General features: G+C 67.9%; 105 protein-coding genes, 2 tRNA genes and 5 pseudogenes (2 of these 112 cut by a window edge). 40 read left to right on the top strand and 72 right to left on the bottom strand.

The window, feature by feature from the left end; all coding sequences use genetic code 11:
* A protein-coding gene (yedA, locus tag QM732_RS11740) for a drug/metabolite exporter YedA (protein WP_415656318.1) crosses the window boundary here: on the top strand, positions 1-446 show its final stretch. 463 nt of this gene lie to the left of the window's left edge; the window shows 446 of its 909 coding nt (coding positions 464-909); its start codon lies beyond the left edge, outside the window; it ends in the stop codon at positions 444-446.
* On the opposite strand, the gene QM732_RS11735 is transcribed toward yedA, so the two are convergent.
* Complete coding sequence (locus tag QM732_RS11735) at positions 415-1,311, bottom strand: MBL fold metallo-hydrolase (protein ID WP_415656317.1); 897 nt, start codon at positions 1,309-1,311, stop codon at positions 415-417. The two genes, yedA and QM732_RS11735, sit on opposite strands and share 32 nt — an antisense overlap.
* 25 nt (positions 1,312-1,336) lie before the next feature.
* Between QM732_RS11735 and QM732_RS11730 the strand changes: the two genes are divergently transcribed.
* From QM732_RS11730 to QM732_RS11710, 5 genes are read left to right on the top strand one after another with little or no spacing between them, the layout of a single operon-like run.
* Entirely contained in the window at positions 1,337-1,660 is a 324-nt protein-coding gene (locus QM732_RS11730; RefSeq protein ID WP_415656316.1) for a metalloregulator ArsR/SmtB family transcription factor, read from the top strand.
* A complete protein-coding gene (locus QM732_RS11725; RefSeq protein WP_415656315.1) occupies positions 1,657-2,085 on the top strand; it encodes a YeeE/YedE family protein in 429 nt (142 codons plus the stop codon). The genes QM732_RS11730 and QM732_RS11725 overlap by 4 nt, the downstream gene beginning before the upstream one ends.
* Positions 2,086-2,096: 11 nt before the next feature.
* A complete protein-coding gene (locus tag QM732_RS11720; protein ID WP_415656314.1) occupies positions 2,097-2,507 on the top strand; it encodes a DUF6691 family protein in 411 nt (136 codons plus the stop codon).
* Positions 2,508-2,534: 27 nt separating this feature from the next.
* A complete protein-coding gene (gene yaaA, locus QM732_RS11715) occupies positions 2,535-3,314 on the top strand; it encodes a peroxide stress protein YaaA (RefSeq protein ID WP_415656313.1) in 780 nt (259 codons plus the stop codon).
* Positions 3,311-4,153 (top strand): 2OG-Fe(II) oxygenase, encoded by an 843-nt coding sequence (locus QM732_RS11710; RefSeq protein ID WP_415656312.1) that lies wholly within the window; start codon positions 3,311-3,313, stop codon positions 4,151-4,153. The genes yaaA and QM732_RS11710 overlap by 4 nt, the downstream gene beginning before the upstream one ends.
* Here QM732_RS11710 and QM732_RS11705 read toward each other — a convergent pair whose 3' ends face one another.
* Positions 4,154-5,122 carry a DUF3667 domain-containing protein gene (locus QM732_RS11705; RefSeq protein WP_415656311.1) on the bottom strand — a complete coding sequence of 323 codons (969 nt, stop codon included), beginning with the start codon at positions 5,120-5,122 and terminating at the stop codon, positions 4,154-4,156. It abuts the gene before it with no gap.
* Positions 5,119-5,682, bottom strand: a complete 564-nt coding sequence (locus QM732_RS11700) for a LuxR C-terminal-related transcriptional regulator (RefSeq protein WP_415656310.1) — start codon at positions 5,680-5,682, stop codon at positions 5,119-5,121. The genes QM732_RS11705 and QM732_RS11700 overlap by 4 nt, the downstream gene beginning before the upstream one ends.
* A 146-nt stretch (positions 5,683-5,828) precedes the next feature.
* Between QM732_RS11700 and QM732_RS11695 the strand changes: the two genes are divergently transcribed.
* The 3 genes from QM732_RS11695 (at position 5,829) to QM732_RS11685 (ending at position 7,843) form a co-directional block, all read left to right on the top strand.
* Positions 5,829-6,419: a PEP-CTERM sorting domain-containing protein gene (locus QM732_RS11695; RefSeq protein WP_415656309.1), complete on the top strand. Its 591-nt coding sequence runs from the start codon at positions 5,829-5,831 to the stop codon at positions 6,417-6,419.
* Positions 6,420-6,493: 74 nt separating this feature from the next.
* On the top strand, positions 6,494-7,201 hold the full coding sequence (locus tag QM732_RS11690; RefSeq protein ID WP_415656308.1) for a CoA transferase subunit A: 708 nt from the start codon (positions 6,494-6,496) through the stop codon (positions 7,199-7,201).
* A 3-nt stretch (positions 7,202-7,204) separates the two neighbouring features.
* Entirely contained in the window at positions 7,205-7,843 is a 639-nt protein-coding gene (locus QM732_RS11685) for a 3-oxoacid CoA-transferase subunit B (RefSeq protein ID WP_331176324.1), read from the top strand.
* Between the two features lie 300 nt (positions 7,844-8,143).
* Here the strand turns inward: QM732_RS11685 and QM732_RS11680 are convergent, their stop codons facing one another.
* The gene (locus tag QM732_RS11680) at positions 8,144-8,632 is read right to left on the bottom strand and encodes a FlgO family outer membrane protein (protein WP_415656307.1); all 489 of its coding nucleotides are present in this window, start codon (positions 8,630-8,632) and stop codon (positions 8,144-8,146) included.
* Positions 8,633-8,658: 26 nt separating this feature from the next.
* A complete protein-coding gene (locus tag QM732_RS11675) occupies positions 8,659-9,372 on the bottom strand; it encodes a hypothetical protein (RefSeq protein ID WP_415656306.1) in 714 nt (237 codons plus the stop codon).
* Between the two features lie 119 nt (positions 9,373-9,491).
* Between QM732_RS11675 and QM732_RS11670 the strand changes: the two genes are divergently transcribed.
* Complete coding sequence (locus QM732_RS11670; protein ID WP_415656305.1) at positions 9,492-11,261, top strand: gamma-glutamyltransferase family protein; 1,770 nt, start codon at positions 9,492-9,494, stop codon at positions 11,259-11,261.
* A gap of 87 nt (positions 11,262-11,348) precedes the next feature.
* Here QM732_RS11670 and QM732_RS11665 read toward each other — a convergent pair whose 3' ends face one another.
* The 6 genes and pseudogenes from QM732_RS11665 to QM732_RS11640 form a co-directional block, all read right to left on the bottom strand.
* Positions 11,349-11,840 carry a disulfide bond formation protein B gene (locus QM732_RS11665; RefSeq protein WP_415656304.1) on the bottom strand — a complete coding sequence of 164 codons (492 nt, stop codon included), beginning with the start codon at positions 11,838-11,840 and terminating at the stop codon, positions 11,349-11,351.
* Positions 11,840-12,304: a RidA family protein gene (locus tag QM732_RS11660; protein WP_331176329.1), complete on the bottom strand. Its 465-nt coding sequence runs from the start codon at positions 12,302-12,304 to the stop codon at positions 11,840-11,842. Before QM732_RS11660 ends, QM732_RS11665 begins: the two co-directional genes overlap by 1 nt.
* A gap of 76 nt (positions 12,305-12,380) precedes the next feature.
* On the bottom strand, positions 12,381-12,680 hold the full coding sequence (locus tag QM732_RS11655; protein ID WP_415656303.1) for a transposase: 300 nt from the start codon (positions 12,678-12,680) through the stop codon (positions 12,381-12,383).
* Positions 12,681-12,722: 42 nt separating this feature from the next.
* Positions 12,723-14,189 (bottom strand): IS5 family transposase, encoded by a 1,467-nt coding sequence (locus QM732_RS11650; protein WP_415654708.1) that lies wholly within the window; start codon positions 14,187-14,189, stop codon positions 12,723-12,725.
* Positions 14,190-14,400: 211 nt separating this feature from the next.
* Positions 14,401-14,550: pseudogene (locus QM732_RS11645) on the bottom strand (DUF1153 domain-containing protein); the annotation flags it as partial.
* A gap of 101 nt (positions 14,551-14,651) precedes the next feature.
* Complete coding sequence (locus QM732_RS11640) at positions 14,652-14,882, bottom strand: hypothetical protein (protein ID WP_415656302.1); 231 nt, start codon at positions 14,880-14,882, stop codon at positions 14,652-14,654.
* 355 nt (positions 14,883-15,237) lie between these two features.
* Between QM732_RS11640 and QM732_RS11635 the strand changes: the two are divergent.
* Positions 15,238-16,814, top strand: a pseudogene (locus tag QM732_RS11635) (IS3 family transposase).
* Here the strand turns inward: QM732_RS11635 and QM732_RS11630 are convergent.
* Positions 16,744-17,352, bottom strand: coding sequence for an RHS repeat-associated core domain-containing protein (locus QM732_RS11630; RefSeq protein WP_415659373.1), 609 nt, complete (start codon positions 17,350-17,352; stop codon positions 16,744-16,746). The pseudogene QM732_RS11635 and the gene QM732_RS11630 overlap by 71 nt on opposite strands.
* A 122-nt stretch (positions 17,353-17,474) precedes the next feature.
* On the opposite strand from QM732_RS11630, the gene QM732_RS11625 reads away from it, so the two are divergent.
* Positions 17,475-17,696, top strand: coding sequence for a hypothetical protein (locus QM732_RS11625; RefSeq protein WP_415656301.1), 222 nt, complete (start codon positions 17,475-17,477; stop codon positions 17,694-17,696).
* Positions 17,697-17,872: 176 nt separating this feature from the next.
* Here QM732_RS11625 and QM732_RS11620 read toward each other — a convergent pair.
* The 10 genes and pseudogenes from QM732_RS11620 to QM732_RS11575 form a co-directional block, all read right to left on the bottom strand.
* A pseudogene (locus tag QM732_RS11620) lies at positions 17,873-18,049 on the bottom strand (IS5/IS1182 family transposase); the annotation flags it as partial.
* Entirely contained in the window at positions 18,025-18,210 is a 186-nt protein-coding gene (locus QM732_RS11615) for a transposase (RefSeq protein WP_415656300.1), read from the bottom strand. The gene QM732_RS11615 and the pseudogene QM732_RS11620, both read right to left, overlap by 25 nt.
* 389 nt (positions 18,211-18,599) lie before the next feature.
* Positions 18,600-19,685, bottom strand: coding sequence for a lytic murein transglycosylase B (gene mltB / locus QM732_RS11610; RefSeq protein ID WP_415656299.1), 1,086 nt, complete (start codon positions 19,683-19,685; stop codon positions 18,600-18,602).
* A gap of 34 nt (positions 19,686-19,719) precedes the next feature.
* Positions 19,720-20,799, bottom strand: coding sequence for an ankyrin repeat domain-containing protein (locus tag QM732_RS11605; RefSeq protein WP_415656298.1), 1,080 nt, complete (start codon positions 20,797-20,799; stop codon positions 19,720-19,722).
* Between the two features lie 31 nt (positions 20,800-20,830).
* The gene (locus QM732_RS11600; protein WP_415656297.1) at positions 20,831-21,415 is read right to left on the bottom strand and encodes a hypothetical protein; all 585 of its coding nucleotides are present in this window, start codon (positions 21,413-21,415) and stop codon (positions 20,831-20,833) included.
* Between the two features lie 102 nt (positions 21,416-21,517).
* On the bottom strand, positions 21,518-23,212 hold the full coding sequence (locus QM732_RS11595; protein WP_415656296.1) for an IS1634 family transposase: 1,695 nt from the start codon (positions 23,210-23,212) through the stop codon (positions 21,518-21,520).
* A gap of 84 nt (positions 23,213-23,296) precedes the next feature.
* Entirely contained in the window at positions 23,297-23,797 is a 501-nt protein-coding gene (locus QM732_RS11590) for a hypothetical protein (protein ID WP_415656295.1), read from the bottom strand.
* A 21-nt stretch (positions 23,798-23,818) separates the two neighbouring features.
* Positions 23,819-25,852 (bottom strand): transglutaminaseTgpA domain-containing protein, encoded by a 2,034-nt coding sequence (locus QM732_RS11585; RefSeq protein ID WP_415656294.1) that lies wholly within the window; start codon positions 25,850-25,852, stop codon positions 23,819-23,821.
* Positions 25,849-26,823 (bottom strand): DUF58 domain-containing protein, encoded by a 975-nt coding sequence (locus tag QM732_RS11580; RefSeq protein WP_415656293.1) that lies wholly within the window; start codon positions 26,821-26,823, stop codon positions 25,849-25,851. Before QM732_RS11580 ends, QM732_RS11585 begins: the two co-directional genes overlap by 4 nt.
* 18 nt (positions 26,824-26,841) lie before the next feature.
* Positions 26,842-27,774, bottom strand: coding sequence for an AAA family ATPase (locus QM732_RS11575; RefSeq protein WP_415656292.1), 933 nt, complete (start codon positions 27,772-27,774; stop codon positions 26,842-26,844).
* 30 nt (positions 27,775-27,804) lie between these two features.
* Here QM732_RS11575 and QM732_RS11570 point away from each other — a divergent pair, with 30 nt between their 5' ends.
* From QM732_RS11570 to QM732_RS11560, 3 genes are all read left to right on the top strand, one after another.
* The gene (locus QM732_RS11570) at positions 27,805-28,740 is read left to right on the top strand and encodes a histone deacetylase family protein (protein ID WP_415656291.1); all 936 of its coding nucleotides are present in this window, start codon (positions 27,805-27,807) and stop codon (positions 28,738-28,740) included.
* A 3-nt stretch (positions 28,741-28,743) separates the two neighbouring features.
* Positions 28,744-30,033: a mechanosensitive ion channel family protein gene (locus QM732_RS11565; RefSeq protein WP_415656290.1), complete on the top strand. Its 1,290-nt coding sequence runs from the start codon at positions 28,744-28,746 to the stop codon at positions 30,031-30,033.
* Between the two features lie 125 nt (positions 30,034-30,158).
* On the top strand, positions 30,159-31,661 hold the full coding sequence (locus tag QM732_RS11560; protein ID WP_415656289.1) for a methyl-accepting chemotaxis protein: 1,503 nt from the start codon (positions 30,159-30,161) through the stop codon (positions 31,659-31,661).
* Here the strand turns inward: QM732_RS11560 and ahr are convergent, their stop codons facing one another.
* The 3 genes from ahr to QM732_RS11545 form a co-directional block, all read right to left on the bottom strand.
* Complete coding sequence (gene ahr / locus QM732_RS11555) at positions 31,662-32,675, bottom strand: NADPH-dependent aldehyde reductase Ahr (protein ID WP_415656288.1); 1,014 nt, start codon at positions 32,673-32,675, stop codon at positions 31,662-31,664.
* A 23-nt stretch (positions 32,676-32,698) separates the two neighbouring features.
* Positions 32,699-33,550 (bottom strand): alpha/beta hydrolase family esterase, encoded by an 852-nt coding sequence (locus QM732_RS11550; protein WP_415656287.1) that lies wholly within the window; start codon positions 33,548-33,550, stop codon positions 32,699-32,701.
* A 308-nt stretch (positions 33,551-33,858) separates the two neighbouring features.
* A complete protein-coding gene (locus QM732_RS11545) occupies positions 33,859-35,400 on the bottom strand; it encodes a fumarate hydratase (RefSeq protein ID WP_415656286.1) in 1,542 nt (513 codons plus the stop codon).
* An 86-nt stretch (positions 35,401-35,486) separates the two neighbouring features.
* Here QM732_RS11545 and fumC point away from each other — a divergent pair, with 86 nt between their 5' ends.
* Together fumC and QM732_RS11535 are read left to right on the top strand one after the other, a co-directional pair.
* Positions 35,487-36,872, top strand: a complete 1,386-nt coding sequence (gene fumC, locus QM732_RS11540; RefSeq protein WP_415656285.1) for a class II fumarate hydratase — start codon at positions 35,487-35,489, stop codon at positions 36,870-36,872.
* Between the two features lie 133 nt (positions 36,873-37,005).
* Complete coding sequence (locus QM732_RS11535) at positions 37,006-37,668, top strand: DUF4082 domain-containing protein (RefSeq protein WP_415656284.1); 663 nt, start codon at positions 37,006-37,008, stop codon at positions 37,666-37,668.
* 96 nt (positions 37,669-37,764) lie between these two features.
* On the opposite strand, the gene QM732_RS11530 is transcribed toward QM732_RS11535, so the two are convergent.
* Positions 37,765-38,364 carry a TIGR00645 family protein gene (locus tag QM732_RS11530; protein ID WP_415656283.1) on the bottom strand — a complete coding sequence of 200 codons (600 nt, stop codon included), beginning with the start codon at positions 38,362-38,364 and terminating at the stop codon, positions 37,765-37,767.
* A 120-nt stretch (positions 38,365-38,484) separates the two neighbouring features.
* Here QM732_RS11530 and acs point away from each other — a divergent pair, with 120 nt between their 5' ends.
* Both acs and QM732_RS11520 read left to right on the top strand, forming a co-directional pair.
* Positions 38,485-40,446 carry an acetate--CoA ligase gene (gene acs / locus QM732_RS11525; RefSeq protein WP_415656282.1) on the top strand — a complete coding sequence of 654 codons (1,962 nt, stop codon included), beginning with the start codon at positions 38,485-38,487 and terminating at the stop codon, positions 40,444-40,446.
* 274 nt (positions 40,447-40,720) lie between these two features.
* Positions 40,721-40,849 carry a hypothetical protein gene (locus QM732_RS11520; protein ID WP_415656281.1) on the top strand — a complete coding sequence of 43 codons (129 nt, stop codon included), beginning with the start codon at positions 40,721-40,723 and terminating at the stop codon, positions 40,847-40,849.
* A 69-nt stretch (positions 40,850-40,918) separates the two neighbouring features.
* Here QM732_RS11520 and istB read toward each other — a convergent pair whose 3' ends face one another.
* From istB to QM732_RS11505, 3 genes are all read right to left on the bottom strand, one after another.
* Positions 40,919-41,683 carry an IS21-like element helper ATPase IstB gene (gene istB, locus QM732_RS11515; protein WP_415656086.1) on the bottom strand — a complete coding sequence of 255 codons (765 nt, stop codon included), beginning with the start codon at positions 41,681-41,683 and terminating at the stop codon, positions 40,919-40,921.
* Complete coding sequence (gene istA / locus QM732_RS11510; protein ID WP_415656085.1) at positions 41,680-43,293, bottom strand: IS21 family transposase; 1,614 nt, start codon at positions 43,291-43,293, stop codon at positions 41,680-41,682. The genes istB and istA overlap by 4 nt, the downstream gene beginning before the upstream one ends.
* 337 nt (positions 43,294-43,630) lie before the next feature.
* Positions 43,631-45,190 (bottom strand): Fic family protein, encoded by a 1,560-nt coding sequence (locus QM732_RS11505; protein WP_415656280.1) that lies wholly within the window; start codon positions 45,188-45,190, stop codon positions 43,631-43,633.
* 501 nt (positions 45,191-45,691) lie between these two features.
* Between QM732_RS11505 and QM732_RS11500 the strand changes: the two genes are divergently transcribed.
* Positions 45,692-46,096 (top strand): LexA family protein, encoded by a 405-nt coding sequence (locus QM732_RS11500; protein WP_415659372.1) that lies wholly within the window; start codon positions 45,692-45,694, stop codon positions 46,094-46,096.
* Between the two features lie 170 nt (positions 46,097-46,266).
* On the opposite strand, the gene QM732_RS11495 is transcribed toward QM732_RS11500, so the two are convergent.
* Entirely contained in the window at positions 46,267-46,566 is a 300-nt protein-coding gene (locus tag QM732_RS11495; protein ID WP_415656279.1) for a c-type cytochrome, read from the bottom strand.
* Positions 46,567-46,634: 68 nt separating this feature from the next.
* Between QM732_RS11495 and QM732_RS11490 the strand changes: the two genes are divergently transcribed.
* The 6 genes from QM732_RS11490 (at position 46,635) to QM732_RS11465 (ending at position 49,892) form a co-directional block, all read left to right on the top strand.
* Positions 46,635-46,895 carry a TIGR04438 family Trp-rich protein gene (locus QM732_RS11490; protein ID WP_415656278.1) on the top strand — a complete coding sequence of 87 codons (261 nt, stop codon included), beginning with the start codon at positions 46,635-46,637 and terminating at the stop codon, positions 46,893-46,895.
* A gap of 137 nt (positions 46,896-47,032) precedes the next feature.
* Complete coding sequence (locus QM732_RS11485) at positions 47,033-48,010, top strand: tetratricopeptide repeat protein (protein ID WP_415656277.1); 978 nt, start codon at positions 47,033-47,035, stop codon at positions 48,008-48,010.
* Between the two features lie 65 nt (positions 48,011-48,075).
* Positions 48,076-48,885: a prolipoprotein diacylglyceryl transferase gene (gene lgt, locus QM732_RS11480; protein ID WP_415656276.1), complete on the top strand. Its 810-nt coding sequence runs from the start codon at positions 48,076-48,078 to the stop codon at positions 48,883-48,885.
* 5 nt (positions 48,886-48,890) lie between these two features.
* A complete protein-coding gene (gene dnaQ, locus QM732_RS11475) occupies positions 48,891-49,619 on the top strand; it encodes a DNA polymerase III subunit epsilon (RefSeq protein ID WP_415656275.1) in 729 nt (242 codons plus the stop codon).
* Positions 49,620-49,650: 31 nt separating this feature from the next.
* Positions 49,651-49,725, top strand: a tRNA-Val gene (locus QM732_RS11470).
* 92 nt (positions 49,726-49,817) lie between these two features.
* A tRNA-Val gene (locus QM732_RS11465) sits at positions 49,818-49,892 on the top strand.
* Positions 49,893-50,273: 381 nt separating this feature from the next.
* Here QM732_RS11465 and QM732_RS11460 read toward each other — a convergent pair.
* The 5 genes from QM732_RS11460 to QM732_RS11440 are packed head-to-tail and all read right to left on the bottom strand — an operon-like array spanning position 50,274 to position 57,418.
* Positions 50,274-51,467, bottom strand: a complete 1,194-nt coding sequence (locus tag QM732_RS11460) for an MFS transporter (RefSeq protein WP_415656274.1) — start codon at positions 51,465-51,467, stop codon at positions 50,274-50,276.
* On the bottom strand, positions 51,464-52,420 hold the full coding sequence (locus QM732_RS11455; protein ID WP_415656273.1) for an aldo/keto reductase: 957 nt from the start codon (positions 52,418-52,420) through the stop codon (positions 51,464-51,466). Before QM732_RS11455 ends, QM732_RS11460 begins: the two co-directional genes overlap by 4 nt.
* The gene (locus tag QM732_RS11450) at positions 52,417-54,246 is read right to left on the bottom strand and encodes an ABC transporter ATP-binding protein (RefSeq protein ID WP_415656272.1); all 1,830 of its coding nucleotides are present in this window, start codon (positions 54,244-54,246) and stop codon (positions 52,417-52,419) included. Before QM732_RS11450 ends, QM732_RS11455 begins: the two co-directional genes overlap by 4 nt.
* Complete coding sequence (locus tag QM732_RS11445; protein WP_415656271.1) at positions 54,243-56,051, bottom strand: ABC transporter ATP-binding protein; 1,809 nt, start codon at positions 56,049-56,051, stop codon at positions 54,243-54,245. Before QM732_RS11445 ends, QM732_RS11450 begins: the two co-directional genes overlap by 4 nt.
* A complete protein-coding gene (locus QM732_RS11440) occupies positions 56,048-57,418 on the bottom strand; it encodes an LLM class flavin-dependent oxidoreductase (RefSeq protein ID WP_415656270.1) in 1,371 nt (456 codons plus the stop codon). Before QM732_RS11440 ends, QM732_RS11445 begins: the two co-directional genes overlap by 4 nt.
* Before the next feature lie 271 nt (positions 57,419-57,689).
* Between QM732_RS11440 and QM732_RS11435 the strand changes: the two genes are divergently transcribed.
* Positions 57,690-58,508 carry an NADPH-dependent oxidoreductase gene (locus tag QM732_RS11435; RefSeq protein WP_415656269.1) on the top strand — a complete coding sequence of 273 codons (819 nt, stop codon included), beginning with the start codon at positions 57,690-57,692 and terminating at the stop codon, positions 58,506-58,508.
* Positions 58,509-58,513: 5 nt separating this feature from the next.
* Here the strand turns inward: QM732_RS11435 and QM732_RS11430 are convergent, their stop codons facing one another.
* The 14 genes and pseudogenes from QM732_RS11430 to QM732_RS11365 all read right to left on the bottom strand — a co-directional run bounded on the left by QM732_RS11430 (position 58,514) and on the right by QM732_RS11365 (position 73,849).
* Positions 58,514-58,924 (bottom strand): NUDIX hydrolase, encoded by a 411-nt coding sequence (locus QM732_RS11430; RefSeq protein ID WP_415656268.1) that lies wholly within the window; start codon positions 58,922-58,924, stop codon positions 58,514-58,516.
* A gap of 11 nt (positions 58,925-58,935) precedes the next feature.
* Positions 58,936-60,261, bottom strand: a complete 1,326-nt coding sequence (locus QM732_RS11425; RefSeq protein WP_415656267.1) for an LLM class flavin-dependent oxidoreductase — start codon at positions 60,259-60,261, stop codon at positions 58,936-58,938.
* On the bottom strand, positions 60,262-61,614 hold the full coding sequence (locus QM732_RS11420; protein WP_415656266.1) for an LLM class flavin-dependent oxidoreductase: 1,353 nt from the start codon (positions 61,612-61,614) through the stop codon (positions 60,262-60,264). It lies immediately after the preceding gene.
* Positions 61,615-61,657: 43 nt separating this feature from the next.
* Entirely contained in the window at positions 61,658-62,083 is a 426-nt protein-coding gene (locus tag QM732_RS11415; protein ID WP_415656265.1) for an ExbD/TolR family protein, read from the bottom strand.
* A 10-nt stretch (positions 62,084-62,093) separates the two neighbouring features.
* Positions 62,094-62,516, bottom strand: a complete 423-nt coding sequence (locus QM732_RS11410) for an ExbD/TolR family protein (protein ID WP_415659371.1) — start codon at positions 62,514-62,516, stop codon at positions 62,094-62,096.
* Positions 62,517-62,748: 232 nt separating this feature from the next.
* Positions 62,749-63,394, bottom strand: a pseudogene (locus tag QM732_RS11405) (MotA/TolQ/ExbB proton channel family protein); the annotation flags it as partial.
* 44 nt (positions 63,395-63,438) lie between these two features.
* On the bottom strand, positions 63,439-64,098 hold the full coding sequence (locus QM732_RS11400) for an energy transducer TonB (protein WP_415656264.1): 660 nt from the start codon (positions 64,096-64,098) through the stop codon (positions 63,439-63,441).
* A gap of 33 nt (positions 64,099-64,131) precedes the next feature.
* A complete protein-coding gene (locus QM732_RS11395; RefSeq protein ID WP_415656263.1) occupies positions 64,132-64,854 on the bottom strand; it encodes a peroxiredoxin-like family protein in 723 nt (240 codons plus the stop codon).
* A 21-nt stretch (positions 64,855-64,875) separates the two neighbouring features.
* Positions 64,876-66,942 (bottom strand): dipeptide ABC transporter ATP-binding protein, encoded by a 2,067-nt coding sequence (locus tag QM732_RS11390; RefSeq protein ID WP_415656262.1) that lies wholly within the window; start codon positions 66,940-66,942, stop codon positions 64,876-64,878.
* Entirely contained in the window at positions 66,942-67,859 is a 918-nt protein-coding gene (locus QM732_RS11385; RefSeq protein ID WP_415656261.1) for an ABC transporter permease, read from the bottom strand. The genes QM732_RS11390 and QM732_RS11385 overlap by 1 nt, the downstream gene beginning before the upstream one ends.
* Positions 67,860-67,862: 3 nt before the next feature.
* Positions 67,863-68,780, bottom strand: coding sequence for an ABC transporter permease (locus QM732_RS11380; RefSeq protein WP_415656260.1), 918 nt, complete (start codon positions 68,778-68,780; stop codon positions 67,863-67,865).
* A complete protein-coding gene (locus tag QM732_RS11375; RefSeq protein WP_415656259.1) occupies positions 68,777-70,399 on the bottom strand; it encodes an ABC transporter substrate-binding protein in 1,623 nt (540 codons plus the stop codon). Before QM732_RS11375 ends, QM732_RS11380 begins: the two co-directional genes overlap by 4 nt.
* Positions 70,400-70,412: 13 nt before the next feature.
* Positions 70,413-71,273, bottom strand: a complete 861-nt coding sequence (locus tag QM732_RS11370) for a TauD/TfdA dioxygenase family protein (protein ID WP_415656258.1) — start codon at positions 71,271-71,273, stop codon at positions 70,413-70,415.
* A gap of 53 nt (positions 71,274-71,326) precedes the next feature.
* Positions 71,327-73,849, bottom strand: a complete 2,523-nt coding sequence (locus tag QM732_RS11365) for a TonB-dependent receptor plug domain-containing protein (protein WP_415656257.1) — start codon at positions 73,847-73,849, stop codon at positions 71,327-71,329.
* A 299-nt stretch (positions 73,850-74,148) separates the two neighbouring features.
* On the opposite strand from QM732_RS11365, the gene QM732_RS11360 reads away from it, so the two are divergent.
* Positions 74,149-75,069, top strand: coding sequence for a LysR family transcriptional regulator (locus QM732_RS11360; RefSeq protein WP_415656256.1), 921 nt, complete (start codon positions 74,149-74,151; stop codon positions 75,067-75,069).
* Positions 75,070-75,080: 11 nt separating this feature from the next.
* Here the strand turns inward: QM732_RS11360 and QM732_RS11355 are convergent, their stop codons facing one another.
* Genes QM732_RS11355 through QM732_RS11345 form a run of 3 tightly spaced genes read right to left on the bottom strand, consistent with a single transcriptional unit; the run spans position 75,081 to position 77,547 of the window.
* Positions 75,081-75,878 (bottom strand): ABC transporter permease, encoded by a 798-nt coding sequence (locus QM732_RS11355; RefSeq protein ID WP_415656255.1) that lies wholly within the window; start codon positions 75,876-75,878, stop codon positions 75,081-75,083.
* A 2-nt stretch (positions 75,879-75,880) separates the two neighbouring features.
* Positions 75,881-76,702, bottom strand: coding sequence for an ABC transporter permease (locus QM732_RS11350; RefSeq protein ID WP_415656254.1), 822 nt, complete (start codon positions 76,700-76,702; stop codon positions 75,881-75,883).
* Positions 76,699-77,547 (bottom strand): ABC transporter ATP-binding protein, encoded by an 849-nt coding sequence (locus QM732_RS11345; protein ID WP_415656253.1) that lies wholly within the window; start codon positions 77,545-77,547, stop codon positions 76,699-76,701. The genes QM732_RS11350 and QM732_RS11345 overlap by 4 nt, the downstream gene beginning before the upstream one ends.
* Before the next feature lie 240 nt (positions 77,548-77,787).
* Between QM732_RS11345 and QM732_RS11340 the strand changes: the two genes are divergently transcribed.
* The 3 genes from QM732_RS11340 to QM732_RS11330 all read left to right on the top strand — a co-directional run bounded on the left by QM732_RS11340 (position 77,788) and on the right by QM732_RS11330 (position 80,692).
* Positions 77,788-78,915 (top strand): LLM class flavin-dependent oxidoreductase, encoded by a 1,128-nt coding sequence (locus tag QM732_RS11340; RefSeq protein ID WP_415656252.1) that lies wholly within the window; start codon positions 77,788-77,790, stop codon positions 78,913-78,915.
* A 12-nt stretch (positions 78,916-78,927) separates the two neighbouring features.
* Positions 78,928-80,028 (top strand): LLM class flavin-dependent oxidoreductase, encoded by a 1,101-nt coding sequence (locus QM732_RS11335; RefSeq protein WP_415656251.1) that lies wholly within the window; start codon positions 78,928-78,930, stop codon positions 80,026-80,028.
* 73 nt (positions 80,029-80,101) lie between these two features.
* Positions 80,102-80,692: an NAD(P)H-dependent oxidoreductase gene (locus tag QM732_RS11330; RefSeq protein WP_415656250.1), complete on the top strand. Its 591-nt coding sequence runs from the start codon at positions 80,102-80,104 to the stop codon at positions 80,690-80,692.
* Positions 80,693-80,774: 82 nt separating this feature from the next.
* On the opposite strand, the gene QM732_RS11325 is transcribed toward QM732_RS11330, so the two are convergent.
* Genes QM732_RS11325 through QM732_RS11315 form a run of 3 tightly spaced genes read right to left on the bottom strand, consistent with a single transcriptional unit; the run spans position 80,775 to position 83,584 of the window.
* The gene (locus tag QM732_RS11325) at positions 80,775-82,397 is read right to left on the bottom strand and encodes a rhodanese-like domain-containing protein (RefSeq protein ID WP_415656249.1); all 1,623 of its coding nucleotides are present in this window, start codon (positions 82,395-82,397) and stop codon (positions 80,775-80,777) included.
* Positions 82,394-82,984, bottom strand: a complete 591-nt coding sequence (locus tag QM732_RS11320; protein ID WP_415656248.1) for a cysteine dioxygenase — start codon at positions 82,982-82,984, stop codon at positions 82,394-82,396. Before QM732_RS11320 ends, QM732_RS11325 begins: the two co-directional genes overlap by 4 nt.
* 6 nt (positions 82,985-82,990) lie before the next feature.
* Positions 82,991-83,584, bottom strand: coding sequence for a nitroreductase family protein (locus QM732_RS11315; protein ID WP_415656247.1), 594 nt, complete (start codon positions 83,582-83,584; stop codon positions 82,991-82,993).
* Between the two features lie 402 nt (positions 83,585-83,986).
* Here QM732_RS11315 and QM732_RS11310 point away from each other — a divergent pair.
* Positions 83,987-84,221: pseudogene (locus QM732_RS11310) on the top strand (leucine zipper domain-containing protein); the annotation flags it as partial.
* Positions 84,222-84,565: 344 nt separating this feature from the next.
* Here QM732_RS11310 and QM732_RS11305 read toward each other — a convergent pair.
* From QM732_RS11305 to QM732_RS11255, 11 genes are all read right to left on the bottom strand, one after another.
* The gene (locus QM732_RS11305) at positions 84,566-85,345 is read right to left on the bottom strand and encodes an ABC transporter permease (RefSeq protein WP_415656246.1); all 780 of its coding nucleotides are present in this window, start codon (positions 85,343-85,345) and stop codon (positions 84,566-84,568) included.
* Complete coding sequence (locus QM732_RS11300; protein WP_415656245.1) at positions 85,345-86,505, bottom strand: ABC transporter substrate-binding protein; 1,161 nt, start codon at positions 86,503-86,505, stop codon at positions 85,345-85,347. The genes QM732_RS11305 and QM732_RS11300 overlap by 1 nt, the downstream gene beginning before the upstream one ends.
* A 153-nt stretch (positions 86,506-86,658) precedes the next feature.
* Entirely contained in the window at positions 86,659-87,486 is an 828-nt protein-coding gene (locus QM732_RS11295) for an ABC transporter ATP-binding protein (RefSeq protein WP_415656244.1), read from the bottom strand.
* On the bottom strand, positions 87,483-88,583 hold the full coding sequence (locus QM732_RS11290) for an acyl-CoA dehydrogenase family protein (protein ID WP_415656243.1): 1,101 nt from the start codon (positions 88,581-88,583) through the stop codon (positions 87,483-87,485). The genes QM732_RS11295 and QM732_RS11290 overlap by 4 nt, the downstream gene beginning before the upstream one ends.
* Positions 88,573-89,151 carry a carboxymuconolactone decarboxylase family protein gene (locus tag QM732_RS11285; protein WP_415656242.1) on the bottom strand — a complete coding sequence of 193 codons (579 nt, stop codon included), beginning with the start codon at positions 89,149-89,151 and terminating at the stop codon, positions 88,573-88,575. Before QM732_RS11285 ends, QM732_RS11290 begins: the two co-directional genes overlap by 11 nt.
* Before the next feature lie 62 nt (positions 89,152-89,213).
* Positions 89,214-90,233: a cupin domain-containing protein gene (locus tag QM732_RS11280; protein WP_415656241.1), complete on the bottom strand. Its 1,020-nt coding sequence runs from the start codon at positions 90,231-90,233 to the stop codon at positions 89,214-89,216.
* 346 nt (positions 90,234-90,579) lie between these two features.
* Positions 90,580-91,881, bottom strand: coding sequence for a thioredoxin family protein (locus QM732_RS11275; RefSeq protein WP_415656240.1), 1,302 nt, complete (start codon positions 91,879-91,881; stop codon positions 90,580-90,582).
* A gap of 143 nt (positions 91,882-92,024) precedes the next feature.
* Positions 92,025-93,857, bottom strand: a complete 1,833-nt coding sequence (locus QM732_RS11270; protein WP_415656239.1) for a S9 family peptidase — start codon at positions 93,855-93,857, stop codon at positions 92,025-92,027.
* Positions 93,858-93,958: 101 nt separating this feature from the next.
* Complete coding sequence (locus QM732_RS11265; protein ID WP_415656238.1) at positions 93,959-94,918, bottom strand: hypothetical protein; 960 nt, start codon at positions 94,916-94,918, stop codon at positions 93,959-93,961.
* A 3-nt stretch (positions 94,919-94,921) separates the two neighbouring features.
* The gene (gene trxA / locus QM732_RS11260) at positions 94,922-95,257 is read right to left on the bottom strand and encodes a thioredoxin (RefSeq protein WP_415656237.1); all 336 of its coding nucleotides are present in this window, start codon (positions 95,255-95,257) and stop codon (positions 94,922-94,924) included.
* Positions 95,258-95,459: 202 nt separating this feature from the next.
* A complete protein-coding gene (locus tag QM732_RS11255; protein ID WP_415656236.1) occupies positions 95,460-96,872 on the bottom strand; it encodes a PLP-dependent aminotransferase family protein in 1,413 nt (470 codons plus the stop codon).
* Between the two features lie 280 nt (positions 96,873-97,152).
* Here QM732_RS11255 and QM732_RS11250 point away from each other — a divergent pair, with 280 nt between their 5' ends.
* Genes QM732_RS11250 through QM732_RS11215 form a run of 8 tightly spaced genes read left to right on the top strand, consistent with a single transcriptional unit; the run spans position 97,153 to position 104,141 of the window.
* Complete coding sequence (locus QM732_RS11250; RefSeq protein WP_415656235.1) at positions 97,153-97,635, top strand: MSMEG_0572/Sll0783 family nitrogen starvation response protein; 483 nt, start codon at positions 97,153-97,155, stop codon at positions 97,633-97,635.
* A 6-nt stretch (positions 97,636-97,641) separates the two neighbouring features.
* Complete coding sequence (locus QM732_RS11245; RefSeq protein WP_415656234.1) at positions 97,642-98,634, top strand: Nit6803 family nitrilase; 993 nt, start codon at positions 97,642-97,644, stop codon at positions 98,632-98,634.
* A 28-nt stretch (positions 98,635-98,662) separates the two neighbouring features.
* Complete coding sequence (locus QM732_RS11240; protein WP_415659370.1) at positions 98,663-99,751, top strand: MSMEG_0568 family radical SAM protein; 1,089 nt, start codon at positions 98,663-98,665, stop codon at positions 99,749-99,751.
* A 14-nt stretch (positions 99,752-99,765) separates the two neighbouring features.
* The gene (locus QM732_RS11235) at positions 99,766-100,344 is read left to right on the top strand and encodes an MSMEG_0567/Sll0786 family nitrogen starvation N-acetyltransferase (RefSeq protein ID WP_415656233.1); all 579 of its coding nucleotides are present in this window, start codon (positions 99,766-99,768) and stop codon (positions 100,342-100,344) included.
* A complete protein-coding gene (locus QM732_RS11230; protein ID WP_415656232.1) occupies positions 100,341-101,354 on the top strand; it encodes a sll0787 family AIR synthase-like protein in 1,014 nt (337 codons plus the stop codon). The genes QM732_RS11235 and QM732_RS11230 overlap by 4 nt, the downstream gene beginning before the upstream one ends.
* A complete protein-coding gene (locus QM732_RS11225) occupies positions 101,354-102,535 on the top strand; it encodes an MSMEG_0565 family glycosyltransferase (protein ID WP_415656231.1) in 1,182 nt (393 codons plus the stop codon). The genes QM732_RS11230 and QM732_RS11225 overlap by 1 nt, the downstream gene beginning before the upstream one ends.
* A gap of 10 nt (positions 102,536-102,545) precedes the next feature.
* The gene (locus QM732_RS11220) at positions 102,546-102,836 is read left to right on the top strand and encodes an MSMEG_0570 family nitrogen starvation response protein (RefSeq protein ID WP_415656230.1); all 291 of its coding nucleotides are present in this window, start codon (positions 102,546-102,548) and stop codon (positions 102,834-102,836) included.
* Positions 102,837-102,845: 9 nt separating this feature from the next.
* Complete coding sequence (locus QM732_RS11215; RefSeq protein WP_415656229.1) at positions 102,846-104,141, top strand: MSMEG_0569 family flavin-dependent oxidoreductase; 1,296 nt, start codon at positions 102,846-102,848, stop codon at positions 104,139-104,141.
* Positions 104,142-104,205: 64 nt separating this feature from the next.
* Here the strand turns inward: QM732_RS11215 and QM732_RS11210 are convergent, their stop codons facing one another.
* The 6 genes from QM732_RS11210 to QM732_RS11185 form a co-directional block, all read right to left on the bottom strand.
* Positions 104,206-105,651: an NAD-dependent succinate-semialdehyde dehydrogenase gene (locus tag QM732_RS11210; RefSeq protein ID WP_415659369.1), complete on the bottom strand. Its 1,446-nt coding sequence runs from the start codon at positions 105,649-105,651 to the stop codon at positions 104,206-104,208.
* A gap of 198 nt (positions 105,652-105,849) precedes the next feature.
* Positions 105,850-106,713, bottom strand: coding sequence for an AraC family transcriptional regulator (locus QM732_RS11205; protein WP_415656228.1), 864 nt, complete (start codon positions 106,711-106,713; stop codon positions 105,850-105,852).
* A gap of 106 nt (positions 106,714-106,819) precedes the next feature.
* Positions 106,820-106,978, bottom strand: coding sequence for a hypothetical protein (locus QM732_RS11200; RefSeq protein WP_415656227.1), 159 nt, complete (start codon positions 106,976-106,978; stop codon positions 106,820-106,822).
* Between the two features lie 279 nt (positions 106,979-107,257).
* Positions 107,258-108,523: an IS256 family transposase gene (locus tag QM732_RS11195; RefSeq protein WP_415656226.1), complete on the bottom strand. Its 1,266-nt coding sequence runs from the start codon at positions 108,521-108,523 to the stop codon at positions 107,258-107,260.
* Between the two features lie 337 nt (positions 108,524-108,860).
* Positions 108,861-110,114 (bottom strand): dipeptidase, encoded by a 1,254-nt coding sequence (locus tag QM732_RS11190; RefSeq protein ID WP_415656225.1) that lies wholly within the window; start codon positions 110,112-110,114, stop codon positions 108,861-108,863.
* On the bottom strand, positions 110,111-110,810 hold the 3' portion of the coding sequence (locus tag QM732_RS11185; RefSeq protein ID WP_415656224.1) for an MmgE/PrpD family protein. 668 nt of this gene lie beyond the right edge of the window; 700 of the gene's 1,368 nt are visible here — the last part of the coding sequence; its start codon lies beyond the right edge, outside the window; the stop codon is at positions 110,111-110,113. The genes QM732_RS11190 and QM732_RS11185 overlap by 4 nt, the downstream gene beginning before the upstream one ends.

The raw sequence follows: 110,810 nt of genomic DNA, 5'->3' as shown, positions 1-110,810 counted from the left end.
CGTCGCCGGCGGGGCTGCTCGCCATCAGCGTGGCCTGTGCGAGCTGGGCGGTGGGCAGCGTGCTGTCGCAGCGCAGCCTGCCGCTGGCGCCGGGCGCCATGGGCTTCGCGAGCGAGATGCTGGCCGGTGGCGTGGTGCTGATGGGCCTGAGCCTGCTGGGCGGCGAGACGCTGCCCGAGCGCATCGAGCCGCAGGCGCTGTGGGCCTGGGCCTATCTCGTCGTGTTCGGCTCGCTCGTCGCCTTCAATGCCTACATGGTGCTGCTGGCCGAGGCCTCGGCGGGCCTGGCGTCGAGCTACTCCTTCGTGAACCCCGTCATTGCGATGCTGCTGGGCGTCACGCTGGCGGGCGAGCAGATCAGCGGCCACGAGTGGCTGGCCGCGGGCGTGGTACTGGTAGGCGTGGTGCTGCTGCTCACCGGTCGCGGGCGCTCGGCAGCGCATTGACGGGGATGCGCAGGTAGCTGACGCCGTTGTCCTCGGCCGGCGGCAGCTGGCCGGCGCGGATGTTGACCTGCAGCGCTGGCAGGATCAGCGCCGGCGCCCCCAGCGTCGCGTCGCGGGCGCGGCGCATGGCGACGAAGGCGGCCTCGGTCACGCCATCATGCACATGGATGTTGGCGGCGCGTTGCTCGGCAACGGTCGTCTGCCAGCGCGCCTCCCGGCCGTTGGGGTAGTCGTGGCAGACGAACAGTCGCGTCTCGGCAGGCAGCGCCAGCAGGCGTTGCATGGAGCGGTAGAGCTGGCCGGCGTCGCCGCCAGGGAAGTCGGCGCGGGCGCTGCCGAGGTCGGGCATGAAGAGCGTGTCTCCAACGAAGACGGCGTCCTCGACGCGGTAGGCCAGGTCGGCTGGCGTGTGGCCGGGCACCAGCAGCGTGGTCAGCTCCAGGCTGCCGATGTTCAGGGTTTCGCCGTCGCGCAGCAGCCGGTCGAAGCCGTCGTCGGCCACGGGCTGGTTGTAGAAGCGGCCGAACGTGGCCTGCACCTCGCGGATGTGTTCGCCGATGGCAATGAGGCCGCCCGCCTGCTGCTTGAGATAGGGGGCGGCTGACAGGTGATCGGCATGGGCATGCGTCTCAAGGATCCACTGCAGCTGGAGGTCGTGCGCGCGCAGATGGGCAAGCAGGGCGTCCGCCGAGCGCGTCGACGTGCGGCCTGCGGCGGCGTCGTAGTCCAGCACCGGGTCTATGGCCGCGGCCTGGCGCGTGGCCGGGTCGTGCACGACATAACTGACCGTTCCCGTGGCGGGGTCATGGAAGGCTTGGATGGCAACAGTCATGCGGACGTCCGTGATGGGCAGGAGAGCTTTCATTATATTGTTATATATAATGTTTGGCATGCCTCGACCGACATCACTGGATCCCGAGCTGCTGCGCGCAGCAGCCGGCGAGGCCGTGGCTGCGCTGAAGGTGCTGGGCAACCCGGAGCGGCTGCTGCTGCTGTGCCAGATGTCGCAGGGCGAGATCAGTGTCGGCGAGCTGGAGGAGGCCCTGGGCATCTTCCAGCCGACGCTGTCCCAGCAGCTGGGCGTGCTGCGCCGCGAGGGCATGGTCCAGACTCGCCGCGACGGCAAGAAGGTCTTCTACCGCGTGGCCGACGAGCGCCTGCTGGCGCTGCTGCGCACGCTCTACACGCTTTACTGCCCCAAGGAGGCGACATGACCCTGGACTGGACGGCCTTCACGCCGGCAAGCGCGCTGCTGGGCGGACTCGTGATCGGCGGCGCCGCAGCGCTGCTGGTGCTGCTGGGCGGACGCATCGCCGGCATCAGCGGCATCCTGGGCGGCTTGTTGCGGCGCGTGCCGGGCGAGCGTGGCTGGCGGCTGGCTTTCGTAGCCGGCCTGCTGATCTCGCCCTGGATCTACGCAGCAGTCGCGGCGCCGTTGCGGCCGCGGATCGACGCGGGCTGGGGGCTGCTATTGGTCGCCGGCCTGCTCGTGGGCATCGGCACGCGCTATGGCGCGGGCTGTACCAGCGGGCATGGTGTGTGCGGCCTGTCACGGCTGTCCTGGCGGTCTGCCGTGGCGACGGCCGTGTTCATGGTCGCGGGTTTCGCGACGGTGTTCGTCTTGCGCCATTTGTTCTGAGGGGAGCCGGCATGGGAAGCTTCATTGGCGCCGTGGCGGGCCTGCTCTTCGGTCTCGGGCTGATCGTCTCCGGCATGGTGGAGCCGGCCAAGGTGCAGGGTTTCCTGGACCTGGCGGGGGCCTGGGATCCGTCGCTGGCCCTCGTGATGGCGGGCGCGATCGCCGTGGGCCTGCCGGCCTTTGCGCTGGCAGCGCGTCGGCGCGAGAGCTTTCTGGGGCTGCAGATGCGGCTGCCGACGTCGACACTGGTGGATCGTCGCCTGGTCGGCGGCAGCCTGCTGTTTGGCATCGGCTGGGGCCTGGCGGGCCTGTGCCCGGGGCCGGCGCTGGTGGTGGCCGGCAGCGGTGACGCCAAGGCGCTGGGCTTCGTCGCAGCGATGGTGGCCGGCATGGCCGTGTTCGAATGGCTGGAGCGGCGCTGAGGCGAACAGGCCCCAAAATCCGCGCCCATGCTGTTCCTGCTATCGCCTGCCAAATCCCTCGACTACGACACGCCGACGCCAGCCGAACTCGCGCCGGCGTTGACCCGGCCGCAATTCCTCGACGACACGGCTGCGCTGATTGACATCCTGCGCGGCAAGAGCGTGGCCGACGTGCGCGCGCTGATGGACCTGTCCGAGCCACTGGCCCGGCTCAACGTCGACCGCTACCAGTCCTGGCGGCCCCGCTTCACCGACAAGAACAGCAAGCCTGCCGTGCTGGCCTTCAACGGCGATGTCTACGACGGCCTGGACGCGAAGACGCTGTCCGCCGACGACCTGGCCTGGGCGCAGGACCATGTGCGCATGTTGTCGGGCCTGTACGGCCTGCTGCGCCCGCTGGACCGGATGCAGCCCTACCGCCTGGAGATGGGTACCCGGCTGGCCAACCCGCAGGGTGCCAGCCTCTACGACTGGTGGGGCGATCGCCTGGCCTTGCACCTGAACAAGCTCGTGGCAGCCGAGAAGGCACCCGTCATCGTCAACCTCGCATCGCAGGAGTACTTCCGCGCGGCCGACCGCAAGGCCTTGAAGCCGCGTGTCGTGGACTGCCAGTTCGAGGACTGGAAGAACGGCGAGTACAAGATCATCAGCTTCTTCGCCAAGCGTGCCCGCGGGCTGATGGCGCGCTACGCCATCCAGCAGCGCCTGCAGACGCCCGAGGGCCTCCAAGGCTTCAACCTGGACGGTTATCGTCTGGCCTCCGAGGTGTCTTCCCCTGAACGACTCGTTTTCCGTCGCAAGTCATGAGCCAACAAGTCATCACCCCCGAGCTGTGCGCCTGGATCACTGAGCAGAGCGGCGCCGGGCATGCGTCCGAGAGCATCCTGGCGGCCATGCTGGGCAGTGGCTGGGACGAGTCCATTGCCCGCCAGGCACTGGCGCGCACGCTGGGCCAGTCGGCCACGCTCACCGCCCCGCCCGGTGCCACGCCGGGGCTGCCCGAGCCGGAGCTGAGTCGTTTCGCCCCCGTGATCGACGCCGGCGACCGGCAGGTCAAGGTGCTGATGGCCTTGCGCCAGCCGCGTGTCGTTGTCTTCGGCGACCTGCTGTCCGACGAGGAGTGCGACGGCATCATCGGCCTGGCCACCAAGCGGCTGGCGCGCTCGGAAACGGTGGCCACTGGCAGCGATGGCAGCGAGGTGAATGCCGCGCGCACCAGCGACGGGATGTTCTTCGAGCGTTGCGAGACGGAACTGATCCGCAAGGTCGAAGCCCGCATCGCGACGCTGCTGCGCTGGCCGCTGGACCATGGCGAAGGCCTGCAGGTGCTGCGCTACCGGCCCGGTGCCGAGTACCAGCCGCACTACGACTACTTCGATCCGGGCCATATCAGCACGCCCAACATCCTCAAGCGCGGCGGCCAGCGTGTGGCGACGCTGGTCGTCTACCTGAACACACCTGCCGCGGGCGGCTCCACCATCTTCCCGGACATCGGCCTGGACGTCTCGCCGGTCAAGGGCAATGCCGTCTTCTTCAGCTACGACCGGCCCCACCCCGCCACGCAAACCCTGCATGGCGGCTCGCCGGTCATCGAGGGCGAGAAGTGGGTCGCCACGAAGTGGCTTCGCCAGGGTGTGTTCACCTGATCAGGCGGTGGCCGCGATGAGCGCGGCCATCGTCAGTGCCACGCAGGCCAGCAGATTGAAGTAGAGCGTGCTGAGCAGCAGCCCGCGCCAGATCGCGCCCCACCAGCGCAGTTCGTAGACGCGCCGCATCGCCACCAGGCCATGCACGAAGACGGCGAGCAACACAGGCCCCTCGAGGCCCATGCCTACCGCGAACAGCAGCGACAGGAACCACAGGCTGTGGCTGTGCAGCGAGAACACGAAATGCTCGGCGTAGCGCCGGCCGCTGCCGGCGAACGCCAGCAGCAGCAAGGCCGCGAAGATGGGCTGCATGGCCAGCATGGCGTACGGCGCCAGGGCGCCGGCGCGTCGCTTCCATTGCTCGAAGGTCATGGATTGGCCCTTGTCGAGGATGCCGAGCAGCCAGCGCTGGGCGCTGCCGCAGCTCTCGGGGCGGGTCGAGTCGCAGTCGCCGATGCGTGCGCGGGTTTGAGCCGTCGGCCGGGCGCCATCGGCCGCGCTGGCATTCCTGGCCATGGCCTCGGCCGCTGCTGCGGCCTGTGCGGGCGTCATGTCGGGCTTGACCCGCACGCGCTGGGGCTTGCCTGGCTCGCTGGCCGACGCGGAGGTGGCCGTCGCGTTGTCGACGACTTGCGACGGGCCCTGGGGCAGCAGCGCCCAGCCGATGAAGAAGATGAAGCTCGCGCTCAGGTACACCCTCAGCGGCAGCACGTAGCGCCTGCGCGCGCCGTGGAAGTAGGCGTTCGTCAGGTGTCCGGGCAGCGCGATGAGCGCCCAGAGCGTGCGCAACAGCGGCCCGTCAAAGGCGACGTAGTGCCCCACGTATTCCGTCAACATCTCGCGCACCGAGGGCGGATGCAGGTCGGTCTCCTGGCCGCAGTGGCCACAGTAGCGCGGCCGCGGCGTGGCCAGCGTGTAGTGGCAGTTGCGGCAGTAGGGCAGCTCGGGGGCGCCGTGGGCGTGGCTCATGCGGACAGCAGTTTGTGGATCAGCTCGGGCGTGCTGCCCGCTGCGTACTTCTTCATCAGCCGGCCGCGGTAGATGTCCACCGTGCGCGGGCTCACGCCCAGGCGCCGTCCGATCAGCTTGCTGGTCTGGCCCTCGACGAGCAACGCGGCGATCTCGCGCTCGCGCGGCGTCAGCTCGGCGGTGATCTGGCGGCGCGCCGACAGGTCCTCGAAGCTCCAGATGCCGCGGGCATGCGGGTCGGCCGGGTCCAGGGCCCGGCCAGTCACGTGGCACCAGAACAGCTCGCCTTGCCCCAGGCGGCGCATCACGCGGTCGTCCGCGTAGCGGCCCTCGGCATCCAGGCTGGCGACGATGCGTGCACCGGTGCGCTCGAACTCGGCGGCGCTCGGGTACATCACGGCGAAGCTCTGGCCGACCAGCTGCTCCCGCGTGGCGCCGAACATCTGCAGCACGCGCTCGTTGCAGTCCACGATCTGGCGCTGCGCCGACAGCACCAGGCCGATGGGGGCGAACTGAAAGGCACTGCGGTAGTCGAGGGAGGGGGGCACGGGGGATGACATGGCCGGCTGGTGCGGGCCGCGATGCTACCCGGCCAGGCCCCCCTTGTTCGAGGGGGCGCATGGCGGGCCATGGCTCCAATGGGCGATTCGGTGCCGCGGGTGGCCCCCTACCGTGGAGGTCCTCACCTCAAACAAGGAGTTCGACGATGGTCTTTGGTTCTATTGCGGCCCGCCCGGGCCGGTTCCTGCGTGCGCTGCTGGGTGCCGCGCTGTTCGCCGCTGCCAGCGGTGCCGCCCAGGCAGGCGTCGGCCTGGTCTGGGACCTCAAGGAATGGAGCTACACGCTGGCGCCCAATCAGACGCTTGAGCTGCACGCGACGATCTACAACGAAGCGTCGGCGACGGAGCACCTGCTGGGCAGCCGCTTTCTTGCCGCCTATGGCGAGGGCATCGAGTCCGTCTATGACTTCATGATGCCGGCGCAGTCGCTGGCAGAGCAGTTCGCGGCGATGGACCTCGCACCGGGCGAGGGCATGGACTTCGTGTTCGGCCGCCTGGTGCCCATCGGCGGCCAGGCCGCGCTGGGGGGCTACTCGGGAGGCGGCTTCTCGCTGGCGTTCCTCGACGCGAGCGGTGCCGAGGTGTCGTGGACGCCCGAGCACAGCCTGCACCTGAACGTCGTCGCCGGCAGCCCGACAGAGCCCGGCCAGCTTCCCGAGCCGGGATCGCTGGCCTTGGCGGCGGCCTGCCTGGGGGCGCTCGCGCTGCAGCGCCGCCGCCGGCCCCTGGCCGAATAGGCGATTCTGCGTAATCGACGCAGGCGCCCCGGGGACGCTACGCTTCGTGTCCTACCCCATAAGCAGGAGACGGCATGAATAAGGTGTACCCCAGCGCCGACGAGGCGCTGCGCGGCGTCGTGAAGGACGGGCAGTTGCTCGCGGTCGGCGGCTTCGGCCTGTGCGGCATCCCCGAGGCGCTGATCGCGGCCCTGCGCGACAGTGGCGTCAAGGGCCTGACGGTCATCTCCAACAACGCGGGCGTGGACGGTTTTGGCCTGGGCCAGTTGCTGGAGACGCGCCAGATCAAGAAGATGATCTCCAGCTACGTGGGCGAGAACAAGGAGTTCGAGCGCCAGTACCTGGCGGGCGAGCTGGAGCTGGAGTTCACGCCGCAGGGCACGCTGGCCGAGAAGCTGCGCGCCGGTGGTGCCGGCATCCCGGCCTTCTTCACGAAGACCGGCGTCGGCACCGTGGTGGCCGAGGGCAAGGAGCTGCGCGAATTTGACGGCGAGACCTATGTGATGGAGCGGGCGCTGGTGCCCGAGGTAGCCTTGGTCAAGGCCTTCAAGGCCGACAAGAGCGGCAACCTCGTGTTCCGTCGCACCGCGCGCAACTTCAATCCGGCTGCGGCGATGGCGGGCAAGCTGACGGTCGTCGAGGTCGAGCAGCTCGTCGAGACCGGCGATATCGATCCGGACGATGTCCACCTGCCGGGCATCTACGTGCACCGCATCGTCGTCAACGCCAACCCCGAGAAGCGCATCGAGAAGATGACTCTCAGCCCGAAGAAGGAGGCCTGAGCCATGCCCTGGACCCAAGATCAGATGGCCGCCCGCGCGGCGCAAGAGCTGGAAGACGGCTTCTACGTCAACCTCGGCATCGGCATCCCGACGCTGGTGGCCAACCATGTGCCGGCCACCAAGGAAGTCTGGCTGCAGAGCGAGAACGGCATGCTGGGCATCGGTCCTTTCCCGACCGAGGACGAGGTCGATGCCGACCTCATCAACGCCGGCAAGCAGACCGTGACCACGCTGCCCGGCAGCAGCATCTTCGGCAGCCACGACAGCTTCTCGATGATCCGTGCGGGCAAGATCAACCTCAGCATCCTGGGCGCCATGCAGGTCAGCGGCAAGGGAGACCTGGCCAACTGGATGATCCCGGGCAAGATGGTCAAAGGCATGGGCGGCGCGATGGATCTCGTCGCCGGCGTCAAGCGTGTCATCGTGCTGATGGAGCACGTGGCGAAGAAGAAGGACGGCACCGAGGACCTCAAGATCATCCCCAACTGCACGCTGCCGCTGACCGGCGTGGGCGTGGTCGACCGCATCATCACGGACCTGGGCGTCTTTGACGTCGTGCCAGAAGGCATCAAGGTCGTCGAGCTGGCCGAAGGCGTCACGCGGGAGTTCGCACAGGGCAAGACCGGGGTTCCTCTGCTCTGAGGCAGGGCACGCCGATTGACGCATCACCAATCGGCGAACGTCTCCACACCCACCTCGCCTGGGCCTTGTGTCGGGTCAAGCTGCGCTACTGGCGCGGCGCGCACCTGGTGCTGGTCGGCGAGCAGCGCACCTCGATTCCCGGCAAGCGCGCAGTAACCAGCTGCGAGCAGGTCCGGTGGTGCCGCATCGCAGCGCTGCGGGCCCGCCTCGTGCAGGCGCGGTCCAGGCGTCGGGGCCGCGCCTACGCGGACGCATGAGGTTGGGTGCAGGGTGCACCCTGCGACCGAAGACCCTGGCGCCTTACCGCAGCAGGCCGCGAACGTTGCTGTCCAGCGGCAGCGAATAGTCGTAGGCAGCCAGGATGATGTTGCCCCGGGCGCTGACCAGCTTGATGCTGAGGTACAGCGTCTCGCCCGAGTTGGTGTAGCTGCCCACGACGACGGCCTGGGCCTGCTGGCTTTGGCTCAGTTCGCTCAGCTCCGTGGAGAGCATCAGCGCGCCTTGCCCCTTCTTCATGAAGAGCTTGTCACGCAGCTTCAGCTCCACCACGCGGTAGCCCCGCTGCGCGAGGCGGCCGGTGACCTGTTCGGAGAACAGCCGGCCAAGACGGGAGGACTCAGTGAGCTGGTCCATGTCCACGAAGGCCGCTACCAGCAGCGGCTTGTCGACGGACAGGGCGGCGTCCTGCAGCAGCGCGTCCGTGGCCTTCTGGTTCAACTCGATCAAGTCGACGACCTTGGGCGCCGGCGGGGGCGTCGTCGAACAACCGGCCAGGAGGGCCAGGGCCATGAGAAGGGCCAGGTGAGTGCGCATCCTCATTTGTTGACCACTCCCCAGGTCTTCATCGATTTGTCGTCGCTGTAGCGGTAAAGCGCAGCATCGGTGCGCTCGATGTAGTAGATGTCGGCCGTGCGGGCCAGATCGCGGTTGCCATCGCGCAGGACGGTGGCCACAAGCAGCTCGGTCCCTGTGGGGCCGCCGCTGGCTCGGCCCTGCCTTGCGATGCGCGAGACGTCCGCGATGATGCCGGCGCCAACCAGATTGGCGGTGAGCGTTTCGCCGGAAGCCGGCAGGTGCGTCACCAGGTCGCGGAGGACGGCGATGCCGGCACCGAGTGCGGTGAAGCGGAATGACTCGTCTGGCCTGGGGACCGAGTGGCGCACCACCTGGGTGTCGATCGACAGTTTGAGCGCGCCGACATCGCTGCTGAACACCACGCCGCGTTCGCTCAACCGGCTCAGTAGCAAGGTGCGCAGGCCTTTGCTGAAGGTGCTGTCGTCGGCCCCGAAGTCGACGTCGACCGGTGTGCCGCCAGGGACGCGAGGGGCAAGCCGCTCGGCCAGGTCCGCCGCCAGCACGTCCCAGTGATGCAGCGAGCGCATCTTCTGCTGCGCGCTGGTCGGATAGTTGTCCGCCCGGGGCACGTCGACGTGGGTACAGGCGCCGACTGCCAGGCCTCCTGCCAGGAGACAGGCCAGGCGTATCGCAGCGAGGAGGCGAGGGTGCGTCGATGAGGGGTGCCGATCCATGTGCGAGGTCTTTCTTTCTTCACGTCATGGCCCATGACCACAAGGATGGATGGCGACCGTTCGCGGGGATTCTTAAATCCCGGGGAAGGCTCACGGGTCACCTGCCTAAGATCGCTGCCATGCGTCGTCTCCTCCTGCCCCTGTTGTTCGCCAGCCTTCTGGCCCCGGCCCAAGCCCTTGACCAACCCGAGGCAGCCACCACCCGCACGGCCAAGCAGGCCAGCCTGACGACGCCCGCGAAGCGCTTCGCGGTGACGGCCGCGAACCCGCTCGCCGCGGAGGCCGGCGCCCGGATCCTGAAGGCCGGTGGGTCGGCCATGGATGCCGCCATCGCCGTGCAGGCCGTGCTGGGTCTCGTCGAACCACAGTCCAGCGGCATCGCCGGCGGCGCCTTCTTGCTGCACTGGGACGGCCGGCAGGTGCAGGCGCTGGACGGCCGCGAGACCGCGCCCGCAGCCGCCACGCCGGAGATGTTCCTTCGGCCCGATGGCAGGCCGCTGCCCATGCGCGAAGCCATCCTCAGCGGCCTGGCTACCGGCACGCCCGGCGTGCTGGCCATGCTGGCCGAAGGCCACCGCCTGCATGGCAGGCTGCCCTGGGCGCAGCTGTTCGAGCCGGCCATCGCTCTGGCCGAGCAGGGCTTCGCGATCAGCCCACGCCTGTTCGAGCTGGCTTCGGCCGAGCCCGCGCTGCGCAGCGATGCGCAGGCTGCGACGTATTTCTTCGACGCGGCCGGGACACCCAAGCCCGTCGGCACCGTGCTCAAGAACCCGGCGTACGCTGCTGTGCTGCGTGGCATCGCCCGGCAAGGCCCCAAGGGCTTTTACGAGGGCGCCGTGGCCAAGGACATCGTGCGCCGCGTCAAGGCCCATGCCCGTCCCGGGCTGCTGGAGGTCGCCGACCTCGCCGGCTACAAGCCTGTGCTGCGCCCGCCGCTGTGCAACGACTGGCGCGGCTATCGCGTCTGCGGCTTCGGCCCACCGACCTCGGGGCATCTGACGCTGATGCAGATTCTCGGCCTGCTGGACACCCAGCCGGCTGCCCGTTCGGCCCGGGGGATCACGGCCGACTGGATGCACGCCTATGCGGAGTCGGCCAAGCTGGCCTTCGCCGACCGTGCGCAGTACATCGGCGATCCGGCCTTTGTCGCGGCACCGGGGGGCGATTGGCTGAGCCTGCTGGACGGGGACTACCTGCGCCGGCGTGGCGAGCTGATCGGCCCACATGCCATGGGCATCGCCACGGCCGGCCAGCCGGCGCGCATCAAGCAGGCCCTGGCGCCGCAGGCCGAGCAGCTCGAGGCCGGCACCAGCCACGTCAGCATCGTCGACGCAGAGGGCCATGCGGTGGCCATGACGACCAGCGTCGAGTCGGCCTTCGGCAACCGTGTCATGAGCGACGGCGGCACAGGGCTGCCTGGTGGCTTCATGCTGAACAATCAGTTGACGGACTTCTCGCTGAACCCAGTGGGCGCTGACGGCAGACCGGTGGCGAACCGCGTCGAGGCCGGAAAGCGGCCGCGCTCCAGCATGGCGCCGACACTGGTATTCGGCCCCGACGGCAGGCTGCTCATGGTGGCCGGCTCACCGGGCGGGCCGGTCATCATCCACTACGTCGCCAAGGTGTTGACCGGCGCGCTGGCCTGGGGCCTGCCGGTGCAGCAGGCGGTGGACCTGCCCAACTTCGGTCACTTCAACGGCGGCTCGCTGATCGTCGAGCGCGGCGCGCTGACGGCCGCGCAGCTGGCCGACCTGCGCGGCCGCGGTCACAACGTCGTCGAGACCGACCTCACCAGTGGTCTGCAGGTGCTGATGCGTGTGGACGGCCCTGAGGGCGGTTGGGCCGGCGGCGCCGACCCCCGCCGCGAGGGCGTCGTCAAGGGCGAGTGAGTCAGGATGCCTGCCCGCCGCCCGGCCGGGCGGCGCGGTCCTTCGGCCGGTGCAGGACAAGCCTCATGGCCTGTCCCTGGCCGGATCTCAGCGCCTGCTCAGAACGATGAGCCCCAGCGCTCCAAGGCCGGCGAAGAGCAGTCCGCTCCAGACCTCGTAGGGCAGGCCGATCAGCCTGTAGGCCGCTGCTTCAGAGCAGTTGGCCGTGACCATGAAGACCGATGGCCAGAATTCCTCGAGGTTCAGGGCCGTGAGGATCTTGTCTGCCAGTCCCATGGCGCAGCTCGCGGTCTGCGAGGCAACCTCGTGCTGGAAGACGGCGGCCGTCAGGCCCGCGACACAGGCCAGCAGCACGATGACGAGTGCGGCCTGGCGCAGCGAGCGCCGGGCCTGGACCAGCCAGCCCAGCAGCGAGAACGTGCCTACCGCCAAGAAGATGCCGCGCTGCAGCACGCACCAGGGGCAGGGCTTGACGCCGAACTGGTGCTGGGCGACGAGGGCTACGCCGACGGCGGCGAAGCTCGCCACGGCCATGCCCGCGAGCGCGCGGCCCGGCAGCTTTGAGGGACGGGTGAACATCAGTCTTGGAGTTCCGCGATCAGCTCGATCTCGACGCAGGCCCCCATGGGGATCTGCGCCACGCCGAAGGCGCTGCGCGCATGCTTGCCCGCGTCGCCCAGTACCGTGGCCAGCAGCTCGGAGGCGCCGTTGGTGACGAGGTGCTGCTCGGTGAAGTCAGGCGTGCTGTTCACCAGGCTCATGACCTTGACGATGCGGACCTTGCCGAGGTCGCCGGTGGCGGCCTGCAACGTGCCGAGCAGGTCGATGGCCACGGCTCGTGCGGCCGCCTGGCCGGTGGCCGTGTCGACGTCCTTGCCCAGCTGGCCGACCCAGGGTTTGCCATCCTTCTTGGCGATATGGCCCGACAGGAAGAGCAGATTGCCGGAGCGAACGAAGGGCAGATAGGCCGCGGCCGGCACGGCGACGGGGGGCAGCGTGATGCCGAGTTCGGCGAGCTTGGCTTGGATGGCAGAGGAGCTCATGGGAAGAAGCGCGCTGGCGTAAACAAAAACGGCGGCATGCTACACCCCTGTATTGACCCAGCAGAACCTGCTCAGGTCAGGCCGCTAATGCAAATGCCTCAGCGGGGGTCTCCATGTTCAGCGCCTGGTGTGGGCGCCGGTGGTTGTAGAAGTGGACCCAGTCGCCGATCAGGCGGCTGGCGTGCTGCAAGGATTCGAAGCGATGGCGGTGCACGCATTGCTCCTTGAGCGTGCGGATGACTCGCTCGACCAGGCCGTTCTGCTCGGGGCTGTGCGGCGTGATGAACTCCTGCTGCAGCCCGTAGCTCCTGACCAGCGCGGTGAAGCTGCGGCTGGTGTTCAGACCGCGGATCCAGTCGCTGCCCTCGGTGGCCAAGGCGCCCAATGAGTCGGCCCTGCAAATTTCTATTCCACCAACTCAGCGCAGCGTGAAGGCGAGCCGGTGATCGATGGCCGTTGATCGGCCTGAGGCGGTCGCGGAGCGATGCAGGGCCAGCCAGGCCAATGCAGCGAGGCTGCGCAAGTACAAGAGAAGGGCCGCCAGGCCCAGACGCACGATGGCACGCAGCAGCCAGCGGATGTTGAAGCCGGCCGCGCACAGCACGGCGTGCAAGGCGTCGCCCTCGCTGCCCTTGAGCCAGCAGCGATGCATCCCGTTGTCGTGCTTGGTGTGGCCGATCACCGGCTCGATCGCCTGACGACGCTTCAGCCAGCGGCGCTGCGTGTTAGTCAGCGTCTTGTGCTTGCCGCGATGGATCACCTGCACCGGCGCGACCTCGTGATCCACGCCGCGGTAGCCCAGATCGACGATGGCCGTCGTGGGCTTCACACCGAGGTCCTGCAGCAGCACCGTGGTCTGCTCGATTTGTGCGGCCAGGGTGTGGCCGTCGAACGGGTTGCCGGGGAAGCTCCTGGCGCCCACCATGAGGCCTTGCCTGTGCGTCACCGCCAGGCTCACCTTGCAGCCGAACTCGTAGGGTTGGCGGGCCTTGCCCTTGCCGATGCACTCCGCCTCCGGCGCGTGCAAGGCGTAGAGCTTGCCCTTGTCGTGCGGACGCTGTGTGCGGATGCGCTCGGCCCGCTGCAGCCAGATGTTCAGCTGATCCTGGGCCTGCTGCGGCAGCGTCACCATCTTGCGCTGCACGTCGCGCAGCAGCGCCCCGAGGATCGTTCGCTGGCGGCGCAGCACGCGCTTCAAGCGCTTGAACTGCTTGGCGTGGGCATAGCCGGCCGCGCGCCGGCGCAGCGTCTTGCCCTCGCGCTGATGCGTCTGCTTGAGCTGCAAGCCCGCGCGCTGCGCCAGCCGCGCGATCTTCTCGCGCGCCACCTCCAGCAGCCGGCTGTCGGTCGGGTGAGCGATGGCCTTCTCCTGCACCGTGCTGTCGACGATCACGCGCTCGAACTCCGCGGGCCGGATCGCCTTCATGCCCACGGCCGCCTCGATCGTGGACTTCAGCAACTGCTCCACGCCGGCCTCGCCGAGCACCCGCCGGAAGCGCCCGATCTGCGTCGCGTCGCAGGGCAGCCGCGGTTCGAAGTACACCTGTCCGCTGAAGAACTGGAAGTACACGTCCTGGGCCCAGCGCTCGACCACCGACTCGTCGCTCTCGCCATAGGCGTGCTTCAAGTACAGCAGCGCCACCATCAGCCGGATCGGCAGCCGTGGGCGGCCACGCTGGCTCACGCCGGCTCCGGCCACCGCCAGTGTCGGGCCGAACAGGTCGGTGTCCTCGATCACACGGCCGGAGCGATCCTGGTGCGCGAACAGCGGCGCCAGCGACGCCTCGATCTGCGCCCACGGCATGCGCGTGGCCAGCACCGCCAGCGCGTGGCGCATGTCGATCATTTGCTCCAGGCGCGCGCGGAAGAAGTCGTCGGTGGCCATCGGCGGTGGTCTCCAAACTCCCAGGAACTGCGCGTCATTGCAACGCAAACTGGGAGTTCGGACTATCGGCGATCACCCGCAATGCCAGTGTTCATGCGGGTTCCAGGCGTTTTGCAGGCCTGACTATCGAGCCAACTCGTTCTCTCATCTGCGCCCCCATTTTGAATCTATGGAGACGACAGGTATCTTGACGCGGGGGGGATCGTCTCGATCACTTCTCGTCCTCGCCCAGCAGGGACTGCAATTTTTTCCTGGCGCGCAGCTCCAGCATGGCCTGGCCGTACGCCTCCTGCAACTCCTTGAGCTGACGCTCGTACCGATCGCGCACATCCTGCGGGTTGGCCTTCAGGGCGTTCTCTATGAATCAATAGCCATTTAATTTAATTCCGGGATTTCTGACCGTCGGAAGTCACCTCGAATCACCAGTGTTCATGCAGATTATGGGGTGTTTTGAAGGGGTGTCTATTTTGGGGTGGCGTTCCTCTTCCGCGAACGGATCACGCCATGCAAGCGAAGAAACGGAACAATTACAGCGACAACGATAATGAAGCCCATGGCGAACTGACCAAATTTCTCGGCAATGTCTGAACGAACTATTCCAAGGGCAATTATCCAATCAATGGCAAAACGGCTGGCGAACGCGAGCAACCAGCCCGTGCCTATTAGTGCGAAAGACAATAACAGCTTCCTCATGATCACTTGCCGCAGCCGCAGTCCCCAAATTGCTCATTTGCGAAATTGACAGCCAGCTTGCTTCCCTCTGTGACCAAGTACGAAACGATACCACCCCGAATGCCTACGGCCGTAGGCCCCACCGTCGCTCCTGTCCATCTAGGATTCAGTTGCGCTAAGCGCGACTGATTTGGAGAAATGATTCCGCCGACTGCTCCGCCCACTATCGCTCCGACACCAGGACTGTTGTCATCTATCCCAGGAATTGCGCCTGCGATCGCGCCCGCAGCAGCACCGGCTAATGAACCCCCCCCGCGTCAGAATGGTTGTCGCCCCGATAGAACCGAAGAATTGGGGGTGACGATGAGAGAAGAAGTTGGCTCGATACGGACAAGCATTCAAGGATCGGGCGGTAGCGCGCATGCTGCCGCCGGAGAGCGCGCCGCCGGAGGTGGTGTCGCGTGAGATCGGCATCGGTGTGGACACGCTGGAGCGCTGGCGCGCGCAGTCGCTGTCCAAGCCGCTGCAAAAGCGCGAGTGGACGGCCGCCGCGCGGCTGGAGGCGGTGATCACGACCGCGGCCATGGACGAGGCCACGCGCAGCGCCTGGTGCCGCGAGAACGGCGTGTACCCGCAGCAATTGCTGCAGTGGCGCACCAGTGCGACGCAGGCCCTGGCCGCGCCCGAGGAGGCGCGCGCGAGCCCGTCGCAGACCCGCGAGGATCGGCGTCGCATCAAGGAGCTCGAGCGCGAAGTGCGCCGCAAAGACAAGGCCCTGGCGGAGACAGCAGCGCTGCTGGTACTTTCAAAAAAAACGGCGGCGATCTTCCAAAGAAACACGCAGGGCGAGGACGAATGATCGGCCTCGAAGATCGCCAAGAACATGCCCGCAACATTGAAGTCGCGCGCCGAGCCGGAGCCCGGCTTCACCAGGCCTGCGAGGTGGTGGGTATCACCGCACGCACCCTGCAGCGCTGGAATGCTCACCAGGGCCTCGAAACGGGCGATGGCAGGCCCGCAGCGATGCGCCCGGTGCCCGCGCATGCGCTGACCGAAGCCGAGCGCGCCGAGGTCCTGCGCGTGGCCAACGAGCCGCGCTTCGCCGACATGCCGCCGGCGCGCATCGTGCCGATGCTGGCTGACGAGGGCGTGTACATCGCCAGCGAATCCACCTTCGCACGCGTGCTGCGCGCCCAGGGCCAGATGCGCCATCGAGGGCGGGCTAAGGCGCCGCGCAAGAGCCGGCCGCCGACCACGCACATCGCCACCGCGCCGCGACAGCTGTGGTGCTGGGATATGACGTTCCTGCCCACGCAGGTCGTCGGGCGCTGGTTCTTCCTGTACCTGATCCTGGACGTCTACAGCCGCAAGATCGTGGGCTTCGAGGTGCATGAGGAGGACGACAGCGATCACGCCGCGCGGCTCGTGCAGCGCACCGCGTTGGCGGAGGGCATCCATGCCCTGCCGCGCGACGACAGGCCCGTCCTGCACGGCGACAACGGCGCCACGCTCAAGGCCACCACGGTGCTGGCGATGCTGTGGTGGCTGGGCGTGAAGCCCTCGTACTCCCGTCCTCGCGTGAGCGATGACAACGCCTTCGTGGAGTCGTTGTTCCGCACGGCCAAATACCGGCCGGAGTTCCCGGACAAGGGCTTCGCCGACCTCGGCGCCGCGCGCGAATGGGCGCGCGAGTTCGTGCATTGGTACAACTACGACCACCGTCATAGCGGCATCCGCTACGTGAGCCCGGCGCAGCGCCACGACGGCGCGGACGTTGCGCTCCTCGCGGCCCGGCACGACGTGTATCACAAGGCCCGAAAGCGCAACCCGGCGCGCTGGTCAGGCCGCACGCGGGACTGGTCGCACATCGCGGCCGTCACGCTCAACCCAGAACGCGACTCTGTCGTCGCTGCGACCCGGCGCAGCAAGGATAGTCAGCCATTGGCTGCATAACCGAGGCGACAACTAGATTGACGCGCGCCGAACCGCTGGTCACACCCCCTTGTACACCGCCAGCAACAGCGCCCGCTCCAATGTTGCCGGCACCAGCATAAGTTACTCCTGCGGCGACTACGCCAACACCTAAAGCCACGAGTGGCGGAGTACCCTGCGCTGCAGCGCCCGCCGCAGCCCCCAGTCCGTTTGCTACCGTGTCGCGCACCCGGTCCGAAATGCAGAACAGTCCAAACGGATCAACGTTGCCAACCGGGTTTCCCCCCGCGTATGCGTAGGTATTGATGCCGCCCATAAGCCCGATGGGGTCAGATTGGATGTATCGCCCCGTAGCCGAACTGTAGTAGCGATGCCAGTTCTGCCATAGCCCCGTCTCGGCGTCGTAATACTGCCCTGGAAAGCCGATATTCAGCCCGCCGATGCTATCTAGCGTGATCTGTCTGTCCCACGCTGCGTTCTGCGATCGCCAGACGGCCACACGACTTGCATTCGTGACCGCTTCTGGCCGGCCAACTTGATCGGTGTGCACTGCATACATCTGCCCGCCGCGGCTCATCGCAATAAGGCTGCTACCGAGGTAGACATAGGCGGTGCCAGTCTGCGACTCGTACAACAGCTTGACACACCATGACACATCAGACCGCTTGGCCACTTCTCTTGATGGCAGTGATTTCGAGCAGTGCGCTTGCGCAAGACGGCGCTCCGGGCGTTGAGCAGACGCAGCGCACCAATCCCGCTCAAGAGTGCCACGAGCAGATCAAGAAGACGTCTTCATCCGCGAAGACGCGCGACAAGCGCGAGCGCATGACAGCGATGGCCGCTTGCCTGAAGTCAAAGCACGCGGCGATCGCCGCCAAGCTGTCGCAGCCGGAGGCGCAGTAGCTGCTGTCGGCGCTGGCACTCAGGCAGGATCGTTCCGCGTGGGCTTCGTGGTTTGCCTCTCTAGATAGTCGGGCCTGAACAACTTCTTTCAGCGACGCGACAGCGGCGGGAGATCGCGGCGCTGGGCTGCGAAGTTGGCGTCGTCATTTGCAGACCCATCATGGTCGCCAGGGTGATCAAGCCGAACGGAGCGCAGAAAGCACCGGCAGGTGCCGCAGGATCATCCTCAAGTTGTGCTCCGCGCCGCAGAGCGGCACGCAAAGTGCGTCACCGCCCGCGCCCTTGGGCCAGTTCTTGCCCAGCAGTCCGTCGGCCTTCATGTGGCCGATCATGGGCTCGACCACCTGGCGCCGCTTGAGCAGCTTTGCACGGCGTGACCCGCCAATTTGCGCAAGCCATGCATGACGCTGGCGTTGATGCCCTTAGACGGCGCGACCTTGGCTACCGAGGCGCCCGGCGCCTCGCGCTCGGCAAGGATCTGATCCTTCAGCTCGCGGCTGTAGCGCCTGCGCATTCGACTCTTCTCTGCTTCCATGATGTCCAGCTATTTGCTGATCTGACCTCAGGAAGTTGGACTCGTCCGAGAGACCAACCTGATCAAGTATTCATAGCAGCAAAAGCTGGATGCCGTGGAGAGTTGCCGCTCCGGTGGGCTGGGGATCAAAGTTACCGCGGAACTTCACAGCGTCGACGTCGCATCGCTTCGTAAATGGGTTGCCGCGTAGGAAGCCATCGGCATCGTTGGCAACCGTCGTATGGACGCCTGACGTGCGGCCAACACGGCGAGAGTCGGGCAGCCAGTGACGTCTTGCAAGTTGAGGCGACGCCGGGCGTCGTTGTCGTTGTGGCCACGTGGAGGTTGCGCTTCGGCTCGGTCAAGGGCCGCATGTGGCGCAACGGCCCCTATTGGGGCTTTTGCGCCGTGCGAGCCCGCGCAACGGCCTGGCCCAGTTCGATGACGGCTAGCGCGTAATAGGCCGACCAGTTGTAGCGTGTTACGACCCAGAAGTTCTGCGTGCCCAGCAGCACCGTGCGGGGCTTGCCGGGGCCGTTCTGGAGCTCGATGACGGCCATGGGGCCATCGTGCTGGCGTGCCGCCTCCGACGGCTCGGCGCCGGCCGCGACGAGCTCTTCAGCCGTGAAACTGGGCTTGATGTCGGGCGCCAGCAACCTCGTGCGCTCGCCGCGGTCGGAGGGGAGCCGGACGCTGAAGTGTGTGGCCTCGCCGGATTTCCAGCCGTACTCGGAGAGGTAGTGGGCGACGCTGCCGATGGCGTCGTCGGCACTGGCGATCAGGTCGATGCGGCCGTCGCCGTCGAAGTCCACCGCGTGCCTGCGCCAGCTGCCCGGCATGAACTGCGGCAGGCCGAGGGCGCCGGCATAGCTGCCGCGTATCTCGGCGGCGTCCAGGCCGTTCTCGCGGCAGAGCTTGAGGAACTCGGCGAGTTCGCTGCGGAAGAAGGCCTGGCGCTCGGCCGCGCGTGGGTGCTCGGCGGGGAAGTCGAAGGCCAGCGTCACCAGTGCATCCAGCACCTTGAAGCCACCGGTGATGCGGCCGTAGAAGGTCTCGACGCCAAGGATGCCGATGATGACGGAAGCCGGTACGCCATAGGTAGCCTCGGCGCGCGTCAGCGCCGCTTCGTGCTCGGCCCAGAACGCCACGCCGGCATCCAGCCGCCTCGGCTCGATGAAGCGATCGCGGTAGGCCGTCCAGTTCTTGGCCGTGCCCGCGGCGGCGGGCAGGATGAGCTGCTTGACGCGCGGCAGGTCCAGGGCCTGGCCCAGTTGTTCGCGCAATGCGCCGGCGTCCCAGCCCTGGGCTGCGGCCAGTTCGTCAGCAAAGGCGACGAGGGCAGGGCGCTGGCCGAAGGGCTGGGGCTGCGGCGCCGGCTTTGCGTGGCGGGGTTTGGCGTCAACGGCGAGGCTCAGGCTGAGCAACAGGCCGGCGCACAGGGCGGGCAGGGCGGGCAGGAATCGGAGGCGTTTCACCACTACAGCATACGGGCGCCGCGCCGGGCTGCCGTTACTGGATGCGGAACTCGAACTCCTGCGAGAAGACTTGGTCGCCTTCGCACTGGTACTTCGCCAGCGTGCGCACGACGAGGGTGCTGAAGGCTTCGATGACACGCTTTTCCGTGGTTCCGGCGAGTACCGTGAAATCGGCGGTCTCCACGACGCCGGCCCGGCTGGCAGCGACGACCTTGAGGAGGATCTTGCCGCTCCAGTTGATGATGTTCGGCAACTCAGGCTTGGGCTGCGACTCGCAGCGCATTTCACTGATCCGCAGCAGGGGTGGTGCGCGCCCTGTGGGCATGTCATCGCGGTCCTTCACGAACTTCATGTCGGCCGGTGGCTTCTGCGGCAGCATGCTGGGGTTGTCCGCGGCAGTCTTGTTGAACTCACGCTGGCGGGCCAGGGCATCCCTCACCAGCGTCTCGAGCAGTTCGCCCTGGGCCAGCGCTTCGCGGGTTTCGGGGGCAGCGTTGTGGCAGCGCGCCAGCCATGCCTGCTTCGCGGCCTCCTGGTCGGCCTGAGCACCCGCGGCCTCGAGATCGTGGACGATGGTGTCGATGGGAGAGGGCTGCTGCTTGAGCACATGAACCATGCGCCGCACATAGGGCGGCACCAGGGGGTAGCGGGCAACCGTCAGCGTAGCCGGCTGGCAGGCGGCAAGTGTGACCGCAGGCGCGAAGTTGGCCAGCATCCAGGCGGTTTCGCCCCGGGCGTCCGGCACGTTGATGGACAGCCTGACCGCGGGATCGGCCAGCAAGGCCTGCACGACCTGCGCATACCCGCCACTGACGGCCAGCATCAGCGGGGTGCGGCCACGTGCGTCTGTGGCGGTCAGCGACAGATGTCCCGGCGAGCGGGCAATCAGCGCGCGGATCTGTTCCGCCACCGCGCGTTCGGCGTCCTCGGGGGTGGCGCTCGCCTTGGGATCCTCCAGGATCTTGCGGATGTCCACGCCCAGGCGGCCTATCAACTGATGCGGCATTCGGGCCGGCTGTGCCTGGGCTGCTTGCAGCCCGAAAGACAGGCACAGCGAAAGCACGACTGCGGCGCGCCTGCCGGCGGGGGCGGCGAAGGTCAGGGCGTTGAGCATGGGGTACGGTGCAGAAGCTGGGCGTCCAAGGTCAATCCACCTTGAACTGGAACTCTTGTTCGAAGACGTGATCGCCTTCGCAGTGGTAGCCCGCGAGCGCGCGGATGACGTTGCCGCGGAAAAAGTCCACGACGGCTGGCGGCGGGTCGCCGGGCAACGGCAGGCTGAAGTCGGCCGTCTCCACGATGCCGGCGCGGGTCGAGATCCTGGCTCGCAGCAACAGGTCACCGGACCAGCCCAGCGCGCCACGCAACGCAGGCTGGGGCTTGCGTTCGCAGCTGACACGGACGGCGCCGGTCTGCAGGGGCTCCGCCGTCCGGGGGGCACCGCTGCGCACGGGATTGAAGACCATGCCCTCGGGCGGCCTTTGCGGGATGTCGACATCGCCTGTGCTCAGAGCCTTGTTGAAGGCCATCTGCTTGGCGATGGATTCATGGACCAGGGTGGGCAGCAGCGGCTCCCGGGCGAGCGTGTCGCGCAGTTCAGGCGTCGCGTTGGGGCAGCGCGCCAGCCACGCCTGCAGCGCGGCGTCGGGCGTGGCCTGCGCGTTGGCCGCTTCCAGGGCCTGGACGATGCCGACGGCCACCGACTTCTCGGCACGCAGCAACAGTGTCATGCGGACCAGATAAGGACGCAGCAGCGGGTAGCGGTCCACCCGAGTTCGACACCAAATCGTCTAAGTGGTTGATTCGTATAGGGCGAGCGCTTTGGCCTGCCACTACAACAGGGACATTCGAGCGTCGTGGGTGGGTTTTTTGATGTTGAGCGCGGCCAGGACGGCAGCCTGGCCGGGGGTGATGGTGGAGAGGCCTTGAACTGGGGCCGCATCGTCGATGCTGACGCTGTGGCGCTGGATGCGGCGCAGGTCTGACAGCGCGGCTTCGGGAGAGAGCGGGCTGCCGGCGAGCTTCAGTCGCGAGCGCATGACGCGGTAAAGGATCAGCGCCGTGAAGCAGATGCTCGCGTGCGCCTTGATGCGCTCGGGCAAGCGATGGAAGACCGGTGCGATCTCGATCTCGGACTTCAGCACGCGGAAGCCTCGTTCGATGTCGGCCAGACTTTTGTAGCGCTGCAGCACTTCGCGCGGCGTCAGGTCTTTGACATTGGTGACCAGCAGCAACTTGCCGTCCATCGCCTGCGCTCGCGCGAGTGCGGCTTCGTCGATCTCATAGGTGAACAGCTCGGACTTCAGGTCGACCTTGATGATGCGCGCCAGGTGAGCGTCGCTGACTTCGTGGAAGAAGCGCGCCTTGGCGCCCGAGTCGGAAAGCTTGCGTCCGCGCTGCACCTTGCCCTCGTCCTGCGCGTCCAGCTTGCCGGCCAACTGCGCCGCACGCTGCAGCAACGTGTCGATGCGGGCTCGACGCTGTGCGGTCTGCTCTGCCCCTTGCACGGGGTCGTGGGCAACCACCAGGCGATGGCCTTGCCAAGCCAGTTCTTGCACGTCCTGCTCGCTCGCTCCCGCAGCCTGCGCGCTCAACGGGGCCAGCAGATCGACGAACTCGCCGTAGCGCCGCCCGGGCACGGCCAGGATGAATTCCAGCGCCTGCTGGCGCCCCGCCAGCGTGAGCTTGCTCAGCGCTTCGAGGTTGTCCAGCGAGAGCAGTCCCCGGTCCGCCACCACCACCAGGCGCTTGATATGCGGGTATCGCGCCAGCACCTTCTTGAGCGTTGGCTCCAGCGTGGGGGCCTCAGCCGTGTTGCCGTCGAACACCTCGTGATAGATCGGCATGCCGTCGGCAGTCTGCACCACGCCCAGCATGAACTGGCGGGCGATCACGCCCTCCTTGGACATGCCGAAATGGCGCACGTCGTCGTCTTGTTGGCTGAGGCCTGCGGCGCGAATCGTGGTGAGGTCATAGAACACCACCGACAGCTCGTCATCGATGAGCGGGCGCAGCAAGCCGGCGATGCAGTCGTCCACTGCCGTCTGGTGGTCCATCAACGCGTCCATGCTGCGCAGCAACTGCTGATGCGTCAGCGCCGCCGGGTCGACCCCCGGCATGCTCACCGTCTGCAACCAGCGCAGCACGCCCAGCTTGGAATCCGGGTCGCACAGCCGGTTGAAGACCATCACTCGCAACGCCTGCTCGACCGGCGTGGTGAAGCGTGCGCGCCGGAACACCGCGCTGAGACGGTCAAAGCCCAGTTCGTGCCACAGCTCGTGAAGCGCCCACACGTCGCCCAGCGCCAGCGCCGACTCGAAGCGCAGCTGCGGGGCGGTGTTCGTCGCGGTGGGGCGGCCCTTGGAGCGCAGCAGCCCGTTGAGCAGCGCGTCGACCTGGCCGCCGTTCTCGTCAACGCGGCCCAACGTGGCGACGGTGCGTTGACGGGGCTTGCCGTGCTCGTCGCGAAACGACTCCACCAACTGGGCGTAGGTGTGGCCGCCGGCGCGGGTGAGCTTGATGAACATTCGGGGAGTGTAGCGACGCCGCCAGATATTGCCAACACACCACATCTCAAATATTGCCACTACGGAAATTCTTCTCCGACACCTCTAAGCCATTGATTCACAACGAGCCGACCCACGGAAATCGCCCGAAATGCCGATTTGGTGTCGAACTCGGGGGTCCAACGTCAGGACACCCGGCTGGCAGGCCGCCAGGGTCAGGCTGGGGGCGAAGTTGACCAACATCCAGGCGGTTTCGCCCCTGGCATCCGGCTGATTGATGCCAGCCCTGACACCCGGGTCGGCGAGCAATGCTTTCACGACCTGCAAATAGCCCCCGCCGACGGCAAGCATCAACGGCGTGCGGCCCTGCTCGTCGGTGTCGAGCAGCTCTGTGCGCCGCTCGGGCGGAAGCGCTGCAATCTGTTTGGCCACTTCGCGCTCGGCATCCTGGGCGGCCTTGCCGGGCTGGCTGGTCATGACGGCCTGGCGCAGCGTGACGCCGAGGCCGTCGATCAGCCGGCGCGGTGTCGTGGCAGGCGTCTGTGCCTGGACGGCGCTAAATGCCAGAGCAAGCGGCAGCAGGAGGATGAACGGGCGCTGGAGCATGGGCCCGGAGTGTCTCCGAGATCAGCCGCCTAGCAGTCTCGTTGCGCGGACAAATTCACCCCAGGCGGGCGTTGGCGCGTCGGCCGCGTAGCGAGAGCGTTCGAGCCGCTCCAGCCACTGCGCGGCCGGTTCGGCCTTCTGCCCCAGTTGGCGGCGCAGGCTGTGTGCCCAGGCGGCCGGGCTCTCATGCGACGGCAGTGCGACGCCGCTGCGGCCGAGCCGCGCCAGGATGCGCGCCCGCTGGCGGCTCCAGGCGTCGTGCGGCCGGCTGCTCCAGCGTATCCATGCAGCGCCGCCGACGGCCAGCACGAGGATGACGCCGGCCAGTGCCTGGCCCAGGGCAGTCCAGTCGGGGCGCTCGAACCCCAGCTTCTTCAGCAGGTCGAACTGGTTCTGGCGCGAGTAGTTCAGCACCAGTTGCTGCCAGCGGTTGTTGAGCGTCTCCCAGCCGTTGCGCACAGCTCTCCACAGTGTCGGGTTGATCTGGCCCAGCACGCCGGGTTCGGGGCGCAGTGCCAGCCCCTGGATGACACGATTCGGCGCGACGGCGGCGGTCGGGTCGCTGCGGATCCAGCCCAGGCCTTCGACCCAGTACTCGGCCCAGGCATGGGCGTTTGCGTTGCGCACGACGTAGTAGCCGTCCTGGGGCTCGGTGTCCCAGCCCTGGAAGCCGGTGACGATGCGCGCCGGAACGTCCATGGCGCGCATCAGAACGACGAAGGCGGAAGCGAAGTGCTCGCAGAAGCCAAGGCGCCGGTCCAACCAGAACTCGTCGATGACATGCGGTGACTCCGTCCCATAGCGACCGGGGGTCAGGGTGTACGTGAAGTCCTCGCTGCGCACATGCGCCAGCAGTGCCGCGGCCAGGCTTTGCGCGCGAGGACCCGGCGCGAGGCCGGCAAAGCGCGGTTGGGCGGCGAGTGCCGCGGCCCAGGCCCGCGTGCGCGGGTTGGCTCCAGCGGGCAGCTCGAGATCGGGGGCGAGCTGCAGGCGGTTGCGGCGCTCGCCGGCCCGCCAGGCCAGATGGGCGCTGGTGTTGAATCGAAGCCGCTCGGTGATGGGCCGGGGGGACAGCCATTGCAGTTCGGGACCCCGGACGAGGGTGAGGTCGGTCAGCGCGAGTTCGCTGCCGGCACCGCCGGGGCTCATCTCCAGCAGCGGCAGCACGGGGATGCGCAGCGGCTCCAGAGTCATCTCGTAGCGCAGCGCAACGCCGGTGGTGGCGAGGTCGTCGCGGCCGCGCAGCCAGCTCTGGCTCGAGCGGGCATCGGGCGCGCGCCAGGTCTTGCCGTCGAAGCGGGTCAGCACCGGGCCGCGGAAGTAGCGCTGGTCGGGTGGCGGTGGCGGGCCGTCGAACTTCAGGCGCATCGCGATGCTGTCGTCATTGGCGATCTCGTTCATCGCGCCGAACTCGAGCTGGTTGGACAGGCCCGTCTTGCCGATCGCCTCGGTCGGCACCCCCCATAGCGGCGCAATGCGCGGAAAGAGCACGAACAGCAGCACCATGATGGGCAGTCCCAGTGCCGTGGTGCCGGCCGCTCGGCGGGCAGCGATGCCAATGGGGGGCACGCCCTGGACCTCGGTGGACGGCATCTGTGCCAGCACCACGGCCGCCAGGAGCCCCCACAGGGACACCAGCGACCAGACGGCGGTCAGCAGCGACTGTGAGTACAGGAACTGCGTCAGCACGAGGAAGAAGCCGAGGAAGAACACGACGAAGGCATCGCGCCGGGCGCGCAGCTCCAGCGTCTTCAGCGCCATCAGCATGACCAGCAGCGTGATGCCCGCCTCGCGGCCGATGACGGTGCGGTAGGTGAGCCAGGTCAGGCCCGTGTAGATGGCGATGACGACCAGCAGCCACCAGCGGCTCGGCAGGGGGCGCTGACGCGCTGCCAGCGCCGCGCGCCAGCCCAGCACAAGGGTGGTCAGCGCCGTGCTCCACCAGGGCAGGTGATCGGCGTGCGGCGCGATGACTGCGGTGATGACGCCGAGCAGGAAGAAGCTGTCGCGCGTGTCGCGCGGCAGGCGGCCCCACCAGATCGAGACGGCCGTCATGAACCGAAGCCCGCGAGCAGTTCCAGGCAGGCCTGCCGATGTGCGGCACCCAGCGATGGCTCGATCTCGCGGCCCGCCAAGCGCAGGCCATGGGGCTGGCCCAGCCGCTCTGCGGCCAGCACCCAGGCCGTCAGCCGCGACAGCCTGGCCTCGGTGTCCCGGCCCTGGGTGTCGCGCCAGTCCAGCCACAGGTCCTGGGCCAGCGGCGCCTCGGTCTCGCGCACCCATAGCGGCAGTCCCTGGTCCAGAGCCAGCGTCGACTTGCGCCACAGGATCTGTTTCATCGAGTCGCCGCGGCGGTAGCTGCGCACGCCGGAGAAATCCGTCCCGCTGGCGGTCTGGCGCGTCGATGCCGCGTCCGCTGCGTGGCCTTCGGCCTGGGCCGGGAAGGGGGCCAGCACGTCCTCGGCTCGCGGATAGACCCACACCTTGCTCGCCGGGCGCCAGTAGCTCCAGGCGCGGAAGAAACCCAGCGGGAAGCGGGTCGTGACGATGAGGCGCGGAAGCTCGCTCAGGCCTCGCTTGAGCGCCGGCAGGCGCAGCCTCAGCACGGCATGGCCCAGGGCCGGCACGTCGACCCAGGCGGGTTCCGTGGCACCGCCCTCGAGCTGGGCGCTGATGGCGATGCCGAAGCGTGCGCTGCCCGGGTTGTGCAGGCGCAGCTCCAGCGCGTACTCGTCGCCCGCATGCACGCCCTCGGGGGCTTTCAGGTCCATCTGCAGGCCGCGCAGGTTGGCGTGCGTGGTGTGCATGGAGGCCAGGCCTGCGCCAGCGAGCGCGAAGGTCAGCGCATAGCCCAGGCTGAGCTGCTCGTTGATGCTGGTCAGCAGCAGCACGCCCAGCGTGGCGCAAAAGGCCACGCCGGCCCAGGTGGGCACGATGTAGACATTGCGTTGCGTGGTCTGGTGGGTGTCGGCCAGTGGCTGGCGGGCCTGCCACCAGCGTTGCCAGCGACGTTGGAGGGCGATCATCGGGGGGCGGGTGGACGGTCAGGGCAGGGGGATCGCCTCGATCATCGCCCGCACCTGCTCACGCGCGCCGCGGCCGGCGCCAGCGCGCGGCTGCAGCCGGTGCGCGATGGTCTGCGGCAGGATGGCCTGCACGTCGTCGGGCGACACGTAGTCGCGCCCCTGCAGCAGTGCCCGCGCCCGCGAGGCGCGCAGTACGGCCAGGCCGGCGCGTGGGGACAGGCCCTCGACGAACCACTGGCCGGAACGCGTCGCCGCGATCAGGGCCTGCAGATAGTCCAGCAGCGGCGGCGCGGCATGGATGGCCTTGACCGCGGCCTGTGCCTGGAGAAGCTCGGCCGGGGTCATGACGGGCTGGAGGGCGCGCAGCAGCTCGCGGCTGTCCTCGCCCATCAGCAGCTCGCGCTCGGCCGCCGCGTCGGGGTAGCCCAGCGAGATGCACATCAGGAAGCGGTCCAGCTGCGATTCAGGCAGCGGAAAGGTGCCGAGCTGCTCGCTGGGGTTCTGCGTCGCGATGACGAAGAAGGGTTCGGGCAGCGGGTGGCTGACACCCTCGATGCTGACCTGGTGCTCCTCCATGGCCTCCAGCAGCGCGCTCTGTGTCTTGGGGCCGGCGCGGTTGATCTCGTCGGCCAGCAGTACCTGGGCGAAAACGGGACCAGGGTGGAAGGCGAAGCCCTGGCGCTCGCGCTCATAGACCGAGACGCCCAGTAGGTCGCTGGGCAGCAGGTCGGCCGTGAACTGCAGGCGCGAGAACTTCAGGCCCAACGAGATGGCCAGCGCATGGGCCAGCGTGGTCTTGCCGACGCCGGGCAAGTCTTCGATGAGCAGGTGGCCGCCAGCCACGAGGCAGGCCAGGGAATCGGCGATCTGCGCGGGTTTGCCCTTGATGACCGTGCTAATCTGGTTTTGCAGGGACTGCAGTTGCCCTGCCAGCGTTCGTGATTGCGTCATGGGCCTGACCATAGCAAGAGACAACGGCAGATGCCCACCGCGTATTTCAATCCCCCCGAATGCCGCCGCCACGATATGGGCGACGGGCATCCCGAATGTCCCGAGCGCCTGGCCGCCATCGATGACTGGCTGATCGGCTCGGGCCTGAGCCAGGCGCTCGACTACCGCGAGGCCCGGCCTGCGGAGCTGCGGGACGTGGAGCTGGCCCATACGCATGGCTACGTGGCCGAGATCGGCGAGCTGCTGCGCGGCTGTGCAGAGACCGGCGGGCGCTGCGCGGTCGACCCCGACACCTCTGCGAATGCCCACACCTGGTCGGCCGCGCTGCATGCCGCAGGCGCTGCGGTGCAGGCCACCGACCTCGTCATCGACGGCGGCGCCGACAACGCCTTCTGCGCCGTGCGGCCACCCGGCCACCATGCGACGCGCGACCAGAGCATGGGCTTTTGCTTTTTCAACAACGTGGCCATCGCGGCTCGGCATGCACTGGACCGGCGCGGGCTCAAGCGCGTGGCCATCGTGGACTTCGACGTCCATCACGGCAACGGCACCGAGGACATCATCGCGGGCGACGACCGCGTCCTGATGGTCAGCCTGTTCCAGCACCCGCTGTACCCCTACAGCGGGGCCGTGCCCAAGGGCACCAACATGGTCAACGTGCCGCTGCCGCCTTACACGCGCGGCGCCGAGGTGCGCGAGATCGTCGAGGCGATGTGGCTGCCGGCGCTGGAGCGCTTCAAGCCGCAGATGATCTTCGTCTCGGCCGGCTTCGATGCACACCGCGACGACGACCTGGGCCAGCTCGGCCTGGTCGAGGCGGACTATGAATGGATCACCCTCAAGGTCAAGGACGTGGCTGCTCGCCATGCGAAAGGCCGCATCGTGTCCGTGCTGGAAGGGGGCTACCACCTGCACGCACTCTCGCGCAGCGTCGCGGTTCACCTGAGGGCCCTGGCCGATCTCTGAAGCATGCAAGAACCCCTGAACCTGAATGAATTGCAGGCCCTGCTGGGCCGCGCCTTCAGCCCGAGCGCGCTGGGCGAGTGGGCGGTGCTGCTGGGCTGCCTGTTGCTGGCGGCTCTGAGCACCCTGGTGCTGTCCCGCTCGGCGCAGCGCCACAGGCTGAGCGTGCTGTTCGGTGAGCGCGTCATCGACGGCGCGCTGTTCCCGCTGCTGGCCATGGCCTTCGCCTTCGGCGCGCGCCGGCTGCTGCCGCTTTTCGGCCTGGCGCCGGCCCTGTTCAAGCTGGTGCTACCGCTGCTGGTGTCGCTGGCGGCCATACGCCTGGTCGCCCGCGTGCTTGCCGCCGCCTGGCCTGACTCCAAGCCCATCAAGGCTGTCGAGCGGGTGGGATCCTGGCTGGTCTGGATCGGCGCGGTGCTGTGGATCGTGGGCCTTTTGCCGGTCGTCATGGACGCGATGGACGACATCGGCTGGAAGGTCGGCAACGTCAAGCTGACGCTGCGCAACGTCATTGAAGGCGGGCTCACATCGGTCATCGTGCTGGTGCTTGCACTGTGGCTGTCGTCCACCATCGAGGACCGGCTGCTGCGGCGCGAGTCGCTGGACATGTCCATGCGCAAGATCGCTGCCAACGCGGTGCGCGCGCTGCTGCTCTTCATCGGCCTGCTGTTCGCGCTGTCGGCCGCGGGCATCGACCTGACGGCGCTTGGGGTGCTGGGCGGCGCGCTCGGCGTGGGGCTGGGTTTCGGCCTTCAGAAGCTGGCGGCCAACTACGTCAGCGGCTTCGTCATCCTGGCAGAACGCTCCCTGCGCATCGGCGACATGGTCAAGGTGGACGGCTTCGAGGGGCGCGTCACCGACATCAAGACGCGCTACACGGTGATCCGCTCGCTGGGCGGCAAGGAAGCCATCGTGCCCAACGAGATGCTGATCACGCAGCGCGTGGAGAACTCTTCGCTGGCCGACCCACGGGTGCTGCTGTCAACGGTGGTGCAGGTCAGCTACGACTGTGACGTCGAGAACGTCATGCGGGCGCTGATGGCAGCCATCGCCGAGGTGCCGCGTGTGCTCCGCGAGCCCGGGCCGTCCGTGCAGCTCAGTCAGTTCCAGGCCGACGGCCTGGAACTGACGCTCTACTTCTGGATCATGGATCCCGAGAACGGCAGCGGCGGCGTGCGCTCGGCGGTGAACCTGGCGATCCTGCGCACGCTCAAGGACCTGGGCGTGGACATTCCCTATCCGCAGCGGGTCATGCACCACGTGGGTCAACCGGCAGAGGCGCCGCAGCCGCGCTGATCCGGGCCGCGTGCAAAAAATTCCCGCACCGCCGATCTTCGATCGCGAGCGTGGCAGGGGTGGCGCCCTAGGATGGGTCGATTCGACCTATCACGGGAGGAACCATGGGCTTCATGCGGCGGGTGATGTTGGCTCAACTGGTGCCGGCGGGCCTGGTGGCCGTGCTGGGCGCCTTCGTGCTGTTGGGCACGTCCAGCATGGAGTCCCGGCTGGGCGAGTATTTCGGCAGGCAGGATGCGCTGGCCAGCGAGGTGGCGGAGATGTACGCCCAGGGCCTGCAGATGGGCCAGGCGCTGCGCAACGTGGCGCTGGACCCGAGCAACAAGAAGGCTTTCGAGAACCTGGAGAACGCCGCCCGGGACTACGACAAGGCCGCGCTTGCCGCAGCGCAGGCTGCCGAGCCCGCCGAGCGCAAGCAGCTCGACGCGATGGCCGGCATGCGTGCCAAGCTGGCGCAGGTGCAGTCCGAGGTCGTGAGGCTGGCGGCGCAGGACGCGGCGGCCGCGATCCAGATGATCAACAAGCAGGAAACGCCGGCCTGGCGCGAGCTGCGTGGCGTGCTGCTTGAGCTGAAGAAAGCCAGCGTCGCGGAGAAGGGACGTGCGCGTACCGAGGCGAGTGCTGCGATGACGAAGGCGCGCTGGTGGGTGCTGGGCATCGTCGCGGTCTGCCTGGTCGTCTGCGCTTTCCTGTTGCAGCAACTGCGGGCGGTGCTGCGCCGCGAGTTGGGCGGGGATCCGGCCGTGGCGCGGGAGATGCTACAGCGCGTGGCCGAGGGCGACCTGCTGACCGAGGCGCCCGTGGCGCCAGGCGACCAGCACAGCATGATGTCGGCGCTGGCCCGCACGCAGCAGTCGCTGCGCGCGCTGGTGGCGGACGTGAGCCAGAGTGCCCAGGCCATCACCGGCGCGACCGGCGAGATCGCCGCCGGCAATCAGGATCTGTCCAACCGTACCGAGCAGCAGGCCGGCAGCTTGCAGGAGACTGCAGCATCGATGGAGCAGCTCGCTTCGACCGTGCGCCTGAACGCCGACTCGGCCGCCGAGGCCAGCAAGCTGGCGCAGCAGGCCAGCGATCTCGCCGCAGACGGCGGCACGGTGGTCGACCAGGTGGTGCAGACCATGGACGCCATCAGTGGCCAGGGCCGCAAGATCGCCGACATCACTTCCGTGATCGACGGCATCGCTTTCCAGACCAACATCCTTGCGTTGAACGCGGCTGTCGAGGCTGCCCGCGCGGGCGAGCAGGGGCGCGGCTTCGCGGTCGTCGCCAGCGAGGTGCGCTCGCTGGCCCAGCGCAGCGCCGAGGCGGCGCGCGAGATCAAGCAGCTGATCGCGGAGAACATCGAGAAGATCTCGGGCGGCAGCCAGCAAGTGGAGCGCGCCGGCCAGACCATGGCCGACCTGGTGCGGCAGGTGCAGCGCGTCAGCAGCCTGATCGGAGAGATCTCCACGGCCACGCGCGAGCAAAGCGGCGGCCTGGGGCAGGTCAGCCAGGCCATGGGCCGACTGGACGAGGTGACGCAGCAGAACGCCGCGCTGGTGGAGGAAAGTACCGCGGCCGCGATGAGCCTGAACGAGCAGGCCTCGCGGCTGGAGGGGTTGGTGGGCGTGTTCCGGGTGCGTTGATCAGAAGTCCGCGTCCAGCACCACCCGGTAGCGTGCCTTGCCTGAGCGCAGGTGATCCAGTGCGTCGTTGACGCGGCTCATGGGGAAGCGCTCGACCTGCGGCAGGATCTGGTGGCGGGCCGAGAACTCCAGCATCGTTGCCAGCACCGAAGGCGGCGGCGTGGGCGAGGCCGAGAGGCTCTTCTGCCAGGACAGCAGCCCGCCGCTCTTCAGGCTCAGCGCGTCGGTCACGACGCCCACCAGGTGCATGCGCCCCTTGGGCGCCAGCGTGCCCAGCAGCGCGTCCCAGTTCAACGCGGCGCCGACGGTGATGAGCAGGAAATCCAGGCTGCCGGCGGCCGCCTTCAGCTCGGCCTTGTCGACGCTGGACACGGTCCTGTGCGCGCCCAGGGCGAGTGCTTCGTCGCGCTTGGACGGCGAGGAGGTGAATGCAGTCACCTCGCAGCCCCAGGCGCGCGCGAACTTCACTGCGATGTGGCCCAGGCCGCCGATGCCGACGACGCCGACACGGTCGGTCGGCTTGATGGCGTGCAGCACGAAGGGCAGGAAGACCGTACCGCCGCCGCACATCAGCGGGCCGGCCGCAGCCGGGTCCAGCGCATCGGGCAGCGGGATGGCCCAGGACCAGTGGGCGCGCAGGCGGTCGGCGAAGCCGCCGTGGCGGCCGATCAGCGTGGGCTGGCGCTTGCCGCACAGGTGCTGTTCGCCGCCCAGGCAGAAATTGCAGTGCGTGCAGCTGCTGCTGTGCCAGCCCACGCCCACCCGTTGGCCGATCTGGCGTCCCTTGGCGCGCGGCCCCAGCGCCGTGATGCGGCCGACGACCTCGTGGCCCGGAACGACCGGATAGTTCGCCGGGAACCACTCGCTGTCGATCATGGCGAGGTCGGAGTGACAGATGCCGCAATGTTCGACGGTGATCTCGACGTCTTCGTCGCCCAGCGGGCCGGGGTCGAAATCGAAGCGTTCAAGCGGGCCGCCGGCGGTGTTGGCGGCGTAGGCGCGGATGGGTGCCATGTGGATGTCCTCGGGTGGTGGGCCTAGCGGCGCGTGTGGGTCTTGAAGAACTGCCAGATCACCGCGGGCGCGTCGACCTCGGTGCGGGGCCAGACATGGCCCATGCCGTCGATGCGCAGCAGCCGCACCTCGGCACCGCCGCTGCAGCCTTCGTAGCCCAGGGTTTGCAGTGGCCCGGGCCGCTCCTGCTGCACCAGCTTGGGTCGGCAGCGGTTGTGCGAGGCCCAGCCGGCCAGCGCTTCCGGCACGCTCTCCACCCATTCACCACCGCGGTCGGCATGGCCTTCGTAGGGGTTGGTCGGGTCGGCCAGGCCGTGGATGCTCAGCACGGGTACGGCGCGGCCGGGACAGGGGCCAGTCCAGCGCAGGCCGCCGACCGGCGCGATCGCCGTGATGCGGTCGTTGAGTCGGCAGGCCAGCAGTGACGACATGCGTCCGCCGCCGGAGAAACCGGTGGCGTAGACCCGGGCCGTATCGATGCACGTCCGTGCGGAGACGTGGTCGATGACGTCGGACGCGTACTGCACGTCGTCCGCACGGCCACTGACGATCGGGACGTTCCAGCGCGAGTCCTCGCCCTGCAGCGTGGCGACGGCGAAGCCCTCGCGCACTGCCAGCGCCTCCAGGCCACTCTTCTCGGCTCGACCGTTGGCGTTGCCGCCCGTGCCGTGCAGGTCGAGGATCAGTGGCAGCGGCGCGCGGCCTGCGGAGGGGGGCACGAAGAGCCGGTAGCTGCGCGCCCGGCCACCGGAGGTCAGCTCTCGCAGCTCGCCAGCGACGGGCTCGGACGAGCAGGTGGCCGAGGCCTGTGCCCTGGCTGGCGGCGACAGCATGCAAAGCAGGGCCAGCAGGGCGGTGACGGGGAACAGGCGCACGGGGAATCCTCCAAGGGCAGCCAGCATAAGGCTGCCCGGCGGGCGCTGCACCGGACCTCGGGCGGGCCGGCAGGGGATTCGCTGCACTGACTGGTCTGGTCGATCTGGACGGTCTGGGCCGGTCGCGGTGCAGCTCGCGCCACTTGGCCGATCTCCAGCCGGAGATCGGCCTGAATCGGCCCTGGATCGCTCTGAGGCCGCTCTGAGGCCGTCGCCGTGCCGCGGGCCCCGGGTCAGGCGGACGGGTCCGGCCGTGAACAGGCCCGCTCATGTCGGGCGGCCTGGATGGCCACCCGATCGCGGCGACGTCAGACGGCCGACACCGGGATGCTGACGGCCTTGCCCGAGGCGATGCGTTCCTTCCACTCCGCCGGCCCGGTGATGTGGGCGCTGGTGCCGTTGGCATCCACGGCCACCGTCACCGGCATGTCGACGACGTCGAACTCGTAGATGGCTTCCATGCCGAGGTCCTCGAAGCCCACGACCTTGGCGCCCTTGATGGCCTTGCTGACCAGGTAGGCGGAGCCGCCCACGGCCATCAGGTAGGCACTCTTGTGGTTCTTGATGGACTCGATGGCGGCCGGGCCGCGTTCGGCCTTGCCGACCATCGCGATAAGGCCAGTCTTGGCCAGCATCATGTCGGTGAACTTGTCCATGCGGGTGGCCGTCGTCGGGCCGGCCGGGCCGACCACCTCGTCGCGCACCGGATCCACCGGACCGACGTAGTAGATGACGCGGTTGGTGAAGTCCACCGGCAGTGGCTCGCCCTTGGCCAGCATGTCCTGGATGCGCTTGTGGGCGGCGTCGCGGCCGGTGAGCATCTTGCCGTTGAGCAGCAGCGTGTCGCCGGGCTTCCAGCTGGCGACTTCGGCCGGCGTCAGCGCATTCAGGTCGACGCGCTTGCTCTTGTTGTAGTCGGGGGCCCAGTGCACGTCCGGCCACAGGTCCAGGCTCGGAGCTTCCAGGTAGCTGGGGCCGCTGCCATCCAGCACGAAGTGCGCATGACGCGTGGCCGCGCAGTTCGGGATCATCGCGATGGGCTTGCTGGCCGCGTGCGTGGGGAAGGTCTTGATCTTCACGTCCAGCACGGTCGTCAGGCCACCCAGGCCTTGTGCGCCGATGCCCAGCGCGTTGACCTTCTGGTACAGCTCGATGCGCAGCTCCTCGAGCTTGTTCTGCGGGCCGCGCTGCAGCAGTTCGTACATGTCGATGTCTTCCATCAGCGCCTGCTTGGCCAGCAGCGCGGCCTTCTCGGCGGTGCCGCCGACGCCGATGCCCAGCATGCCGGGCGGGCACCAGCCCGCACCCATCGTCGGCACGGTCTTCAGCACCCAGTCGACGATGTCGTCACTCGGGTTGAGCATGTAGACCTTGCTCTTGTTCTCGGAGCCGCCGCCCTTGGCCGCGACGATGACGTCCACCGTGTTGCCGGGCACGACCTCCATCTGCACGACGGCGGGCGTGTTGTCCTTGGTGTTCTTGCGGGCAAAGATGGGGTCGTCCAGCACGCTGGCGCGCAGCTTGTTGTCGGGGTTCAGATAGCCCTGGCGCACGCCTTCATTGACGGCGTCCTCGATGCTGCCGCTGAAGCCTTCCCAGCGCACGTCCATGCCGATCTTCAGGAACACGTTGACGATGCCGGTGTCCTGGCAGATCGGGCGGCGGCCCTCTGCGCACATGCGGCTGTTGGTCAGGATCTGCGCGATGGCGTCCTTGGCCGCCGGGCTCTGTTCGCTTTCATAGGCGCGGGCCAGGTGGGCGATGTAGTCGGCCGGGTGGTAATAGCTGATGTACTGGAGAGCGGCAGCAACGCTGTCGATGAGGTCTTGCTGGCGGATCGTGACGGTCATGGCGGAGTCGGGTGAGGATGGACTGCGGCGCGGATTATCCGGCGCCATGGCCACTATGCTGCTGACAGCTCCCAGGAGACCCCGTGATGAACACCCGCATCGAACGCGACACCTTCGGCCCCATCGAGGTACCGGCCGACCGGTTGTGGGGGGCGCAGACCCAGCGCTCGCTGCAGAATTTCGACATCTCCGGTGAGCGGCAGGCGCCCGAGCTGATTCGCGCGCTGGCCCGCGTGAAGCGCGCGTCGGCCGTGGTCAACCATGCGCTGGGGCTCCAGGACGCGAAGAAGACCGACGCCATCGTGGCGGCGGCTGACGAGGTCATCGCCGGGCAGCATGCCGGCGAGTTCCCCCTCGTCGTCTGGCAGACGGGCTCGGGCACTCAGACCAACATGAACGTCAACGAGGTGCTGGCCAACCGCGCCAGCGAGTTGTTGGGCGGCGAACGCGGGGAAGGGCGCCTCGTGCACCCCAACGACGACGTGAACCGCAGCCAGAGCAGCAACGACGTCTTTCCCACCGCCATGCACGTGGCCGCCGTGCAGGCGCTGCAGGAGCGCCTGCTGCCACCGCTGCGCGGGCTGCGTGAGACGCTGCGGCAGAAGTCCGAGGCGTTCGACGGCATCGTCAAGATCGGTCGCACGCACCTGCAGGACGCGACGCCGCTGACGCTGGGGCAGGAGATCTCGGGCTGGGTGGCGCAACTGGCCCAGGGCGAGCGCCATGTACTGGCGGCATTGCCGCATCTCCACGAACTGGCGTTGGGCGGCACGGCCGTCGGCACCGGGCTGAACGCGCCCAGGGGCTATGCACAGGCCGTGGCCGCCGAGCTGGCGCGGCTGACGGGCGAGCCCTTCGTCACGGCGCCCAACAAGTTCGAGGCCATGGCCTCCTGCGATGCGCTGGTGCACGCCCATGGCGCGCTGAAGACGCTGGCGGCCAGCATGACCAAGATCGCCAACGACGTGCGCTGGCTGGCCAGCGGCCCGCGCAGCGGCATCGGCGAGATCCGCATCCCCGAGAACGAGCCAGGCTCTTCCATCATGCCGGGCAAGGTCAACCCGACACAGAGCGAGGCGGTGACGATGCTGGCCGCGCAGGTGATGGGCAACGACGTGGCCATCAACATCGGCGGGGCATCGGGCAACTTCGAGTTGAACGTGTTCCGCCCGATGGTCATCCACAACTTCTTGCAAAGCGCACGCCTGCTGGCGGACGGCATGGCCAGCTTCAACAAGCACTGCGCGGCGGGCATCGAGCCCAACGAGGCCCGCATCACGGAGCTGGTGGAGCGCTCGCTGATGCTGGTGACGGCGCTGAACACCCACATCGGCTATGACAAGGCCGCACAGATCGCAAAGAAGGCGCACAAGGACGGCAGCAGCCTGCGCGAGGCCGCGCTGGCGCTGGGTCACCTGACGGCCGAGCAGTTCGACGCCTGGGTGGTGCCGGCGGACATGGTGGGGCGCTAACGCGAGCCGCCTGTCGGGATTTCTGACACGGCCGCGCCGGCCTGTATGAAAAATTCTTTTACATCAACAACTTGTTGTTCTGGATCGAACCTTGCTTTGGAGTGCCTCGGGAATGTTCCCTGGAGGGCTCATCATGATGCGATCAACGAGGAATTGGCTGGCTGGTGTCGCGGTATCCGCGGCTGCGATCTGTCTTCCGTTGCAGGCCGTGGCAGCGCCCGCCATCTCGATCTCCAACCTCACCGGGACGACCTTGGGCAACGGGCCTTTCACGCTGGGCTGGTCCTTCACGGTCAACAGTGACATCACCATCACTGCACTGGGTGTCTTCGATTCCGACCAGGATGGCCTGTCCGAGCGCCATGAGGTGGGCGTGTGGAGCAGTGGCGGCACGCTGCTGGCGTCCACCATCGTCGGCGCGGGCACGGCTGACCCCCTGACCGCCCAGTTCCGGTATTCGGGCATCACCGCGCTGACCCTGACCGCCGGCCAGACCTACACCATCGGGGCGGTCTGGAACAGCCTGGTGGACGGGCTGATCTTCCCCGGCAGTGCGGCCGGCTTCTCCACGCCGGCGGACATCTCGTTCGTCGAGACGCGGTTCGCTTCTGGAGGCGCGCTCGCCAATCCCACGGAGAATGGCGGCGGCGTGTTGCCAGCCTACTTCGGCCCCAACTTCCTGTTCGATGCGGCCGGCACCGTGCCGGAGCCGGCGAGCCTGCTGCTCGCTGGCCTGGCCTTGGCGGCGCTGTCTGCCTCTCAGGCGCGCCGGCGCGGCGCGAACCGTCAGGGTTGATGGCTGATGGTTGATTGGTGACGGCGGACCGCCGGCACCCTGGATGGACAAACGCCCCGGCCGCTCAGGCGGCCGGGGCGTTTGTCATTCGATCGTTCAATGCCTGCCGGAATCCGCCCCGTGGGCCGACAGATCCAGCAGCCGGTCGGTGTAGGCGATGGCCATGGCGGACAGCAAGAAGGCGACGTGGATGATGGTCTGCCACATCAGGATCTTCTCGTCGTAGTTGGCCGCGTTGATGAAGGTCTTCAACAGGTGGATGGAGCTGATGCCGATGATGGACAGGCCCAGCTTCACCTTCAGCACCGACGCATTCACGTGGCCCAGCCATTCGGGCTGGTCGCGATGGCCTTCGAGGTTCATGCGGGACACGAAAGTCTCGTAGCCGCCCACGATGACCATGATCAGCAGGTTGGAGATCATGACCACGTCGATGAGGCCGAGCACCACCAGCATCAGGATGGTCTCGTTGAGCTTGTCCGGCACGGCCTCGGCGCGATAGCCGATGCTCTTGACCAGCAACTCGAGCGCGTGCTTGTCACCGAAGGCCGCCTCGATCAGGTGCACCAGTTCCGTCCAGAACTGGAAGACGTAGATCGCCTGGGCAAGGATCAGCCCCAGGTAGAGCGGCAACTGCAGCCAGCGGCTGGCAAAGATCAGTCGGGGCAGGGGGCGCAGTTGGGGATCGGTGGGCATGGGCTGGGGCCGGGCAACAATGGCGCGGAATTCTAGGGGCCGTGATGCACGTCACGTCGTCAGGACTTCGTCAGTCGTTCCAAGCACAGTCCGCGCCAAGCTAATCGAGGAGACAAGGCCATGAGCACTCTGAACACCTATCCGCCCAGCCCCGAGTGGGTTGCCAACGCCCATGTGAAGGGCGAAGCCGGCTACGCGGCTTTGGTGGCGGAGGCCGAGAAGGACTACGCCGGCTACTGGGCCCGCCTGGCCCGCGAGCTGCTGAGCTGGCAGACCCCGTTCACCAAGACGCTGAACGACAGCGACGCGCCTTTCTTCAAGTGGTTTGAAGACGGCAAGCTCAACGTCTCCTACAACTGCCTGGACCGTCACGTGGAGGCAGGCAAGGGAGAGAAGACGGCGCTGATCTTCGAGGCCGACGATGGCACGGTCGTCCATGTCAGCTACGCCCAACTGCTGGACAAGGTCAGCCAGTTGGCCAACGCGCTGAAGGCGCGGGGCATCCAGAAGGGTGATCGCGTCGTCATCTACATGCCCATGTCCGTCGAGGGTGTCGTGGCCATGCAGGCCTGCGCGCGCATCGGTGCGACGCATTCCGTCGTGTTCGGCGGTTTCTCGGCGCAGTCGCTGCGCGACCGCGTCCAGGACGCTGGCGCCGTGGCGCTGATCTGCGCCGACGAGCAACTGCGCGGCGGCAAGGCGCTGCCGCTGAAGGCCATCGTCGACGAGGCGCTGGAAGGCGGCTCCTGCCCGACGCTGCGTGACGTCGTCGTCTACAAGCGCACCGGCGGCAAGATCGGCTGGGTCGAGGGCCGCGACCTTTGGCTGCACGACCTGATGGCCGCCGAGTCGACCCACTGCCCGCCCGAGTGGGTCGAGGCGGAGCATCCGCTGTTCCTGCTCTACACCTCCGGCTCCACTGGCAAGCCCAAGGGTGTGCAGCACAGCAGCGGCGGCTATCTGCTGCACGCGGCGCTGACCACCAAGTGGACCTTCGACCTGAAGGACAACGACATCTTCTGGTGTACGGCCGACATCGGCTGGGTCACCGGTCACAGCTACATCACCTATGGCCCGCTGGCGCTGGGCGGCACCGAGATCGTCTTCGAGGGCGTGCCGACCTATCCGGACGCTGGCCGCTTCTGGCAGATGATCCAGAAGCACAAGGTCACGATCTTCTACACGGCGCCCACGGCCATCCGCTCGCTGATCAAGGCGGCCGAGACCAATGCCGCGGTGCATCCGAGGAACTACGACCTGTCGTCCTTGCGCCTGCTGGGCTCGGTGGGCGAACCCATCAATCCCGCGGCCTGGGAGTGGTACCACGAGCATGTCGGTGGCCGCCGCTGCCCCATCGTCGACACCTTCTGGCAGACCGAGACCGGCGGCCACATGATCACGCCGCTGCCGGGTGTGACGACGCTGGTGCCGGGCTCCTGCACGCTGCCTTTCCCGGGCATCACGGCCGCCATCGTCGACGAGACCGGCAACGACGTGCCCAATGGCCAGGGCGGCATCCTGGTCGTCAAGAAGCCGTGGCCGTCGATGATCCGCACGATCTACGGTGACCCGGAGCGCTTCAAGAAGAGCTACTACCCGGCCGAGCTCAAGGGCTACTACCTCGCCGGCGACGGCGCCATCCGAGACGCGGAGACCGGCTACTTCACGATCACCGGCCGCATCGATGACGTGCTCAACGTCTCCGGCCACCGCATGGGCACGATGGAGATCGAATCGGCGCTCGTCGGCTGCACCGACCTCGTGGCCGAAGCGGCGGTGGTGGGTCGGCCTGACGACACCACCGGCGAAGCCATCTGCGCCTTCGTCGTGCTCAAGCGCCCGCGCCCGAGCGGTGACGAGGCCAAGGCGATTGCCAAGCAGTTGCGCGACCACGTGGCCAAGGAGATCGGCCCCATTGCCAAGCCGAAGGACATCCGCTTCGGCGACAACCTGCCCAAGACCCGCTCCGGCAAGATCATGCGGCGGTTGCTGAGGTCCGTGGCCAAGGGCGAATCGGTCACCCAGGACACCTCCACACTGGAGAACCCGGCCATCCTGGAGCAGTTGGGCCAGGCCTACTGAGCGTTCGCCGCCTCCAGCGGCATTCACTAGCTGGCGCACAAGGAGTGCAATAGATCCTTGTCGTATCAATAACTCAGATGGAATTTCCACTCGTGACGAGGAGACCCGCGGCCTGAGACCGTTGCATGCAACGATGCAATCAGTGCAGGTGGAAGCAGGCGGCGGCAGCTAGCGCTCTTGATCGCGCGGCCGTCTGCCCCATCGCGGGTCTGACTGCTCCGTACGCCCGGTGGAGGTCGTATGTGCCCGGCCCGTGCCAGAGGCGAAAGTCAGCATGAGTTGGGCTGCCCAAGTCGAAGGCTCGGTGCCAGGCCGTGTCTGCAGCGACAGGGCCAGGTCCGTCGTCGAGCTGGTCCGCTGTGATGTCGACGACCAGGCCGTTCCGGTGCAGCCACGCCTGTGAAGTCCCCGATGGCCACCCCAAACTGCTCCACTCGTGGCCACCCAAACTGCTCCGGGCAGGACGAGGGAATTATGTGGGGTCTGAGGTCATGACCAGGCGCGCGGACGCCTCCTTCAGCCGGTAGCTCTTGCCCTCGAACTCGAGCATCGCGCAGCGATGCATGAGGCGGTCCAGGATGGTTGTGGCCATGGTGGCGTCGCCAAGGTAGCGGCCCCAGTCCTGGACGATCCGGTTGGACGTGATGACGATGGAGCGGCGCAGCTTGTAGCGCTGATGGACCAGCGTCTGCAGCAGCTCCGCGGCGTGCTCGCCAATCTTGCGGGCCAGGAACAGATCGTCCAACAGCAGCAGATCCGCTGCCACCCAGCCCTTGAGCAGCCGGGCGCGTTCGTCGGGCTCCGCGAGAGCGTGGCGGGCCATGACCGCGTCGGCTTCGACGTAGGCAACGTCGTAGCCCTGCAAGGTAGCCTGGTAGGCCACCGCCTTTGCGATGTGGCTCTTGCCCGTGCCGGGCTTGCCGACCAGCAGCGCGTTGTTGCCTTCGGCAATGAACTTCAAGCTGTGCAGCTCGAAGCAGGCGCCGCGCGGCAGCTTCGGGTTGAAGCGCCAGTCGAAGTCCGCCAGCGACAGCTTCTCGTCCAGGCCGGAGAGCTTGAAGCGGCGTGCCATGAGGCGGCTGCGGCGACGGTCCAGCTCGTCCTGCAGCAGTGCGGTCAGTGTGTCCAAGAACGGCTCCTGCGCGGCCTGGGCCTGCATGACGCGGGTTTGCAGAGTCTGGGCCATGCCCGACAGGCGCAGCTTGCGCAGCGTGTTCTCGATGTCTTGCGTGTTCATGCGAGGAGGTCTCCTTGATTGGCGGCGGCGGATTTGGCGAACAGCTCGCCGTACTCGTGAGGACTGCGGATGAGGGCGTGCGACTGCGTGGGTAGTCCGTCGCAGGCGTCTGCGTTGGGCGCCATTTGCTCCAGACGCTTCAGTGCCAGCGCCACCCGCTGCTCTGTGACGAGCTTGACGTGGCGATAGCTGTAGACGCCGTCGTCCAGCGCCTGGGCGCACGCGGCGTTGACGAGCTGCCGTGGATGACGCTCGGCCAGGTGCACGATGCCCCACAGCTTGCGCTGGCCGACGCGGCCCTCGATGCTGAACAGCAGCTGGCACAGCCGCTCGGCATCGGCGCCAATGGCCTGGGCTTGGGCGAGGATCTGACGCGTCTGTCGAGAGGGATTGAAGACCCGCTCGTCGTTTGGCAGCACCACCGTGCCGGGGCGCTCGGCCTTCGTGTGCGTGCGAAGCAGCGCCTGGGTCTTGAGATCGCGGATCTCCAGGCGCCGCTCGAAGATGCGCACCAACACCTTGGTGCCAATGGCCGCGGGACGCGCGGCGTAGCTGCTGTGGGCCACCTGGATGCAGCCGTCGTCGCAGACGGTGCGCTGCTCGTCGCGGAAGTACTGCATCGGGAGCGGCGGCAACGGCTGCAGATGCGCCCGCTCCTCCTCGAACATCGCCTGCACCTGGCGGCGCTCCGCGCCGTGGATGCGTGGCGCCGCCCACTTCGTCTCCCAGTGCTCCAGGTACTCGTTCTGCGCCTCCAAGGTCTGGAAGCGCTTGCCTTTCAAGGCCGTGCCTTGGGTGTGACCGATCGCGTTCTCGACGGTACCTTTGCGGTTGGGGTCACGCACCCGAGCCGGGTCTGCCACCACCTCGTAGTGCGCCAGCGTGGCGGCGTACACGGCATTGAGTTCGGGCTCGTACAAGTCAGGCTTGATCACGCCTTCCTTGAGGTTGTCCAGCACCACGTAGCGGCATGAGCCGCCGAAGTACCGCCAGGCCTGCTCGTGCAGCTCGGCCCAGACCTGCTGGCTCGACACCCACACCACACGCCGATAGCTGCGCCGCGAGTAGCGCAGCGTCGCCACGAACAGCCGCGGCTTGCGGTAGCGGTTCGTGCCCGGCACGAGCGTGGGCGCGCCCTCGCCGTAGTCGACCTGCATCTCCTCGCCCGGTGCGAAGCTCAGTCGGTCGAACTGCTCAGGAGCGTGCACCCGCAATCGAGCGACGAAGCGCTTGACGGAGTTGTACCGGCCGGCAAAGCCGTGTTCGTCCACCAACTCCTGGTAGATGGCCACGGCGTTGCGGCCTAGGCGCAGCTGCGCTTCGACAAAGGTGCGATGGGGCTCGCACAGCGACGCCGCCGAGGTTGCGCCCTGTGGCAAAGCCGGTGGCCGGGGTGGAGCAGTTTGACTGGGTGAGCCAGCCTCAGAGCCGGTGGCCACCCCGGGGCAGTTTGATTCCTGGGGCGGATCCGCTTGCGCCGCGAAGCGCTTGGCGTAGTCGCGGATCGTGTGGCGGGAGATGCCGGTTCGGCGCTCGATCTCGCGCTGGCTGTTGCCCGCGCGCAGGAGCGTCCAGATCGTGGTTTGTAGATGCGGCTTCAAGACGTTCACCTCGTGAATCCCCCTCTGTCGAGGGGCGGGAAGTTACGTCCTGCCTTCGTCAGGGCTGAGGCGCCTGACCGACCGTGCTCAGCGGGTCAATTCACCCCGGCCGGGTGGAGCAGTTTGAGTGGCCATAAGTGGGGCACTTTGGGTGGCCGCCGGGGGTGAAGTCCATGTGCTGTCTTCATGGCTTTCGCGGTTACCGCAGATGTACTCGAACCCATGAACCCATGAACTTCGATGGCGTCAGGCGAAGCTGTCCGAAGGTGCATCACTCCGAGCCCTGCTGACGGCGCTGTTGCTGCATCGCGGATACATCTCAAGGAGCGGGATGAGGTCGCCATGGTCAGGTCTTGCTTGCTCCTAGTTCCAGCTCGTGGTGCAGGCTGGACGCCACGAACTTGGCGAATGGGCCGATGTCTTCACCTGAGCTGGCTGCGTTGAGCGCCTGCATGTACTCCGGGCGGCGCGCTACTTCGATGACAGTCCAGGGGTATCCGCCGGAGGCAAGCATGGCGTTCATGAGGAAGCGGCCAATACGGCCGTTTCCGTCCATGTACGGATGCGTATAGACGAACGCAAAGTGCCCGAGCACGGCGCGCGCTGCCGCGTGCGGCTCAGCCTCGAGCAACTCAAAGAGAGCGGGCATCATGTCGAGTACAGCCTCCTTTGGAGGCGGAACATGAGCCGCATTCCTGATGAAGACCTGATGATTGCGATAGCCTGCCAGATCCGAGGGCTTCAGGAGCTTGGTGTCGACGCTCGGGGCAAACAGTTCGCGATACCATTGTCGATGGTCCTTGGCGACAACGCGGCCGGCGTTTTCTCCTTGCAGGATCCGGCGGATAGAGCCTTCCACCTGTTGACGGGCCAGAAAGTACCCGCGAGCCGCCATTGCATCTCTCGACCTTAGGTCGGCCTCGTTCTGTTCAGGATTCCAGTCGCCGGACGCTACCCGTTCGATCAGGTCGTTCGTGACCCGATAGCCCTCAATCGATAGGGAGTTGTAGGCGTCGCGTACGTATGTGTCTTTCACGGCGGCCATGTACGCGTCCGTGTCGGCGGGCAGTCCAGGTTCGGGAGGGAAGCAGCCAATGACCTGTTCTCGCATCGCGGCCCACATCAGCCGGATGCGAGTGACGTACGGAGACTCGCCGCGGGTGGTGCGAAGTGTCGGCAACGGGTCTGCGAACGGATTGCTTTCCTTAACGACGTGCCCCACCTCGCGCAGCGTGCCCGCGACGTGCTCCGCAAGATCTTCTCTTCCGCAGGCCCGCAGGGCTCCGGCCAGACGACCGGCAACTACGCTGTGCGCTCCGTCCAACAGCTGACGGACGAGCTCACTGGTGTCGCGCAATCCGAGCAGCGCGATCTGAGCGTCGCGGGCGTAGGTACGAAAAAACGACTCTGGAACGCGGATGAGTGCGTGTTCGAGCTTCATGACCCTCAGCCCTGCCACCTGGGTGAGGTATTCCGGCGCTGGGAAATCTTTGGCTCTGTAGTCCAGGATTGAGTGTCCTGCAAGCAGCCGAATCACTGAATTCTGACCCGCGGGTGCGTTCAGAACGACCTTTGGCGGCAACGTGGTGTTGCCGACATGAGCGCGGATCGAGTAATCCGCTGAGACGCACCACTGATCTGCAAAGCGCTCCTCGGCATATCGTCCGATGAACTCCCCTGCGCATGCGTACCAAGCTGTTGAGTCGCCGTCACGTTCGTCAGGCCGAGATGGCATGTACCAACCTCTGATGATCAACCGCAGGTACCCCGCTTGCAGCAGCGTTTCACGCTGAATACGGGTGAGGTCCTCAGAGCGAAGAACATGGCGTTCTTGGTCCTGCAGAGCCTTCAGCGCCCGCAAAGCGTCCGCCAGGCGGCGTTGAGATGGTGTACTCGCGGTGGTCATAAGACGATCGCTAGGAAATGGTGAAATACCAACGCTAGGCTAAGGTGAGTTTCAAAAGCTAGGATATTGTGCAATACCAAAGCTAGGAAAAGATGTCGAATGACGGCTGGAGGTGATGCTTCATCGACAGTTTTGCTGTACGCACAGCCGCTCTTCGTCCACGCGTCCAGTACGTCATCAGCTCCTCGTCGCGCGTAACCCAAGCAGGGCTGTCGGGCTCTTGGATGGCCCAGGTTGACCCAAAGCTGTCTATGCATGCAGCGGTGAACAGGAATTCACCGCTGCCATGCCCACCCTAAACCCCCGCCCTCCCTCGACAGCACCTGGCCACGCTCCGTGTGTACTGGCGCGAGCACCGCACCGTCCCGGTGATCTCCGAGATGGCCAAGGTCCGGGTATGGAGTCGACCAGCGGAGTCCACAAGACGCTCAACCGCCTCGTCAATGAGGGCTTCCTTGAGCGTGTTGGCAGCCGGCGCGCGCCTCCGAGGCCTTCTTCGCCCTGCCGCGCGTCGGCCCAGCCCGGGCGGGCCTGCCCGAGCCAGCAGACGCCGGTCAGGCGACGGAAGCGCTGAGCGTCGAGAGCTTCCTCGTAGACCGTCCCGACCAGACCGTCTACTGCCGGATGAAGGATGAGTCCATGCGCGATGCTGGGCTCCTGGATGGCGACATCGCAGTTGTTGACCGCTCAGTGCCGGCCCAAGCCGGCGACATGGTCCTTGCCGCGGTGGAGGGCGAGCTCACGGTGAAGTGGCTACGCGCAGTCTCCAAAACGATAGCGGCTCGCCAGCCTGGCTCCTCGGTCCCGACAGCCCCGCGTTCGGACCCATCCATCCCGCAGCGATCGCTGGAGATCCTCGGCGTGGTCGCCGGCTCATTCAGGCGCTGTCGGAGGTGGCTTCCGTGAGCGCCGTGGATCTTTCTCCGCCATCCAACCCGTGCGACCTGGCGTCGCCCAGTCAACACCCAGCACGTTGGGAACCCTCCGGTGCATCAGCTAGAGAACGCCGGCCTCCAAAGCAAAGGCCCGCGTCTGCGGGCCTTTTTGATTCTCATCGGGCGCTCGGCGCCCGTGCGTCACTTGACGGTCAGCACCCACTTGGCCAGCGTCTCGGCCTCGGCCGGGCTGACTTGCGGGTTGGCCGGCATGGGCACCGGACCCCAGGCACCGGAGCCACCCTTCTGGATCTTCTCGGCGAGCTTCTTGTAGGCGTCCTTGTCCTTGCCGTACTTGGCCGCCACTTCCTTGTAGGCAGGGCCGACGAGCTTCTTGTCCAGCGCGTGGCAGGCCATGCAGTTCTTCTTCTGCGCCAGTTCCTGGTTGGCAAAGGCGGCGGGGGCGATGAGGGCGAGACTGAGGATCAGGACATTCTTCATGCTTACCTTTCGGGGCGGTGGACTACAGTGACCGTAAAGATACCCGAAATACCTGAAGGAGAGCCCGCATGGGTTTCGTATTGATAGGCGTGCTCTTGATCGTGTTGCGTCTCGGCGGCTGGGTGCAGTTCCACAAGGACGACCTGTGGGCCTGGGTCATCGTGCTGTCGCCCTTCGCGCTGGCGGTGCTCTGGTGGGCCTGGGCCGATTCCTCGGGCCGGACCCAGCGCAAGGCCATGCAGGCGCTGGACGAGCGCAAGGCCGCCCGGCGCGAGCAGCAGATGGAGGCACTGGGCCAGTTCAAGCCGGGAGCGAAGAAGAAGCGCTGACGGGCAATAGGGTGCCTGGGGATGCGGGGGGGCGGGGCTGGCTGGCCCGCGTCATGCCTGAAGTCACGGCGGGAAAACCCGGGCATCGGCCTTCGGGCCGCACGCGTTCAATCCGCGCCCTTCAGGAGACTTCCCGCATGCATCTGCGTTTGCTTCCCCTCGCACTGGCCCTGTGTGCCGGTGCCGCCCAGGCCGACCTGCTCAAGGACGCGCAATGGCAGGCCTGGCTTGACGCCGGCAAGACGACCGAACTGGGCCGAGCCGCCCAGGCCCGCGCCAAAGTCCAGCCGGACGACGATCAGGCGGCCGTCGCCCTGGCCATGGCCGCCGTCGACGACAACGACGCCGCGCGCCTGGAGGCCAGCCTGCCCGCGCTGCAGGCCTGCGCCGACAAGCGCCCCCAGGCCATCTGCAGCTACGCCCTCGGCCGCGCCTATGGGCAGCAGGCGATGACGGCCAGCGTCTTCAAGATGCCCGGCCTGGCGAGCAAGACCAAGGAGCAGTTCGTCAAGGCGGTGGCGCAGGATCCGCTGCTTTTCGAGGCGCGCAGCGCGCTGGCCCAGTTCTATCTGATTGCGCCAGGCTTTGCCGGCGGCAGCGTCGCCAAGGCCAAGGAGCTGGCCGCCGAGGCGCGCCAGCCCGAGCACGCCAAGCTGGTGCGCTTCCTCGTTGCGGCCCAGGACAAGGACTGGAGTGGCGCGGAACGCGAGTTGGCCGGCGTCAAGGCCGCAGACGACCGCACGCTGCAGCGTGAGCTGCGCAATGGCTGGATGCGTCTGGGTGCGGAGCTGGTGGAGCAGAAGTCGTACGCCAAGGCCCGGGCGGTCTTCGAGACGGTGCAGCGCGACAGTCCCCAGCACGCAGCGGGCCCCTACGGCCTTGCCCGTGTCGCGCTGGAAACCCAGCAGCCCGACGAGGCGCTGCGCTTGCTGGAGCGCTGCCGTGCGCTGGACGGGGCCGACCGCTACCCGCTGGACCACCGCGTCGGCCAGGCGCTGATCGCCAAGGGCGACAAGGCAGGCGCCAAGGCAGCGCTGGAGCGCTTCATGCAGAACAAGCGTGCCAGCCCGCGCAATCTGGAGGACGCGAAGAAGCTGCTGGCCGGTCTGGCCTGACCCGCGCCGGAGTGGGCGAGGGGGCTGGCTATGATGCGCGCGCTTTCGCTACTCCGTCCCGAGCCATGCTGGTTCACCCGCAGTTCAAGCCCATCGCCATCGAGATCGGTCCCCTGGCCGTGCATTGGTACGGCATCACGTACCTCATCGCCTTCGGCCTGTTCCTTTGGCTTGCGACCCGGCGTGCCCGCATGCCCCAGCATGCGGCCGTAGGCTGGACGAAGCCGGACGTCGATGACGTGCTCTTCTACGGCGTGCTCGGCGTCGTGCTGGGGGGGCGGCTGGGCTACTGCTTCTTCTACAAGCCCGACTACTACATCCATCACCTGCCGGAGATCGTGCAGGTCTGGAAGGGCGGCATGTCCTTCCACGGCGGCCTGCTGGGCGTGCTGCTGGGCCTGTGGCTGTTCGCCGTCAAGCGCGGACGCAGCTTCTTCGAGGTGTCGGACCTGATCGCCCCCTGCGTGCCGACAGGCATCATGGCCGTGCGCCTGGGCAACTTCATCAACGGCGAGCTGTGGGGCCGTCCGGCACCGGCCGATCTGCCGTGGGCCATGGCCTTTCCGCAGGCCCACGACGGCGGCATCGCGCGCCATCCCTCCCAGCTCTACCAGGCTGCCGGCGAAGGCTTGCTGCTCTTCATCGTGCTGTGGCTTTACGCCCGCAAGCCGCGTGCGACCGGGCAGATCTCCGGTATCTTCATGATGGGCTATGGCGTGCTGCGCTTCGCGGCCGAGTATTTCCGCGAGCCTGACGACTTCCTCGGCCTGCGCGCGCTGAACTGGAGTCAGGGCCAGTGGCTGAGCCTGCCGATGATCCTGGCCGGTGCGGCGATCTTTGCCTGGGCGAGCAAGCGCAACCAGCGTCCGGCCTGAGCGACATGAGACAGATCTTCTTCGACACCGAGACCACCGGCCTGGAGGCCGACAAGGGCGACCGCATCATCGAGGTCGGCTGCGTCGAGATGGTCAATCGCCAACTCACCGGCAACAACCTGCACCTCTACATCAACCCCGAGCGCGCCAGCCATGAGGACGCGCTGAGGGTGCACGGGTTGACCGAGGCCTTCCTGTCGGACAAGCCCAAGTTCGCCGAGATCGTCGACCAGTTGCTGGCCTTCCTCGCCGATGCCGAGCTGGTCATCCACAACGCGCCTTTCGACATCGGCTTCATCAACGCCGAGCTCAAGCGGCTCAACCGCGGCGTGCTGACCGACCATGTGGCCGGCGTCCGAGACACGCTGCTGATGGCGCGCGACATGTTCCCCGGCAAGGCCAACTCGCTGGACGCGTTGTGCCGCCGCCTGGAGGTGGACAACACCAAGCGTGTACTGCACGGCGCCTTGCTGGACGCCGAGCTGCTGGCCGACGTCTACATCCGCCTGACGCGCGGCCAGGATGCGCTGCTGATGGACGACCACGGCGATGCCGCCGGCGGCGACAGCCATGCCGCGCTCGAGGCCGTTGATCTGAGCCGCTTTGAGCTGCCTGTGCCGCGCGCCAGCGAGGCCGAGGCAGCAGCGCACGTCAAGCTGCTCATCGATCTCGACAAGGCCGCAGGCGGCAGTTGCAAATGGCGTGTATTGGAACCAGTGCAACCCGTGGCATAATCGTGGGCTTCCCGGAAGTCGGGCGCATTCAGGGCGGTTAGCTCAGCGGTAGAGCACTGCCTTCACACGGCAGGGGTCGCAGGTTCGAACCCTGCACCGCCCACCAAAAACTTCGTTGTGAATCAACAAGTTACGGTGGATCCTTGAAAGCGTAGCGTACCGGGTGGTCCAAAAGTGGACCAAACCAATCTTAGGATTGGGCGGTTAGCTCAGGGGTAGAGCACGTCCTTCACACGGACGGGGTCGGGGGTTCGAAACCCTCACCGCCCACCAATCCCCCTCAAACCCGGCATCGAGCCGGGTTTGTTGTTTCTGGGATGAACTTGGACGGGACGAAGCTCAAGGAAGCCACGTCGAACTCGGCGATCTACCGTTGATTGATTGCGCCGTGGACGTACCGGTAGGCGGCGCGACGACCTTGACGGCTGGTTTGCGTGGTCCAAGGACGACGTGCTGACCGGCAGTGGTTCCTGGGGCAACTTTTGAAGCCCCTGGGCTGCTTGGATCGATGCCTCCCCGTCAGAAGATGGTCGTCACGAGGATCCACCAGACAAGGTGGTTGTTTGCCGACGCCGCCCTCAGTCTCGAGCGCCTTGGCCTTCAAATTGGCTGCTGCATTGGCAGGCAAGCCTTGATGTCGACAGGACCAGGCGCTCATGCCAGCGCCTGTCGATGCTCACCGTGCACGCGGCGTGTTTGCCACCACGCCAGCATGCCGTACAGCGGAACGAAGCAGAAGAAGACGGTCTGCAACCCGTGATGCTGGCCCAGCAGGCCGCCCGCCACACTGCCCGCCAGCCCGCCGAGCGGCCCGATCAGCAGGTTCAGCCCAGACACCTTGCCCTGGCCGTGCCGCGCACCCGCCTGCGCAATGCGCCCGAGGTTCACGCTCTGCACCAGCCCGGCGCCTGTGCCCTGCAGCAGCATGCCGGCCCACAGCAGCGCGGCATGGCCGGCGCTGCCCAGCAGCAACAGACTGCAGGCGACCATCATGAAGCCCAGCTGCACGCAGCGCAGCGGTGGCAGCACGCGGGCGACGAGACCGCCGAACAGCAGCGTGCCGATGAAGGTGCCGCCCCAGGCCGTGACCAGGCCGGACGCCTGGGCCGGCTCCAGCCCGAAGCGGTTCAGGGCGATGACGATGACGAAGGTGGTGGTGTACTGGGAAGCGGCCTGGCTGACGAAGTCGATGGTGTTGGCCTCGCGCAGGTCGGGGTCGCGCAGCAGCGCGGCCAGGCCGGTGCGTGAGCCTGCAACGCTGCCCGACGGTGGCGCCGGCGGCGGCACCGGTGCGCGCATCACCAGCGGAGACACGGCGATGGTCAGCGCGAAGCTCGCCGCCACCAGCCACCAGGTGGCGGCAAACCCGGCATGGCTCACCAGCAGGGCGCCCAGGCCCGGGCCGATCAGGAACATGCCGCTCATGTGGGTCGCCCGTGACCAGCCGGCCTTGCCTTCGCCCATGCGCCGGATCTGCGCGAAGAACACCGTGTTCAGCGCCACGAAGCGCAGCGGCATGAAGAAGCCCACCGCCGTGGTGGCGCCGAGCAGGAACCAGGGCGAGGGCACCAGCGGCACCAGCGCATAGGTGCAGCCGCCCAGCACCGAGCCGATGACGAACAGCCGCCGCGGCCCCCAGCGGTCCACCAGGAAGCCGATGGGCAGCGACATGACCAGCAGGCCCACCAGGCCGCCGCTGGTGATGAGGCCCAACTGCGCCGGCCCGGCGCCCAGGTGCAGCGCATACAGCGCGGTGGCGATCTTCGCCACGCCGACGCTGACGCCCATGCTGAGTGACAGCAGCGCGAAGACGACCAGGAAGCGCTGGTTCTCGCTAAGGCGTTTCATTCGCCCTTGAGCACCGCGTCGATGTCGGCCAAGTCTGCGGCGCTCAGTGTCCAGGCGCTGCCTGCTGCCACGTTGGCGTCCACCTGCGCGGCGCTGGTGGCGCCGGTGATCACGCTGCCCACCACCGGCTGCGCCAGCAGCCAGGCGACCGCCAGCTCCAGCAACGTGTGGCCGCGCGCCTGCGCCAAGTCCTGCAGCGCAGCGGCCTGCTTCAACTTCAGCGGCTGCAGGAAGCGCGCGCTGCGGGCATCACCCTGCGACAGCCTTGCCCCTGCGGGCCCGGGCTGGCCGGCCGCGTACTTGCCGGTCAGCAGGCCGCTCTCCAGGGGGAAGTAGGGAAGCAGGCTGACGCCATAGGCCTGCAGCGCCGGGATCAGTTCGCGCTCCGCGTCGCGCGTCAGCAGGCTGTAGTGGTCCTGGCTGCTGATGAAGCGCTCGGCGCCGAGTTCGCGCGCCAGATGCTGGGCCTGCACCACTTGCCAGCCGGCGAGGTTGGACGCGCCGATGTAGCGCACCTTGCCCGCGCGCACCAGGTCCTGCAGCGCGCGCAGCGCTTCGTCGATGGGCGTGGCGGGGTCGGGGCGATGCAGCTGGTAGAGGTCGATCCAGTCGGTGCGCAGGCGGCGCAGGCTGGCTTCCACCGCCTGGACGATGTAGCGCCGTGAGGCGCCCCTCAGCGCGCCGGTGTCGTCCATCGGGCTACCGAACTTGGTGGCCAGCACCACCTGCTGGCGGCGGGTGCCGAGCACCTCGCCCAGGATGGTCTCCGAGCCACCGCGGCCGCCATAGACATCGGCGGTGTCGAACAGCGTGATGCCGCTCGCCAGCGCGCGCTCGATGACGGCGCGCGAACCGGCCAGGTCGAGCCGGATGCCGAAGTTGTTGGTGCCCAGGCCGATCTGGGAGACCTGCAGGCCGGAGCGGCCCAGGTACCGCGTGGGAATGGCGCTCATGATGGGGTTTCGTCAAAGGATGAATGGCTGCCAGCCAGCAACTGCGCGTACATGCCGCCCCGGGCCAGCAGTTGCTCGTGGCTGCCTTGCTCGGCGATCTGCCCTGCCTTCAGCACGACGATGCGGTCGGCGTCGCGCACGGTGGCCAGGCGGTGGGCGATGACGATGGTGGTCCGGCCGCTGCGCAGCACCGCCAGCGCCTGCTGGATCTGCTGCTCGGTGTGGCTGTCGATGTTGGCGGTGGCCTCGTCCAGGATCAGGATCTTGGGGTCGGCCAGCAGCGCGCGCGCGAAGCTCAGCAACTGTCTCTGGCCGACCGACAGGTTGCGCCCGCGCTGGCCCAGCGGGGTGTCGTAGCCCTGTGGCAGCGCGGCGATGAAGTCGTGCGCCCGGACCGCCTGCGCGGCGGCGATCGCTTCCTCGCGCGTCGCCTCCGGCACGCCGTAGCGGAGGTTGTCGAGCACGCTGCCGCTGAACAGGAAAGGCTCCTGCAGCACCATGCCGACCTGCCGGCCCAGCGACGCCATCGTCAGCGTCTTCACGTCATGGCCGCCTATGCGCACCTGGCCGCCATTGGCGTCGTAGAAGCGGTGGATCAGTGCGGCCACACTGGTCTTGCCCGAGCCGGTCGGCCCGACCAGCGCCACCGTCGTGTAGGGCTCGATGCGCAGCTGGAAGTCCTGCAACACCGGCTGGCCGGGGCGGTAGGCGAAGTCCACGGCATCGAGCTCGATCAGCGGCTCGAAGTCGTTGGGCAAGTCCACCGCATCGGCGGCCTCGGCCACGGTGACGGGCACATCCAGCACCTCGAAGATGCGCTGGCCGGCGGCCATGGCGCGCTGCATCACCGTGTACTGCATCGACAGTGTGCGGATCGGATCGAAGAAGCGCTGCACGAGGAACAGGAAGGCCACCATCGTGCCCACGCCCAGCGTGCCGGCAACCACGGCGCTGCCGCCGGCCACCACCACCACGGCCATCGCGATGCCGGTCAGCGCGTCGACGGCCGGCACCATCAGCTGCGAGGCCCGCGCGGAGTCCACCTGCGCGTCCAGGTTCTCCTGCGCCTTGGCCGTGTAGCGCGCCAGGTTGAGCGCCTGGCGCCGGCTCTCCTGCACGGTGCGGATGCCGTTGATGTTCTCGGCCAGCGCGGCGTTGGCGCTCGACGAGGCCTCGCGCGCCCGTGTGAACACGCGCCGCGCCCACGGCAGCCAGACGCGGCGCAGCAGCACGATCACCGGCAGCACGGCCAGCGTCAGCGCCGCCAGCCTGGCGTCCAGCCACAGCAGCACGACGACGATGCCCAGCAGCAGGCACAGGTCGCCCAGCGCCGAGACCGAGGTCTCCAGGAACTCCTGCAGCGCATTCACGTCGCCGGCCAGGCGCGACATGATGCGGCCGACCTGGGTGCGGTCCAGCGTGGCCAGCGACACGTCCTGCAGATGGGCGAACATGGCGCGCCGCAGGTCGAAGATGACCCGCTGCGCGAGCCGCGCGGCCAGCCATTCCTGCAGGTAGGACAAGCCGGCATTGGCCAGCACCAGCAGCGCGAAGCCGAGCAGCACCCAGGCCAGCGGCACCGCCGCGAGGCCGGTGGCCGCGTCGACCGCATAGCGCACGCTGACGGGGATGGCCACCTGCACGCCGGTGTACAGCAGCACCGCCAGCCAAGCGCCCCACAGCGCGCCGCGGTAGGGGCGCATGAACTGCCACAGGCGCTGCACCACGCGCTGGTCGAAGCGGGTGAAGACCTGTTCGGCGTTCGCGCCGTCGAGGACGGCGGCGCCGGTGGGCGGCGGTGGCGCCGTGTGGGTGGAACTGCTCATCGTGCGGCCTCCCGGCGCGTCTGCGTGTTCTGCAAGGCCCACAGCGCGGCATACGGCCCGCCCTTGCGCAGCAGGGCCTCGTGCGTGCCACGCTCGGCCACGCGGCCGCGGTCCAGTACGAGGATCTCGTCGGCATGCCGCACGGAGCCCAGCCGATGCGCCACGATGATGGTGGCCTTGTGCTGCACGGCGGCCTGCAGCGCCTGCCGCAGCGCGCGCTCGGTGGCGGTGTCCACCGCCGAGGTTGCGTCGTCGAATATCATCACCGCCGGGTCGCTGACGAGCCCGCGCGCGATGGCCAGGCGCTGGCGCTGGCCGCCGGACAGGCCCACGCCGCGTTCGCCCACGCGCGTCTCGTAGCCCTGCGGCAGCGCGGAGACATGGGCATGCAGCTGGGCCTGCGCCACGCCCTCGGCCACGCGCGTACGCGGCGTGTCGGCGGCGACGGTGTCCGACGCATAGGCGGCGTTGTCGTGCACCGAGGTGTCGAACAGGAACACCTCCTGCTGCACCAGGCCGACGGCGCGGCGCAGCGATTCCAGCGTCAGGTGGCGGATGTCGTGGCCGTCCAGCAGGATGCGGCCCTGGCTGACTTCGTGCAGCCGTGCGATCAACTGCACCAGCGTCGACTTGCCGCTGCCGGGCGCGCCGACGATGCCCAGCGTGCGGCCGGGGTGCAGCTCGAAGCTGATGTCGTGCAGCACCGCCTGCGTCGAGTAGGCGAAGCTGACGTGCTCAAAGCGCAGATGGCCCTGCGGTGCGTGCAGCGTCAGCGCGCCGGGCGCATCGGCAATGGCGGGCTCGCGGTCCAGCACGTCGAACAGCCTTGCGCCGGAGGACACCGCCCGCGCGCTGGCGTTGACGATCATGCCGACCTGGCGCACGGGCGTCTGCAGCAGCGTCATGTAGGTCAGCACCTCGGTCAGGGTGCCCACGCTCAGGGTGCCGGCGGCGATGCGCTGCGTGCCGACCCACAGCACCGCGCCCATCGCGGCGTAATAGGCGGTGCTCATCTGGCTGACCGCGATCATGCGCAGCGTGATGCGCAGGTTGGACAGGCGCAGCGCGGCGTCGGAGAGGGCGTCGAACTTCAGCAGCTCGAAGCCGCGCGCCGCGAAGGCGCGCACCACGCGCACGCCCTGCAGGTTCTCCTCCATGCCGCGGGTCAGCTCGCCCATCATGGCCTGCAGGCGCTGCCACGACAGGCGCAGCATCGCGCCCATGCGCGCCGCCCGCCATGCCACGAAGGGCACGAAGGACAGGGCCAGCGCGGCCAGCAGCGGGTCCACATGCAGCAGCCGCCACAGGCCGGCGCCCACCATCAGCGCCAGTAGCAGCGCGCGCAGCAGGCCCATTTCGATGAAGCTGCGCGTGCCCTCCAGGTCCAGCATGCCGCGGGCGATCAGGTCGCCCGAGTGGTGGGTGTCGTGGAAGCGGAAGTCCAGGCGCTGCAGCTTCTCGAAGTAGGCCAGGCGCAGGTCGAAGCCGACCCGCTGGCTGACGCTTTCACCGAGGTAGCCCATGCCGCCGGTGGCCAGCCCGCGTGCCACGCAGGCCGCCACCAGCCAGGCCGCCGCTGTCCCGAGGGCCGCGCCCACGGCCGCGTGCTGCACCGCCAGGTCCACCGCATCGCCGAGCAGCTTGGGCGTGGCGACGTTCAGTGCCGCGGCGGCTGCCGCGCAGCCCGCGGCACCCAGGCAGCGCCAGCGGTAGCGAAACGCCATGCGCACCAGGCGAGGCAGCACCTGGGGCAGGGCGGCCAGGTCGAGCCGGCCCAGCGAGGGGAGGGACGGCGCGCCGATCAAGCAGCGACCGCCTCTTTCGATGCGGCGGGCGCAGCTTGTGCGCCTGATTCCCGCGCCGCGCTGTGACGGTTCTCGACGAAGGGCAGGCCCAGATGGCCGCGCAGCGTGTCGGCGCTGTACTCGTTGCGGAACAGGCCGCGTGCGCGCAGCAGCGGCAACACCTCATCGATGAAGCGCTGGCCGTCGACGGGGTCACCGAAGGCGCCGAGGATGAAGCCGTCGGCGGCCTCGTTCCTGAACCAGTGCTCCAGCGCGTCGGCCACCGTCGCGGCCGAGCCGACGAAGGGCGAGCGCCGCACGGCAAAGCGCAGTGCCGTCTCGCGCAGCGTGAGCTTCTCTTCCGCGGCGATGCGCTTGATGCGCTCGGCCGCGCTGCGGTAGCCGTTGGCGCCACGGTCGCCCAGGTCGGGGAAGGGGGCGTCGAGGTCGTGCTGCGAGAAGTCGTAGTAGTTGAAGGGCCGGCCGAGCTGTACCAGCGCCTTGTCCAGGTCGACCTTGCCGTTGCGCTGCGCCTGCAGCGCCTGCGCGGCTTCGTCGGTGTCGGCGATCAGCGGCGAGATGCCGGGCAGCACGAGTGGCGCGTTGCCGCTGCGGCCGGCGGCCTGGGCGCGTTGCTTGATGTCGCGGTAGAAGGCCTGCGCCTCCTCGAAGCTCTCGTGGCCGGTGAAGATCGCATCCGCGCTGCTGGCCGCCAGGTTGCGGCCGTCTTCCGAGCCGCCGGCCTGGAAGATCACCGGCTGACCCTGCCGGCTGCGTGAGATGTTCAGCGGCCCGCTGACGCTGAAGAACTCGCCCTTGTGGTTCAGCGCGTGCTGCTTGCTCTTGTCGAGAAAGACGCCGCGCTCCTTGTCGCGCGGGAAGGCGTCGTCCTCGTAGCTGTCCCACAGGCCGCGCACGACCGACAGGTGCTCGCGGGCGCGGCGGTAGCGCACCTCATGCGGGAAATGCTCGTCGCGGCCGTAGTTGCCAGCCGCGCCTTCCAGCCCGGTGGTGACGACGTTCCAGCCGGCACGGCCTCGGCTGATCAGGTCCAGCGACGCGAACGCGCGGGCCACGTTGAAGGGCTCGTTGTAGGAGGTGGTCAGCGTGCCGGCCAGGCCGATCTTCTGCGTGTGGACGGCCACGGCGGACAGCAGCGTCAGCGGCTCCAGCCGGTTCAGGAAGTGGGGCGCCGAATCGGGCGTGATGTAGGGGCTGTCGACGATGAAGACGAAGTCGAGCTTGGCGGCTTCGGCCTTCTGCGCGGCGGCGATGTACCACTGGATGTCGATGCTGGCGTCGCCCGGAACGCTCGGCTGACGCCAGGTTTGGGGCGTGATGCCGACGCCGGACAGGATGGCGCCGAGCTTGAGTTCGCGTTGAGACATGAGGGCTCCTTGGCTTGCTGGATTGCCCATGCTAGGGAGCCTGGCGAATGTTTGAAAATATGCGTTTCAGATATTTATAGACAATGCTTGTATGCCTTGTTTTCATTTTCATAGAGGCGCTTCATGCGCATCGATGAAGTGCATATCGAAGCGCGAAATGTGCATGACGGCCACCGCATCGCCCGCATGAAACTGGGGCCGAAACGAAAGGAAGCCCCATGAAGCACATGACCCCCAAGACCCTCGCCGCCCCGGCCGGCGAGATCGCACGATGAGCGTGTTCGCCGAACTCTGGCAGCAGCGCTATGGCGCCGCGCCTGCCGACGCGCCGGTGGCCGGCACGGCGGTGATCGACCAGTTGCTCGCCCACCGGTCGGTGCGCGCCTTCCTGCCCGATGCGCTGCCGGAGGGCACGTTGGAGACGCTGGTGGCTGCGGCGCAGTCGGCGGCCAGTTCGTCCAACCTGCAGGCCTGGAGCGTGGTGGCCGTGCAGGACCCGGCGCGCAAGGCGCGGCTGTCGGAGGCCGCCAACGGGCAGGCGCATATCCGCCAGGTGCCGCTGTTCCTGGTCTGGGTGGCCGACCTGTCGCGCCTGGACCGCACGGCCGCCCGCCTGGGGCGCGAGGCGGGGGCCAACCGCTACCTGGAGATGTTCCTGGTGGCCGCCATCGATGCCGCGCTGGCCGCGCAGAACGCCGTCGTCGCGGCCGAGTCCCTCGGCCTGGGCACCGTCTACATCGGTGCGCTGCGAAGCCATGCCGCCGCGGTGGCGCAGGAACTGCACCTGCCGCCCAACGCCTTCCCGCTGTTCGGCCTGTGCGTCGGCCACCCTGACCCGGCCCGGCCGGCTGCCATCAAGCCGCGTCTGGCGCAGTCGACCGTGCTGCACCGGGAGCGCTACGAGCGCGAGACCGAACCGGCCGCGGTGGCGGCCTACGACGAACTGATCCAGGATTTCCAGCGCGGCCAGGGCTTGCCTCCGACGGCCTGGTCCCAGCAGGCCAGCCAGCGCGTGGCCAGGCCCGACAGCCTGGCCGGCCGGCACCGGCTGGCCGAGGTGCTGCGAGCACAGGGTTTCGCGCTCGAATGAGCGCGTCAGCGGGCGAGCCGCTGCCTGAGTTCGGCCAGCGCGTCCCGATAGACCGGGTGCCAGTCCTCGCCCGCGGGCGCGTGCAGGCGGTGCCAGAAGAACCTGAAGACATGGCCGCCGTCGTCCTGCGTGAGGTGCGCCCAGGCATCCCGCACGGGCGTGGTGGCGGTCACCACTTCAAAGTGCCACACCTGGCCTTGGTAGCGGCTCGGCCAGGAGCCGAGGCTGCGCTCGTGCACTGTGTGAAGCCCTGACTCCTCGGCCAGTTCCCGGACCGCGGCGTCCCGGACCGATTCGCCAGCCTCGACGCTGCCCTTGACCAGTTGCACGCCGGCCAGCGGATGCCTGAAGACGAGCACCTCGACGTCGCTCCCTTCGCCGCGCAGCAGCACGGCAACGGCCTTGTGGGTGCTCATGGGCGGACGACTCAGGCCGCCGCCCGCGCGGCCGCGTAGCGGTTCGTGGGGAAGGGCAGGCCCAGGTGCTCGCGCAGGGTGCTGCCTTCGTAGTCGGTGCGCACCAGGCCGCGCTGGCGCAGCAGGGGCAGCACGCCGTCGATGAAGGCGTCGAACTCGCTCGGCACCGACACGCGGAAGTTGAAGCCGTCGGCGCCTTCTTCCTTGAACCAGCGTTCGATCTCGTCGGCCACGGTCCTGGCCGTGCCGACGAAGGGCGAGGGCAGGGCTGCGAAGCGCAGTGCGGTCTGGCGCAGCGTGAGCTTTTCGTCGCGGGCGATGCGGATGATGCGTTCGGCATGGCCGCGGTAGCCGTTGAGACTGAGGCCGGCCAGGTCGGGGAAGGCGTCGTCCAGCGGATAGGCCGAGAAGTCGAGGTAGTTGAACGGGCGACCCAGCGCGACCAGCGCCTTCTTCAGGTCCACCGCGCCGTGGATCTCGGCTTCGCGCCGGCGCGCCTCGTCGTCGGTGGCGGCAATGATGGGGACGAGGCCGGGCAGGATGCTGATGTGCTCCGGCCGGCGGCCGGCCGCCAGGGTGCGCTGCTTGATGTCGCGGTAGAAGGCCTGCGCGTCCTCCAGCGTCTCGGCGTTCGTGTAGATGCCTTCGGCGTTGCGCGCGGCGAGGTCACGCCCATCGCTGCTGTCGCCGGCCTGGAAGATCACCGGCTGGCCCTGCGCGCTGCGCGAGATGTTCAGCGGCCCGGCGACGTTGAAGAACTCGCCGTGGTGGTTCAGCGCATGCAGCTTGGCCTTGTCCAGGAACACGCCGCTGGCCTTGTCGCGAGGGAAGGCGTCATCCTCATAGCTGTCCCACAGGCCGCGCACGACGTCCAGGTGCTCCTGGGCGCGGCGGTAGCGCAGCGCGTGGTCGATGTGTTTCTCCAGGCCGTAGTTGCCGGCTGCGCCTTCCAGCCCGGTGGTGACGACGTTCCAGCCCGCGCGGCCACCGCTGATGAGGTCCAGCGACGCAAAGGCCCGCGCCAGGTTGAAGGGCTCGTTGTAGGAGGTGGTGGCGGTGGCCACCAGGCCGATGCGCTCGGTGTGCACGGCCAGCGCCGACAGCAGCGTCAGCGGCTCCAGCCGGTTGAGGAAATGCGGCGCCGTGTCGGGCGTGATGTAGGGGCTGTCGACGATGAAGATCAGGTCGAACTTCGCAGCTTCAGCTTTCTTTGCCTGGGCGATGGCCCAGCGGATGTCGATGCTGGCATCGCCGGGCAGGTCCGGTGCGCGCCAGGCGTGCTGGGTCGTGCCGACGCCGCTGAGGATGGCGCCCAGGCGCAGTTGTCGTTGGCTCATTCAAACCTCCGCAGGCTGAGGGGTGGCGGTCAGGCGCGCCGAGGTGTAGCGGTTCTCCGGCACCGGCAGGCCGAGGTGGCCGCGCAGCGTCTGTGCAGCGTAGTCCTTGCGGTACAGGCCGCGTTCCTGCAGCAGTGGCACGACCAGCTCGACGAAGTCCTTCAGGTCGCCCGGCAGCACCTGGCCGAAGATGAAGCCGTCGGCCGCACCCTGCTCGAACCAGCGCTGGATCGCGTCGGCCACCTTGTCGGGAGTGCCGACGAATTCGTCGCGAGGTGCCAGCACGCGCAGCGCCGTCTGGCGCAGCGTGAGGTTCTCGCGGCGCGCCAGCTTGACGATGCGTTCGGAGGCGCTGCGGTTGCTTTCCGAGCCGAGGGCGGCCACGTCGGGGAAGGGCTCGTCCAGCGGGTAGACGCTGAAGTCGTGGTCGTTGAAGGAGCGGCCCAGCGCCGGCAGTGCTTCCTCGATGCGCACGAGCGACCGCGCCTCGCGGTACTTGCGCTCGACCTCGGCGTGGTCACGGCCGACGATGGTGCGCAGGCCCGGCAGCACGAGCAACTGGCTGGCGTCGCGGCCGAATCCGGTGGCGCGGCGCTTCACGTCGGCGTAGTAGCCCTGGGCTTCCTCGAAGCTGCCGCCGCCGGCAAAGATGGCGTCGGACTGCCGCGAGGCGAAGTTGCGCCCGTCCTCCGACGCGCCGGCCTGGAAGATCACCGGCTGGCCCTGGCGCGAGCGGGCGATGTTCAGCGGCCCGGCGACCGAGAAGTGCGCGCCCTGGTGGTTCAGTGCATGCAGCTTGGCAGGTTCGAAGAACTGGCCCGTCTCTCGGTTGGCGACGATGGCGTCGTCCTCCCACGAGTCCCACAGGCCTTGCACGACCTTCAGGTGCTCGGCGGCGATGCCGTAGCGCACGGCATGCGGCGGGTGCTCCGGGCGGCCGTAGTTGGCGGCGCTGCCGCTGAGCCAGGACGTCACGACATTCCAGCCGGCGCGGCCCTTGCTGATGTGGTCCAGCGACGCGAACTGGCGAGCCACTGTGTAGGGCTCGCTGTAGCTCACCGTCACCGTGCCCACCAGGCCGATGTGGCGGGTCACGGCGGCGAGTGCCGACAGGATGGTCAGCGGCTCGAAGCGGTTCAGGTAGTGCGGGCTGGAGCGCTCGTTGATCGAGACGCTGTCGGCCACGAACAGGAAATCGAACTTGCCGGCTTCGGCCCGCTGGGCTTGCTGGATGTAGAGATCGATGTCGGTGCTGCCCTTGGGATGGGCGTCGGGGTGGCGCCAGTCGCCCCAGCCGGAGCCGGTGCCGGCGAGGATGAGGCCGAAGTGCAGTTGTCGTTGGGCTTGCGTCATGGCGATGGGTTTCCAGGGGAAGAGGGTGGGGAGGCAGCCGCGCTCATTCGACGAACTGCTCGTGGCCGGTGACACCCAGCCGGGTCACGCCCACGCGCTGCGCTGCGGCCAGCACTTGCGCTACGGCGTCATAGGGCACGCGCTTGTTGGGGCGCAGGTGCACCTCGGGCTGCTCGGGCAGGGCGGCCACCTGCGCCTGCAGGCGGGTCTCGATCTCGCTGGCCTGCACGGGTTCGCCGTTCCATTGGATGCTGCCGTCGGCATCGACATCGATGCGCACCACCTCGGGCGGCTTGGCGGGCGGCGTGGATGCGCCCTGCGGCAGGTTCAGGTTGACCGAGTGCAGTTGCACCGGGATGGTGATGATCAGCATGATCAGCAGCACCAGCATCACGTCGATGAGCGGCGTGGTGTTGATCTCCGACAGCACCTCGCCCGATCCGGAGGGCGAGCCGACGTTCATGGCCATGGGGTGTCCTTCAGCCTTTCGGCGCGGGTTCGGTGATGAAGCCGATCTTGGCGATGGCGGCACGCTGGCAGGCCAGCAGCACACGGCCGACGCCTTCGTAGGCGCCCTGGCCGTCGCCGCGGATCTGCACCACGGGTTGCGGCGTCTGCTGGGCGACGACCTTCAGGCGCTGCAGCAGCTCGTCCCTGCTGGTCAGGTGGTCGCCGTTCCAGTAGACGCCGCCGTCGCGGTCGACCGACACCTCGATGTTCTCGGGCTTGGTCTGCCGCGCCACGTTGCTTTGCTTGGGCAGGTTCAGCGGCACGGTCTTCGTCACCACCGGGATGGTGATGAGGAAGATGATCAGCAGCACCAGCATCACGTCCACCAGCGGCGTGGTGTTGATGGCTGCATTGACCTCGTCGTCGCCGCCGCCGGAGGCCTTCAGGCGCAGGCTGCTCATCCCAGCGCTCCGGCGGCGCCGGCCGGGCCGGCGTCAGCGCCGCTCGACGGCGCCGGGTGCGGGCGGGCCGGGCGCTTCTCGGGCGCCGTGTGCCCGGGTTGGTCGTTGTTGTGCGAGGAGGACTGGGGCGCCAGCTTGGCGCCCAGCAGCGCGCGATGGAGTTCCGTGCCGAAGCGGCGCACGCCGTCGAGCGCCACCTTGTTGCGGCGCACGAGCCAGTTGTAGCCCAGCACCGCAGGCACGGCCACGGCCAGGCCGATGGCGGTCATGATGAGCGCCTCGCCCACCGGGCCGGCCACCTTGTCGATGCTGGCCTGGCCGGCGATGCCGATGGCCGTCAGCGCGTGATAGATGCCCCACACGGTGCCGAAGAGGCCGACGAAGGGCGACGTGGCGCCCACCGTGGCGAGCAGGGCCAGGCCTTCCTGCTGGCGCGCCTGCACGTCGTCCACGGCCTGCTGCAGGCTGGCATTGATCCATTCGTTGCGGTCGATGTGCTCGGTGACGGCGCCGGTGTACTGCTGGTCGGCGGCCAGGCCTGTCTCGGTAACGTAGCGGTAGGTGCTGCCGGCCTTCAGTGCGCGGGCACCGGCCGCCACGGTGTCGGCGTGCAGCACGGTGTCGCGGGCCAGGCGGGCTTCGCGGGACAGCCGGATGCTCTGCGTCAGCTTGGTGGCCAGGACATACCAGCTGCCCAGGCTGAACAGCACTAGCAGCGCCAGCGTGCCGCGGGCGACGAGGTCGCCCTGCGCCCACAGGGCGTCGATGCCGTAGGGGTTGGACACGGGCTCCGGCTGGGCGAGGGCGGTGGCGGACAGGGTCAGCAGCAGCACGGCGGCGCCGAGCTGCGAGAACGAGCGCTTGTTCATCAGGTACTCCAGGGAATGGGGGGTGGGGATCGCGCCGTGCGGGGTCAGTCGGCGCGGAAGTCGAAGGTCTGCACGGCGACGATTTCGTCGGTGCCGCTGCTCTGGCAGCCGTACTGCAGCAAGGCGGCGCGCACGGCGGCGTCGAACAGGCCGCGCGGCTTGGAGCTCAGGATCTGCACGTCGACGACGCGGCCGCCGCGGATGCTGGCCTGCGCGCGCACCTGGCCGGTGATGCCTTCGAGCTGCGCGCGCCGGGGCAGCACGGGGGCCACCTGCGTGGGGCAGACCACGCCGATGGTCACCGGCTCGCTCCTGGCCGGCGGTGGCGCCGGCACGGGAGCCGGCGGCGCCGCCCTGACCTCCTGCGCCGGCGGAGGCAGCACCGGGCTGGTGGCGGTGATCGTGGGCGCCGGGTTGGCGGGCGCGGCGACCGATACCTCCGGCGGCGGCACATAGGGCGTGGGCGGCGGCGGCGCCGTCAACTTGGGCAGCAGCTTGGGCGGTGGCTTGGCGGGCTCGGGTGGCGGGGGCGGCTTCACCTCATCGATGAGGCGGGCCTCGAGGGGCTCGCGCACGATGTCCACCACTTTCTGGGCCAAGCCGCTGACGATGGCATAGCCGATCACCAGATGCACGGCCACGACCACGCTGAATCCGACGGCGTGACTGCTGCCGTCCGGGCGCTGGGGCAGGGCGAGTTCCATGGTCAGGCTCCCGTGAATGAGGGCGCGGTGGCGTCAGGCGGCGACCGGCTGGCGCAGTTCGGCCACGGCAGCCAGGATGGGTTCGGCCTCGGTGCGCAGCAGCCAGTCCGGGTGGACGTCAGCGAAGCGCACGCGGCGGTCGGTGTCGATGACGACGACGGTCGGCTGCGGCAGCTGCCACGTGCCGGTGCCGGTGGTCTCGCCGGTGCTCTTGCCGCGGGCCAGCGCGGCTTTCTGCGAGGCTTCGTCGGCTGTGTAGAGGATGCCGAAGCGGCGGCCGAGGGAGTTGTCGCGGTCGGTCGCGACGAGGAAGCCCAGGTCGTGGCGGCGCTTGATGGCCACCAGCTTCTCGGGCACCTGCGGGCTCAGGGCCACCAGCGTGGCGCCGAGCGCCTGCAGGCCCGGCAGCAGGTTGCGCTGGTAGTAGGGCAGCGCCAGGTTGCAGGCCGGGCAGCCCTCGAAGCGGAAGAACACCAGCACCAGCGGGCCGCGTTCGAGCAGGCTGTCCAGCGTCAGCGTCTGGCCGTCGACCTCCTGCACGCTGAACGGGTGGACCAGGTCGCCGGCCTTCACCCATTGGCCCGGGTTGGCCTCGGCCACCAGGCGCTGGCGCTGGTCGATGTTGCTCTGCAGCTGGGCCGGCGGAAAGTTCTCCACACGCCAGGCATGCAACTGGCGAAAGATGTCGTGCAGCGACTCCTTCTGGCCGGGTGTGGGGGTGTAGGTGAAGGTCGCGTTGTCGGTGGGGGTGCTCATGGCGGGCTCCTGGGTGACGGTTCAGTGGAGTGGGAAGTGGCAGGCCACGGTGCGTCCGGTGGCGAGCGTGGCGAGGGGCGGCACCTCGCGCTTGCAGCGCTCGGTGGCCGCGGGGCAGCGGGGGTGGAAGTGGCAGCCCGAGGGCGGCGCGGTGGGCGAGGGCAGCTCGCCGACCGGCGGCACGAACTCGCGCCGGCGGCGGGGGTCGGGCACCGGCATGGCGGCGATCAGCGCGCGGGTGTAGTGGTGCGCTGGGTGGCGGAACAGCTCGTCGGCCGGCGCCACCTCGACCAGCCGGCCCAGGTACATGACGCCGATGCGGTCCGACAGATGCCGCACGACATGGAGGCCGTGGCCGATGAAGAGCGTCGTCAGCGACAGCCGCTCGCGCAGGTCCGACAGCAGGTTGATGACCTGGGCCTGCACCGACAGGTCGAGCGCCGAGACCGCCTCGTCGGCCAGCACGAAGCTGGGTTCCAGCGCGATGGCGCGTGCGATGCCGACACGCTGGCGCTGACCGCCGGAGAACTCGTGCACATGGCGGGTGCGGGCGCTGCCCGGCAGGCCGACCAGCTCCAGCAGCGCTTCCACGCGCTCGCCCTGCTCCTGGGTATTGCCGATGCGGTGGGCCGCGAGCGGCTCGGCGATCACCTGGCCGACGGTCCAGCGCGGGTCGATGCTGCTGTAGGGGTCCTGGAAGATCATCTGCATCTCGCGCCGCGCCTGCTGGCGCTCGTCGCCCTTGAGCAGTTGCAGCGACTTGCCGGCGTAGCGCACATCGCCTTGCGTGGGCGTTTCGAGTTGCAGCAGCAGGCGACCGAGCGTGCTCTTGCCGCAGCCGGACTCGCCGACGAGGCCGAAGGTCTCGCCGCGCTGGATGTCGATGGACACGTTGTCCAGCGCGCGCACCGGCAGGCCGCGCGACAGCAGGCCGCGGCCACTGGCGAACTGCTTGCTGAGCTGCACGGCCTGCACCAGCGGCGTGCCCTCGGGCACCCGGTCGGCGAGGGTGGCAGAGCGTGCGGGCAGCGTGCCCCGCAGCGTGACCGGCAGCGCCGCAGTGCTCGTGACGCCCGTGGCCGGCCGCTCGGGCGCGAACGCATGCCAGCAGGCGACGCTGCGCTCGCCCACCGGCTCCAGCGGCGGTGAACTCTGCTTGCAACGCGCGTCGGCCTGCGGGCAGCGCGGGTGGAAGCGGCAGCCGCTGGGCAGGTCGTCCAGCCGCGGAATGCTGCCGGTGATGGCGACCAGGCGGCTGCCGCGCACGCTGTCGACCGGCACGGCCGAGCGCAGCAGGCCGCGCGTGTAGGGGTGACCCGGCTGCGTGAACAGGCCTTCGACCGGCGCCTGCTCGACCACGCGGCCCGCATACATCACCACCACGCGGTCGGCCACTTCGGCGGCGACGCCGAGGTCATGCGTGATGAGCAGGATGGCCATGCCGTCCTGCTGCTGCAGCTCCTTGAGCAACGCCAGGATCTGCGCCTGGATGGTGACGTCCAGCGCCGTGGTGGGCTCGTCGGCGATGAGCAGCTCGGGTCCGCAGGCCAGGGCCATGGCGATCATGGCGCGCTGGCGCATGCCGCCGGAGAGCTGCTGCGGGATCTGCGCCATGCGCAGCCGGGCGTCGGGCATGTGCACGCGCTCCAGCAGGTGAACCGCGCGTTCGTAGGCCGCTCGGCGGCTGATGCGGCTGTGGCGAAGCACGGTCTCGATGATCTGGTCGCCGATGGTGAACACCGGGTCGAAGGCGGTCATCGGCTCCTGGAACACCATCGCGATGCGACGGCCGCGCAGGTCTTCCAGTTCGGCCCGGGGCAGGCCGACGAGGCCGCGGCCATCGAAGCGGATGTCGCCCCGGACGATGCGTGCGCGCCGGTGCTCGTCCAGCCGCAGCACCGACAGCGCCGTCACCGTCTTGCCGCTGCCGGACTCGCCCACCAGGCAGACGGTCTCGCCGCGGTGGATGACGAGGCTGGCGTCGTCCACCGCATCGAGCGGTTTCTCGTCGCTGCCGAAGCGCACGGCCAGGCCCTGCACCTCCAGCAGCGGGGGCAGGTGGCGCCGGATCGGTTCGCTCAGGTCCATCACCGCGGTCCTTGACGGGGGTCGAGCCGGCGGCGCAGCGCGTCGCCCAGCAGGTTGACCGAGATCACCAGCGTGGTGATGGCCAGGCCCGGAAAGACCACCGTCCACCAGGCCGTGGTCAGGTAGGCGCGGCCCTGCGTCAGCAGGTAGCCCCAGTCCGGGATCTCGTCGTTGACGCCCAGCCCCAGGAAGCTGAGAGAGGCCGCCGCGAGGATGCTGCTGCCCAGCCCCAGCGTGGCCAGAACCAGGATCGGCGCCGCGCAGTGCGGCAGCACGTGGCCACGCAGGATGGCCCATCTCGAGGCGCCCGAGACACGTGCCGCTTCGACGAAAGCCTGGTGTCGCACACCCAGCGCCTGCCCGCGCAGCACGCGGGCGCAGCGCGGGATCTTGGCGACGGAGATGGCCAGGATGATGTTGCCGACGCCCGGGCCGAGTGCGGTGGCGATGGCGATGGCCATCAGCACCTCCGGCAGCGCGAACCACACGTCGGCCAGGCGCATCAGCAGCGCGTCGATCCAGCCGCCGAAGTAGCCGGCGATCACGCCCAGCACCGCCCCGGCGCTCACGCCGAACAAGGTGGACATCAGTGCGATCTGCAGCGACTGGCGGGCGCCGTGGACGACCAGCGCGAACATGTCGCGGCCGAATTGGTCGGTGCCGAACAGATGCTCGGTGCCGGGCCGCTGCAGCACCGCGTCGGACAGCATCGCCGTGGGCGATTGCGACGCGATGACGCCGGGCACCAGCGCGCAGCCCAGTGCGAAGCTCAGCAGCAACAGGGGCAGCACCACGGTTGCTCTGGGCAACCGGCGGCGCCGGCGTGCGGGCGTCGCGGCGCGAGGCGGCGCGACGGACGCCGGGGAAGGCAGGCTGCGGGCGGCAGCGAGCGGCGGGGCAAGCAGGGTTTCAGCCATGGTTCAGGTCCTCACGCGCGGGTCGATCCACGTGTACGACAGGTCGACCAGCAGGTTCACAAGCACGAAAAACATCGCGGCTAGCAGGATGGCGCCCTGCACCACGGGGATGTCCTTTTGGGCGATGGCCTCGGCGGTCACGCGGCCCAGGCCCTGGCGGGCGAACAGCGTCTCGATGACGACGGCGCCCGACAGCAGTTCGCCGCCGACCACGCCGAGCAGCGTCATGGTCGGGATCAGCGCGTTGCGCAGCACATGCACGTTGAAGATGCGGCTCTCGCGCAGCCCCTTGGCGCGCAGCGTGGTGACGAAGGGCTGCTGCAGCGCGTCCAGCATGCCGTCGCGCACCATGCGCAGGATGGGAACGGACACCACCAGCCCCAGCGCCAGCACCGGCAGCACCATCGCCGCCGACGAGTTGCCGATCACCGGCAGCCAGCCGAGCGCGACCGAGAACACCAGGATCAGCAGGATGCCGAGCCAGAAGCCCGGCATCGAATAGACGGTCAGCGCGACGGCCTGGATGGCGTGGTCGGGCCAGCGGCCGGCATGGCGGGCCGACAGCACGCCCAGCGAGACGCCGAGCACCATCGCCACGGCGCAGGCGGCCAGCGTCAGTTGCAGCGTGGCCGGCAGTTGCTTGGTCAGCCGTTGCAGCACCGGCTCGCGCGTGACGAAGCTCTGGCCCAGGTCTCCGCGCGCCAGCGCCGCGAGATAGTCCACATACCGTTGCGCCAGCGGCTTGTCCACGCCGAGCTGCTGGCGCACGCGCTCCAGCACCTCGGCCGGTGCGTCGTCGCCGGCGACGAGCTCGGCCGGGTCGCCGGGCAGCCAGTTCAGCAGCAGGAACACCAGCGTGATGGCGCCGAACACGACGGCCAGCGACGCGAGCAGCCGCTCGACGATGCGGCGCACGTTCATGGCTGGGCCACCCAGGCGCCGTGAAACTGCGGGAACCCGTAGGTGCCGATCGTGATGCCGCGCACCTTGTTCGAGTGCACGACGTTGTAGGTCAGCACGTAGATCGGGATCGAGTAGGTGGCGTCGATGATGCGTTCCTGCGCCTTGGCGTAGAGCGCAGCACGTGCCGCCGGGTCCGTCTGCTGGACGGCCGCGTCGAGCCAGTCGTTGAGTTCGGCATCGTCCACCTGCGACAGGCCAGAGATCGTGCGCGCCTTCGCTGAGTAGATGCGGCGCAGCACGTCCGGGTCGGACGCGAACTGGCTCCAGCCGACCAGGTCGAATTCGCCGCGGCGCGCCTTCTCCAGCATGCTGCCGCCGGGCTGGCTGTCGATGCGCAGGTCGAAGCCGGCTTCGCGCAGCTGGCGGCGCACCATGGCGATGACGTCCAGGCGCTTCTCGCGGTTGCCCTGGCTGTCCAGGAACTGCACCACCAGCCGCTTGCCGTCCTTCTGCCGCACACCGTCCGGGCCGGGTTTCCAGCCAGCGGCGTCCAGCGCGGCGGCCGCCGCCGTGCGGTCAGGTTTCCAGCGGTCTTTCAACGCCGCGTCTGCGCTGGCGACGACGCCGGGCGACAGCGGCGCCCACGCGCGCTGCGCGGTGCCGAGATAGATGGTCTTGACGATGGCGTCGAGGTCGATCGCCTGCCGGAATGCCAGGCGCACGCGCGGGTCGGTCCAGGGCTCGCGGGTGATGTTCAGGTGCAGCGAATAGTTGTGATTCAGCAGCTCCGCCTCGACGACGCCGGTGTCGCGCTGACCGCGTAGCTGCACCAGGTTTTGCGGGGGCAGCAAGTCCACGGCCTGGGCCTGACCGTTCGCCAGCACGGCGGCCCGGGTGGCCTCCTCCGGCACGTTCTTGAACACGAGGCGCTGCAGCCATGCGGCCCCCGTGTGCGAGCTGCCTTCAGGTGCCCAGCGGTAGGCCTCGAAACGCTCGGTCACGACTTCGCTGCCGGGCACGATCTGCGTCACCTTGAAGGGGCCGGTGCCCACGGGATGCGCGGGGATCTGGTCGCCGTAGCGGGCGAGCGCCGTCGGCGAGATCATGCCGAAGGTGGCCTTGGCCAGATGCGACAGCAGCGGTGCGAAAGGTTGCGAGAAATCGAGCCGCACGGTGAACTCGTCGACCACGGTGGCGCCCAGGAAGCCGGTCAGATCCTGACGGCCGGGCAACGTGTTATTCGGGTCGGCGATGCGGTCGAAATTGGCTTTCACGGCGGCGGCGTCGAAGCGCGTGCCGTCGTGGAACGTCACGTCCTGCCGCAGCTTGAACGTGGTGCTGCGGCCGTCCGGCGTGGCCTGCCACTCGGTGGCGAGCCAGGGGCCGAAACGGTTGCCCGGAAGCGGTGCGACCAGGCTGTCGAACACCGAACGCATGATGCGCACGTGCGGTGCGAACAGGGCGCGCTGTGGGTCCAGGGGAAAGGTGGAGGCGCCGGCGCCGTCGAAGGCGAACACCAGCTCCCCGCCGGCCACGGGTTTGTTAGCGGCGGTGGCGCCGCCGTCGTTGCCGGCACGCCTGCTGTCGCAGGCGACCAGCAGCAGCATCGCACTCAAGGTGGCCAACAGCAGGCGCATCGTCTCGCTCCGATCAGTAGTGCGGCAGGGCGTCGAAGTCTTCGACCAGCACGCGCTCCAGCTCGCGCGGGTAGTCGCCGTAGTTGCTGACGGCGTAGTGCAGGCCGGCGCGGTTGTCCCAGAAGGCCAGCGCGTGCTTGCTCCACTTGAAGCGGACATGGAACTCGGGCTTGGCGTAGACGCGCTCCAGCTCGGCGATCAGCGCAGCGCTCTCGGCGCGGTCCCAGCCGATGACGCTGGGGTTCTGCGAGAAGTTCAGCCACAGGATCTTTTCGCCGGTCTCCGGGTGCACGCGCACCAGGCGATGGGCGACGATGGGGTAGTCCAGCTCGACGCGCTTGAGCGCACTCTGGAAGTCGTGCACGACGTACAGGTCGGCGATCTTTTCCTTCAGCTCGTCGGACAGGCTTTCGTACACGGCATGGCCATCGGCCCAGACGGTGTCGCCGCCGACCTCGGGAATGTCCACCTCACGCAGCACCGCACCCCATGCCGGGCGCACCAGCCAGCTCGTGTCGGTGTGCCAGCGGCCCGAGGTCACCTTGTAGACCTTGCGGGTCTCGGCCGCCGAGATGCGGTGCGAGTCGGCCGTGCTGGCGTCGAAGCGCGTCTCGGTGCGGCGCGTGTTGGGGTGCTGGTAGATCTTGCCGAACTGGCGGGCGAAGGCGACCTGCTGTTCGTGGTTGATCGGCTGGTCACGGAAGAACACCACGCGGTGCTTGAGCAGCAGCGCCTTGATCTCGTCGCGCTGCTCGATGCTGAGGGGCTGGCGCAGGTCGATGCCGCTGATCTCAGCGCCGATGGTGGGTTCCAGCTGCTTGACGGTGAGCGTGCCGGTCTTGGCGCGCGTGGTTTCGTTGAGGACGGCGGACATGCGTGTCTCCTGCGGGTGGGTGGGGTGGCGTTGACGCCACGGGGGAAGGCAGCTCAGAGTTCGTAGCTGAGCCGGGCGTAGGCGAAGCGGCCGTTCACGCCATAGGGGCTGAACGAGCCGTAGTTGTTGGTGGCGTCGATGCGGGTGCCACCGGGCAGCGCGGCGTCGGCCGTCGGCGTGACGGGCTGGCTCGTGGGCCGCACACCGAACAGGTTGTTGGCCCCGAGCGCTGCGGTGATGCTGCGGGTGAGCTTCCAGCCGAGTTCGAGGTCGGTGATCCAGCGCGCGGCGAAGGTGCGGTCCAGGCCGAGCGCGGCGGTGGCACCGGCAGCCTCGGTGTAGCCGCCGAAGCGGGTCAGGCGCAGGTTCGCCGTGGCCGGGCCGCGGGACCAGTTCGCGCCGAGCACCAGCTTGTCCTTGGGGCTGGAGCCGGTGAGCTGTGACTGCGCCACCCGGCCGAAGGGCGTGTAGCGGGTGCCGAATGCCGCCAGCTCGGCCGGGTTGGCCTTGATGCGGTCGATGCTGATCTTGTTGCGGTTGTAGAGCGCCGACCAGCGCACCTGGCCGAGCGTGCCGTGGCTGGTGCTGTATTCGGAGGTGATGTCGATGCCGCGGGTGGTGATGTCGGCGGCGTTCAGGTTGTACTGGGCCGAGCTGGTGGGCGCCGGGTCGATCAGGCCGATGGACAGCAGCGCGTCACGCACGATGGTCGAGCCGCCCGAGTCGGTCAGCGCTTCGCCCTTGATGATCAGGTCGGAGACCTTGATCTGGTAGGCGTCCACCGTCAGGCGCAGGCCGCGCGCCGGCTCGAAGGTGAGACCCAGGCTCAGGTTCTTGGACTTCTCCGGCGTCAGCGGGCTGGCGCCCAGCGACTTGGCGGCCGGGCTGGTGGGCGGCAGGTAGGCGATGAGTGCCGAACGCACCACGCCGTCGTTGCCGCGCACGCTGGAGCTTTGGGTGACCGAGAAGATCTGCTGGGCCAGCGACGGCGCGCGGAAGCCGGTGCTGGCCGTGCCGCGCACCGCGAAACCCTCCGCCACCTCGTAGCGCAGCGACAGCTTGCCGCTGGCGGTGTCGCCCGAGCTGTCGTTGTAGCGCTCGAAGCGGGCGGCGGCACTGGCGTAGAAGTTCTGCGTGATGTTGGCGCCCAGGTCGGCGTAGGCGGCCACGCTGTTGCGCTCCAGCGCACCGGCGTCGCGCGCCGAGGTGCCGATGAAGGATTGCAGGCCGGCGGGCGGGCGCTGGCCGGCGCGCGGTGTGCCGACGGGGTAGATGTAGCCGCCGTCGCGGTAGGAGTCGGGCTCGCCGGCGCCTTCTGCGTAGCGCTCCCAACGGTCTTCCAGGCCGAACGACAGCTGTGCCGGCTTGGCCGTGCCGATGTCGATCTCGCGGGTGATGTCGAAATTGACGGTGCTCTGCTTGAACAGCAGGTTGCCGAGGTAGAACTCAGTCTTGGCGTTGGTGGGGCCGAGCGAGCTGTTGGTGGTGTTGCGGGCATTCAGCACCGCCAGGTCGCGGGCATAGGTGGCGCTGAGGTCGTAGTTCCAGCCGGCGAGCAGGCCCTTGCTGCCGAAGGCCAGCTGGTAGTTGGGCTGGCTGATGAGCCGCTGCGTGGCGAAGCCGTCGGGGAAGACCTCCAGCAGCGTGTTCAGCGAGTTGGGCCGGTAGCTGCCACGCGTGTCGACGATGTCGCGGTAGCTGAAGGTGGAGAAGGAGTACAGCGTCACCGCCTCGGAGAACGGCAGTTCGGCGTTGTAGGCGGTGTTGATGACGCTGTCGCGGTTGGATCGGCCGCTGCCCTTGGCGAACAGCCGGTCGATAGTTTCCTCGCGCGGGTCGGGCGTGGCGCCGGGCGTGCCATAGGGCACCGGCTTGCCGTTGAGCAGCGGGAAGTAGAAGGGGCCCTGTGCTTCACCAGCCGAGTAGGACGGGCCTTGCAGCCGTACGTCGACGGAGACGTTGATGAAGCCGCCGTCTTCGCCCAGAGACAGGCCCTTGTTGAAGCCGACCTGCGCCAGGTCGCCGGGGCGGTCCTGCTGCTGGCCGGCCGTGAGCGCGATGCTGCCGCCGTCGGCGCTGCGCTTGAGGATGATGTTCAGCACGCCGGCGATGGCGTCCGAGCCGTACTGCGCCGCCGCGCCGTCGCGCAGCACCTCGATGCGCTCGATGGCCGAGACCGGGATCAGGTCCAGGTCGACCGGCACGCTGCCGGTGCCGAAGTTGTTGTAGACGGCGGTGTTGTGGCGGCGCTTGCCGTTCACAAGCACCAGCAGCATGTCGCCGGAGAGGCCGCGGATCTTGGTGGGCCGGACGCTGGCCGACGTGCCGCCGCCGGGCTGGGACGGCGCGGTGTAGGAGGGCACCAGCGTGCCGATGACCTCGCGCAGGCTGGCCTTGCCGCTGGCGCGGATCTCCTCGCCGCTGACCACGTCGATGGGCGAGGGGCTGTTCGTCACGGCGATCTGCTTGCCGCGTGAGCCTGTGCTGATGACGACCCGGCTCAGCTCCGACGCGGCCGGCGCTGCTGCCGGTGCCTGTTGCTGCGCCCACGCGGGCAGGGCGGCGCAGGCCAGCATGAGGGTGGAAAGTCGGTGTGACGCAGGGCGGAAACGCGGGTTCGCAGGCAGGCTCATGGGAGGGAATACGGTCCGGGGTGGTGTGCGATGAAGTGGCGCCTAGGCCACCAACGAAGCGCATGCTAGGGAGCCCGTGCAGATTTAATAACTATGCTTTTCGTATATGTTTATGTTCGTCATATTTGCGATATATGCATATTTAGTGGGCGCGTATGGGGCGCATGTTCTAGGTCTTGCGTCCCTTTTTGGGGCGTTACGATGACGGCGTTTTTCAAACGCATGACACCGACAGCGCCTCTATGAAGACTGATGATTTGCGTGCTTTTGATGCCGTGGTGCGCCATGGCTCCATCAGTGAGGCCGCCCGGGCGCTGAACCTGACCCAGCCCGCCATCACGCGTCGCATCCAGAGCCTGGAAGAGGCGCTCGGCGCGCAGCTGCTGGACCGCAGCACCAAGCCGCCACGCCCCTCCGTGCTGGGCCTGCGCGTGCACGAGCAGACCAAGAGCGCGCTGCGCGAGATCGATGTGCTGGCTCAGCTGGTGGCGGCCGATGCCGAGCCGACGGGTCAGCTGCGCCTGGGCCTGACGCATTCGATGGGGTCCATCGGCCTGATCGAGGTGCTCAGCGAGATGCAGCGCTCGTACCCGGACGTCAGCATGCAGATCTCCACCGACTGGAGCGCGCGCCTGCTCGACAAGGTGGTGCAGGGCAAGCTGGACGCCGCGACCGTCTTCCTGCCCGCCAAGGCGCTGGCCCCCGACGGCTTGAGCGGCGAACGCCTGGGCTCCACCGACGTGGTGGTGGTGGCGGCCAAGGGGCGCTTCGCACAGACGGGCGGCAAGCTGCGCAGCTATGCGGAGACCGGCTGGGTCCTCAACCCGGAAGGTTGCGGCTTTCGCGCCGCGCTGCAACGCCGGCTGTCCGATCTGGGCCTGCGCCTGCAGCTCAACATGGAAACCTACGGCAGCGAACTGCAACTGGGCCTGGTGGCCTCGGGCCTGGGGGTCGGCCTGGTCTCGCGGCCCGCCCTCATGGCCAGCCAGTGGCGCGACGAGCTGGACCTGCTGTCACCGCGGGACTTCTCCCTGTCCGTCGACGTGTGGCTGGTCGGCCCCGGTTTCCACGGCAACATGGCCAAGGCGGTGGCCCACTTCGGCGAGGGCATTGCCAAGGGATTCGAGCAGCCGGCGCCGGCCGGCCGCGGCCGCGCGCGCTGAGCCTGCCGCCGTCATGACCCGGTGGACGCGTAGTGCCGCACGCCCACGCGCCACGCCGCAAGGGACAGCGCCAGGAAGGCCAGACCCGCCAGTGGCGACACGGCGCCCAGCCAGGCCGGTGCGCCCAGCGGGTCGGGCCGCTGCAGGATGAAGAGCGCCGGGTAGTAGGCCACCGCGGCCAGCGGCACGCCGAAGCTCAGCAGCCGCCTGAACCAACGCTCGTAGATGGCCAGCGGGTATTGCGCCGCCTGCACGCCGCCGTAGGTCAGCACATTCGCCACCTCCAGGCTCTCCACCGTCCAGAAGGCGAGGGTGCCCTGCAGCACCAGGATGCCCAGGAACAGCGCCGCCCCACCGACCACGGCGAACAGCGCCACGGCCAGCGTGGCTGCGTCCCACATGAACACGCCCTGCGCACCGGCCCACAGCAGCACCAGCCCGCCCTGCAGCAGGCGACCCAGGCGGCTGATGCGAAGGTCGTGGCCCATCAACTGCAAGGTCAGCGTGCGCGGGCGCAGCAGCAGGCGGTCGAACTGGCCGCTGCGCAGCAACTCGCTGCCCAGCACGTCGAAGCCGCGGCCCAGCGCGTCGGCGATGGCGAACATGATGTTGGCCAGGCCGTAGAACACCGCCACCTCGGCCAGCTGCCAGCCCTGCACGGTGCCGAAGCGGTGGAACAGCGCCCACACCGCCACGGCCTCGATGCCGGTGGCCGCGAACTGGCCCACGGTCAGCATGGCGGCCGACAGCGGGCAGCGCGCCTGGCCGCGCAGCGAGGCAGCCAGCAGGCGCAACAGCAGCGCATCCATGCTCAACCGCCCTGCACGTCGAGTGCGCGGAAGCTGTGCGCCAGCAGCAGCCGGCCCAGCACCACGAGCAGCACCAGCCAGCCCAGCTGAAGGCCCAGCGCCCAGGTGCCGACCTGGCCGAAATACAGGCGCAGCGGAATGTCCAGCAGGCCGGCCAGCGGCTGCAGCAGCAGGGCCGCCTGCCAGCCGTCGGGCAGCAAAGCCAGCGGCAGCAGGTTGCCCGACAGCACGATCACCACCGGCGTGGCCAGCGCGTTGATGCCGCGCGCATCCAGCGCCGCCAGCGTGGCGATGTTCAGCAGCATCACCATCGCCGTGGCCAGCGCCCAGGCCAGCAAGGCCGACAGCAGGAAGGCCAGCGCCGCGCCGGCTGTGGCGGGCGCCTGCCAGGCCCATGGCGACGCGCCGCACAGCGGCAGCAGCAGCGCGGCAAAGCCCGCCATCAAGGCCAGTCGTGGCAGCACGCGGGCCGCCAGCCAGCCGGCGCTGCGCGCGTACCAGAGCGCATAGGTGTCCAGCGGGCGCAGCCGGTCGTAGGCGACGGCACCGCTGCGCACGGCCTGCGCCACCTCCGGGTCGCCGGCCCAGGGCAGCAGCGTCAACAGGCCCTGCGCGGTCCAGGTGTAGCTGATGGCCTGGCTCAGCGGCATGGCGCCCGCATGGGGTGCGCCAGCGTAGAAGGCCGCCAGCACCATGACCTTGATGCCACCCCACCAGCACTGCGTGACGAAGCCGGCCAGCGCCGCGCTGCGGTACTGCAGCATCGCCAGCCAGCGTGCGCGGAAGGCAGCACCGTAGGGGCGCAGCAGTGCGGCCGGGTTCATGCTTCCGTGGCGCCATGCAGGGCGTAGAAGCGGGTGATGACTTCCTCGATGGCCAGGTCATCGCCGCCCGCCTCGGCGCCGGGCTGCGGCGCGATGGCCTGTGCCTGGCTGCGCAGTGCCTGCACCGAGGTGTCGGCCAGCAGCCGGCCGTGGCCGATGACCAGCACGCGCTCCGCCAGCGCCTCGATGTCATGCATGTCGTGTGTGGTGAGCAGCACCGTGGTGCCGCGCTCGCGGTTGGCGCGCTTCACGAAGCCGCGCACAGCCAGCTTGGACGGTGCATCCAGGCCGAGCGTTGGCTCGTCCAGGAACAGCAGCTCGGGCTCGTGCAGCAGCGCCGCGGCGATCTCGGCGCGCATGCGCTGGCCCAGCGAGAGCTGGCGCACCGGCTGGTCGATGATGGCCGCCAGGTTCAGCAACGCCACCAGCTCGTCGCGCGTGCGGCGGTAGCGGGCCGGGTCCACGCGGTAGATGTCGCGCAGCAGGTCGAAGCCCTCGCCCACGGGCAGGTCCCACCAGAGCTGGATGCGCTGGCCGAAGACGACGCCGATGCGCGCCACATGCCGCTTTCGGTCGGCAAACGGGTCACGCCCGTCCACCGTCACGCGCCCGCCGTCGGGCCGCAGGATGCCGGCCAGCAGCTTGATGGTGGTGGACTTGCCCGCGCCGTTGGGGCCGACGAAGCCCAGCAGCTCGCCGCGCTGCAGCGTGAAGGACACGCCGTCCAGCGCCTGCACCACGCGGTGGCGCCGGCGCAGCAGGCCGCGCCAGGCGCCCAGCAGGCCGGGGTCGCGCTCGGCAATGCGGTAGATCTTGCTGAGGTTCTCGACACTCACGTGCGTCATCGGCGGACTTTCCGGGTGTGGGTGCAACGGCGCTGCGGCATCGGAACCGGCCGGGCATTTGAGGTGATCTCAGGGCGCCGAAGTGTCGCAGCGTCGACGTCGGTTGTGTCAGCGCCGAGACCGATGCTGGTGCTTTTGTGAATGCGGATGGTGCATATATGTTTATAAGAATAATGCGCTTTTGTGTTGTTTTGTCGATCTCTAGGATCGCGCCCACTCATTGCATTTCAGGAGAGCGTCATGCCCGTCGAATTCATCGGTTACGTCGCGCCACGCGAGTCCAGCGAGATCGTGGCCGCCACGGGTCCCGCCATCGACCGCAGCTGGATCAGCACCGTGGCCAAGGCGCACGAGCATGTCGGCTTCGACCGTGCGCTGGTGGCCTACGGCAGCCACAGCGCCGACGCCCAGCAGATCGTGGCCTATGCCGCGCACGAGACGAGCCGGCTGAACTTCATGCTCGCGCATCGACCGGGCTTCGTGTTCCCGACCCTGGCGGCGCGCCAGCTCGCCACGCTGGACCATTTCAGCGAAGGCCGGCTGGCCGTGCACATCATCAGTGGCGGCAACGATGCCGAACAGCAGCGCGACGGCGACTACCTGGGCCACGACGAGCGCTACCAGCGCACCGACGAATACCTCAGCGTGGTCAAGCAGACCTGGACGAGCAATCAGCCCTTCGACTTCGAGGGCCGGCACTACAAGCTCAGGGACAACATCTCCAGCGTCAAGCCGCTGCAACGGCTGAACGGCCAGCCGCATGTGCCGATCTTCTTCGGCGGCTCCTCCGATGCGGCCATCCGCGTGGCGGGCAAGCATGCCGATGTCTACGCGCTGTGGGGCGAGCCGCTCGACCAGGTGCGCGAGACCATCGCCCGCGTGCGCGCGTCCGCAGCCGAGCATGGCCGCGAGCAGCATGTGCGTTTCTCGCTGAGCCTGCGTCCCATCATCGCGGCCACCGAAGAGGCCGCATGGGCGAAGGCGCAGGGCATCCTGGCGCAGGCGCGTGACGTCATCACCCAGAGCCGGCGCTGGCAGGAGCGCCAGGGCCAGGCACCGCAGAACGTGGGTTCGCAGCGCCTGCTGCAGGCGGCCAGCCGCGGCAAGGTGGTCGACGCGCGGCTCTGGACCGAGCTGTCCGCGCTGACCGGTGCGGCTGGCAACTCGACGTCGCTGGTGGGCACGCCCGAGCAGGTGGCCGAGTCGCTGCTGGCGTATCACGAGGCGGGTGTGAGCACCTTCCTGATCCGTGGCTTCAAGCCGTTGCAGGACGCGCTGGACTACGGCCGTCATCTCATTCCGCTGGTGCGCGAGGAGATCGCACGCCGTGAAGCCACCGCAGCACCTCACCTGGCCAACGCCGCCTGAAGGAACCAGACCATGAGCAAGATCGAATTCATCGGCCTCGTCGGCAACCAGGAAGGCAGCGAGGCCTACCCGTCCAGCGGCGGCCCTGTCGTCCAGAAGCGCTATGTGTCGCTGGCCGCGCGGGCCCACGAGAGCGCGGGCTTCGACCGTGTGCTGCTGGGCTACTTCAGTGCTGCACCGGACACGCTGCAACTCGCGTCCTACGTCGCGCACCAGACCGAAACGCTGAGCCCGCTGATCGCCCACCGCCCTGGTTTCACCGCACCCACGCTGGCCGCGCGCACCTTCGCGACGCTGGACCAGCTCAGCGCCGGCCGCGTCGCCATCAACTTCATCACCGGCGGCAACGATGCCGAGCAGCAGCGTGACGGCGATTTCCTGAGCCATGACGAGCGCTACGAGCGCACTGGCGAATACATCGAGGTGCTGAAGAAGGTCTGGACCAGCGACAAACCCTTCGACCATGAAGGTAAGCACTACCGCGTGACGGGCGCCTACTCCGACGTGAAGCCGGTCAACGGCCACATCCCGATCTACTTCTCGGGCTCGTCCGACGCCGCCATCCGCATCGCCGCCAAGCATGCCGACGTCTACATGCTGTGGGGTGAGCCGGTCGCGCAGGTGCGCGAGGTGGTGCAGCGCGTGCGCGCCGCGGCGGCCGAGCACGGGCGCGACAAGCTGATCCGCTTCAGCCTGTCGCTGCGCCCGGTGCTGGCCGAGACCGAGGAAGCGGCCTGGGCGCGCGCCGACGACATCCTGGCGCGTGCCAAGGCCGCCAAGGCGAACAGCCCGTTTGCTGCCCGCTTCCGCGGTGTCGGTGCGCCGCAGAACGTCGGTTCGCAGCGCCTGCTGGCCGTGGCCGCGCAGGGCAGGGTGGTGGACAAGCGGCTGTGGACCGAGATGGCCGCGCTGTCAGGCGCCGGCGGCAACAGCACGGGGCTGGTCGGCACGCCGCAGCAGGTGGCCGAGTCGCTGCTGGACTACCACGACGTGGGTATTGACACCTTCCTCGTCCGTGGCTTCGATCCGCTGCCCGACAGCGTGCAGTACGGCCGCGAGCTGATTCCGCTGACGCGTGCGCTCGCCGCGCAGCGTGCCGTACAGGCGGCGTGATGCCGGTTTCGCCGCGCAGGCCCTGGCCCGGCGCTCGACCATTCCTTGAACCTGTTCCTGAAAGAGAAGTCCCATGAGCAAAAACCGCATCGTTGTCGTGATCGGCAACCCCGGCGTCAAATCTCGCACCAAGGTGCTGGCGCAGGCGATTGCCTCCCGGCTCGTCGATGGCCTGGCCGGCCACCTGGCCGTCGAGGTGCAGACCGTGGAGATCGCGCAGTTGGCGCCGCATCTGCTGGCCAGTGGCTGGCCGGCCGAGCTGCCGCCCGAGGGCGTGGCGGCGGTGCGCGCCATCGAGACGGCCGACCTCGTCATCGCCGCCACCCCGGTCTACAAGGGCTCCTACACTGGCCTCTTCAAGCATCTGTTCGATCTCGTCGGGCCGGACGCTCTCGTCGGCCGCCCGGTGCTGCTGGCCGCCAATGGCGGCAGCGACCGCCATGCATTGGTGGTGGACCACCAGTTGCGTCCGCTGTTCTCCTTCTTCCGCGCGCTGAGCGTGCCCTCGGCCGTCTATGCGGCCGAGTCCGACTTCGACGGCTACACCATCGTCAACAGTGGCTTGAAGGCCCGCATCGCCGAGGCGGCGGGGCAGGCGGTGGATCTGCTGGTGCAGGCCAGCGCGCAGCGTGAGGCGAGCCTACTTCAGCGGCAGGCGGCGTGAAGTCGTCCAGCGTGGTTCTGGCGCGGTGGCGCCAGATCACCCGTTGAAGACACGCGCTGGCCAGCCAGGCCAGCGCAGCGTTTCATGCAGGCTGCAGCACACGGAAGCCATGCGTGCCGTCGCGGCCGAGCTGCGCGACGAGGCCGAACTCCCAATCCAGATAGCCCTGCATGGCCTCGCGAGGCGCGTCGGTCCCTTCATAGGGGCGGCGGTAGCGGTCGATGCGCGGGCTGAGCAGGCGCTCACCGCCTGGCTGCAGCGGCTGCCCCGCCGCGGCCCAGGCCGCGTTGCCGCCTTCCAGCACCGAGACTGGAATGTCGGTCAGTGCCTGGATGTCGACGGCCGCCAGGCGCGCGAGCAGGCTGGTGCCGCAGGTGGCGACGATCCGCTTCGGCGCCTCGGGCAGGCCCTTCAACGCCGCGGAGAGCTGCGAACGCAAGGCCCACCAGGCGCCAGGCACGTGGCCCTGCACATGCTGGGCGCTGGGGGCGAAGTCGATCACGGTGGCGGCATCTTCGGCCAGCAGCCCGGCCAGTTCGGCCACGCCGATGGTCTGCACTTCAGGCGACGCGCCGCGTGCAGGCTGCCATGTGCCAGTTTCCAGGCCTTCGCTCGGGTGCGGCGCATCGAGCCACGCCACCTCCCAGCCCAGTTGCGCCAGCCAGTGTGCGGTGATCGGGGCGCGCACCGCGTCGCTGGCGCTGCCGCCATCGGTCAGCACGATGCGGGCGCCGCGCACCGCGGCGAAGACATCGGTCTCCTGCACCAGCTGGCCACCCGGCGCACTGCCGAAACCGGGCCGGTGACCGGCCGCGTATTCCTCGGGTGTGCGCACGTCCCAGCGGTAGAGCGTGCGGCTCGCGTCGGCGGCCCAGCGGGCCAGGCAGGCCTCGTCGATGCGCTGCGCGCCGGTGCGTTCAGCCAGCTGTTGCGCGGACTCGCGTGCCGCGGCCAGGCTGGCGGCGCTGACCGGGCCGAAGCGCCGCTGTTGCCCGTGCTCGAGTTCGAACCCGGCCAGCAGCCAGCCGATGGTGCCATTGCGCAGGGCGGCCACCGGATTGGGCAGCCCTGCGTTGACGAGAGATTGCGCGCCGATCAGGCTGCGCGTGCGGCCGGCGCAGTTGACGATGATCCGCGTCGCCGGGTCGGGCGCCAGGTCGCGTGCGCGCAGCACCAGTTCGGCCCCGGGGACGCTGGTGCCGCCTGGAATGCTCATCGTGCGGTACTCGTCGAAGCGGCGCGCGTCCAGCACCACCACGTTCGCGCCGCTGTCCAGCAGCGCCTTGACGTCCTCGGCCGGCAGGGACGGCGTGTCCCGCTCATGCTCCAGCAACTCGCCGAAGGCCTTGCTCGGCACGTTGACGTCGCGGAACAGCTCGCCGCCGGCCTCGGCCCACCCGGCCAGGCCGCCGTCGAGCAGGCTCACGTCCGACCAGCCCAGCGCGATCAGCTTGTGGGCCGACGGCTCGGCCAGGCCTTCGCCGTTGTCGTAGACCACCACGGGCACGTCGCGCCGGGGCAGGCGCCAGGGTGCGTCGAGCTCCAGTCGCGAGGTCGACAACTGGACGGCGAACAGTGGGTGCGCCTGCGCGTAGGGGTCTTCTTCGCGCACGTCGACCAGCGCGATCTCGCGTCGTGCGCGCAAGGCGTCACGCACGGCATCGGTGTGGACGATGGGCAGTTTTTCGGGCAGGTGTTGGCTCATGCGGCGGCGCCCCACAGGTTCGGCAGCGAGGTGTTCGAGTAACCCGAGACGAACGGCTTGACCGTTCCGTCCTGGGCGTAGACATGGCGGTGCACGGTGCCGATGTTGGCGCCGTAGACATGGATGCTGATCGAGACACGGTCGTCGAAGGCATTGGCCACGCGGTGGATGTCGCCGATGCGCGGTGAAACGGCCTCCACGGCACCTTGCGTCAGTTTGCTTGGCTGGCCCTGTGGCACGGCATGGCCCTGCGCATCGAGACCGTAGGGCTGCGAGACCTCCTCGCCGCGCAGCATGCCGATCAGGCCCCAGACGGTGTGGTCGTGGACCGGCGTGGACTGGCCCGGTCCCCAGACGAAGCTGACCACCGAAAAGAGCCCTTGGGGGTCGGCGTGCAGCAGGTACTGCCGGTAGCGTGCCGGGTCAGGCGCGGCCAGGTCGTCAGGCAGCCAGCCGTCGTGCGCCACCAGCGCGCTCAGCAGCGTGCCGACGCGGTCCAGCGCCTGCGCCTCGTCCGGTTGCTCGCGCAGCACTGCGGTGGTGGCGACGATGAAATCACGTAGCGGTGTGGTGTTGATGTCGGGCATGGCGATTCAGTCGGTGAAAGCGAAACGCCCTTCGGCGGCCAACTGTGCCAGCGGCAGGCGCTGGCTGGGCAGTTCGCGGGCCTGCAGGGCTTCAGGCAGCACGGTCTTCTCGCCTTGCCGGCCGATGGCGATCACCGCATGCAGTTGGTAGTCGTCGGGAATGCCCAGGCTGACGCGGGCCTTGTCCCGGTCGAAGCCGCCGATGCCGTGCGTCGCCCATCCAGCCAGGCTCGCCTGCAGCGCCAGGTGGCCCCAGGCGGCGCCAGCGTCGAAGGCGTGCGTGACATTGGGCCCCGCCTCGTCCTTGCCCGGCGCCTGCCAGACCGTTCGCGACACGATCAGCACCAGGGCCGAGGCTCGCTGCGCCCAGCCTTGGTTGTAGGCCGACAGCGTGTCGAACAGCGGCGCCCAGGCCGGCGTGCCCGCGCGACCGTACAGGAAGCGCCAGGGCTGGGCATTGAAGCCCGAGGGCGCCCACCGGGCGGCCTCCAGGAAGCTCAGCAACTTCGGCTCGTCGATGGCCTCGCCGGTGAATGCACGAGGCGACCAACGCTGCGTGAACTGCGGGTCTATGGCATGGGTGGGTTGGCGTGCTGACATGGATGCTTCCGTCGGGTCTCGCCTGTCATCCTAGGTTGCGGGCTGGCTCTCTAAATATAATAATTTCTGATATTAATAAGCGTTATATATGTTGTCATTGAAGAGTGGCGATGGTCTTGTCTGAGCGGCAGATCTCGATCGCTCCAGGCTGTCGGCGCATCCTCGGCCCTATCTGCCCCCATATGCAGGAGACCTGCTATCTGATCCGCATGGATTCTTCGAGCCACCCGAACCGCTAGCCCCGGCCGGTCTTGATCCGCTTGGATTCTTCGAGCCACCCGAAGCGTTAGTCCCGGCCGGTCTCGGGGCCACTAGGTGTGATGTCTCGATAGGTTGTTCACCCGACCTAGTCTGGGAGACTGGAGTTACGACGCTTCAGAACTCTCAGAGAAAGGTGGCCGAGTGAATAGCCATAAGAATGCCAGATTGACGCAGCAGGGACGGCGACTGCTGATCGAGAGGATCAGCGTGATGGGCCTGAAGCATGCGGCCGAGGCAGCGGGCATCAGCAATGCGCACGGCGCGCAAATGGCGCCAGCGCTATGAGCAGTTCGGATGGGCCGGCTTGTACTACCGCAGCTCACGCCCGCACAAGACCCGCGACAGCCTGGATGCCGAACTGAACCTGAACGTCGAGTTCAACGCTAAGTGACTGTCAGATCAAGGTGAATCAGGTCCCACTTACCGCTGAACCCCACAACAAACCCCACATGACGGGCCTGCTACAGATTCGGTGTGCGCAGTTCGTCTGCTGTAGCGGGAGGATGGGCGGGTGCTTACCAGCCGCAGGCAGTCCGTCCACTGCACACGTGGGACGCGGTCGAGTAGGTCCCAAGTCTTGGTGCCTATTGGGACCTCGAAGTGCGTGCGGAAAGTGAGAAGGCGCTGGCCCAGTGGCGGTCCTGTCAGCATGCTGCGTTGCGTTGCGTTGCGTTGCGTTGCGAGGCGCAGGGGCGTGAGCAGGCTATCCCCGCGTTGAATTCAGTTGTGCATCCAGCGTGCATGCACCCAGCGTGCTGCGTGGTCGAGCACAAAGCCCAGCGCCCCGATCAGCAAGATGCCTGCCATCAGCTCCGAGTAGGCCAGCCGGTCGCGCGTATCCAGGATGAAGTAGCCCAGGCCGGCTGACACGCCAAGCATCTCGGCTGGTACCAGCACGATCCAGATGATGCCGATTGCAAGCCGCACTCCCGTGAGGATCTGCGCCGTGATGCCCGGCAGGATCACGCGCCACACTGTTTCGCGGCCCGTGGCCGACACGCTGCGCGCCAGCAGCAGCCAATTCGGGTCCAGTTGCGCCACGCCTGCAGTAGTGCTCAGCAGCACCGGCCACACGGCCGCGAAGGCCAGTAGGAAATAGACCGGCGCATCGCCCACGCCCAGCACCATCACGGCAATCGGCATCCACGAGAGCGGCGAGATCATGCGCAGGAACTGGAACACCGGTCCCGTGGCCTGCGCAAAGCCGCGCCACAACCCGGTGGCCACACCCAATGGCACGCCAAGGCCAATGGCCAGCAGCAGGCCAACGCCCACGCGCTGCAGGCTCAGCCAGGTGTGATGCCAGATGTCGGCGCTTGTTACCAGCCCGGCCAGCGCCTGCAAGGTGGGCCAGGGCGCGAAGGCCGCCGCGACGGGCGTGCGTGCCGTCAGCGCCACGCTGCCCGTCCACCACAGCAGGCCCACGACCAGCAGGCCGACGAAGGGCAGCAGCCAGCGCAGTCCGCCGCCCCGGACCTTCCTTGCAGCCAGGTCCGCCATCAGATCGCGAAGACTTCCTGGCGGCTGTAGTTGGCGGGAATGCCGAACACCGAAGGCCCGCCCACCGCGTCGATGGCCTTGCGCACGAAGCGATCGTCCACCAAGTCCTTTGCCACGAAGGAAGGCTCCAGCGTCTTCAGGAAGGCATCGTTGCCCTCCACCTGCGTGGCCTTGATGGCGCGTACCAATCGTTCGGTGTAGCTCGGGTACGGGTAGGGCTGGAAGTCGATGCGCCGCTGGTGCCAGCCCTTGTTCTTGACGACACCGCTCTTCTCATACTCGGCGTAGTCGGTGGCAGCCAGGACCTTGGTCAGCGTCTGTTGCGTATGCGGCGTGTACTTGCCGGCGCCGTTGTTGGACAGCAGTTGCGCGGTCTGCAGCCGATTTCCCAGCGTCCACTGCTGCGCCTTCACCAGCGCATTGGTCACGCGTTGCGCCCATTCCGGCCGTTCGACCAGGTCGCGCTCGGCCAGGAAGGTGACGCAGCAGGCGTGGTCGCGCCACACGTCGCCCGAGAAACGCAGGATCTTGCCCACGCCCGCAATCTCGGCCTGCGCGTTGAAGGGCTCTGCCACGGTGTACCCCGCGATCCCCTTGCTGGCCAGCGCCGCAACCATCTCGGCCGGCGGCATCACCACCAGATTCACTTCCTTGGGGCCGATGCTGGCGCCGCGCGCGCGCGTGACCGGCGTAAGGCCTGCGTCACGCAGTAGATCCTGGAACAGGATGTTGTGGATCGAGTACCAGAAGGGAATGGCGAAAGTGCGCCCGCCCAGGTCCTGTATGGCGTTGATCTCTGGCGCGACGGTGATGCCCGAGCCGTTGATGTGGTTCCACATGACGACCTTGGCCGGGAACTTGGAGCCGTAGCGCACCCACAGCGTGGCGGGCGACAGCAGATGCACGACGTTGACCTGGCCCGCGACGAAGGCCTCGACGATTTGCGCCCAGCTGCGAAACAGGCGCGGCACCTCTACCTTCAGGCCTTCCTTTTGGAACAGGCCGTTGCCATGTGCCACCAGCAGCGGCGTGGCGTCAGTGATGGGCAGGTAACCGATCTTCACGGGCTGGTCATCGCCCTTGAAGGACTGGGCCATCGTGTCACCTGCTTTCAGTAGGCCCGCAGCGCCCGCGCCTGCCAGGGCCGAAAGGCGCAGCATGTCGCGCCGCGTGAGACCGCAGCCGCAATCGGACGATGCGCAAACATGTGGCGACGGGCCATTGCCGGCGGGCTCTGCGCCGGCACCCAGGGAAGGAAAGCGGAAGGTCATGGCGGTGGGTCAGTCAGTGAAAAGGAATGCGTCCGGAAACGTTCAGTCGGCCTTGTTCGCAGCGGTGACGGTGTTGCTATGGCGCACTTCATGTAGCGCCTCCAGCACCTGCAGTCGCAGTGCGGTGACGGCCTCGGGGTGGTCTTCGCGCGGGCGTGGGATGTCCACGCGCCATTCGCGCATGAGGCGCCCGGGCCGGCCGCCCATGAGCAGGATGCGGTCGCCCACGAGAATGGCTTCGTCGATGTCGTGCGTGACCAGCAATGCGGCCGTGTGCCAGCGGTGCACTACGTCCACGAGCAATTCCTGCATATCTGCGCGTGTGATCGCGTCCAGTGCCGAGAAGGGCTCGTCGGCCAGCAGTAGCTGCGGCTCGCGCGCCAGCGCACGGGCCAGCGCCACGCGCTGTGCCATGCCACCCGACAGCTGCGCCGGATACAGATTGCCCTGGCCGCCCAGACCCACGGCCGCCAGCGCGTCGTCGACGCGGCGTCGCAGCATGGCCTTGTCGTGCCGGGGCTGGTGCTTGAAGTCCAGACCGAAGCCCACGTTGCGTGCGGCGCTCAACCAGGGCAGCAGACTGGGCTGCTGAAAAACCAATGCGGTGCGCGGATGCGGCGCCATGAGTGGCTCACCGCCCAGCCGCACTTCGCCGCCGGTTTGCGTCCCTGCGTGGTTCTCCAGCCGGCCCAGCAGCCGCAGCAGGGTGGATTTGCCGCAGCCGCTGCCACCCAGCAGACAGACGATCTCGCGCTCGCCAATGTCGAGCGACACATTCTCAAAGACGGGCGCTCCGCCTGCATAGCCGAAACGCAGGTCGCGGCCTTCGAGCAGCGGCCGCGTGGCCTCCACAGGCAACACGGCGCTCATGTGGCGTCGGGTTTTGATACGCACGCCTCGGCTTCGCGCGCGGCCTGCTTGTCCAGCTCGCCCAACAGTTGCGTCACGCTGGGCGTGACGATGGGGATGAAGGCCGACTCGCGCCAGCGCCTCGCAAAGCCGCCCGGCAAGTCGCGGTGGTAGGCCCGTCCTCCGCTGGCCTGCAGCTCCAGCTGCAGCGCCTGCTGCACACATTCGTGCAGGTCCAGGCGCAGGCGGAACAGCCGGTGTGGCTCGGTCACGAACAGGCCGCTGTCCACGCCGGACTTGAGAGCCTGCACGGTGTTGTCGAGCCGCTGCGCGAGCGCCTGCAAGGGCGCCTGCAACACGTGCCGGCCCGCACCGACACGCTGGCTGGCTACCGCGTGTGAGGCGCGCGCCAAGCCGATGGACAGGCCGCACTGCAGGCCCAGGAAGGCCGGCCGCACACGCGGCAGGAACGCCGGTGCCTTCTCAGCCAGCAGGTCGCCGGCATCGATCACCACCGCCTGCAATTGCAGCGAGGCCGTGTTGGTGCCGCGCAGCGCGATCAGGTCCAGATCTGGCGAGCGCTGCAGGCCCAGGCGGTCCGAAGGCAGCGCGACCACCATGGGTGCAGCGCCGTCCTCGCGCGCGACGGCCATCGCGGCCAGGAAGCCTTCCTTGCGCAGATTGGTGCACCAGGGCACGTTGCCCTGCAAAACCCAGCCGCCCTCGGGTCGGTTCGCAGCTCGGATGTTGAGCGACTCGATGCCGCTCAGGAACTTCATGACATTGGACAGGCCGGACGCCCCCGCGCCCTCGCCAGCGAGCAGGCGCGGCAGATGCTGTTCTCGCAGCTCCGCGTTGTCCGTCTGGTCCAGCAGTTGGATCAGCACGCGCTGGCCCCAGAAGGCAAAGGCTGCGGCCAGCGAATGCGAAGCCACCTGCGCGATCGCCTCGATGGCGTCACTCACGGTGCCGCCGCGGCCACCGCGCTCGACGGCGATGCCATGGCCCAGTACGCCAGCTTGAGCCAGGCGCGGCACAACGGTGGCGGCCAGCGCCTCGTTCGCGTCCAGGGCTTCGGCGTTCGCGTCCAGCCAGTCGCGTTCGGCCTCAACCAGCATGGGCAGCCCCATCTTGGAGCTGGGCCGGCAGAAAGGCCTGCAGTTCAGGATTGACGGTGTTGCGCGCCAGATTGTTGGCGAAGTTGCACAGCGTGGCCAGGCTCACGCCCAGCACCACGTCCAGCGCTTGCTGTTCGCTGTAGCCCGAGGCGGTAAAGGCGGTCAGGGCTTCATCTTGCACCGCACCGCGAGTGGCGATCACGGCCTCGGTCAAGCGGCGGACCGCGTCGAGCTTTGCGTCGCCTGTGTCCACTCCGTTCTGCAGCGCGATCACCTGCTCAACGGCCAGCTTTGCCTGCTTGAGTGCCACCTTGGTGTGGCCCGCCACGCAGAAGTCGCAACCGTGGACGCGCGCGGCGGTGATCTGCACCACCTCTCGCTCGGCCAGGCTCAATGCACCCTTGGAGTTGATCTGGCCCACCGTGAGGTAGGTCTCCAGCGCTTCAGGCGCATTGGCCAGCACGCCGATCAGGTTGGGCAGGAAGCCGCTGGCGGCTTGAGCCTTCTGGACGAAGGCGCGGCTGCCCTCGGGAGCGGTCTGGGCGGTATGCAGGGTTAGGCGGGTCATGCGCTTGCGAATGGACAAAGTGACGGAACCGAAGCGCAGTTTTGAGTAGTTGGCCTGGACGATCAATGCCCGAAGATCTCACTCTGATACCCGTTTGCCGCAAGCCCTTCGCCGGGGGCAGGCATGGCGTTGACCTCGCCGCGCTGCCAGGCGCCGGGCTGTTGCCCCAGCACGCGCTTGAAGGCCCGCGAGAAGGCCGGCACCGATTCGTAGCCGACCGCCGAAGCCACGCGCGCGATGGTCTGCCCGCGTGCGAGCAGGCGGGAAGCCGTCTGCATGCGCAGTAGCTGCACGAACTGCAGCGGAGACTGGCCACATGCGGCCTGGAAATGGCGAAATAGGGCGGCGCGAGACAGATGCACCCGCCGGGCCATGTCGTCCACAGTCCAGGGGCGCTGGGGTTCCTCCAGCAAAGCCTGAACTAGCTCGGAGAAACCAGGTTGTCGTAACAGCGCCAAGACGCCGCTGACCTCAGGCTCGCGCTGCGCCAGTTCGCGCCAGGCATAGAAGAAAAGCAGGCCCGACAAACGGTCGAGTGCCACGGAGCCCTGTTCCGGGCTGCGCAGCGATTCGCGCACCATCAGCTCGAAGAGCAGCGCGGGCTCACGACTCGCGGTGTGCTGCGCGCGCAGCACCAGCACATCGGCAAAGGCCCCTGCCAGTAGTCCACGCAAAGGACCTTCGAAGCTGAAGAAGCCACAAGCCAGCCCAGTGGTGCCCAGCCCGCCTTCGGGTTGCAAGGGCTGCATGGCTTGCGGCGTGCAGGGGATTGCCGGATTTTCATAGGGAGAGAGGAAATGCGGCACGTCCTGCATCAGGAACACCGCATCGCGTGCGCCCAGCGCCAGCGATGGGAGGCCCGGCCGGTGGAGCCAGCAACGCCCGCCCAGCACCAGGTGGAAGCTGGCTTGTGACCGCCCCTGCGTGGACGCTCGCCAGCGCCCGCAGTACTGGCCTACATGGAAGACGCTGGCCTGCCATTGCAGGCCATCGAGCAGCCCATCGATCACACGCTCCAGAACCTGATCGCAGGGATGGACTCGAGTGTCGGCGGCGTTGGAAGTAGGCGAGACAGCGGGCATCTGATCAAGTCTGACCTGGGCTGATGCCTTTGCAAACGAAGCGAATGTTCTTTGCTTATCCAGCTTTCGTTCGAGCAGCCGCGTGTCCGAAGAATGCATATTCCAGTCCCACTTGAGCACCCGATCCAGCCTCTCTTGAGCAGCCGTTCCGGCGGCTGCTGAGCAGCTGGTCCAGCGCGACTCCCACGCGCGCCAGTCCGGCGATGCGCGCACGCAGTCCTGGGCGTTGCCCGACAGCGCAATCATCAGCATCGCCCATCGCAGCACGCTCCTCAAGTTCCACGACCGAGTGCTGGACCTGTCGCCATCGCAGCATTGAAGACGCCTGCGGGCCAGGCGATCTTCATCAGGCGCCGCGGATCGCGGCGAGGCTGGCAATCAGCTGAGTGCGGAGGCGTTGGTCGCCAGCTGCCCTGGCAGTATCGAAGCCGCCACGTGTTGCGGCGATGAGGCGGTCCTGGGCAGCTTCGGCCTCACCGCACTCGGCCTCGTAACACGCGCGCAGGTCCTGTAGCTGCTCTGCAGTCAATTCAGTCGGGTCCGCGCAACGTGCCCTGAACCAATGCTCTCGAACCACTTCGTGCGCGAGCTGTGTGTCGGTCCAGCCTTGCTGGCGATAGGCCAGGGTCACGCGCTGGTAGGTGCCGTACAGCAGCAGCAGGCCCGGCCAGGCAGGGTCGTCTTCCGCAGGCGGCGGTGACGCGCGACCCAGCAGCAGACCGAAGTGGCCGGATGCGACCCGCAACGGGTTGGCCATGCCCGCAGCTCCGAGCGCCCTGGCGCGTCCGGCGAGTGAATCCCAGGCAGCGGGCAGGGGTGGCTCGCCATGCAGCCATTCTTGGGTGAGTGCGATCCAGTCAAGTCTCAGGCCGTCGGCCTCCGCGTCGAGATGCGAGGACCAGGGCAGGGTGTCGTCGCTCAGCCATTGCAGCAACAAACGTGGTGCGATTCCGCGCACGTCGGCACCGGCAGGTATCGCGTCGAAGACCTCGCGCAGGTCATCCGGTGTTGCGATGTTGGCGAAGTGCAGACACAGCCCGAGCGCTGCCGGAAGCGCTGTCACCCGTGAGAACACCAGGGGATCATCGCTGCGCACCAATGCGGCAGAGACGCTGCCGCGGTCGCCGCCCCATACCGGGAAGCGTGGATTGTCGACAAGTCCGGCCTCTGCCAGCGCGGTGCAGCGATCCAAAAGAAAGCGACGCAAGCCCTCGTCGCCGTAGAAGGCGCCTCCGAGCGGTGGAGGTGAGCGAAATGCTGGCGCAGAGGCGTCAACCAACACGTCGTCGCCACCGAACTCGTCCATCCAGATGCACAACTGCTCGAAGCTCTGCTTGCCCGTCCGGCGGTCCACTTCCCGACCATCGAGGAACAGCACGAGCAGCGGGATGCCGCGGACGTTCAACGCCTTGGCAACCTCGGGAAACTTCTGTGTGTCGAGCTTGGCCAGCCGCAGGCGGCCTGCGGTCACGGCCGCCAGTCGCTCCAGCGCGGGAGCCTGTGCCAGGCAGGGCTGACACCAGGGGGCCCACAGGTCCAGCAGAAGTGGCGGCGCATCAGGGATGCTGAGCAGGCGGTCCAGTTCGTCCGGCGAAATGTCGGGCACCGCGCTGTTCGTGGTCGCGCGGGCATCAGTGGGTGAGGTCATTGGGGCTTCCGGTTGCGGTCGAGGCGGTGCGTCGCTCCTCGAGCGCCCAGCCTAAGTGCGCAGCGCCTGACCAGACTGACCAGTGCCTGCGAACACCGCCCAACTGTCATGCCTAACGGAACAGGACAGCGGGAGTGCTTCCGTCATCCGCTGATCAGGCCTTCGCCACCCTGACGCATCTGCATCGTGTGGCCGGGGAAATCGGCCGAGGTGAAGCTCTCCAATGCACCTCCGAGATGACGGGCAAGGAAGGCTTCCATGAGCGCGTTGAAGACGAGGCGGTTGGGTTCGCGGGAAATGCCGTGGCCTTCATCCGGGAACAGCGCATAGCTGACGGGGATGCCTCGCTCTACAAGTGCCTTGACCATCTGGTCGGACTCGCTCTGCGCAACGCGCGGGTCGTTGGCCCCCTGCGCGATCAGCAGTGGGTCGCTGATGCGGTCGGCCATGTGCAGCGGTGAGCGTTCCTTCAGCATTGCCTGGCCGTCCTCCGTGTCTGGGTTGCCGACTGCCCGGTAGAGCATGCGCCGGCCTGCCTCCCAGTGCGGTGGAAGTGCGCGCATCAGCGTCTCCAGGTCGGATGGTCCGACGACATCGATGCCGCAGGCGTAGCGGCCGGGCTGGCGCGTCAGCGCTGACAGCACGGCATAGCCGCCGTAGCTGACGCCGGCGATGGCGATCCGGTCCGGATCGGCCACCCCTCGTGCGATGGCCCAATCCACGGCGTCGTCGAGGTCGTCGTCCATGCGCCGTCCCCACTCGCCGTTGCCTGCATTGAGGAAGGTCTTTCCCAGGCCGGTTGAGCTGCGAAAGTTGACGTTGAGCACGGCATAACCACGATCACAGAGCCACTGGTGGGTGCTGCTGAAACCGAAGCCATCTCGAGCCCAGGGGCCTCCGTGGACGAAGACGACCAGCGGCACAGGTGCCAGGGCTTCCAGCTGCCAGCCCGTGTCTACGGTTGTTGGCAAGCTGAGGTAGCAGATCAGGGGCAACCCGTCCCGCGAGCGCAGCGTGATGGACTGCATCCGCGCGAGCGGTGCTCCCGTCAGCTCCGGACGCAGGTCGAACAGCTTGGTCAGCGATCGATGTGCGCGGTCGAACAACCAGGTCGAGCCTGGCTGCTGGTCAGACGAAGAACCGATCAGCCACAGCTGGTCGTCCTCCGTGCGGGAGCCGGGCCACCATTGGCCCAGGCCTTGGGCATCTAGGAAGGCGACCTCTTCACGCCATGACTCATCCAGCAGGTGCAAAACAGGACGTTCATGGTTGACGACGTAGGCCAGCGGGCGCTGGGTATCACGATCGGTTAACAGCCCGCCGATGTCGGCCAACTCGTGGTGTGCCAGCACTCGACGCGTTTCGCCGTTGATGAGGTCCACCTCGACGAGCGCGGCGGTGTCGCGCCCCCGGCTATCGTGCAGATAGAGCCGCTCACCCGTCCTGTCCATGTGCGAGAGACCACTGGTGCGGGCATCGTCGGCGTCGAAGCGGTCCCAGACTGCCCACGCGAATGCCTCGCCTGCGGGCGCTGCATCGGCCTTGAGGAGCTCAAGGCCACCATCGAAAGTCGGTCGCGACGCGAAGCGAGGTTGAAAGTTCTCGTCGACGATGAAGCCCATCAGCCCCGGGTTCTCGGCCAGCAGCGTCAGCTCGCCGGTCGCCAGGTCAAGTGTGAACAGGTCCGCGTGACGCGGGTCGCGGCGGTTCAGGTGGATCAGCACTTCGCCGCGACGCTCGCGGCTCATCGCCACGATGCCGCTGCGGGTGCCGGGAAACGGAGTTAGGCAGCGACGGTCCCCGGTGACGACGTGGATCGCATGCAGTTGGTGGTTCTCGTCACCGTCGCGGTCCTGGGCGTAGAGCAAATGAGTACTGTCATAGCTCCATGAATGGGAAACGATGCCGCGCCGCTCATCGAAGGTGAGTTGACGAGCCTGCAAGCGGTCATGCGTCGGCGCCACCCAGACGTTCATCCGGCCTCCTGCCCCGGCTGCCGCCCAGGACAACCAGTGGCCATCTGGGCTGAGCGTGGCGGCTGCCTGGCGTGGGTTGCCGAAAAGGTGGTTGCGCGGAATCACGCGGCAATCCTGGTGTCTGGCTGGGGGGAAGGCAACTGCAGGATTTGGCGCAGCAGTGCGCAGGCACGCGCCGCACAGACCGCGCCGTGATCACTGCCATGCTTGATGTAGGCGCGCAAGCGTGTCGCCATGTCGGCATGGTGCAGTTCCAGGAAGTCGAACACGGTGCGCTTCTCCTCGGGGCGATCCTCGATGTACCTGGCATGCATTTCCGCCAAGGTCTTGCGGATCAACGCGTCGTCCTGATCTGTCCAGCCGAACGCTTCGTCCGACTTGAGGCTCTCCAGCGCCAACCATTGCCGCAGCAGCTCCGACACTGCTGTGGGTGAGCGACGCGGATCCCACGCCGCGGCTTCAATGGCGAGGCCGACACCGCGACGCTGTGCGATTTCCAGCGGCAGGCGCTCGCCATCGACGGGCGCGGGGCCCAGCGCGTCGGTGGCCGCGACTGCAGCATGCCGCAGCGCCCGCCATGTCGACGGCGCGATGGCATCGTCGGCCTCGGCCCGGCGATGCAGCGCCAGCAGGTTAGACAGCACAGCCGCAAGGGCGCCATCGGGTGCGCGCACGGCGGCGATGTCTTCGAGCAGACGTGCCATCACGGTGCTGCCCAGTTGTACCGTATTGGCGCCGAGCGGAACTGCGCTCAGCAGTGCCTGGGTCTCGGAGAGCGCAGCCTTCGGGCTCAACCGGCCGGCGACAGTGTCCAGCGCAAAGGCCATCCAGCGAGCCAGGCCCAGCCGGGTCTCCCATTCGGCGGGATCTGCACTGTCAATCAGGCAGCCAGCCACGCTGCCTCTTTCGCCCTCCCACAACAGCGAGCCGCCCGTGACGTGGCCGGCCTCGACGTGTGCGGCCAGGCGAGTCAATGCCCTCTCGCGCGTGGCCTCGCTGTCAAGGAATGCAGACGGTCGGGCGGCGAGCGTCGAAACTGTGTGGTCCTTCGGAACCGTCATGTCTCAGGCGCCCTGAAGGTGCTTGTCAAGCAAGGTCGCCAATCGACTCTTGCTGATGAGCCCGAGTACGCGTTCGCATTCGACGCCGTCATGGAAGAGGATCAGGGTCGGCAGCCCGCGCACGGAGAAGCGCTCGACGCTTTGCGGGTTGTCATCGGCGTTGATCTTCGCGATGGCGGCCTCGCCTTCGTAGTCACCGGCGACTTCGTCAAGCAGGGGGGCGAGTGATTTGCAAGGTCCACACCACGGTGCCCAGAAGTCGACAAGGGTCAAGCCTGGACGGGCCAGGACTTCTGAATCGAACGAAGCATCTGTGAGGGTCGTGATCAACGGGGGCATGCATCTCTTCCTGCGATACAGGATCAGGACAGTCAAATCCTGGTCCGATAGCGCAGAGTTTGTCTTCCCCCATAGGCAAAAATCGGTACGATTGATGCACAAAACGAGTGATGCGTACTGATGCTGAAATCAGTACGGATGGTTCGGAGGTGCTGGTTGGCGGCCGAGCGGCTATCTACATGCCCTCGCAGTCCAGGCGTCGCTATGAAGAAGGGGGCAGATCAAGTGGCGGGCGGTCCTCGAGTGCCGCATGGCGCATCGCGGCCTCGAGAGCCTGCAGCGCGCGGCCGCAGTCGTCGCGCGTCAGGCCACCACCGAGGCACAGCCGCAGACCGTCGGGCGGCTGACGGTCCGTAGAGAACGCCGTGGAAGCGACGGCCATGACGCCGATGGCGCGAAGTTCGCTGGCCATCGCGACAGACTGCGGTACGCCGCCGTTCTCCGCCAGCGGCAGCCACGCATGGAAGCCCTGCCGGTGCGTGCGCAGGCCGTACTTGCCCAGCCGCTCCGCCATCAACGCGCTGCGCCACTGGCATTCGGCCCGCACGGCGGACAGCACGGCGTCTGCCTCGCCTTGCTCCAGCCACGCCGACACAACGGTGTTGATGAAGGGCGACGCCATCACCGTCGTCGCCCGCATCGCGCCGGCAAGACGCTGGTGGGCCGCTGCCGTGGGCGCCAGCACGTAGGCCATGCGCAACCCTGCGCCCAGCCATTTGGACAGCCCGCTGACGTAATAGACCAGCCCCGGCGCGTAGTCTGCCAGCGGCGGCGGCACGGCGGCGGGCAGCATGCCGTAGGCGTCGTCCTCGATGACCGGCACGCTGTAGCGCAGCGCCACGTCGGCTATCTGCTCGCGGCGGCGCAGAGACAGCGTCGCCGTCATCGGGTTGTGCAGGTTGGGGCACAGGTAGAGCGCGCCGACCGACGCGCTCTTGCAGGCGGCCTCGAACTCCTCGGGCCTCAGGCCTTCCTCGTCCATCGCCAGCGGATGCAGTTGCGTGCCCAGCTGCGCCGCGATGGCCTTGATGCCGGGGTAGGCCATGCTCTCCACGCATAGGCTGTGGCCGGGCTTGACCAGCATGCTCACCAGGCCCAGCAGCGCGCTGTGGATGCCCGGCGCGACCAGGACACGCTCGGCGTCGGCCTTGGCCAGCCACTGGCGCAGCCAGCGTGCGGCGAGGTCGCGGTCACGCGGAGTGCCTCCGAAGTCCTGGTAGCGCATCAGGTCGTGCAGCGGCGTGTTGACGATGGCTGCTGCGGCCTGCTCCTGCAGGCGCTGCATGGCCGGGTGATCCTCGATCTCCGGCGGCAGGTTCATCGTCATCTCGGCGCCGGTGCCCGCGCGAAGCGGCAATCCGATGAACGAGCCGCGCACATAGGAACCCAGACCCGGCCGCGACGCAACCAGCCCGCGGTCGCGCGCTTCGGCAAAGCCGCGCACGACGGTCGTGTAGTTCAGGTCCAGCACCTTGGCCAGGTCGCGCAGCGGCGGCAGCCGGTCGCGCGGCGCGAGCCGGCCGTGTTGCAGGTCCTCAGCGATCAGTTCCGGGATCACCTGGTAGGCCGGCAGGGCGCTGCCTTTGATGCGGGAGATCCAGTGCGTGAATGGCATGGCGGCAGTGTGCCGTTGATCGGCGCCTCGCAGGGCGCCGAAGTGGTGCGGCAGAACCATTGATCGGGTGCATTGATTGCATCAGCTGGTTGCTGGCGTGGTGCAGCTGCCCAGGCGCCCACGACCGACCATGGCAATCGCGGTGGCAAGCCGATGAACCCGCGACGCCCTTTTGATCGGCCGTTGATCGGCCCCGGGCCAACGGCAGTGGCACATGCCTCGCAATGGAGGAAGCGTCCGGCAACCCGCCGGAAGCCCCCAGCCCCTAGTGAGGAACGACATGCCCCAAGTGACCCATCCCGCCGCCCAGAAGGGCGATTTCCTGGTCGACTACGAAGAGAAGGTCTTCGAAGACGTCAAGGCCGAGCCGGGCGAGAAGGCGCTGGTGACCTTCCACACCGTTGCCTTCGAAGGCTCCATCGGCTTCGTCAACCTGCTGCAGGCCACGCGCCTGCAACGCAAGGGCTACGACACCTCCGTCCTGCTCTACGGCCCCGGCGTCACGCTGGGCGTGAAGCGCGGCTTCCCCAAGCTTGGCGACTCGGCCTTCCCCGGCCACCAGAACTTCAACGAGCAGATCACCAAGTTCATCGCCGAGGGCGGAAAGGTCTACGCCTGCCGCTTCGCGCTGCAGGCGCTGTACGGCCACGGTGAAGGCGCACTCATCGAGGGCATTCGCCCCATCAACCCGCTGGACGTGCTGGACGTCGTGCTGCTGCACAAGAAGGCCGGCGCCGTGATCATCGACACCTGGACGCTCTGACCCGCCATGGCTGCCACCACGACGAGAAAGACGGTGCGCGCGGCCGCGGCGCAGATCGCGCCCGACCTGACGTCCGAGACCGGCACGCTGGCCCGCGTGCTGGAGACCATCCGCGACGCCGCGCGCAAGGGCGTGGAGCTGATCGTCTTCCCCGAGACCTTTCTGCCCTACTACCCCTATTTCTCGTTCGTGCAGCCGCCGGTGCAGCAAGGCCCCGCCCACCTGCTGCTGATGGAGCGCGCGCCCACCGTGCCCGGCCCGACGACCGAACAGGTCGCGGCGGCCGCGCGCGAGGCCGGCATGGTGATCGTGCTGGGCGTCAATGAGCGCGACCACGGCAGCCTCTACAACACGCAGCTCATCTTCGATGCCGACGGCGAGCTGCTGCTGAAGCGCCGCAAGATCACGCCGACCTATCACGAGCGCATGGTCTGGGGCCAGGGCGACGGCGCCGGGCTGCGCACGGTGGCCACACGCGTCGGCCGCGTCGGCGCGCTGGCCTGCTGGGAGCACTACAACCCGCTGGCCCGCTACGCGCTGATGGCCGAGCACGAGGAGATCCACTGCGCGCAGTTCCCCGGCTCGCTGGTGGGGCCCATCTTTGCCGAGCAGATGGGCGTGACCATCCGCCACCACGCGCTGGAATCGGGCTGCTTCGTCGTCAACGCGACCGGCTGGCTGCATGACGAGCAGATCAGGTCCATCACGCCGGACGAGAAGCTGCAGGGCGCTTTGCGCGGCGGCTGCCATGCGGCCATCGTGTCGCCCGAGGGCAAGTACTTGGCCGAGCCGCTGACCGAAGGCGAAGGCCTCGTCATCGCCGACCTGGACATGGCCCTCATCGCCAAACGCAAGCGGATGATGGACTCCGTCGGCCACTACGCGCGGCCGGAGCTGCTGAGCCTGGCCATCCGCCGCGACGCCGCCAGCACGACGCGGCCGCTCGCGCCCACCACCCCCGAGACGCTGGCGGTGCCGGCGGGAGCAGACCATGATTGAGCACTTGCCCGAGCCCAGCCGCGCGCTGATGACCGAGCTGCAGTCCACCGGCCTGCGGCTGCAGGACCCCGGCGCCGGCGCGCCCAGCCGTCGTGGCGGCGCCGGCCCGTCGGACCACAAGGCCGTGACGGTGGACGGCGTGACGCTGATGGTGCCGGTGCACACGCACGGCGCGTTCAGCTCGCCCTTCGTCGCCGACGCGCCGGGTGCCGACGGCCGCAGCGTGCTGCGCCGCGGCAGCATTCCCATCGCCAGCATCGCCTTCCCGCGCCAGCCGCGCTTCTACGGGCTGAGTACGGCCGACGGCATTCCCTACTCCCACATCGCGACGCTGCACGGCGCCGACGTGCTGGCGACGACAGTGCTGCAGACCTGCATCCGCTATGAGAGCCGCCGCAAGGCCTGTCGCTTCTGCGCCATCGGCCAGTCGCTGGCCGCGGGCCGCACCATCGCGCACAAGACGCCGGCACAGCTCGCCGAGGTGGCCCGCGCGGCCGTGGAGCTGGACGGCGTGAAGCACATGGTGATGACCACCGGCACGCCGCCCGGTTCGGACCGTGGTGCCCGCGTGCTGTGCGACAGCGCCGAGGCCATCCGCGCCGCCGTGGACCTGCCGCTGCAGGCGCAGTGCGAGCCGCCGGACGACGACGCGTGGTTCCAGCGGCTGAAGGATGCCGGCGTCGACACGCTGGGCATGCACCTCGAAGTCATCGGCGACGAGCTGCGCCGCCAGATCCTGCCCGGCAAGGCCGAGGTGCCGATGTCGCGCTACTGGAGCGCCTTCGAGGCGGCGGTGGACGTGTTCGGCCGCGGCCAGGTCAGCACCTATCTGCTGGCCGGCTTGGGCGACAGCGCCGAGCTGATCCTCAGCACCGCCGACCGCCTGCTTGCGCTGGGCGTCTACCCCTTCGTCGTGCCCTTCGTGCCCATCAGTGGCACGCCGCTGGAAGACCACGCCGCGCCGAGCAGCGAGTTCATGCGCAGCGTGCTGGAGCCACTGGGCGCGCGCACTGCGGCGGCGGGCCTGCGCGCGTCGGACATCAAGGCAGGCTGCGGCAAGTGCGCAGCCTGCTCCACCTTGTCACGCTACGAAGACCTGCCCGCGCTCGCTGCCTGAAACAGGAGATCGCCATGACTGCCCTGCACGCTGAACACCTCACCCGCTGGTGCGAGCTGGACTACAGATCAGAGCCCGAGTTCCGCATCCAGTGGGCCAGCGACCCGTGGATGGACCGCCAGGCCTACGCGCTGCGCCGGCGGGTGTTCTGCGAGGAGCAGGCGCTGTTCGTCGCCGATGACCGCGATGACATCGACCGCGACGAGCCGACGACGCGCAACCTCGTCGCGCTGTCCTGCCTCGCCGGCCAAGCGGATGAGCTGGTGGGCACCGTGCGCATCCATCGCGCAGCACCCGGCATCTGGTGGGGCTCGCGGCTGGCCGTGCATGCGGGCTGGCGCCAACACCGCAAGCTGGGCAGCAGCCTGATCCGGCTGGCCGTCACCAGTGCCCATGCGCTGGGCTGCGAAGACTTCCTCGCCCATGTGCAGGACCAGAACGTGCCGCTGTTTCAACGGCTGAACTGGCAGGTCTTGGAGACCAAGGTGCTGCATGGGCATCCGCACGCGCTGATGCGCGCCGACCTTGCGCACTACCCGCCCTGCACGACGCCCTATGCCGGCTTCGTGCTCACCGGAGGTCGGCCGTCGTGAACCACCTGGAACAACTCGCCCACGGCCTGCGCGAAGGTCGGGGCTTTCGCCACAAGCGCGACATCGCCGCCGTGCTGCCGCAGATCGCGCCAGGCGCCACTAGCGTTCCGAACGGCGACGATTGCGCCGTGCTGCCCGACGGCAGCGGCGGCCACCTGCTGTTCGCCATCGAAGGCCTGATGCAGGACTTCGTGAAAACCATGCCCTGGTTCGCCGGCTACAGCGGCGTGATGGTCAACCTCAGCGACATTGCCGCCATGGGCGGCCGTGCGCTGGCCGTCGTCGATGCGCTGTGGGCCGCGGAGGAAGACACCGCAGGCCAGTTGCTGGCCGGCATGCGCGCGGCCTGCGAGCGCTACGGCGTGCCGCTGGTGGGTGGCCACACCAACCTGCAGGGCCGCAGCGGGCAACTGGCCGTGGCCGTGATGGGCAAGGCCAGCCGCCTCATCAGCAGCTTTGCCGCCCGCGAGGGCGACCGGCTGCTGATGGCCGTGGACCTGCGCGGGCGCTGGCAGGATGACCAGCCGTTCTGGAATGCGTCCACCGACGCACCGCCCGAGCGGCTGCGCGATGACTTGGAACTGCTGCCGCTGCTGGCCGAGACGGGCCTGTGCGATGCCGGCAAGGACGTCAGCATGGCCGGCGTGCTCGGCACGCTGCTGATGCTGCTGGAGTGCTCGGGCGTCGGCGCGAGCGTGGACCTGGCGCGGCTTCCCCGGCCACATGGCTCGCCGGCCTGGCAGGACGAATCTGCCGTCGCGGGGCAACTGCGCTGGCTCAGCGCCTTCCCCAGTTTCGGCTTCGTGCTGAGCGTGCGCGAAGCCAACGCGCAAGCCGTCATGCGCCGCTTCGAGGCGCGCGGCATCGCCTGCGCCGACATCGGCACCGTTCTGCCCGGCACGCGGCTTGAACTTCGCCTCGGGGATCAGGCGGCGACGTTGTGGGACTTGGCCGAGTCGGCATTCATTGGCGCAGGCGTGGTGGCTCAACAGCTCAGGGACGCAGCGTGATGCGCATCGCGCTGCTCACCCATTCCGTGCGGCCCCGCGGCGGTGTCGTTCACACGCTGGAGTTGGCGCATCAGCTCGCCAGGCTGGGGCACGAGGTCACGGTGATTGCATCGGCGGAACCGGGGGAGCAGTTGTTCCGTGCCGTCGACGTGCCGGTCGAGCTGATCCGTCTGCCTGAACTCAGCGGAGGGCTCGTCGAACAGGTTCGGCAGCGCATCGCCGCACTGGTGCAGGCGCTGCCGCCACTGCTGGCACGCGGCCGCTTCGACGTCGTGCATGCGCAGGACAGCCTCAGCGGCAATGCGCTGGCGACGCTGCGGGCGCAAGGCGCCTTGTCGCCGCCCTGTCTGCGCACCGTCCATCACCTCGATCACTTTGCCGAAGACATCCTGAACCACTGGCAGGAGTGCGCCTGGCGCTTCGCCGACGGCGTCGCCTGCGTCAGCGACAGCTGGTGCGCGCACTTCAGCGAGGTCTACGGCGTGACCGCGCAGCGCATGTTCAACGGCGTGGACCTGGCGCGCTTCCGGCCCGAGCCGCTGCCGGACGAAGCAGCCCGCGTCGAAGCGCTGGGCCTGCCCGCTGACACGGGCCCGGTGTGCCTGCTCGTCGGCGGCGTCGAGGCGCGCAAGAACACCGTGCGGCTGCTGCATGCCTTCGCTCTTCTGCGATCCACCGACGTGGACTGGCAAGACGCGCGCCTCGTCATCGCCGGCGGCGCCAGCATGCTCGACCACAGCGCCGCTCGCCTCGAATGGCGCGATGCACTGCATGAGCACGGCCTGATCGAAGGCGACTCTGTGCTGCGCACCGGCCCGCTGCCCGACGATGCCCTGCCGATGTTGATGCGCCGCGCCACGCTGCTGGCCATGCCGTCGCTGGTGGAGGGCTTCGGCCTCGCCGCGCTGGAAGCGTTGGCCTGCGGCACACCCGTGCTGGTGTCCAACCGCAAGCCTTTCACCGAACACCTGGCGGGTACGCCTGGCGCCGCCTGGTGCGACCCGGAAAGCATCGAGTCCATCGCTGCCGGCCTGCGTGAAGCCGCCGCCTTTCCCAAAACGTGCACCCCGCCGGCCGTGTGCCAGACCCATAGCTGGCTGTACAGCGCCACCCTGCACGCAGACTGGTACCGCACCACCCTCGCTGCAATGGCCCAGCCTACCGAAACCGCCCTTGCCTGAAGAACGTCCCATGCCCGCCATCCATTACCGCCTGCGCTGGCCCGACGCCAGCGAAACCGTCAGCTACTCGCCGTCCCTCGCCATCCAGGATTTCCTGCAAGCAGACCAGGACTACGCCGTCGCCGACTTCCTCGTGCGACTGAACGACGCCACCCGCATCGCCAACGAGCGCGTGCAGGCCAAGTTCGGCTTCGTCTGTTCCCGCGCCAACGACCAGTTGGCCGACTCCGCGGCGAGAGTCGCCGCCTTTGCCCACCAGCCTGACGCCCGCGTTCGCGTGCTGGGCTTCTCACCCGCCTAAGGACCTCCCATGAACCACGCTCAGCCTTTCGACCACCAGGTCATCATCGTCGGCGGCGGCCAGGCCGGCCTGTCCATCAGCCACTACCTGCAGCAAGTCGGCATCGACCATCTCGTGCTGGAAAAACACCGGGCAATGCATGCCTGGTCCACACAGCGCTGGGACAACTTCTCCCTCGTGACGCCGAACTGGCAGTGCGCACTGCCGGGCCACCCATATGCCGGCTCCGAGCCGCACGGCTTCATGCGCAAGCACGAGATCGTCAAGTACCTCGATGGATTCAAGGCCAGCGTCAAGGCGCCGCTGAAGGAAGGCGTGACGGTCGAGCACGTCCAGCCATTGCCGCAAGGAGGATTCCGTGTGACGACGACGGAGCGCGAGTACAGCGCGGCCCATGTCGTTGTCGCGTCTGGCGGATATCACCAACCCATCATTCCGCGCCTGGCCGAGAAGCTGCCCGCTCGTATTTGCCAGATCCATTCCGCCGACTACAGGAATGCGGACCAACTGCCGCCGGGAAAGGTGCTGGTGGTCGGCTCCGGGCAGAGCGGGGCCCAGATCGCGGAGGACTTGCACCTTGCCGGACGCGAGGTCGTGCTGGCGGTCGGGGACGCGCCCCGTTGTGCCCGGTTCTATCGGGGCAAGGACGTTGTCGACTGGCTGGCCGACATGGGCTACTACGACATGCCGGTTGCTCGGCACCCACTGCGAGAGGGCGTTCGCGACAACACCAACCACTACGTGACCGGCCGCGATGGCGGCCGCGACATCGATCTGCGGCGCTTCGCAAAGGAAGGCATGGCGCTCTACGGCCTTCTCGAGAGCTTCGATGGGAAAGCGCTGCATTTCGCGCCGGACCTGAAGGCGGCGCTGGACCGCGCCGACGCCACCTATAACGGCATCAATGCCTCGATCGACCGCTTCATTGCCGAGAAGGGTATCGAGGCACCGCCTGCCGACGTCTACACGCCGGTCTGGGAGCCTGCGCAGGAGAGGACGTCGTTGTCGCTGGACGACTCCGGCATTGCCTCGGTCATCTGGTGCATCGGCTTCTCGCCGGACTTCCGCTGGCTGGACGCGCCGGTCTTCAGTGGACGCGGCCATCCTGTTCACGAGCGAGGCATCACGCAGGTGAGGGGCCTTTACTTCATCGGCCTGCCGTGGCTCCATACCTGGGGTTCAGGTCGTTTCTCGGGTGTGTCCCGCGACGCGGCCTTCATCGTCGATCGCATCGTCAGGCTCGAGGGGGCGGCAGCGTTGGCGCGCGCGGAGGAGGACGCCCGCCCGATGGCCGAAGCTGCGTAGCGGACTCGCATCCTCAAGGAGCCGGCGCTCGGCCGGCTCGGCAGCCCCGGTCATCGCCGCGGGGCTAGATGCCGACGACCGAGACCGCCTTGGTATTCAAGTAGGCTTCCAGGGCCTCCGGTCCCCCCTCGGTCCCGTAGCCCGAATCCTTGATGCCACCGAAAGGCAACTCGGCCGACGGCGTTGCGGCTTGATTGACCCAGAGCATCCCTGCCTCTACCTGGCGGGACAGTTGCTGCACGTTCTTGAACGAACGGGTGAAGGCGTAGGCCGCCAAACCGTAGGGAAGGCGGTTGGCCTCGGTGATGGCTTCGTCCAGGCGGTCAAAAGCGCGGATGCCGGCAATGGGGCCGAAGGGCTCGTCATTGAAGAGGTCAGCCTCCGTCGTGAGGTTGCCGATGATGGTCGGCGCAAAGAAGTTGCCCGCCTCGCCGATCTGACTTCCTCCGGTGAGGACCTCTGCACCGCGCCGGCGGGCGTCCTCCACGATCCTGCTCATAGCCGCCACGCGGCGCGGATTGGCCAGAGGGCCCAGTGTCGTGCCCTCGGCCAGACCATCCCCCAGCTTCAATGCCTGCGCGTACTGAGCGAACGTCCTGCTGAACTCCTGCACCAGGCTGCTGTGCACAAGGAAGCGCGTTGGGGAGATGCAGACCTGCCCTGCATTGCGAAACTTGGCGGCACCGGCCGCCTTCACGGCCAGCTGCACGTCCGCATCCTCGGCCACGATCACGGGCGCATGACCGCCAAGTTCCATGGTCACGCGCTTCATGTGCCGTCCGGCCAGCGCGGCCAACTGCTTGCCGACGGGCGTCGACCCGGTGAAGGTGACCTTGCGAATTACCGGATGAGAGATCAGGTACTCGGAGATCTGCGCAGGGTCGCCGAAGACGAGCCCGACGACGCCCGCAGGCGCGCCCGCGTCGACGAAGCAGCGCAGCAGGGCGGCGGGGGATGCCGGGGTTTCCTCGGGCGCTTTGCACAGGAAGGAGCAGCCGGTGGCCAGCGCCGCACCGATCTTTCGCACGATCTGATTGACCGGAAAGTTCCAGGGCGTAAATGCCGCCACCGGGCCGACAGGCTCCTTGATCACCAGTTGCTGTGCGGCCAGGTTGCGGCCCGGCACGATGCGACCGTAGACGCGCCGACCTTCGTCGGCAAACCATTCGATGATCTCCGCGCCGGCGTTCACTTCGGCACGCGCTTCCGCCAGCGGCTTTCCTTGCTCTTGCGTCAGCAGCCTGGCAATGCCGTCGGCGCGCTCGCGCAGCAGTGCTGCCGCACGCCGCATGACGGCGGCGCGATCGTAGACCGAGCTATCGCGCCATGCCTCGAAGCCCGCTTGGGCAGCGGCCAGCGCGCGATCCAAGTCGATGACATCCGCGTGGGCCACGGTGCCGATCACTTCGCCGGTCGCGGGGTTTCGCACGTCGAGACGCTTGCCGCTCGCGGCGTCGACCCATTCATTGGCGATCAGCAGTTGGGTGCTGGGGTAGGTTTGAAGGACCATTCGGAGACTCCTAGATTGGGGAAGAGGCTGGCGGCAATGTCGCAGGCATCCGCAAGGCAGACATGCAGAAGGGGCATGGGATGCGTGCTCCTGCCGCAACTGGTGGGCTGCGTGGATCGGGACGATTGGCCTGATGCACCGCACGATCGAGAATGCGGTCTCCCCGCCAGCGGGCTGGGCGCGCATCGTGTCAGTCATTCATGCGGGCTGCTGCTGACCGGTATCCATGAACTCAACGACCTTGCGGTACTTGCTCGGCGCTACGCCCTGCTGCGCGGAGAAGAATCGCGCGAAGTTCGCTGCAGAGTCGAACCCAAGCAGGGTGGCAACGTCCTGCAAGGGCGCATCCCGGCGGCTGACATGCGCGACCGACGCTTCGAGTCGAAGCATGTTCATGAACGCGACGGGAGTTAGCCCCGTTGAACTGCGGAACAAGCGAAAGAAGTGGGCGCGCGAAAGCCCGGTCGATGAGTTCAGTTCCTGGACATCCAGGGAGCCAAGACTGTTGAACAGAAGGTGTTCGATTGCATGGCGGATGCGTGCGTCGAAGCCGAGCTCACCATTGATGCCAAGCGGAAATGCGCGGTCTGGTGGCGTGGTGAGAACTGTGATTTCCTCGAAGATGCGAGCAATCCACTGCTCAAGGATGTCGCGTGACGGCGCAGACTGTTGGAGCAAAAGGTCCAGAACGTCGTGCTGCAGTTGCTCCAGCCGGGATGTCATCGAGACGACTGACCGGGTGAAGAACTTCGGGTGGGTGCTGCGCGAGAACCGCCGGTCGACCTCCTTCAGCCAGTGCGAGTTCAGGTAGAGCGCGAGAAGCAGCGTGGAGGTCCCGGTGCCGCGGTGATGGTAGAAGTGGGGCTCCCAAGCGTTGATCAGGAGCGCATTGCGAGACGTGACAGGGTGCTCCTGGGCGCCGATGCCGAACAAGATATCGGGCCCGCCGACCTTGAGCACGATGTGGCATTCGCGATGCGCATGTAGCGCCATCGAGCGATCGAGTTGGAGCAGGGCGGCACGGCCAAACTGGCCGTGCAGGATACGGATGGGCTCTGACATGGCTGCTCCTTGCGACCGCATCGTGTAGCGGCACGGTGCATGCTGCCGGGGGATCCAGTCGCCATGCTGACGCCCAGCCCGGCAGCGTGCAATCGGAGATGTCTGACTACTTGTACTCGACCAGGACTTCCCGATAGTGGGTCGGTCCGACGTTTCGGGCCTTGTGTGTTGCAGGCACGGTCGCGCCCTTGCCGATGTCCGACAGCACTTCAATGATGCCGTTCTCGCACTTCAGGGAGTACACACCACCGGTGTCTTGGGACATTCAGGGACTTTTCTCCTATGAAATCGAGATCCCATAAGATCCAGGAACGCCCAGGAACTCTGCCTTCACACGGCAGGGGTCGCAGGTTCGAACCCTGCACCGCCCACCAAGATGTCCTTGCAACCAAGGGCGTCGCGGTGATCTTCTGAATGCATGCGTGGCACCGGGGGACCAGGAGTCTTCTTGATTGGGCGGTTAGCTCAGGGGTAGGGCCTGTCCGAATTTCTGTGTGTGAGGCTCGTTGAGCCTTCACTCAATTCGTGAAGACGGGTGGGGATCCTACGACACCGGTCTCGTGAATCGATCTTCGTAGAGGATCGCGAACTGGTTCATTGCGGCTTTCCAGTGATGGGTCGGTCGAGTCCAGTCCTCGGTGATGTTTCGCAGCGCCAGCCAGATCAGCTTGGTGGCCGAGTCGTCGCTGGGGAAGTGGCCGCGCGTCTTGATGATCTTGCGCAGCCGCGCATTCACGCTCTCGATCGCGTTGGTGGTGTAGATCACGCGCCGCACCTCGGGCGGGAACGCGAAGAACGGAATGACCTTGTCCCAGGCCCTGCGCCAGGCGCCGACAACTGTGGGGAACTTCTGCCCCCATGGCCCGGTCTCAAACGCGCTCAGTTCGCTCTCAGCTGCCTCAGCGCTCACCGCCGTGTAGATCGGCTTGATCGCTGCGGCCAGCGCCTTGCGGTCCTTCCAGGCGGCGAAGTCCAGGCTGTTGCGGATCAGGTGCACGATGCAGGTCTGCAGCGTCGTGGCCGGGAACACCGCGCCCAGCGCCTCTGGCATGCCTTTGAGGCCGTCGGTGACGGCGATCAGGATGTCGTTGACCCCACGTGTCTTCAGGTCGTTGAAGACCTTCATCCAGAACTTTGCACCCTCGGTGTTCTCGATCCAGATCCCCAGGATGTCGCGCGTGCCGTCCGGCAGCACGCCCAGCGCCAGGTACACGGCCTTGGAGCGCACCACCGCGTCCTCGCGGATCTTCACGCGCAGCGCGTCGAAGAACACCACCGGGTACATCGGCTCCAGCGGCCGCGTCTGCCAGGCCGTGATCTCGCTCATCACCTCGTCCGTGACGCGGCTGATGAGGTCGGGCGAGACGTCCACCGCGTACATCTCGGCCAGGTAGCCCTGGATCTCGCGCACCGTCATGCCACGGGCGTACATGGCCAGGATCTTGTCGTCAAAGCCCGTGAAGCGCCGCTCGTGCTTGCCGATCAGCTGCGGCTCGAACGTCCCCTCACGGTCGCGTGGGACGTCGATACGAAGGGCGCCGGCGTCGGTCAAGACGGTCTTCGTGCTCTTGCCGTTGCGGTGGTTGGTGGACGAGCCCTCGGGCTTGGCCTGGCCCGGCGCGTAGCCCAGGTGATGACTCATCTCGGCGCCCAGCGCCCGCTCCATCACGGCCTTCTTGAACTGCTGGAAGATGCTCTCCAGCTCGGCCGGCGTCACCGGCCCAGGGATCAACTGCTCAAGCGCTGCGGCTGAGAATTGCGGCTGCGCCGCATTGCCCGTAGGGGCTTCGGTTTTCTTCTTGCGTGGCATTCATGCTCCAAGTCGACATGCTATGCCTCACACACAAACTTTCTGACACGCCCCAGGGGTAGAGCACCACATTCACACTGTGGGGGTCGCAGGTTCGAAACCTGCACCGCCCACCAATCAACCTCCACAGCACCCGGCTTCGCGCCGGGTTTGTTGTTTTCGGGCCTGCATCGCTCAATGCGTGGCTTCGCTGCCCCTGAACGGGCAGCCTTCCAGGTGGCGCGTCATGTCCCGACGCTCCGCAGGGGCCGTGCCGGGATTGCCGGCACCGACACGCGTATGCGTGGGCTGTGCGGGACAGGTCTTCAGACCAAGCCCGACGTGATCGGGCTGGACTTCAGCGGGTTTGCGGCGCGCTGCAATGCCCCGCCGCGTCCGACTTCGGGAAAGCCTGCGCGCGGTCGAGGGCCTGCATCAAGTTGCCACCCCAGATAGCTGCGATCTCCGACTCGCTGTAGCCGGCCTGCATGAGCCTCTCGGTGATGCGCGGCAGCTCTGACACGTCTGCCACGCCTTCGACGCCGCCGCCGCCATCCCAGTCGGCACCGATGCCGACGTGGGCGGGACCGACGAGCTTGAGCACGTGCAGCAGGTGCTTCATGAAGTCGTCCAGGCTGGCCCGTGCCTTGGGATAGCGCCGTTCGACCTCGCCGATCTGTCCCGCCAGCGCCTGAAACTCCGCCGGCTGCAGCGCTGCCATCTGCCGGATCTGCGCATACAGCGGCTGCAGCAGCGCGGCGCGACGCGGGTCGTCCTTCAGGGGCGACAGGTAGCTGCTGTAAAGCGTCACCTGCATCACGCCACCCTTCTTGGCCAGCTTCACGAGGCGTGCGTCGTCGAGGTTGCGGCGATGCTCGGTGATGGCGCGGCTGGCAGAGTGCGACAGCACGATCGGGGTTGCGGAGATCTCCAGCAGCTGGTCGAACACGTCATCGGAGGCGTGGGAGGCGTCCAGCAGGATGCCTAGGCAGTTCGCGCGCTGCACCAGTTGTCGTCCCACCGGGCTCAGTCCATGCCACTCGGGTGCAGCCGTGGCCGAGTCGGCTACGGCGTTGTTGCTGGCATGAACCAGTCCGAGCATGCGCAGGCCATGTCGGTGGTAGGTGTCGAGCAGCGCAGGATCGGACGCTACGGGCTCGGCGTTCTCCATGCTGATGAACACGGCGTGCCGGCCCTCGGCGACGAGGCGCCGTGCGTCGGCGCTGTCCAGCGCCAGGCCGAACTGACGGGGGTGGCGCTCCACCAGGTCGTTGAGCCGCATCAACTGCGCCAGGCCGTGCTGGGCGGCAGAGGCGCGCCCTTGCAGGTCGCGGCTGCCCTGTGGGGTGTAGATGGCCCAGAACGCGCCATTGAGCCCGCCTTCGCGAAGGCGTGGCCAGTCCACCTGGGAGAGATCGACGGCCGCAGTGTGGCGCTCAAGGATGTTCCAGCCCGGTCGTTCCAGCAGCCTTGGCGTGTCGATATGGCTGTCCAGCACCATGATGCGATGGTGCAGGGCCAGGGCCGCCTCCGAGACCGGTGCCGCGATTGACGGCCGGCATGTGAACGCGCCCAGTACGGCGAGTGCCGCGATGGTGACGCGCAGGCTCATGGCGTTGTCGCGAACAGCAATGCGGCCACCCGCTCCGGCTCGCGCGACAGTGCCAGCAGGCGCTCGGCCACCGGTGCAGGGCACAACGCCCCGATCTTGGCGCTGAACAGCGCCCGGCGCGCTGCCATGCTCAGGCCGTCCTGCGGGCCTTCGCAGATCTGCTGGTCGATTTCCATGCCGTCGCTGAAGACTCGCACGATCGCGGGGAAGCCGCCCGTGGCCTGTTGCTGGGCAGTCAGCTCGACGCTGGCTCGCAGGTCCACGCGCCGCATGAACTCCTGCACCGCCGGATCGGCCAGCGCAGGGCCTTCGAAGTCACCCAGACCCGATCGACGGCGCACCATGGCGCTGCTCACGGCATAGGGCAGGCTGAATCGGGCCGCCAGCGAGTTCGTGATGCTGCGCGTGGACAGCGAGCTCGCGCTGCCCTGGTTGACCTCGATGCGCACGCTGTCGATGCGTTGCAGCGGCACGCGTTCGACCAGCCTCAGCGCGGCGCTGATGGCCGACTGGCAGCCGAAGCACGCCGGATACGGCTTGATCTCGTAGCTGCCCAGATCCGCCTCGAGCGGATTGCCAGACAGCCGATGGGGCTGCTCGGCGCCGAAGCCGAAGCTTGCCAGCCAACCGTGCTCGCCGGTCAGCGGCTGGCGTGGCCCGTCGGCGCCTGCCTCCGCGAGCTGCAAGGCCTGCACC

This window comes from Roseateles sp. (genome assembly GCF_047654805.1).
Lineage (GTDB): Bacteria > Pseudomonadota > Gammaproteobacteria > Burkholderiales > Burkholderiaceae_C > Pelomonas.
This window is presented reverse-complemented; position numbering and strand designations above follow the sequence as displayed.

Bases quoted from the DNA above. Each gene is read 5' to 3' on its own strand.
- QM732_RS11735 (WP_415656317.1), bottom strand. From the start codon at position 1,311: ATGAAAGCTCTCCTGCCCATCACGGACGTCCGCATGACTGTTGCCATC.
- QM732_RS11730 (WP_415656316.1), top strand. From the start codon at position 1,337: ATGCCTCGACCGACATCACTGGATCCCGAGCTGCTGCGCGCAGCAGCC.
- QM732_RS11725 (WP_415656315.1), top strand. From the start codon at position 1,657: ATGACCCTGGACTGGACGGCCTTCACGCCGGCAAGCGCGCTGCTGGGC.
- QM732_RS11720 (WP_415656314.1), top strand. From the start codon at position 2,097: ATGGGAAGCTTCATTGGCGCCGTGGCGGGCCTGCTCTTCGGTCTCGGG.
- yaaA (WP_415656313.1), top strand. From the start codon at position 2,535: ATGCTGTTCCTGCTATCGCCTGCCAAATCCCTCGACTACGACACGCCG.
- QM732_RS11710 (WP_415656312.1), top strand. From the start codon at position 3,311: ATGAGCCAACAAGTCATCACCCCCGAGCTGTGCGCCTGGATCACTGAG.
- QM732_RS11705 (WP_415656311.1), bottom strand. From the start codon at position 5,122: ATGAGCCACGCCCACGGCGCCCCCGAGCTGCCCTACTGCCGCAACTGC.
- QM732_RS11700 (WP_415656310.1), bottom strand. From the start codon at position 5,682: ATGTCATCCCCCGTGCCCCCCTCCCTCGACTACCGCAGTGCCTTTCAG.
- QM732_RS11695 (WP_415656309.1), top strand. From the start codon at position 5,829: ATGGTCTTTGGTTCTATTGCGGCCCGCCCGGGCCGGTTCCTGCGTGCG.
- QM732_RS11690 (WP_415656308.1), top strand. From the start codon at position 6,494: ATGAATAAGGTGTACCCCAGCGCCGACGAGGCGCTGCGCGGCGTCGTG.
- QM732_RS11685 (WP_331176324.1), top strand. From the start codon at position 7,205: ATGCCCTGGACCCAAGATCAGATGGCCGCCCGCGCGGCGCAAGAGCTG.
- QM732_RS11680 (WP_415656307.1), bottom strand. From the start codon at position 8,632: ATGGCCCTGGCCCTCCTGGCCGGTTGTTCGACGACGCCCCCGCCGGCG.
- QM732_RS11675 (WP_415656306.1), bottom strand. From the start codon at position 9,372: ATGGATCGGCACCCCTCATCGACGCACCCTCGCCTCCTCGCTGCGATA.
- QM732_RS11670 (WP_415656305.1), top strand. From the start codon at position 9,492: ATGCGTCGTCTCCTCCTGCCCCTGTTGTTCGCCAGCCTTCTGGCCCCG.
- QM732_RS11665 (WP_415656304.1), bottom strand. From the start codon at position 11,840: ATGTTCACCCGTCCCTCAAAGCTGCCGGGCCGCGCGCTCGCGGGCATG.
- QM732_RS11660 (WP_331176329.1), bottom strand. From the start codon at position 12,304: ATGAGCTCCTCTGCCATCCAAGCCAAGCTCGCCGAACTCGGCATCACG.
- QM732_RS11650 (WP_415654708.1), bottom strand. From the start codon at position 14,189: ATGGCCACCGACGACTTCTTCCGCGCGCGCCTGGAGCAAATGATCGAC.
- QM732_RS11640 (WP_415656302.1), bottom strand. From the start codon at position 14,882: ATGAGGAAGCTGTTATTGTCTTTCGCACTAATAGGCACGGGCTGGTTG.
- QM732_RS11630 (WP_415659373.1), bottom strand. From the start codon at position 17,352: ATGTATGCAGTGCACACCGATCAAGTTGGCCGGCCAGAAGCGGTCACG.
- QM732_RS11625 (WP_415656301.1), top strand. From the start codon at position 17,475: ATGGCAGTGATTTCGAGCAGTGCGCTTGCGCAAGACGGCGCTCCGGGC.
- QM732_RS11615 (WP_415656300.1), bottom strand. From the start codon at position 18,210: ATGCGCAGGCGCTACAGCCGCGAGCTGAAGGATCAGATCCTTGCCGAG.
- QM732_RS11605 (WP_415656298.1), bottom strand. From the start codon at position 20,799: ATGCTCAACGCCCTGACCTTCGCCGCCCCCGCCGGCAGGCGCGCCGCA.
- QM732_RS11600 (WP_415656297.1), bottom strand. From the start codon at position 21,415: ATGACACTGTTGCTGCGTGCCGAGAAGTCGGTGGCCGTCGGCATCGTC.
- QM732_RS11595 (WP_415656296.1), bottom strand. From the start codon at position 23,212: ATGTTCATCAAGCTCACCCGCGCCGGCGGCCACACCTACGCCCAGTTG.
- QM732_RS11590 (WP_415656295.1), bottom strand. From the start codon at position 23,797: ATGCTCCAGCGCCCGTTCATCCTCCTGCTGCCGCTTGCTCTGGCATTT.
- QM732_RS11585 (WP_415656294.1), bottom strand. From the start codon at position 25,852: ATGACGGCCGTCTCGATCTGGTGGGGCCGCCTGCCGCGCGACACGCGC.
- QM732_RS11580 (WP_415656293.1), bottom strand. From the start codon at position 26,823: ATGATCGCCCTCCAACGTCGCTGGCAACGCTGGTGGCAGGCCCGCCAG.
- QM732_RS11575 (WP_415656292.1), bottom strand. From the start codon at position 27,774: ATGACGCAATCACGAACGCTGGCAGGGCAACTGCAGTCCCTGCAAAAC.
- QM732_RS11570 (WP_415656291.1), top strand. From the start codon at position 27,805: ATGCCCACCGCGTATTTCAATCCCCCCGAATGCCGCCGCCACGATATG.
- QM732_RS11565 (WP_415656290.1), top strand. From the start codon at position 28,744: ATGCAAGAACCCCTGAACCTGAATGAATTGCAGGCCCTGCTGGGCCGC.
- QM732_RS11560 (WP_415656289.1), top strand. From the start codon at position 30,159: ATGTTGGCTCAACTGGTGCCGGCGGGCCTGGTGGCCGTGCTGGGCGCC.
- ahr (WP_415656288.1), bottom strand. From the start codon at position 32,675: ATGGCACCCATCCGCGCCTACGCCGCCAACACCGCCGGCGGCCCGCTT.
- QM732_RS11545 (WP_415656286.1), bottom strand. From the start codon at position 35,400: ATGACCGTCACGATCCGCCAGCAAGACCTCATCGACAGCGTTGCTGCC.
- fumC (WP_415656285.1), top strand. From the start codon at position 35,487: ATGAACACCCGCATCGAACGCGACACCTTCGGCCCCATCGAGGTACCG.
- QM732_RS11535 (WP_415656284.1), top strand. From the start codon at position 37,006: ATGATGCGATCAACGAGGAATTGGCTGGCTGGTGTCGCGGTATCCGCG.
- QM732_RS11530 (WP_415656283.1), bottom strand. From the start codon at position 38,364: ATGCCCACCGATCCCCAACTGCGCCCCCTGCCCCGACTGATCTTTGCC.
- acs (WP_415656282.1), top strand. From the start codon at position 38,485: ATGAGCACTCTGAACACCTATCCGCCCAGCCCCGAGTGGGTTGCCAAC.
- QM732_RS11520 (WP_415656281.1), top strand. From the start codon at position 40,721: ATGAGTTGGGCTGCCCAAGTCGAAGGCTCGGTGCCAGGCCGTGTCTGC.
- istB (WP_415656086.1), bottom strand. From the start codon at position 41,683: ATGAACACGCAAGACATCGAGAACACGCTGCGCAAGCTGCGCCTGTCG.
- QM732_RS11505 (WP_415656280.1), bottom strand. From the start codon at position 45,190: ATGACCACCGCGAGTACACCATCTCAACGCCGCCTGGCGGACGCTTTG.
- QM732_RS11495 (WP_415656279.1), bottom strand. From the start codon at position 46,566: ATGAAGAATGTCCTGATCCTCAGTCTCGCCCTCATCGCCCCCGCCGCC.
- QM732_RS11490 (WP_415656278.1), top strand. From the start codon at position 46,635: ATGGGTTTCGTATTGATAGGCGTGCTCTTGATCGTGTTGCGTCTCGGC.
- QM732_RS11485 (WP_415656277.1), top strand. From the start codon at position 47,033: ATGCATCTGCGTTTGCTTCCCCTCGCACTGGCCCTGTGTGCCGGTGCC.
- lgt (WP_415656276.1), top strand. From the start codon at position 48,076: ATGCTGGTTCACCCGCAGTTCAAGCCCATCGCCATCGAGATCGGTCCC.
- dnaQ (WP_415656275.1), top strand. From the start codon at position 48,891: ATGAGACAGATCTTCTTCGACACCGAGACCACCGGCCTGGAGGCCGAC.
- QM732_RS11460 (WP_415656274.1), bottom strand. From the start codon at position 51,467: ATGAAACGCCTTAGCGAGAACCAGCGCTTCCTGGTCGTCTTCGCGCTG.
- QM732_RS11455 (WP_415656273.1), bottom strand. From the start codon at position 52,420: ATGAGCGCCATTCCCACGCGGTACCTGGGCCGCTCCGGCCTGCAGGTC.
- QM732_RS11450 (WP_415656272.1), bottom strand. From the start codon at position 54,246: ATGAGCAGTTCCACCCACACGGCGCCACCGCCGCCCACCGGCGCCGCC.
- QM732_RS11440 (WP_415656270.1), bottom strand. From the start codon at position 57,418: ATGTCTCAACGCGAACTCAAGCTCGGCGCCATCCTGTCCGGCGTCGGC.
- QM732_RS11435 (WP_415656269.1), top strand. From the start codon at position 57,690: ATGAGCGTGTTCGCCGAACTCTGGCAGCAGCGCTATGGCGCCGCGCCT.
- QM732_RS11430 (WP_415656268.1), bottom strand. From the start codon at position 58,924: ATGAGCACCCACAAGGCCGTTGCCGTGCTGCTGCGCGGCGAAGGGAGC.
- QM732_RS11425 (WP_415656267.1), bottom strand. From the start codon at position 60,261: ATGAGCCAACGACAACTGCGCCTGGGCGCCATCCTCAGCGGCGTCGGC.
- QM732_RS11420 (WP_415656266.1), bottom strand. From the start codon at position 61,614: ATGACGCAAGCCCAACGACAACTGCACTTCGGCCTCATCCTCGCCGGC.
- QM732_RS11415 (WP_415656265.1), bottom strand. From the start codon at position 62,083: ATGGCCATGAACGTCGGCTCGCCCTCCGGATCGGGCGAGGTGCTGTCG.
- QM732_RS11400 (WP_415656264.1), bottom strand. From the start codon at position 64,098: ATGGAACTCGCCCTGCCCCAGCGCCCGGACGGCAGCAGTCACGCCGTC.
- QM732_RS11395 (WP_415656263.1), bottom strand. From the start codon at position 64,854: ATGAGCACCCCCACCGACAACGCGACCTTCACCTACACCCCCACACCC.
- QM732_RS11390 (WP_415656262.1), bottom strand. From the start codon at position 66,942: ATGGACCTGAGCGAACCGATCCGGCGCCACCTGCCCCCGCTGCTGGAG.
- QM732_RS11385 (WP_415656261.1), bottom strand. From the start codon at position 67,859: ATGGCTGAAACCCTGCTTGCCCCGCCGCTCGCTGCCGCCCGCAGCCTG.
- QM732_RS11380 (WP_415656260.1), bottom strand. From the start codon at position 68,780: ATGAACGTGCGCCGCATCGTCGAGCGGCTGCTCGCGTCGCTGGCCGTC.
- QM732_RS11375 (WP_415656259.1), bottom strand. From the start codon at position 70,399: ATGCGCCTGCTGTTGGCCACCTTGAGTGCGATGCTGCTGCTGGTCGCC.
- QM732_RS11370 (WP_415656258.1), bottom strand. From the start codon at position 71,273: ATGTCCGCCGTCCTCAACGAAACCACGCGCGCCAAGACCGGCACGCTC.
- QM732_RS11365 (WP_415656257.1), bottom strand. From the start codon at position 73,849: ATGCTGGCCTGCGCCGCCCTGCCCGCGTGGGCGCAGCAACAGGCACCG.
- QM732_RS11360 (WP_415656256.1), top strand. From the start codon at position 74,149: ATGAAGACTGATGATTTGCGTGCTTTTGATGCCGTGGTGCGCCATGGC.
- QM732_RS11355 (WP_415656255.1), bottom strand. From the start codon at position 75,878: ATGGATGCGCTGCTGTTGCGCCTGCTGGCTGCCTCGCTGCGCGGCCAG.
- QM732_RS11350 (WP_415656254.1), bottom strand. From the start codon at position 76,702: ATGAACCCGGCCGCACTGCTGCGCCCCTACGGTGCTGCCTTCCGCGCA.
- QM732_RS11345 (WP_415656253.1), bottom strand. From the start codon at position 77,547: ATGACGCACGTGAGTGTCGAGAACCTCAGCAAGATCTACCGCATTGCC.
- QM732_RS11340 (WP_415656252.1), top strand. From the start codon at position 77,788: ATGCCCGTCGAATTCATCGGTTACGTCGCGCCACGCGAGTCCAGCGAG.
- QM732_RS11335 (WP_415656251.1), top strand. From the start codon at position 78,928: ATGAGCAAGATCGAATTCATCGGCCTCGTCGGCAACCAGGAAGGCAGC.
- QM732_RS11330 (WP_415656250.1), top strand. From the start codon at position 80,102: ATGAGCAAAAACCGCATCGTTGTCGTGATCGGCAACCCCGGCGTCAAA.
- QM732_RS11325 (WP_415656249.1), bottom strand. From the start codon at position 82,397: ATGAGCCAACACCTGCCCGAAAAACTGCCCATCGTCCACACCGATGCC.
- QM732_RS11320 (WP_415656248.1), bottom strand. From the start codon at position 82,984: ATGCCCGACATCAACACCACACCGCTACGTGATTTCATCGTCGCCACC.
- QM732_RS11315 (WP_415656247.1), bottom strand. From the start codon at position 83,584: ATGTCAGCACGCCAACCCACCCATGCCATAGACCCGCAGTTCACGCAG.
- QM732_RS11305 (WP_415656246.1), bottom strand. From the start codon at position 85,345: ATGGCGGACCTGGCTGCAAGGAAGGTCCGGGGCGGCGGACTGCGCTGG.
- QM732_RS11300 (WP_415656245.1), bottom strand. From the start codon at position 86,505: ATGCTGCGCCTTTCGGCCCTGGCAGGCGCGGGCGCTGCGGGCCTACTG.
- QM732_RS11295 (WP_415656244.1), bottom strand. From the start codon at position 87,486: ATGAGCGCCGTGTTGCCTGTGGAGGCCACGCGGCCGCTGCTCGAAGGC.
- QM732_RS11290 (WP_415656243.1), bottom strand. From the start codon at position 88,583: ATGCTGGTTGAGGCCGAACGCGACTGGCTGGACGCGAACGCCGAAGCC.
- QM732_RS11285 (WP_415656242.1), bottom strand. From the start codon at position 89,151: ATGACCCGCCTAACCCTGCATACCGCCCAGACCGCTCCCGAGGGCAGC.
- QM732_RS11280 (WP_415656241.1), bottom strand. From the start codon at position 90,233: ATGCCCGCTGTCTCGCCTACTTCCAACGCCGCCGACACTCGAGTCCAT.
- QM732_RS11275 (WP_415656240.1), bottom strand. From the start codon at position 91,881: ATGACCTCACCCACTGATGCCCGCGCGACCACGAACAGCGCGGTGCCC.
- QM732_RS11270 (WP_415656239.1), bottom strand. From the start codon at position 93,857: ATGAACGTCTGGGTGGCGCCGACGCATGACCGCTTGCAGGCTCGTCAA.
- QM732_RS11265 (WP_415656238.1), bottom strand. From the start codon at position 94,918: ATGACGGTTCCGAAGGACCACACAGTTTCGACGCTCGCCGCCCGACCG.
- trxA (WP_415656237.1), bottom strand. From the start codon at position 95,257: ATGCCCCCGTTGATCACGACCCTCACAGATGCTTCGTTCGATTCAGAA.
- QM732_RS11255 (WP_415656236.1), bottom strand. From the start codon at position 96,872: ATGCCATTCACGCACTGGATCTCCCGCATCAAAGGCAGCGCCCTGCCG.
- QM732_RS11250 (WP_415656235.1), top strand. From the start codon at position 97,153: ATGCCCCAAGTGACCCATCCCGCCGCCCAGAAGGGCGATTTCCTGGTC.
- QM732_RS11245 (WP_415656234.1), top strand. From the start codon at position 97,642: ATGGCTGCCACCACGACGAGAAAGACGGTGCGCGCGGCCGCGGCGCAG.
- QM732_RS11240 (WP_415659370.1), top strand. From the start codon at position 98,663: ATGACCGAGCTGCAGTCCACCGGCCTGCGGCTGCAGGACCCCGGCGCC.
- QM732_RS11235 (WP_415656233.1), top strand. From the start codon at position 99,766: ATGACTGCCCTGCACGCTGAACACCTCACCCGCTGGTGCGAGCTGGAC.
- QM732_RS11225 (WP_415656231.1), top strand. From the start codon at position 101,354: ATGCGCATCGCGCTGCTCACCCATTCCGTGCGGCCCCGCGGCGGTGTC.
- QM732_RS11220 (WP_415656230.1), top strand. From the start codon at position 102,546: ATGCCCGCCATCCATTACCGCCTGCGCTGGCCCGACGCCAGCGAAACC.
- QM732_RS11215 (WP_415656229.1), top strand. From the start codon at position 102,846: ATGAACCACGCTCAGCCTTTCGACCACCAGGTCATCATCGTCGGCGGC.
- QM732_RS11210 (WP_415659369.1), bottom strand. From the start codon at position 105,651: ATGGTCCTTCAAACCTACCCCAGCACCCAACTGCTGATCGCCAATGAA.
- QM732_RS11205 (WP_415656228.1), bottom strand. From the start codon at position 106,713: ATGTCAGAGCCCATCCGTATCCTGCACGGCCAGTTTGGCCGTGCCGCC.
- QM732_RS11200 (WP_415656227.1), bottom strand. From the start codon at position 106,978: ATGTCCCAAGACACCGGTGGTGTGTACTCCCTGAAGTGCGAGAACGGC.
- QM732_RS11195 (WP_415656226.1), bottom strand. From the start codon at position 108,523: ATGCCACGCAAGAAGAAAACCGAAGCCCCTACGGGCAATGCGGCGCAG.
- QM732_RS11190 (WP_415656225.1), bottom strand. From the start codon at position 110,114: ATGAGCCTGCGCGTCACCATCGCGGCACTCGCCGTACTGGGCGCGTTC.